This window comes from Telluria sp. AZSoR62 (genome assembly GCF_058111565.1).
In genome coordinates this window covers 1-93,500 of sequence record NZ_JBYTST010000017.1, presented here as the reverse complement: position 1 = coordinate 93,500, position 93,500 = coordinate 1, and the positions used below count along the sequence as shown (strand labels likewise).

The 93,500-nt window shown below is 65.9% G+C and carries 65 protein-coding genes, 1 tRNA gene and 1 pseudogene; 25 read left to right on the top strand and 42 right to left on the bottom strand.

What is annotated here, in order from left to right; translation table 11 throughout:
* The 4 genes from AC3XQU_RS21140 to rpsL all read right to left on the bottom strand — a co-directional run.
* A partial coding sequence (locus tag AC3XQU_RS21140) for a GTP-binding protein (protein ID WP_489875139.1) occupies positions 1 to 275 on the bottom strand: 275 nt, incomplete at its 3' end.
* Positions 276 to 350: 75 nt separating this feature from the next.
* Positions 351 to 2,456, bottom strand: a complete 2,106-nt coding sequence (fusA, locus tag AC3XQU_RS21135) for an elongation factor G (protein ID WP_489876125.1) — start codon at positions 2,454 to 2,456, stop codon at positions 351 to 353.
* Positions 2,457 to 2,570: 114 nt separating this feature from the next.
* A complete protein-coding gene (gene rpsG, locus AC3XQU_RS21130; RefSeq protein ID WP_171085213.1) occupies positions 2,571 to 3,041 on the bottom strand; it encodes a 30S ribosomal protein S7 in 471 nt (156 codons plus the stop codon).
* A 132-nt stretch (positions 3,042 to 3,173) separates the two neighbouring features.
* Entirely contained in the window at positions 3,174 to 3,557 is a 384-nt protein-coding gene (gene rpsL, locus AC3XQU_RS21125; RefSeq protein WP_091877422.1) for a 30S ribosomal protein S12, read from the bottom strand.
* A gap of 379 nt (positions 3,558 to 3,936) precedes the next feature.
* Here rpsL and AC3XQU_RS21120 point away from each other — a divergent pair, with 379 nt between their 5' ends.
* Complete coding sequence (locus AC3XQU_RS21120) at positions 3,937 to 5,736, top strand: phosphoethanolamine transferase (RefSeq protein WP_489876124.1); 1,800 nt, start codon at positions 3,937 to 3,939, stop codon at positions 5,734 to 5,736.
* A gap of 147 nt (positions 5,737 to 5,883) precedes the next feature.
* Here the strand turns inward: AC3XQU_RS21120 and AC3XQU_RS21115 are convergent, their stop codons facing one another.
* The gene (locus tag AC3XQU_RS21115; RefSeq protein ID WP_489876123.1) at positions 5,884 to 7,377 is read right to left on the bottom strand and encodes a MutS-related protein; all 1,494 of its coding nucleotides are present in this window, start codon (positions 7,375 to 7,377) and stop codon (positions 5,884 to 5,886) included.
* Between the two features lie 300 nt (positions 7,378 to 7,677).
* Between AC3XQU_RS21115 and AC3XQU_RS21110 the strand changes: the two genes are divergently transcribed.
* The 9 genes from AC3XQU_RS21110 to AC3XQU_RS21070 all read left to right on the top strand — a co-directional run bounded on the left by AC3XQU_RS21110 (position 7,678) and on the right by AC3XQU_RS21070 (position 18,346).
* Positions 7,678 to 9,453, top strand: coding sequence for a YbhB/YbcL family Raf kinase inhibitor-like protein (locus AC3XQU_RS21110; RefSeq protein ID WP_489876122.1), 1,776 nt, complete (start codon positions 7,678 to 7,680; stop codon positions 9,451 to 9,453).
* A gap of 188 nt (positions 9,454 to 9,641) precedes the next feature.
* On the top strand, positions 9,642 to 10,910 hold the full coding sequence (locus AC3XQU_RS21105) for an efflux RND transporter periplasmic adaptor subunit (RefSeq protein WP_489876121.1): 1,269 nt from the start codon (positions 9,642 to 9,644) through the stop codon (positions 10,908 to 10,910).
* 31 nt (positions 10,911 to 10,941) lie between these two features.
* Positions 10,942 to 11,652, top strand: coding sequence for an ABC transporter ATP-binding protein (locus tag AC3XQU_RS21100; protein ID WP_489876120.1), 711 nt, complete (start codon positions 10,942 to 10,944; stop codon positions 11,650 to 11,652).
* A 10-nt stretch (positions 11,653 to 11,662) separates the two neighbouring features.
* On the top strand, positions 11,663 to 12,973 hold the full coding sequence (locus AC3XQU_RS21095) for an ABC transporter permease (protein ID WP_489876119.1): 1,311 nt from the start codon (positions 11,663 to 11,665) through the stop codon (positions 12,971 to 12,973).
* A 13-nt stretch (positions 12,974 to 12,986) separates the two neighbouring features.
* Positions 12,987 to 14,219, top strand: coding sequence for an ABC transporter permease (locus tag AC3XQU_RS21090; protein ID WP_489876118.1), 1,233 nt, complete (start codon positions 12,987 to 12,989; stop codon positions 14,217 to 14,219).
* A gap of 30 nt (positions 14,220 to 14,249) precedes the next feature.
* The gene (locus AC3XQU_RS21085) at positions 14,250 to 15,581 is read left to right on the top strand and encodes a sigma-54-dependent transcriptional regulator (protein WP_489876117.1); all 1,332 of its coding nucleotides are present in this window, start codon (positions 14,250 to 14,252) and stop codon (positions 15,579 to 15,581) included.
* Positions 15,578 to 16,927 (top strand): sensor histidine kinase, encoded by a 1,350-nt coding sequence (locus AC3XQU_RS21080; protein ID WP_489876116.1) that lies wholly within the window; start codon positions 15,578 to 15,580, stop codon positions 16,925 to 16,927. The genes AC3XQU_RS21085 and AC3XQU_RS21080 overlap by 4 nt, the downstream gene beginning before the upstream one ends.
* A gap of 1 nt (position 16,928) precedes the next feature.
* Positions 16,929 to 17,528, top strand: coding sequence for a glutathione S-transferase family protein (locus AC3XQU_RS21075; protein ID WP_489876115.1), 600 nt, complete (start codon positions 16,929 to 16,931; stop codon positions 17,526 to 17,528).
* A 41-nt stretch (positions 17,529 to 17,569) separates the two neighbouring features.
* Positions 17,570 to 18,346 carry a spermine/spermidine synthase domain-containing protein gene (locus AC3XQU_RS21070; RefSeq protein WP_489876114.1) on the top strand — a complete coding sequence of 259 codons (777 nt, stop codon included), beginning with the start codon at positions 17,570 to 17,572 and terminating at the stop codon, positions 18,344 to 18,346.
* 18 nt (positions 18,347 to 18,364) lie between these two features.
* On the opposite strand, the gene AC3XQU_RS21065 is transcribed toward AC3XQU_RS21070, so the two are convergent.
* Positions 18,365 to 18,574 (bottom strand): hypothetical protein, encoded by a 210-nt coding sequence (locus tag AC3XQU_RS21065; RefSeq protein ID WP_489876113.1) that lies wholly within the window; start codon positions 18,572 to 18,574, stop codon positions 18,365 to 18,367.
* 81 nt (positions 18,575 to 18,655) lie between these two features.
* Between AC3XQU_RS21065 and AC3XQU_RS21060 the strand changes: the two are divergent.
* The 4 genes and pseudogenes from AC3XQU_RS21060 to AC3XQU_RS21045 all read left to right on the top strand — a co-directional run.
* Positions 18,656 to 18,949, top strand: a pseudogene (locus AC3XQU_RS21060) (autoinducer binding domain-containing protein); the annotation flags it as partial.
* Positions 18,832 to 19,230: a LuxR C-terminal-related transcriptional regulator gene (locus AC3XQU_RS21055; protein ID WP_489876127.1), complete on the top strand. Its 399-nt coding sequence runs from the start codon at positions 18,832 to 18,834 to the stop codon at positions 19,228 to 19,230. The pseudogene AC3XQU_RS21060 and the gene AC3XQU_RS21055, both read left to right, overlap by 118 nt.
* A gap of 259 nt (positions 19,231 to 19,489) precedes the next feature.
* On the top strand, positions 19,490 to 21,919 hold the full coding sequence (locus tag AC3XQU_RS21050; RefSeq protein WP_489876112.1) for a TonB-dependent receptor plug domain-containing protein: 2,430 nt from the start codon (positions 19,490 to 19,492) through the stop codon (positions 21,917 to 21,919).
* A 134-nt stretch (positions 21,920 to 22,053) separates the two neighbouring features.
* Positions 22,054 to 22,545 (top strand): type II secretion system protein, encoded by a 492-nt coding sequence (locus tag AC3XQU_RS21045; protein WP_489876111.1) that lies wholly within the window; start codon positions 22,054 to 22,056, stop codon positions 22,543 to 22,545.
* 33 nt (positions 22,546 to 22,578) lie between these two features.
* Here AC3XQU_RS21045 and AC3XQU_RS21040 read toward each other — a convergent pair whose 3' ends face one another.
* The 10 genes from AC3XQU_RS21040 to AC3XQU_RS20995 form a co-directional block, all read right to left on the bottom strand.
* Complete coding sequence (locus tag AC3XQU_RS21040; protein ID WP_489876110.1) at positions 22,579 to 24,117, bottom strand: hypothetical protein; 1,539 nt, start codon at positions 24,115 to 24,117, stop codon at positions 22,579 to 22,581.
* Positions 24,114 to 26,090, bottom strand: coding sequence for a hypothetical protein (locus AC3XQU_RS21035; RefSeq protein ID WP_489876109.1), 1,977 nt, complete (start codon positions 26,088 to 26,090; stop codon positions 24,114 to 24,116). Before AC3XQU_RS21035 ends, AC3XQU_RS21040 begins: the two co-directional genes overlap by 4 nt.
* Entirely contained in the window at positions 26,074 to 27,045 is a 972-nt protein-coding gene (locus AC3XQU_RS21030) for a BatA domain-containing protein (RefSeq protein ID WP_489876108.1), read from the bottom strand. The genes AC3XQU_RS21035 and AC3XQU_RS21030 overlap by 17 nt, the downstream gene beginning before the upstream one ends.
* Positions 27,042 to 27,932: a DUF58 domain-containing protein gene (locus AC3XQU_RS21025; RefSeq protein ID WP_489876107.1), complete on the bottom strand. Its 891-nt coding sequence runs from the start codon at positions 27,930 to 27,932 to the stop codon at positions 27,042 to 27,044. The genes AC3XQU_RS21030 and AC3XQU_RS21025 overlap by 4 nt, the downstream gene beginning before the upstream one ends.
* Positions 27,933 to 27,934: 2 nt before the next feature.
* Positions 27,935 to 28,939: an AAA family ATPase gene (locus tag AC3XQU_RS21020; protein ID WP_489876106.1), complete on the bottom strand. Its 1,005-nt coding sequence runs from the start codon at positions 28,937 to 28,939 to the stop codon at positions 27,935 to 27,937.
* A gap of 3 nt (positions 28,940 to 28,942) precedes the next feature.
* Positions 28,943 to 29,563 (bottom strand): DUF4159 domain-containing protein, encoded by a 621-nt coding sequence (locus AC3XQU_RS21015; protein ID WP_489876105.1) that lies wholly within the window; start codon positions 29,561 to 29,563, stop codon positions 28,943 to 28,945.
* A gap of 5 nt (positions 29,564 to 29,568) precedes the next feature.
* Positions 29,569 to 30,906, bottom strand: a complete 1,338-nt coding sequence (locus tag AC3XQU_RS21010; RefSeq protein WP_489876104.1) for a TldD/PmbA family protein — start codon at positions 30,904 to 30,906, stop codon at positions 29,569 to 29,571.
* Between the two features lie 14 nt (positions 30,907 to 30,920).
* Positions 30,921 to 32,558 (bottom strand): TldD/PmbA family protein, encoded by a 1,638-nt coding sequence (locus AC3XQU_RS21005; protein WP_489876103.1) that lies wholly within the window; start codon positions 32,556 to 32,558, stop codon positions 30,921 to 30,923.
* Between the two features lie 137 nt (positions 32,559 to 32,695).
* Positions 32,696 to 34,030, bottom strand: a complete 1,335-nt coding sequence (locus tag AC3XQU_RS21000) for a TldD/PmbA family protein (protein ID WP_489876102.1) — start codon at positions 34,028 to 34,030, stop codon at positions 32,696 to 32,698.
* A gap of 12 nt (positions 34,031 to 34,042) precedes the next feature.
* The gene (locus tag AC3XQU_RS20995; protein ID WP_489876101.1) at positions 34,043 to 35,677 is read right to left on the bottom strand and encodes a TldD/PmbA family protein; all 1,635 of its coding nucleotides are present in this window, start codon (positions 35,675 to 35,677) and stop codon (positions 34,043 to 34,045) included.
* A 402-nt stretch (positions 35,678 to 36,079) separates the two neighbouring features.
* On the opposite strand from AC3XQU_RS20995, the gene AC3XQU_RS20990 reads away from it, so the two are divergent.
* On the top strand, positions 36,080 to 36,871 hold the full coding sequence (locus AC3XQU_RS20990; protein WP_489876100.1) for a class I SAM-dependent methyltransferase: 792 nt from the start codon (positions 36,080 to 36,082) through the stop codon (positions 36,869 to 36,871).
* A 139-nt stretch (positions 36,872 to 37,010) separates the two neighbouring features.
* Positions 37,011 to 38,582, top strand: a complete 1,572-nt coding sequence (locus AC3XQU_RS20985) for a S1C family serine protease (protein ID WP_489876099.1) — start codon at positions 37,011 to 37,013, stop codon at positions 38,580 to 38,582.
* A gap of 68 nt (positions 38,583 to 38,650) precedes the next feature.
* Here AC3XQU_RS20985 and AC3XQU_RS20980 read toward each other — a convergent pair whose 3' ends face one another.
* From AC3XQU_RS20980 to AC3XQU_RS20945, 8 genes are all read right to left on the bottom strand, one after another.
* Positions 38,651 to 40,258 (bottom strand): serine hydrolase, encoded by a 1,608-nt coding sequence (locus AC3XQU_RS20980; RefSeq protein ID WP_489876098.1) that lies wholly within the window; start codon positions 40,256 to 40,258, stop codon positions 38,651 to 38,653.
* A gap of 21 nt (positions 40,259 to 40,279) precedes the next feature.
* Positions 40,280 to 42,136, bottom strand: a complete 1,857-nt coding sequence (locus AC3XQU_RS20975) for a M1 family metallopeptidase (RefSeq protein ID WP_489876097.1) — start codon at positions 42,134 to 42,136, stop codon at positions 40,280 to 40,282.
* Between the two features lie 148 nt (positions 42,137 to 42,284).
* Positions 42,285 to 43,898: a CehA/McbA family metallohydrolase gene (locus AC3XQU_RS20970; RefSeq protein WP_489876096.1), complete on the bottom strand. Its 1,614-nt coding sequence runs from the start codon at positions 43,896 to 43,898 to the stop codon at positions 42,285 to 42,287.
* Between the two features lie 197 nt (positions 43,899 to 44,095).
* Complete coding sequence (locus AC3XQU_RS20965) at positions 44,096 to 45,082, bottom strand: zinc-dependent alcohol dehydrogenase family protein (RefSeq protein WP_489876095.1); 987 nt, start codon at positions 45,080 to 45,082, stop codon at positions 44,096 to 44,098.
* A gap of 62 nt (positions 45,083 to 45,144) precedes the next feature.
* Positions 45,145 to 45,447 carry an ArsR/SmtB family transcription factor gene (locus AC3XQU_RS20960; protein WP_489876094.1) on the bottom strand — a complete coding sequence of 101 codons (303 nt, stop codon included), beginning with the start codon at positions 45,445 to 45,447 and terminating at the stop codon, positions 45,145 to 45,147.
* A 109-nt stretch (positions 45,448 to 45,556) separates the two neighbouring features.
* The gene (locus AC3XQU_RS20955; RefSeq protein WP_489876093.1) at positions 45,557 to 46,411 is read right to left on the bottom strand and encodes an outer envelope protein; all 855 of its coding nucleotides are present in this window, start codon (positions 46,409 to 46,411) and stop codon (positions 45,557 to 45,559) included.
* Entirely contained in the window at positions 46,408 to 54,600 is an 8,193-nt protein-coding gene (locus tag AC3XQU_RS20950; protein ID WP_489876092.1) for a GH36-type glycosyl hydrolase domain-containing protein, read from the bottom strand. Before AC3XQU_RS20950 ends, AC3XQU_RS20955 begins: the two co-directional genes overlap by 4 nt.
* 196 nt (positions 54,601 to 54,796) lie before the next feature.
* On the bottom strand, positions 54,797 to 56,731 hold the full coding sequence (locus AC3XQU_RS20945; protein ID WP_489876091.1) for an aminotransferase class V-fold PLP-dependent enzyme: 1,935 nt from the start codon (positions 56,729 to 56,731) through the stop codon (positions 54,797 to 54,799).
* A 149-nt stretch (positions 56,732 to 56,880) separates the two neighbouring features.
* Between AC3XQU_RS20945 and AC3XQU_RS20940 the strand changes: the two genes are divergently transcribed.
* The 3 genes from AC3XQU_RS20940 (at position 56,881) to AC3XQU_RS20930 (ending at position 60,398) form a co-directional block, all read left to right on the top strand.
* Positions 56,881 to 57,366: an Lrp/AsnC family transcriptional regulator gene (locus AC3XQU_RS20940; protein WP_489876090.1), complete on the top strand. Its 486-nt coding sequence runs from the start codon at positions 56,881 to 56,883 to the stop codon at positions 57,364 to 57,366.
* A 73-nt stretch (positions 57,367 to 57,439) separates the two neighbouring features.
* The gene (locus tag AC3XQU_RS20935; protein ID WP_489876089.1) at positions 57,440 to 58,576 is read left to right on the top strand and encodes a branched-chain amino acid ABC transporter substrate-binding protein; all 1,137 of its coding nucleotides are present in this window, start codon (positions 57,440 to 57,442) and stop codon (positions 58,574 to 58,576) included.
* A gap of 16 nt (positions 58,577 to 58,592) precedes the next feature.
* The gene (locus AC3XQU_RS20930; RefSeq protein WP_489876088.1) at positions 58,593 to 60,398 is read left to right on the top strand and encodes a DUF885 domain-containing protein; all 1,806 of its coding nucleotides are present in this window, start codon (positions 58,593 to 58,595) and stop codon (positions 60,396 to 60,398) included.
* Between the two features lie 73 nt (positions 60,399 to 60,471).
* Here AC3XQU_RS20930 and AC3XQU_RS20925 read toward each other — a convergent pair whose 3' ends face one another.
* The 4 genes from AC3XQU_RS20925 to AC3XQU_RS20910 are packed head-to-tail and all read right to left on the bottom strand — an operon-like array spanning position 60,472 to position 65,354.
* Positions 60,472 to 62,160 carry a M14 family zinc carboxypeptidase gene (locus AC3XQU_RS20925; RefSeq protein ID WP_489876087.1) on the bottom strand — a complete coding sequence of 563 codons (1,689 nt, stop codon included), beginning with the start codon at positions 62,158 to 62,160 and terminating at the stop codon, positions 60,472 to 60,474.
* Between the two features lie 22 nt (positions 62,161 to 62,182).
* The gene (locus AC3XQU_RS20920; protein ID WP_489876086.1) at positions 62,183 to 63,691 is read right to left on the bottom strand and encodes a HAMP domain-containing sensor histidine kinase; all 1,509 of its coding nucleotides are present in this window, start codon (positions 63,689 to 63,691) and stop codon (positions 62,183 to 62,185) included.
* A complete protein-coding gene (locus AC3XQU_RS20915; protein WP_489876085.1) occupies positions 63,688 to 64,698 on the bottom strand; it encodes a hypothetical protein in 1,011 nt (336 codons plus the stop codon). The genes AC3XQU_RS20920 and AC3XQU_RS20915 overlap by 4 nt, the downstream gene beginning before the upstream one ends.
* A gap of 5 nt (positions 64,699 to 64,703) precedes the next feature.
* On the bottom strand, positions 64,704 to 65,354 hold the full coding sequence (locus tag AC3XQU_RS20910) for a response regulator (RefSeq protein ID WP_489876084.1): 651 nt from the start codon (positions 65,352 to 65,354) through the stop codon (positions 64,704 to 64,706).
* Between the two features lie 310 nt (positions 65,355 to 65,664).
* Between AC3XQU_RS20910 and AC3XQU_RS20905 the strand changes: the two genes are divergently transcribed.
* The 3 genes from AC3XQU_RS20905 to AC3XQU_RS20895 all read left to right on the top strand — a co-directional run bounded on the left by AC3XQU_RS20905 (position 65,665) and on the right by AC3XQU_RS20895 (position 70,497).
* A complete protein-coding gene (locus AC3XQU_RS20905) occupies positions 65,665 to 66,327 on the top strand; it encodes an energy transducer TonB (protein ID WP_489876083.1) in 663 nt (220 codons plus the stop codon).
* 145 nt (positions 66,328 to 66,472) lie between these two features.
* Positions 66,473 to 68,764, top strand: coding sequence for a M28 family peptidase (locus AC3XQU_RS20900; protein ID WP_489876082.1), 2,292 nt, complete (start codon positions 66,473 to 66,475; stop codon positions 68,762 to 68,764).
* An 80-nt stretch (positions 68,765 to 68,844) separates the two neighbouring features.
* The gene (locus tag AC3XQU_RS20895) at positions 68,845 to 70,497 is read left to right on the top strand and encodes a M28 family peptidase (RefSeq protein ID WP_489876081.1); all 1,653 of its coding nucleotides are present in this window, start codon (positions 68,845 to 68,847) and stop codon (positions 70,495 to 70,497) included.
* 132 nt (positions 70,498 to 70,629) lie between these two features.
* Here the strand turns inward: AC3XQU_RS20895 and sodC are convergent, their stop codons facing one another.
* The 3 genes from sodC to AC3XQU_RS20880 form a co-directional block, all read right to left on the bottom strand.
* Positions 70,630 to 71,151, bottom strand: coding sequence for a superoxide dismutase [Cu-Zn] SodC (gene sodC / locus AC3XQU_RS20890; RefSeq protein WP_489876080.1), 522 nt, complete (start codon positions 71,149 to 71,151; stop codon positions 70,630 to 70,632).
* 171 nt (positions 71,152 to 71,322) lie between these two features.
* Positions 71,323 to 71,928: a PEP-CTERM sorting domain-containing protein gene (locus tag AC3XQU_RS20885; protein WP_489876079.1), complete on the bottom strand. Its 606-nt coding sequence runs from the start codon at positions 71,926 to 71,928 to the stop codon at positions 71,323 to 71,325.
* 170 nt (positions 71,929 to 72,098) lie between these two features.
* Positions 72,099 to 74,855, bottom strand: a complete 2,757-nt coding sequence (locus tag AC3XQU_RS20880; protein ID WP_489876078.1) for a GAF domain-containing protein — start codon at positions 74,853 to 74,855, stop codon at positions 72,099 to 72,101.
* 271 nt (positions 74,856 to 75,126) lie between these two features.
* Between AC3XQU_RS20880 and ovoA the strand changes: the two genes are divergently transcribed.
* From ovoA to AC3XQU_RS20865, 3 genes are all read left to right on the top strand, one after another.
* The gene (ovoA, locus tag AC3XQU_RS20875) at positions 75,127 to 78,792 is read left to right on the top strand and encodes a 5-histidylcysteine sulfoxide synthase (protein WP_489876077.1); all 3,666 of its coding nucleotides are present in this window, start codon (positions 75,127 to 75,129) and stop codon (positions 78,790 to 78,792) included.
* A 151-nt stretch (positions 78,793 to 78,943) separates the two neighbouring features.
* Positions 78,944 to 79,408 (top strand): penicillin-insensitive murein endopeptidase, encoded by a 465-nt coding sequence (locus AC3XQU_RS20870; protein ID WP_489876076.1) that lies wholly within the window; start codon positions 78,944 to 78,946, stop codon positions 79,406 to 79,408.
* An 8-nt stretch (positions 79,409 to 79,416) separates the two neighbouring features.
* Positions 79,417 to 79,788 (top strand): hypothetical protein, encoded by a 372-nt coding sequence (locus AC3XQU_RS20865; RefSeq protein WP_489876075.1) that lies wholly within the window; start codon positions 79,417 to 79,419, stop codon positions 79,786 to 79,788.
* Between the two features lie 183 nt (positions 79,789 to 79,971).
* On the opposite strand, the gene AC3XQU_RS20860 is transcribed toward AC3XQU_RS20865, so the two are convergent.
* The 11 genes from AC3XQU_RS20860 to AC3XQU_RS20810 form a co-directional block, all read right to left on the bottom strand.
* A complete protein-coding gene (locus AC3XQU_RS20860) occupies positions 79,972 to 80,622 on the bottom strand; it encodes a PEP-CTERM sorting domain-containing protein (protein ID WP_489876074.1) in 651 nt (216 codons plus the stop codon).
* Positions 80,623 to 80,856: 234 nt separating this feature from the next.
* Positions 80,857 to 85,110, bottom strand: coding sequence for a DNA-directed RNA polymerase subunit beta' (rpoC, locus tag AC3XQU_RS20855; RefSeq protein WP_489876073.1), 4,254 nt, complete (start codon positions 85,108 to 85,110; stop codon positions 80,857 to 80,859).
* A 225-nt stretch (positions 85,111 to 85,335) separates the two neighbouring features.
* Positions 85,336 to 89,445: a DNA-directed RNA polymerase subunit beta gene (rpoB, locus tag AC3XQU_RS20850; protein ID WP_489876072.1), complete on the bottom strand. Its 4,110-nt coding sequence runs from the start codon at positions 89,443 to 89,445 to the stop codon at positions 85,336 to 85,338.
* Between the two features lie 280 nt (positions 89,446 to 89,725).
* Positions 89,726 to 90,100 carry a 50S ribosomal protein L7/L12 gene (gene rplL, locus AC3XQU_RS20845; protein ID WP_489876126.1) on the bottom strand — a complete coding sequence of 125 codons (375 nt, stop codon included), beginning with the start codon at positions 90,098 to 90,100 and terminating at the stop codon, positions 89,726 to 89,728.
* A gap of 63 nt (positions 90,101 to 90,163) precedes the next feature.
* Positions 90,164 to 90,694, bottom strand: coding sequence for a 50S ribosomal protein L10 (rplJ, locus tag AC3XQU_RS20840; RefSeq protein ID WP_489876071.1), 531 nt, complete (start codon positions 90,692 to 90,694; stop codon positions 90,164 to 90,166).
* A 270-nt stretch (positions 90,695 to 90,964) separates the two neighbouring features.
* On the bottom strand, positions 90,965 to 91,660 hold the full coding sequence (gene rplA, locus AC3XQU_RS20835; protein WP_489876070.1) for a 50S ribosomal protein L1: 696 nt from the start codon (positions 91,658 to 91,660) through the stop codon (positions 90,965 to 90,967).
* Complete coding sequence (gene rplK, locus AC3XQU_RS20830) at positions 91,660 to 92,091, bottom strand: 50S ribosomal protein L11 (RefSeq protein ID WP_020653552.1); 432 nt, start codon at positions 92,089 to 92,091, stop codon at positions 91,660 to 91,662. The genes rplA and rplK overlap by 1 nt, the downstream gene beginning before the upstream one ends.
* Positions 92,092 to 92,199: 108 nt before the next feature.
* Positions 92,200 to 92,820: a transcription termination/antitermination protein NusG gene (nusG, locus tag AC3XQU_RS20825; protein WP_171085302.1), complete on the bottom strand. Its 621-nt coding sequence runs from the start codon at positions 92,818 to 92,820 to the stop codon at positions 92,200 to 92,202.
* A complete protein-coding gene (gene secE, locus AC3XQU_RS20820) occupies positions 92,820 to 93,209 on the bottom strand; it encodes a preprotein translocase subunit SecE (protein ID WP_171085303.1) in 390 nt (129 codons plus the stop codon). Before secE ends, nusG begins: the two co-directional genes overlap by 1 nt.
* Positions 93,210 to 93,245: 36 nt before the next feature.
* Positions 93,246 to 93,321, bottom strand: a tRNA-Trp gene (locus AC3XQU_RS20815).
* A 102-nt stretch (positions 93,322 to 93,423) separates the two neighbouring features.
* Positions 93,424 to 93,500, bottom strand: a 77-nt coding sequence (locus tag AC3XQU_RS20810; protein ID WP_465263164.1) for an EF-Tu C-terminal domain-related protein, incomplete at its 5' end; no start/stop codon positions are given.

Here is a 93,500-nt window from a genome sequence, read left to right as displayed (position 1 = left end):
ATGTTCTTGATGTAGTCGGCGTGGCCTGGGCAGTCGACGTGCGCGTAGTGACGGTTCGCGGTTTCGTACTCGACGTGTGCGGTGTTGATGGTGATGCCGCGTGCTTTTTCTTCTGGCGCTGCATCGATCTGGTCGTAGGCTTTTGCTTCGCCGCCGAATTTCTTCGACAGGACGGTAGCGATTGCTGCGGTCAGGGTGGTCTTGCCGTGGTCGACGTGACCGATGGTGCCGACGTTGACGTGCGGCTTGGTCCGTTCGAATTTACCTTTTGCCATTTTTCGATCTTCCTTTAAATGAACTGTTTTACTTTATTTTTAACGGGGCAGGACACGCGTCCTGCCCCCGCGGTATTACTTGGACTTGGCGGTGACGATGGCGTCAATCACGTGCTTCGGAGCTTCCGAATAGTGCTTGAATTCCATCGTGTAGGTCGCACGACCCTGGGTCGCCGAACGCAGCGAGGTCGAGTAACCGAACATTTCCGACAGCGGGACTTCGGCCTTGATGATCTTGCCGCCGCCGCCCGGGATTTCGTCCATGCCCTGGACCATACCGCGACGCGACGACAGGTCGCCCATCACCGAACCAGCGTAGTCTTCCGGCGTTTCCACTTCCACGGCCATCATTGGCTCGAGGATGACTGGCGATGCTTTACGGCAGCCGTCCTTGAATGCCATCGAACCTGCCATACGGAACGCGTTCTCGTTCGAGTCGACGTCGTGGTACGAACCGAAGGTCACGGTGACTTTGACGTCAACGACCGGGTAACCAGCCAGCACGCCGGTGGTCAGGGTTTCGCGGACACCCTTTTCGACTGCAGGGATGTATTCGCGAGGAATCACGCCGCCCTTGATGGCGTCGACGAACTCGAAGCCCTTGCCCGGCTCTTGCGGTTCGATGGTCAGGACTGCGTGGCCGTACTGGCCGCGACCGCCCGACTGCTTGACGAACTTGCCTTCGACGTCGGTGACCGTCTTGCGGATGGTTTCGCGGTAGGCAACCTGTGGCTTGCCGACGGTCGCTTCGACGCTGAATTCGCGCTTCATGCGGTCGACGATAATTTCCAGGTGCAGCTCGCCCATACCACCGATGATGGTCTGGCCCGATTCTTCATCGGTACGCACGCGGAACGACGGATCTTCCTGTGCCAGGCGGTTCAGCGCCAGGCCCATTTTTTCCTGGTCAGCCTTGGTCTTCGGCTCGACAGCCTGCTGGATGACCGGCTCAGGGAAGACCATCTTTTCCAGGGTGATGACCGACGAAGGATCGCACAGGGTTTCGCCCGTGGTCGCTTCTTTCAGGCCGACCGCTGCGGCGATGTCGCCTGCGTGGACTTCCTTGATCTCTTCGCGCTGGTTGGCGTGCATCTGCAGGATACGACCCAGGCGTTCTTTCTTGCCCTTGATTGGGTTGTAGACGGTGTCGCCCGACTTGATCATGCCCGAGTAGACGCGGAAGAAGATCAGCTGGCCGACGAACGGGTCGGTCATGATCTTGAATGCCAGCGCCGAGAACTTCTCGTCGTCGGCTGCGCGGCGGGTGACCGGCTGGTCGTCCTCGTCGGTACCGCCGACTGGCGGGATGTCGATTGGCGACGGCAGGTATTCGATCACGCCGTCCAGCATGGCTTGCACGCCCTTGTTCTTGAACGCGGTGCCGCACATCATCGGGACGATTTCCGACGCGATGGTGCGCTGGCGCAGGGCGGCCTTGATCTCTTCTTCCGAGAGGTCGCCTTCGTCCAGGTACTTGTTCATCAGCTCTTCCGACGCTTCAGCGGCGGTTTCGACCAGCTTCTCGCGCCATTCGTTGGCTTGATCGACCAGCTCGGCCGGGATGTCACGGTAGTCGAACTTCATGCCCTGCGACGCGTCGTCCCAGAAGATGGCTTTCATCTTGACCAGGTCGACCACGCCCAGGAAGTTCTCTTCCGCGCCGATCGGGATCTGCAGAGGGATCGGGTTGGCCTTCAGGCGAGCGCGCATCTGGTCATAGACCTTGAAGAAGTTCGCACCGGTACGGTCCATCTTGTTGACGAAAGCCAGACGTGGGACTTTGTACTTGTTAGCCTGGCGCCACACGGTTTCCGACTGTGGCTGCACGCCGCCGACTGCGCAGTAAACCATGCAGGCGCCGTCGAGCACGCGCATCGAGCGTTCGACTTCAATGGTGAAGTCGACGTGGCCCGGGGTGTCGATGATGTTGATGTGGTGCGGCTCGAAATTGTTGGCCATACCCTTCCAGAAGCAGGTCGTCGCTGCCGAGGTAATGGTAATGCCGCGTTCCTGCTCCTGCTCCATCCAGTCCATGGTAGCGGCGCCGTCGTGCACTTCGCCGATCTTGTGGTTCACGCCGGTGTAGAACAGGACGCGTTCGGTGGTGGTGGTTTTACCAGCATCGATGTGAGCGGAAATACCGATGTTGCGGTAGCGCTCAATGGGGGTCTTGCGTGCCATAATTTTTCCTAAATCTTTGAATGGACAAAACCGGGCGGCATCTTGGAGTCAAAATGTGCCCGGCCTGAACAACAGATACTGCGGCCGCGCCCCCAGGGGAGTCTGGCCAATTGCTTAGAAGCGGAAGTGCGAGAACGCCTTGTTCGCTTCGGCCATGCGGTGCACTTCATCGCGACGCTTCATGGCGCCACCGCGCATTTCAGCCGCTTCCATCAGCTCACCGCCGAGGCGTTGTGGCATGGATTTTTCGCTGCGCTTGTTTGCGGCTTCGCGCAACCAACGCATGGACAGCGCCATACGGCGGACCGGACGAACTTCAACTGGCACCTGGTAGTTGGCGCCGCCGACGCGGCGGGACTTGACTTCCACCAGTGGCTTGGCATTGTTGATCGCGGTCACGAACACTTCCAGCGGGTCCTTGCCCGATTTGGTCTGGATGTATTCGAATGCACCGTAGATGATGTTTTCAGCGACCGACTTCTTGCCGGACAGCATCAGAACGTTGACGAATTTGGCGACATCGGTATTGCCGAATTTTGGATCTGGCAGGATCTCGCGCTTGGGTACTTCACGACGACGTGGCATTTCAATTCCTTTATCTTCAGTTGAGTGCTTTGTGGGCACTCGCGAGGGCCATCATGACCACTCACTTACTCGGCCTTCCGGCCGGCTCAACTTAACTTTTAAATGTGACCCCGGTATGACCGAGAGCAGAAATTACTTCTTCGCAGCCTTGGCACGCTTGGCGCCGTACTTCGAACGCGCCTGCTTACGGTCCTTGACGCCCTGGGTATCCAGTGCACCGCGAACCATGTGGTAACGCACACCCGGCAAGTCCTTGACACGACCGCCGCGCAGCAGGACAACGCTGTGCTCTTGCAGGTTGTGGCCTTCACCGCCGATGTACGAAATGACTTCGAAACCGTTGGTCAGGCGAACTTTGGCGACTTTACGCAGAGCCGAGTTCGGCTTCTTTGGGGTCGTGGTGTATACACGGGTGCAGACACCGCGCTTTTGCGGGCAGTTTTCCAGTGCCGGCGACTTGCTCTTCACAACCGCGGCAACGCGCGGCTTGCGAATCAGTTGATTGATGGTTGGCATCGTTCCTAATCCAACAAAGTACTACAGTTGATAACCCGGACCACTGGTCCGGGGACTGAAACCTAGTCCCGTTCGCTTGCACAGCACAGGCGACGAAAGCCACTCACCGAAGGAGCGGCTGCGAATGCGTATACGATGTGCAGAATAAAAACGAGAACTCGCGAGTATAGGCTTGATATGACCAGGGGTCAACCGCTTTGGTGGCCGGCGAGCCCGGCAGCGGGCCCTGGGGGCGGTTTACCGTGAAGGATGTGGCAAGCTTGCTACAAGTAACTGCCACCCGGCTCAGCCGTAGCCAGCGCCGGGCGGCGTTTCTGCCGATAAAGACGGCTGCCGCCAAAGTGAGCATAATAGCCGCTTTCCCCTGCCTGCCCAACCGATGTCCCGCCTGTTGCACCGCTTGCCGCCCGCCCTGCTGCGCCCCGCCAACCTCTACCTGCTGCTGAGCTATACGGTGCTGTCGGCCGTGCCCTTCGCCGGGCAACTGCTGGGCGCGCCTTTAGCCGACCCGTGGCAGCTGCTGGGCGCCGGCCTGTTCGCCTGGATCGCGGCCTGGGCCCTGTGCAAGCGTCCGGCCTGGTTCCACTGGGCGCTGCTGCCGGCCTTCCTCGCCCTGCCCACCGAGCTCTACCTGCTGACGTATTACGGCCAAGGCATCTCGACCCATCACCTGGGCGTCATCGCGGAGACCAGCCCCAGCGAGGCGCTGGAATTCCTGGGCGGGAAAGCCTGGCTGCTGGGCGTCGTCGTCATGACCGTGCTGCTGTGGTTCGGCTCGACCTGGATGGTGGCCTGCCGTACCCGCGACTTCGACTGGACCGACCGCTCGCGCTGGGTGGTGCTGGCGGCGCTGGGCAGCTGCGCGGCGGTGCTGGCCTATGGCCACAAGTATGGCGTCGCCCAGGCGGCGAAGGCCTCGGCCGGCGCCACGTCCGCCTCGTCGGCGCGGCCGCCGGCGCTGCCGCACTGGGCCAGGCTGCCCTTCGATCTCGGCATCTTCGCGCGCTCCTGGCCTTTCGGTTTGAGCGCGCGCGGCATCGACTTCTATAAAGAGCGCATCTACCTGGCGGAACTGAACCGGCGCAGCGCCGCCTTCCGCTTCGGCGCGCACCAGGCGGGCGATGCGCAGGCGCCGCAGGTGGTCGTGCTGGTGCTGGGCGAATCCTCGCGCTACGACCGCTGGCGCCTGAACGGCTACGCACGCGACACCAATCCGCTGCTGGCCAAGGAAAGCAACCTCGTCATGCTGCAGGACGTGATCACCCCGGTATCGGCCACCCGGCTGTCGGTCCCGGTGATCATTTCGCGCAAACCCGCGATGCAAAGCCTGAAAGACGGCTTCTCCGAAAAATCCATGCTGTCGGCCTTCCGGGAAGCCGGCTTCAAGACCTTCTGGATCTCCAACCAGGTCTCGTTCGGCAAGTTCGACACCCCCGTGTCGGTGTTCGCCAAGGAAGCGGACGACGTCCAGTTCCTGAACCTGGGGGGCTTTTCGGGCGCCTCGAACCACGACGACGTGCTGCTCGCGCCGCTGCGGCGCGCCATCGCCGACCCGGCGCAGAAGGTGCTGGTGGTGCTGCATACGCTGGGCAGCCACTGGAACTACGCCCACCGCTATCCCAAGGAATTCGACCGCTGGCACCCTTCGCTCACGGCCATCGCCAAGCCGGACGTCACCGACACCCGCCTCGAGCCGCAGATCAACAACAGTTACGACAGCGCGATCCTCTACACCGACTGGTTCCTGTCGAACGTGATTGGGATACTCAAGGAATCGAACCTGCCGGCTTCGCTGCTGTACGTGGCCGACCATGGCCAGACGCTCTACGACAAGTCGTGCAAGATCGCCTTCCACGGCCACAACACGCAGTACGAATTCCATATCCCGGCCTTTGTCTGGTATTCAGGCAGCTATGCCGAGCGCTTCCCGGCCAAGGTCGAGCAGCTGCAGCGCCACCGCAAGGAACGGCTCTCGACCGAGAACATGTTTCATACGGTGCTGGACATGGCCGACGTGCGCTATCCCGGCGAGCGGCTCGAATGGAGTTTCGTGAGCCCGGCATTCAAGCGCCACAAGCGCTATGTCGACAGCTATGGCTGGACCGACTACGACGACGCGACCATGCGCGGCGACTGCCGCGAGGTGATCGCGCGCGGCAAGCCGCTCAAGCGGTATTAAGGGCTCTGGCGCAATGCCAGTCGCCTTGGCGCTGCCAAGGGCCCGTAGGGTGGGCAAGTTCCTTGCCCACGCGGTGATAGTTACAGATTGAACAGCCGCACAGGCTGCATTACCGTGGTTTGAACGCGTGGGCAGAATCTGCCCACCCTACGATTGCGTAGCGATTCTCAGGTGACTTGCGTGGTGCACACCGTCCGGCTCCGGCTCGACCAGGTGCCCAGTCAGCCAGCGCGCCACCTCGGCCGCCCTGTCCTCGATCTGGGCGCCGAAGCCCTGGGTGGCCAGCAGCGCGATGCCGTTCGGGTTGCGCAGCACGCCCGGCTCCACCACCGGGCGCCCGCTGGACGTATCGATGCGCAGCGGCGCAAGCCGGCCATGCAGCAGCCGCGCCAGCACCAGGTTGTGCGAGGAGACCAGCACCAGGTCGCGCGCGCACAGGGTTTCCAGCACCGCGCAAGCAGCCGATACCGATTCCAGGTGATTGGTGCCGCGGAAGACCTCGTCGACCAGGCAGATGCCGGCCGGCGCGCCGCTCGCCTCCAGGAGCTCGCGTGCGCGCCGCAGTTCCGACATATATAGACTCTCGCCCCCGAGCAGCGAATCCTCGTTCTGCATGCTGGCCCGCACCGGCACTGCCGGCAGGCGCGCGGCTCGTGCGTAGCAGAAGCCGAAGGCGCGCGCCACCACCAGGTTCAGGCCCACCATGCGCAGGAAGGTGCTCTTGCCCGAGGCGTTCTGGCCCGAGACGAAGGCGCCCCGTCCGTCCAGCGTCAGCGACAGCGCGGTCGGCTGTTCCATCAGCGGGTGCACGCCATGCTGCAGTTCCAGCGTGCGCGCGGGCGTGCGCTCGGCCCAGCACCAGTGGTCCAGGCCGCGCAGGTGGCGCGCAAGGGACAGGTCCGCTTCCAGTTCGGCCGTGCGCAAATAGGCGGTGCGCAGGAAGTCGCGCGCTCCGTACACGGCGCGCACGGTCTTCCAGTAGCGGCGCACGTTGTAGGCGCCGAACCAGTTGAGGTAGCCCTCGCCGCCCGGCGTCATGCGCAACAGGAGCGGGCGTCCGACCCGCGTATGCAGGCGCTCGGCCGGGACTCGCGCGTCCACAAAAGGCGCCAGCAGCGGGCCACCCAACTGCGCCAGTTTGTGGCTGGCTGCCAGCAGCGCGTTGATGCTGTTCAGGGTTGCCATCCACAGCTCGATGCGGCGGTGGTAGGTGATCTGCAGCGCCATCAAGGGCGCCAGCGCGGCGATCGTCGCCATCCAGCCAAGCGGCTGCGTCGCCAGCAAGGCCAGGGATCCCAGCAGGAGCAGCGGCAGGGTCCATACCATGCGCGCCCAGGCCGGCGCTCGGGGCGCTTCGCCGCCGAACAGCAGGCCGGCCAGTTCGGTGTCGGCGTGGCGCAGCGGCAGCATGGCCGCGGTCAAGGCATCGATGCGCGCCGGATCGGCCAGCAGGTTGCGCAGTCGCTCATCCAATGCCGCGCATTCGTCATCGCCGATGCCGGCGCGCAGGCGCCGGTGCAGCATCTGGCGCCCGAAGATGCTGCTGCCCTGCGCCAGCTTGTCTTCGCAGGCTTCGAGCAGCAGGTCTTGCCAGGTCTGGTCGTCGAGCGCGGTGCGCGCGTCGTGCCCGACCTGGTGCAAACGCCCGATTTCTTCAGGGGTAAAAAAATGCGAGGGTGGCTCACGCCCGGTTGACAGCTGGAAATTATCGGGCAGCAAGCTCAACAGGGAGCCGAAGAGGGAAGCAAACTTGGGTGGCATGTGCAGGAGGATTGGCGGAGGCGACCCAGGATCTTAACAGCCCGTCCATACGGAAAATGCAAGCTTTGTCACGCGTCGGGAATCAACTGCGTACGTTCTCCAACATACCGATGTGACAACACATGGCAGCATGGACCACCGCAAGTACTCCCACAACGACCAACAAAAAGGATGGCTTCCATGAAACGCGTTCTGACCGCAAGCTTGCTCACCCTGGCCATCGGCGCCGCCTACGCTCAGCAGGGCGACGGCACCCGGGCGTCCAACCCCGCCAACACCTTCAAACCCGCGAAAGTGGAAGCCACGCCCGAGCGCATGCGCGGCATCAAGGCGCCGCAGGGCTTCGTCGTCACGCCCTTCGCCACCGGCCTGAAGAACGCCCGCATCATCGCGGTGGCGCCCAGCGGCGACATCTACGTGAGCCGGCGCGACCAGGGCGACGTCCTGATGCTGCGCGATGCGGACGGCGACGGCAAGGCCGACGGCGCCCCCATCGAGGTGGCCAACCGCGCCGGCGCCCACGGCATCGCGATCAAGGACAACAAGTTCTACCTCGTCACGGTCAAGGAACTATTCGTGGCCGACATGAAGCCGGACGGCCGCCTGGGCGACCTGAAACTGCTCATCGGCGACCTGCCCGATGCGGGCCAGCACCCGAACCGCACCATGGCCTTCGGCCCCGACGGCATGCTCTACCTGAGCGTGGGCAGCACCTGCAATACCTGCAACGAAAGCAATCCCGAGAACGCGACCATGCTGCGCATCTCGCCGGACGGCCAGCAGCGCAGCATTTTCGCGTCAAGCCTGCGCAACACGATCGGCTTCGGCTGGCATCCGCAGACGGGCGAACTGTGGGGCTTCGACCACGGCATCGACTTCCTCGGCGACGACCAGCAGCAGGAAGAAGTCAACAAGATCGAGCTGGGCAAGATGTACGGCTGGCCGCACGTTTTCGCCAAGGGCGACATCCACCCGCAAACCACCCCGGTGGGCGAGATCAGCAAGGAACAGTGGAAAGCGCGCAGCACGCCGATGGTGCTGGGCTATACCGCCCACGCGGCGCCGATGCAGATGGTGTTCGGCGCCACCGGCGGCTTCCCGCCCGACTACGCCGGCGACGCGTTCGTCACCATGCGCGGCTCGTGGAACCGCGCCCAGCCCTCGGGCTACGAGATCGTGCGCGTGCGCTTCGCCAACGGCCAACCCAGGTCGGTCGAGCCTTTCGTCACCGGCTTCCTGACCGATGGCGGCAAGACCCATATCGCCCGCCCGGTCGGCCTGGCCTTCGCCAAGGACGGCGCGCTCCTGATGGCGGACGACGCCAACGGCGTCATCTACCGCATCGCCCACAATGCCGGCAAGCCGGGCAACCTGGCTGCGACGGCGCCAGCCGGTCCGATGCGCGAGCAGGCCAACAAGGGCAATGGCGTGCCGCTGGCGAACAAGCGCGCGGAAACCGCCGCCAAGGGCACGCTGTCGGTCAGCTCCCCGAACTTCAAGGCCGGCGGCGCGATGGACCAGAAGTACAGCGAATACGCCGACGGCGTCTCGCCTGCCCTGTCGTGGGCGGCGGTGCCGAATGCGAAGTCCTACGCCATCGTGATGGAAGACCCTGATTCGAAGCCGGTCGCCCCCTTCGTGCACTGGCTGGCCTGGAATATCCCGGCGAATGTCACCAGCCTGCCCGAAGGCCTGCAGGAGCAGCCGCGCCTGACCGATCCGGAGGGCGTGCTGCAGGGGCGGAACACGCGCGGCTCGATGGGCTATTTCGGGCCGAAGCCCCCGGTGGGCGACAAGCCGCACCGCTATTACTTCCAGGTGTACGCGCTCGATACGATGCTCGAGGTGCCGTTCGGGGCGGACCGCGACACGCTGCTGCAGGCGATGCAGGGGCATGTCCTGTCCAAGGGCGAGGTGATGGGCACTTACGGGCAGAAGCAGAAGCCGCAGAAGTAAGCTGGCACGCGGCCCGTAGGGCCGTGCTTACCGCCGTGTCCGCGTACGTACGGACACCCCCATGCGGACACGCCGGACAACCTTGTCCGGCGTGTCCGTTTCCTTTTCAATCAATGACTTAGCGATTATTCAACTGCTGGCACGGATCCTGCACTAACGACCGCAAACCCGTCGTTATTGGAAACACCATGATCCGCGATACATCAGAACAAGACGCCGTCCTCACGGCAGCACCGGTCCACAAGCTCAAGCGCCGCGCCCTGTGGGTGGGCGGCGCCGTCGCCATCGTCGCCGTCACGGCCGCCGTCCTCGGCACCTGGAGCAGCAGCGAGCATTCGGTCAGCGAAAGCCGCCTGCGCATTGCCGAAGTCACCCGCGGCACCCTGGTGCGCGACGCTTCCGTCAACGGCCGCGTGGTCGCCGCCGTCAGCCCGACCCTGTATTCGACCTCCCCCGCCACCGTCAACCTGAAGGTCGCCGCCGGCGACACCGTGAAACGCGGCGACGTGCTGGCCGTGCTGGAGTCGCCCGACCTGTCCGATGAGCTCAAGCGCGAAGTGTCGAGCTACGAGCAATTGAAGGCCGAAGTGGCGCGCCAGCAGATCCTGGCGCGCAAGCAGAAACTGCTGGCCAAGCGTGAAGCCGACACCGCCGAGATCGACCGCCTGTCGGCCCAGCGCACGCTGGAGCGCTACGAGAGCGTGGCGCAGGTCGGCATCATCGCCAAGATCGACTACCAGAAAGCCAAGGACGCGCTGAACTCGGCCGAGATCCGCGCCCGCCACGCGACCCAGGCCGCCGGCCTGGAAAGCGACGACGTGCAGCTGGCCCTGCAGACCAAGGTCAACGAGCTGGAACGCCAGCGCCTGTCGATGGCCAACGCCCAGCGCCGCGTCGACGAGCTGACCGTGCGCGCGCCGGTGGACGGCTTCATCGGCACCCTCAACGTCCAGAACCGCATGGTGGTCGCCGCCAATGCGCCCCTGATGACCCTGGTCGACCTGTCCAAGCTCGAAGTCGAACTGGAAGTGCCGGAGTCGTACATGACCGACATCGGCTTAGGGCTGAACGCCGAGATCACCCTGCCGGGCGGCAAAGCCACCGGCAAGCTCTCCGCCCTGTCGCCCGAAGTCGTGAAGAACCAGGTGCTGGCGCGGGTGCGCTTCGACGGCGAGCAGCCCAAGGGCCTGCGCCAGAGCCAGCGCGTGACCGCCCGCCTCCTGATCGAAGAACGCCCGAACGTGGTGATGCTGCCGCGCGGCCCTTTTGTCGAGAGCGAAGGCGGGCGTGTCGCCTACCGGGTGGAAGACGGCGTGGCCGTGCGCACCCCGGTGCAACTGGGCGCCACCAGCATTTCCGCCGTCGAGATCCTGTCGGGCCTGAAGCCCGGCGACAAGGTCGTCATTTCCGGCACCGACACATTCAACAACGCCACCCGCGTCTCGATCAACCGCTGAACGCTTAACAAGACAAACAAAGGAGAAACCCATGCTGCGCATGACCAACCTGAGCAAGGTGTACCGCACCCACATGATCGAAACCCACGCGCTGCGCGGCTTCGAGATCGACGTCAAGCAGGGCGAGTTCGTCACCGTCACCGGCCCTTCCGGCTCGGGCAAGACCAGCTTCCTGAACATCGCCGGCCTGCTCGAAGAATTCAGCTCGGGCGAGTACATCCTCGACGGCGTCAACGTGAAGGGGCTGGACGACACCGCACGCTCGCGCCTGCGCAACGAGAAGCTGGGCTTCATCTTCCAGGGCTTCAACCTGATCCCCGACCTGAATTTGTTCGACAACGTCGACGTGCCGCTGCGCTACCGGGGCTTCAACAAGGCCGAGCGCAAGGAACGCATCGAGGACGCGCTGGCGAAAGTGGGCCTGGCCTCGCGCATGAAGCACTACCCGGCCGAGCTCTCCGGCGGCCAGCAGCAGCGCGTGGCGATCGCGCGCGCGCTGGCAGGTTCGCCCAAGCTGCTGCTGGCCGACGAGCCGACCGGCAACCTCGACACGCAGATGGCGCGCGGCGTCATGGAACTGCTGGAAGAGATCAACACGGCCGGCACTACCATCCTGATGGTCACCCACGATCCGGAACTGGCCGTGCGCACCCACCGCAACGTGCACATCATCGACGGCCAGGTCTCGGACCTGGTGCGCAAGGGCCCGACCCTGGTCGACAAGGCCCCGGTCTCGGCATAAGGAAAGCGCCATGTTCTCCTACTACTTCAAGCTTGGCCTGCGCAGCCTGCGCCGCAACCCGGCCCTGACCGCCCTGATGGTGCTGACCCTGGCCATCGGCGTGGCCGCCAGCGTCTCGACGCTGACCATCCTGCACATGATGTCGGGCGACCCGATTCCCGAGAAGAGCGACCGCCTGTTCGTGCCGCAGCTCGACAACGGCCCGCTGGAGGGCTGGGTGCCGAGCGATGGCCCCAACGACATGCAGATGAGCTATCCGGACGCCGCCAACCTGCTCAAGAGCGGCCAGGGCGAGCGCCGCACCGCCATGTACGGCGTCGAGCTGCCGGTCGAGCCGCCGCGCAGCGACATCCCCGCCTTCAATGCGCGCGGCCTGGCGCCGACGCTGGACTTCTTCGCCATGTTCAAGGTGCCTTTCCTGCATGGCCAGCCATGGACCGCGCAGGATGATGCGCGCGGCGCCGACGTCGTGGTGCTGGGCCGCGAAACGGCCGAAAAACTGTTCGGCGAAGCCAACCCGGTCGGCAAGCAGCTCATGATGAAAGGCTTCCCCTTCACCGTGACCGGCGTGATCGACACCTGGTCGCCGCTGCCGCGCTACTACAAGCTGATCGGCGGCAGCCGCTTCGGCAAGGGCGAGGAATTCTTCATTCCCTTCGCCACCGCGATTCGCCGCGAGCAGGGCCACAGCGGCAGCATGAACTGCAGCGCCAACCGCGACCCCGGCTTTGCCAACCTGCTCACCTCGGAATGCACCTGGATCCAGTTCTGGTTCGAGACCCGCAGTGCAGGCGACCGCGCCGAGCTGCAATCCTTCCTCGACAACTACGCCAGCGAACAGCGCAAGCTGGGGCGCCTGAAGCGCAATGCGCCGAACAAGCTGTACAACGTGATGGAATGGATGGAAGAGCTGAAAGTGGTCGGCAACGACAGCAAGCTGTCGGCCTGGCTGGCCTTCGGCTTCCTGGTGCTGTGCCTGGTGAACACCATCGGCCTGCTGCTGGCGAAGTTCTCGGTGCGCGCCGCCGAAGTCGGCATCCGCCGCGCACTGGGCGCCTCGCGCCGCGACATCTTCCGCCAGTTCCTGATCGAGACCGGGGTGGTCGGCCTGGCCGGCGGCGTTCTGGGACTGGTGCTGGCCTTCGGCGCCCTGGCCCTGATCGGCATGCAGAGCAAGGGGATGGCCACGATCGCGCGCATGGACTGGCAGATGCTGGTCCTGACCTTCATCATGTCCGTGGCCGCCGCCCTCGTCGCAGGCCTGCTGCCGACCTGGCGCGCCTGCCAGGTCACGCCGGCGATCCAGCTGAAATCCCAATAAGAGAGCAATCATCATGGAAATCCGTCCCATCCTGTCTGCGCTGATGCGCAACAAAACCGGCCCGATCCTGGTCGCCCTGCAGGTCGCCCTGAGCCTGGCCATCCTGGCCAACGCGCTGCACATCGTGAACGAGCGGCGCGAGATGGCCGCCCGTCCGTCCGGCCTCTCGGACGAAGCGGCGACCTTCTACTTCACGGTGCGCAACCTGAACAAGGACGGCCCCGAGCAGCAACTGGCCACGATGAAGCGCGAAGCGGACGTGCTGCGTGCGGTGCCGGGCGTGGTCTCGGTCGCCAACGTGACCCAGATGCCGATGTCGCGCGACGGCAGCACCAGCAGCATCGCCATCGACAAGCGCCAGGAACGCCAAAGCGCCCCTGCCGGCATGTACATCTCGGGCGACTCGCTGGTCAAGACCTTCGGCCTGAAGCTGGTCGAAGGCCGCGACTTCCTGCCGCAGGACTACAAGGAGGTCAACGAGAACGAAAACCGCGAGGTGCCGCCGACCCTGATTATCACCAAGCCGCTGGCCGAGAAGCTGTGGCCGGGCCAGCCGGCGGTCGGCAAGACCCTGTACTTCGGCACCGGCGAGGACGCCCAGGGCAGCCAGGTCGTCGGCGTGGTCGAGCGCCTGCAGACCGCGCACACCGAAGTGGGCGAGACCGGCGATTTCTCGGTGCACGTGCCGGCGCGCCTGTACGGCAATCCCGGCGCGCTGTACGCCATCCGCACCGAGCCGGGCCAGCGCGACCGCGTGATCAAGGAAGCGGAAGAAGCGCTGCGCAAGTCGTCCGCCACCCCGATGATCCTGCAGACCAAGACCACCGAAGAAGACCGCAAGGACCGCTACCGCGCCGACGTCGCGCTGTCGTGGATGCTGATCACGGTGAGCGTGCTGCTGCTCCTGATTACCTGCTCGGGCATCGTCGGCATGGCCAGCCTGTGGGTCACCCAGCGCCGCAAGCAGATCGGCGTGCGCCGCGCCCTGGGTGCGCGCAAGCTCGACATCCTGCGCTATTTCATTACCGAGAATTTCATGATCACCAGCGCCGGCGTGTTCGGCGGCGTGCTGCTGGGCCTGAGCCTGAACCACCTCCTGGTGACCCGGCTCGAAATGGCGCGCCTGCCGGTGCACTACCTGGTCGGCGGCGCGGTCGTGTTCTGGGCGCTGGGCATCCTGGCAGCCTACGGTCCGGCATGGCGGGCGGCAAGCATTTCGCCGGCCACCGCTACCCGAAGTGCTTGAGGACTTTCAGCCAATGGTATCCTTGCGCCCATGCCCACTGTACTGATCATTGACGACAACGCCGCGGTCGCGATCGCGCTCGAGGTCCTGTTCTCGCTCCACGACATCGCCGCCCTGCGCGCGAGTTCGCCGGAGGAAGGACTGGACATCCTCGGGCGCGAAGCCGTGGACCTGGTGATCCAGGACATGAACTTCACGCTTGAGACCACGTCGGGCGAGGAAGGGGTGGCGCTGTTCCGCGAGATCCGCAAGCGCCACCCGGACCTGCCGGTGATCCTGCTTACCGCCTGGACCCATCTGGATGCGGCGGTGGAGCTGATCAAGGCCGGCGCGGCCGACTACCTGTCCAAGCCCTGGAACGACGAGCGGCTGATCACCACGGTGACCAACCTGATCGAACTGGGCCAGGCCAACCGCGCGCTGAACACGCGCCTGCAGCGCGAGCGCCGCGCCAAGCGCGAGCTGGAACAAGGCTTCGACTTGCGCGGGCTGGTCTGGCAAGACCCGGCCACCGAGCGCGTGCTGCACCTGGCCTGCCAGGTCGCGCGCTCGGACATCCCCGTGCTGATCACCGGCCCGAACGGCACCGGCAAGGAGCGCATCGCCGAGATCATCCAGGCCAATTCGCCGGTGGCCGACGGTCCCTTCGTGGTGCTCAACTGCGGCGCCCTGCCTTCGGAACTGATCGAGGCGGAGCTGTTCGGCGCCGACGCCGGGGCGTACACCGGCGCCTCCAAGGCCCGCGAAGGCAAGTTCGAGGCGGCCGATGGCGGCACCCTGTTCCTGGACGAGATCGGCAACCTGCCGCTGGCCGGGCAGATGAAACTGCTGCGCGTGCTGGAAACCGGGCGCTTCGAACGGCTCGGCTCGAACCGCGAGCGCCAGGTCAAGGTGCGCGTGATCAGCGCCACCAATGCCGACCTGGGTGCGATGATCCGCGCCGGGACCTTCCGCGAAGACCTGTTCTATCGCCTGAACGTGATCGAGCTACGCCTGCCGCCGTTAGCTGCGCGCCCCGGCGACATCCTGCCGCTGGCACTGTCCTTCCTGCGCGGGAAGACGCTGCACCCGCTGGCCGAGTCCGCGCTGCTGGCCCATGCCTGGCCGGGTAACGTGCGTGAACTGAAGAACGTGATGGCGCGCGCCAGCCTGCTGGCGCAAGGCGATGTCATCAAGGCGCTTGATCTGGGCTTGCCGGTATCGGCGGCAGCCAGCCAGGATGCGGAGCCCGACCGCGAGGCCATCGTCCAGGCGCTGGCACGCGCCGGCGGCGTGGTGGCGCAGGCGTCCAGCGAACTGGGGCTGTCGCGCCAGGCCCTGTACCGGCGCATGGAGCGGCTCGGGATCGCCAGGCCCGCATGAAGGGCAAGGGCTTCCGGCTTTCGCTGGTTACGCGCTGGTCGGCGCTGGTCGGCACCCTGCTGGCGCTCGGCATCCTCATTGCGCTCGGGCTCGAGCACTTCTTCCCCGATCACCCGGTCCTGGTCTTCTTCGGCTGCCTGCTGGCGATCGTCCCGATCGCCATCATTACCATCCGCTCCCAGATCCAGCCGATCCTGTCGCTGTTCCGCGCCCTGGAGGGCACGGTGGCGAGCTACCGCGACGGCGATTTTTCCTTCAGCCTGCACTGGCCGCAGAACGACGAGCTGGCCGACCTGATCGCCGCCCACAATGAACTCGGCCACGTGCTGCGCGAGCAGCGCCTGGGCCTGGTGCAGCGCGAACTGCTGCTCGATACCATGGTGCAGAACACGCCGGTGGCCATGCTGCTGGTAACCGACTTCGCGGCGAACGCCGGCACCATCGTCTACGCCAACCTGGCCGCGCGCAAGCTCCTGTCCGAGGGGCGCAAGCTCGAAGGCCACCAGCTGGGCGACGTGCTCGACACGGCCGCCCCGGCACTGAAGGAAGCGCTGGCGCGCGGCGGCGACGGCCTGTTCACCGCCGGCGAGGGCGAGGACGAAGAGGTCTACCACCTGGCGCGCAGCAGCTTCACCCTCAATGGCCGGCGCCACGAGCTGCTGCTGCTGCGCCACCTGACCACCGAACTGCGCCGGCAGGAAGTGCAGACCTGGAAAAAGGTCATCCGCGTGATCAGCCATGAACTGAACAATTCGCTGGCGCCGCTCACCTCGCTCGCCCATTCGGGCGCGGAACTGGTGCGGCGCGGCCAGACCGAGCGGCTGCCGCAGATCCTGCAGACCATCGGCGAGCGCACCCGCCACCTGGAAACCTTCATCCTCGGCTATGCACGCTTTGCCAAGCTGCCCACGCCACGCCTGGAAGCGCGCAGCTGGGATGTCTTCGTCGACCGCCTGGCGGACCAGGTGCAATTCAGGCTCAGCGGTGAGCTGCCCCAGGAGCCGGCCTGGATCGACGCCGCCCAAATGGAGCAGGCCCTGCTCAACCTGCTCAAGAACGCCCACGAATCGGGCTCGCCGCCGGAAGACGTCGAACTGCAGGTGCGCCGGGTACAGGATGCGCTGCGCATCGACGTGCTCGATCGCGGCGCCGGCATGAGCGAGGCCGTGCTGACCAATGCGCTGGTGCCCTTCTATTCGACCAAGCGCAGCGGCACCGGCCTGGGGCTGGCGCTGGCGCGCGAGATCGCCGAAGCGCACGGCGGGCGCATCACGCTGGCCAACCGCGAGGGCGGCGGCCTGGCTGTCACCCTGATCCTGCCCCCAGTCACCATGAAAGGCTCGTAACATGCTCAACATCGTCGGCAAGGACAGCTCGATCAACGTGCGCAAGGTGCTGTGGACCTGTGCGGAACTCGGCCTGGCGTTCGAGCGCGAAGACTGGCATCCCGGCCATGCGGCGCTCAATCCGAATGCGCTGGTGCCGGTGCTGGTCGATGACGGCTTCGTGCTGTGGGAATCGAACACGATCTGCCGCTACCTCTGCACCCAGTACGGGGACGGCGCCCTGCTGCCGCATGACGCCCAGGGCCGCGCCCGCGTCGAGCAGTGGATGGACTGGCAGGCGACCGACCTGAACACGGCCTGGCGCTACGCCTTCATGGCGCTGGTGCGGCACAGTCCCGCCTACCAGGACCCGGCGCAAGTCCAGGCCAGCATCGCCGCCTGGAACCGGCACATTGCCATCCTCGATGCGCAGCTGGGCGCGACCGGCGCCTATGCCACGGGCGCCAGCTTCACGCTGGCCGACGTCGTGCTGGGCCTGTCGGTGAACCGCTGGATGATGACGCCGATGGACAAGCCGGACTTGCGCAAGGTGGCGGCCTACTACGACCGCCTGGCCGAGCGGCCGGGTTTCCGCACCTACGGGTGCAACGGCGTGGCCTGAACGCCTCTGGTAAGATCGGCTTTCACTGCAGCGCCACCGCCATGCCACCTTCGTACGCCCGCATCGATCCCCGCTTCGCCCAGCCCGGCCACCCGCCCGCCACCATCGACGAGTTCGACGGCGTGCGCTTCCTGCATCTCGGCACTTCCTGGGTGCAGGGCGCCATGCGGCTGGCCAAGCCCGATGCGATCGAGCTGGAATACGTGCAGCTGATGATGATGTGGACGCTGTTCAAGGACGCGCCCCGCCACATCGTGCAGCTGGGACTGGGCAGCGCGGCGCTGACCAAGTTCAGCTACACCCGCTTTCCCGACGCGCGCGTGACGGCAGCCGAGCTCAATCCGAACGTGATTGCCATCTGCCGCGCCCTGTTCGGGCTGCCGGAGAACGATGCGCGCCTGGACGTGCGCGAGACGAACGCCCTCGATTTCGTGCTCGACCCGGCGAACCATGGCCAGGCCGACGTGCTGCAGGTGGATCTGTACGACCAGGAAGCCCGCGGCCCGGTGCTCGACTCGCTCGCGTTCTACCAGGGCTGCCACGACTGCTTGACGCGCGATGGGATCATGACCGCCAACGTGTTCGGGGACGTCAACCGCTACGACACCAGCCTGGCCACCATGCAGCAGGTGTTCGACGCGGTGGTCTGGCTGCCCGAGGTGCACGACGCGAACATCGTCGTCCTCGCCTTCAAGGACGCGCCCCAGCTCGACTTCTCGCTGCTCTACGAGCGCGCCGCGGAACTCAAGCGGCGACTGAACCTGCCCGCCAGGCAGTGGGTGGACGGCCTGAAGGAGTGGATGCAGGACCACGCTTGAGGCGCGGCCGGCCCGTCCTTACTGCATGCCCAGGGCCTGGTCGGCCTTGGCCAGGTTGGCGCGATAGCCCGCCACCACCTTGTCGCCCTTGCGCTGCGCTTTGGCCAGCGCGATCGCCTTCATGAACTGCGCCTTGGCTTTGGCCGGGTGTCCGGTCGCCAGCAGCACTTCGCCATAGCTGTCCTGCACGTTGTCGGACAGGCTGTACTTGCCGGCGTTCGCTTTCATCAGGCGCTCTGCGAGCAGCGGCTGCTTGCGCGGCCCAAGCAGCTCGTAGCCAAGGCGGATTACTGCGCCTATGGGCTGCGCATGCCGCTGCCGCTGTCGACCCCGCGCACCGTCATGGTCAACAACTATCCAAGCGACTGGCAGGCACGCTATGCGAGCGAAGGCTACCTGGCAGTCGATCCCACCGTGGCCCATGGCGCCGTGTCCCTGCTGCCCTTGCGCTGGAGCGAAGCGCTGTTCGCCGGGGCGCGGCCACTGTGGGAAGAGGCACGCGGCCACCAGCTGCGGGTGGGCTGGGCCCAGGGCTCGCGCACCGCCGACGGCGCGGCCGGCATGCTGACCCTGGCGCGCTCGCACGACGCGCTCTCGGACGCCGAGCTGCACACCAGCGAAGGCAGCATGTCGTGGCTGGCCCATGCCACGCACGAGGCGATGGTACGGCTGCACCGTCCGGTGGCGGCGCCGGCAGCCCTTACCGCACGCGAAGCCGAAGTGCTGCGCTGGATGGCGACGGGAAAACCTCGAACGAGGCGGCGCAGATCCTCGGGCTGTCCGAACGGACCGTCAACTTCCACGTTGCGAATGCGATGGCCAAGCTGGGCGCGGCCAACAAGACCGCCGTCGTCGTCAAGGCGGCGCTGCTCGGGCTGCTCTAGGCGTTTCGTTCACTCCCCTTCCCTCTTGCCGGGGCCGGCGTCCGCGCCTGCCATTGCGGCGCACCGCCGCCAATCGTTCTAGCACAAGCGCCCGTTGCGTTCCATTCGTCCTCCATAAATCCGATAAATCGCGAAAAGTGTTGCGTATTGCACAGTTGACACTTGTACTTACAGAAATATTTGTAGAGAATCAAGACGCAGTAGCTATAGGAGACATGGTTTTCGTGATGGCGTGATTTAACTCTACAAAGGGAACAAGATGGTGAATCAACCGAAGAAACGGGTATTGCTGGCGACCGCACTGGTATCGGCGATGGCAACGGCGTTCGCACAGGAAGCGGCGACGACCGAAAAGGAAGTGTCGACGGTGGTGGTGCTGGGTTCGCGCACCCAGGCCAAGACCGCACTGGACACCGCCGTGCCGGTGGGCCTGATCAGCGCCAAGGACCTGCAGTCGGCCGGCTCGCTCGAGCTGGGCAAGGTGCTGCAGGATCTCGACCCGTCGTTCAACTTCACGACCACCTTCATCAGCGACGGCACCGACATCATCCGCCCGGCGACGCTGCGCGGCCTTGGCCCTGACCAGCTGCTGGTGCTGGTGAACGGCAAGCGCCGCCACCAGCAGGCCCTGGTCAACGTGCAGCAGACCATCGGCCGCGGCTCCGCCGGCACCGACATCAACGCGATTCCCCTGTCCGCCATCCAGTCGATCGAGGTGCTGCGCGACGGCGCCGCCGCCCAATACGGCTCGGACGCGATCGCCGGCGTGATCAACATCGTCCTCAAGAAGGGCGCCACCGATACCCTGTTCTCCGCCAGTGCCGGCACCACCAAGGAAGGCGATGGCGACACCTATACCGCCAGCGCGCACAAGGGCATCGCCCTCGGCGCCGACGGTGGCTACCTGAACCTGTCGGTCGAAGGCCGCCGCCGCAACGAGACCAACCGCGCCGGCGTCGACACCCTGCGCGTGAACCCGCCGCGCGTGACCCAGCGCATCGGCGACTCGCTGGCCAAGGACGCCTACCTGTGGCTCAACGCCGGTCTGCCGGTCGGCGGCGGCGAGCTGTATGTGTTCGGCGGCGCCTCCAAGCGCACCGGCGACTCGTCGGGCTTCTACCGCTCGGCGGGCGACGCGCGCAACGTGCCGTCGGTGTACCCGAACGGCTTCCTGCCGAACATCATCACCACCGTCAAGGATGCCTCGCTCGGCGTCGGCTTCAAGCACGACCTGGCGGGCGACTGGGCCGTGGACCTGAGCGTGAACCACGGCCGCAGCGAACTCGGTTTCCACGAGCGCAACTCGATCAACGTCAGCTATTTCTACGAGACCGGCAGCTCGCCGCTCGAAGCCGACACCGGCAAGCTGAAATTCGACCAGACCACCCTGAACCTGGACTTCAAGGGTTCGGTCGATTTCGCCGGCGCGCCGCTCTACATCGGCACCGGTTTCGAATGGCGCCGCGATAACTACCAGATCGTCGCGGGCGACCCGGTGTCCTACCAGTACGGCCGCACCAACAACCCGGCCATCGTCATCCGCGACCAGTCGGGCGGCATCGCGGCTTCCGGCATCCAGGGCTTCCCGGGCTACACCCCGGGCACCGAAGTGGACGACGGCCGCCACAACACCGCCTACTACGTCGACCTCGAGCGCAAGTTCGGCGACACGATGTCGCTGGGCGGCGCCCTGCGCCACGAACGCTATTCGGACTTCGGCAACACCACCATCGGCAAGCTGAGCTTCCGCTACGACCCGTCGCGTACCGTCGGCGTGCGCGCCAGCGCCTCGACCGGCTTCCGCGCGCCGGGCGTGCAGCAGAAGTTCTACAGCTCGGTGTCGACCAACCTGAACTCGGCCGGCGTGCTGACCGAAACCCTGACCGCGCGCGAGAACAGCGCCGTGACCCGCGCCTTCGGCATCGCGCCGCTGCAGGAAGAAACCTCGAAAAGCGCCAGCATCGGCATGATCCTGCGCCCGACCCCGAGCTTCTCGGTGACGGCCGACCTGTACCGCACCAACATCGACGACCGCATTGTCTTCTCGAGCAATATCGCACCCGAGTCGGGCGCCTGCCTGACCGCTGCGGCCTGCCCGATCAAGGCCATCCTCGATCCGCTGCGCGTGGGCCAGGCCCAGTTCTTCACCAATGCGATCGACACCTCGACCACCGGCTTCGACCTGGTGGCCCAGCACACCTCGCGCTGGACCGGTTCGACCCTGGTGCTGTCCGGGCAGCTCGGCTTCAACCGCACCGAGGTGAAGGACCGTAAATCGCAATCGGCGGTGCTGACCGGCACCCAGCTGTTCGACGACACGCAAGTCACGCTGATCGAGAAAGGCCAGCCGCGCCAGCACCACGTGGTGGCAGCCGACTACACGACCGGCCCATGGAACGCGACCGTGCGCGCCAACTACTTCGGCGAAGTCGAAGGCCAGGGCTTCACCCCGGGCTTCATCCAGACCTGGGAAGCGAAGTGGATCGTCGACCTGACCGCGCGCTACAGCTTCAACAAGAAGCTGAGCCTGTCGGCCGGCATCAACAACCTGTTCGACACCTATCCGACCAAGTGGGATCCGGTCAAGGCGGCGCCGTTCCCGCAGCTGGGCTTTACCTACTGCTGGGAGACCTGCCCGTTCGGTATCAACGGCCGCTCGATGTACGCGAAGGTGGATTACGCGTTCTGATGCCGGTACACGCCTGACGTAGTCGATGGCCGGCTTTGCCGGCCATTTTTTTTGCCTGCCCCAGCGGCGTGGCAAGCGAGCGCCACCCGGCAGTTTTTCGGATTAGCATCGGTCATCATAGTTGTAATTTTATTATGAAAATGATGCCCATCCCCAGCCTACTCCATCGCACAGCCGGCTTTACGCTGATCGAAACGACTGCCGTCATCGCCATCGTGGGCGCCATGGCTGCCGCCGCACTGCCCAGGATGACCGAGCTGGCGGGCGACGCGCGCCACGCCGCGCTCCAGCAGGCGCGGGCCTCGCTGTCCACCGTGGCGACCATGTCGCATGCAAAGTTCCTGATCAACGGCCAGGCGGCGCAGACCTTCCAGGACAGCACGGTGCCCCTGGTGCACGGTTATCCGGCAGCGAGCCAGGCAACTGCCGAGGCGGCGGGACTGGGCGAAGGCTTCGTGGTCCTTGCCCAGCGGTCCAGCCCTGGCGCCATGCTGCTGGTGCCGAAAGACCTCGCCGGCAGCGCCCGGGCGGCCGACTGCTTCCTCGTCTACGAACAGGCGTCGGCCGCCAGGCCGGTACCGCGGATCAGCCTGGGCGGCAATGCGCGCCCCGAGACCTGCATCTAGCAATACGACACTGCCGACCCGCCGACACCGGATTCAGCGGCGCTCGCGCCACCACAGCAGCAGCATCGCCAGCGCAAACACCAGCGCGAACGGCCAGGCCGGGACGGCGCGCGCAGCCCCCGCCAAAGCCTTGCCCGGCGTACGGGCGGCGTAGCGCGCAGTCGCATCGCGACGTTGCGCCGCTTGCCAGTGAGGCCAGTCGTTCGGGGCGTAGACATACACCGCGTGCGCGCCGGCTTTCGCATCCTGCACTTCCAGCCAGCCCGATTTCTCCGGCCACACGGCCACGCAGGCGGCGTCCGTGCGCGGCGCCCAGGTGCGCGTGAGTTTCAGGTCCGGGAAGACCACGTCGCCTTTCACGCCGCGCGCGCATAGTTCCATGCGTTGTCCCGGCAGCGGCAGCTCTTCCGGCTCCAGCCATTCGATCTCGCGCGGATCCTCGACGCCTACGCGGTCGAGCACGCCCTGCCACCACAGCGCCAGCGCCTGCGGCTCGGCGATCGCGTGGCGATGCCAGTCGCTGGCGCCGAGCCAGGCGATGCGACCCTTCTGCCAGGACCGGGTCCAGACCAGGTTATCGGAGCCAGTCCACGGGCCGGCCTGGCGCGCCCCGGGATTGAGCGGTGCTACCGGCAATTCGAATGGCGCGTCGATCTTCTTGCCCGCAGCTTGCGCCTGCAGCGGCAAGCCCAGCGTGCGCGACCAGACGCCGGGATCGTTGGCATTCGCGCCCAATACCAGCAGGGGCAAGCCGCCTGCCACGCGTCCGAGCAAGGCGGAGCGTTCGCCGGCGCCAAGGCGCTCGAACCAGGCGGCGTCGATCACCAGGAGGTTCGGCGCCTTCATCTCTTGCGCCGGCAGCTCGGTGCGGGTGATCGCGCGTCCCAGCACCACCTGCCAGTCGAGCAGCGCGCCGCTGCCGGCCAGCAGTTCGTTGAGGGTGCGCAGGTCGAAGGACGGCGCGCCGAAGCGGCCCTGCACCTGCAGGATGGCCGGCTCCGTGATCGTCAGCGGCACCGGGCCTTCGGCGACGGTTTTCCCGGCAGCGTCCAGCAGGCGCGCCTTGAGCACGACACGCTCGGCCAGCGGCGGCAGCCAGTTCACGGCCAGTTCGCCCGTGCCTCGTGCTTCCGCAATGACCTGCCCGTTCTCGGCCAGCAGCTGCAGGCGCGCCTCGCGCTGGTCCTCGCGCTGCACGCGCAATGTGAACGTGCGGCCGAGCGCGAGCTGGCGCGGATATACGAGGCGCAGCGTGCCGCCCTCGGGGCGCTGCCACTGCAGCGGCAGCGCCGGCAAATCGTTCCACTGCGCGGCGCGCAGGCCGTCGCCCTTGACGGCTAGCGCACGCACGCCGTCCAGCATCGGGGCCGGGGCATCCGGATCGAGCGTGAGCGTCCTGCCCGCATCGCCCGGCAGGCGGATGCCGGCGGCGAACAGGCCAAGGCTTGCCGCCGCCACCAGCACCAGCAGCAGGTCCAGCCACTGGCGGCGCCATGCATACAGTCCCGCACTTGCAAGGCCTGCCGCGCCCACCAGCGCCAGCATGAGATTGGTGCTCATCGTGAAGTTCATGGTGTTGCTCCTTCACGCCAGGCGCGCACGAAAGGCGTCTTCACCGTCGGGCGGGCCTGCAGCAGCACTTGTCCCTGGCCTGCGGCCTGGCGCAGCCAGGCACGCAGCACCGGACGGCAGGCAAGGCAGCCATCGGCCACGTCCTGGATGGCGCCCTGGGCCGACAGGCGCTGGTCGTCCTCCACGATGCGGGTGCGCACCCAGTCGTGGGCGGCGCGGGTCCACAGCGCCGGCAGCGGGCCGCTGCCCGACAGCGCGCTTACCAGCAATTGCACGTCTTCCGGCACGCGCTGCTCCGCCCCGCCCTGTTCGCGCCGGTAGCTGGCGGTGCCATCCATCTCGCCGGTCATGCGCTTTTCTTCCTTGATCGGCGGCGGCACGAAGGCGGTCTTGTGCAGGTAGATGCGCTCGGCCTGCTGCAATTCCTTGATCGCTTCCAGCGCCTTGTGCTCGGGCGCCAAGGCCACCTTGGGCGTGATTGCGCGCAGCGCCTTTTCGGCATCCCACATCGCCATCAGCGCGCGGCGCAGCACTTTCTTGGTGTCTTCGTCGTAGAGCGTGGCGTTCTCCGCCTCGTCGTGGGCGTGGCCATACTGGTGCAGGATGTCCTGGTTACCGCCCTCCTCCGCTCCATGGTCGTCCTCCTCGTCGCCATCGGCGAACAGCGACGACTCCTCGCCCAGGAACTGGCCGTAGCGGCGGCGCAGCGCGCCCTGGTCGGCGGCGATCTTCTGGCTGCGCTCGAGCACCGCATCCTTGCTCATTTTCGTCGTGCGCATGTCGGCGATGAGCTGCTCGGTATCGATGATGATCTGGCGCTGGCTGCGCAGGCTCTGCGGCTTGACCAGCATCGGCATGGCGGCGCTTTCTTCTTCCGCGGCTTCCGGCGGGGCCGGCAGGCGCAGCGTGTAGGTGGGCGACTGCACCGTGTGCGGGCGGCCCGCATTGTCGGCGGCGCGCACGAAGAAATACAGCTCGTCGCCGGGCTCCATGCCCAGTTCCGCCAGCGACCAGGCCTTCGACCAGTTGCGCTGCTTCGGGTCGGGCGAAGCCGGCAAAGGCATCTCGCGGTCGGTAAAGCGGATGTTCTCGCCGCTGCCGCGCGCCAGCGTCATGTGCAGGGTGGCGCGCCGTACCTGGTAGTCGTCGCTGACCTTCACGCCCATTGCGGCGCTGGTGGCCGTATCGAGTAATTCCTGCACCATCTGGGTCGGCGCGGTGATCGCGATCTCCGGCGGCGCATCCGGCGTGACCTTGACCGTGAAGCGCTTGCCGCGCCAGCGCCAGAACACCGATTCCGTCGCGGTCCAGCGCGCACAGTCTTTGCCGGGCTTGAGCACCTGGCCGTTGCTGAGCTCGACCGTCTCTTGCGGGGTGGCGTCGTCCTTCAGGCACCAGGTGATCACGGTCTGCTCGGGCACCTGCAGGTCGCGCGGGGCCGATTCGATGGCTTTCACGCCGGTGTAGGCCGGGGGCGCGGTGCGCACCACCAGCTGGCCGACCGCAGGAGCGGAGACCGCTGCCGGAAGCTTGCCGGATGGGGCAACGGGAGCCTGCGGCGCGGCGCCGGAGAACCAGACGGCGGCGGCCAGCGCCAGACTCGCCAGCAGCCAGGGCCAGCCCGCCTTCACGCGGCCGCGGACGATACGGCGCAACTGTCGGCTGGTCAGGCTGGCATCGAGCCGGTCGAGCAGGCGGCGGCGCTGGAGCTGGGCGACCGGTGTGGCCGCATGCTCGAGCAGCGCGCTGCTGTCTTCCATTTCCGGCACGGCGCCGTCCAGCCAGCCGGTCCAGGCATAGCCGACCTGGCGGCGCAGGATGGCCCAGTCCCAGGAGCACCACGCGATCCAGGCGATCAGGCCCGGCGCCGAGCGGATGAACAGCCATGGCAGCGCCCCGGCGATCCACAGCGGCAGCCGGCGCAGCTGGGCGGCGCGCCAGACGCGCCGGACAATCTCAGCGCCTTCTTGCATGCGTCAAGACCCTTTCGAGTACGAACAAGGCCACCAATGCGGCCATCAGGATGTCGCGCAAGGCGCCGCTCGCCGCCAACACCGGCGCTGCGGGCGTTGCCGCGAACACGCGCGAAGGCATGGTGTAGGCAGGCGGGCCCGCATGCAGGCGCTGCCAGTTGTCGAGCAGCACGCGCGCGGCGTCGGCCGTGGCCGGCGGCCAGGCGGCGGAATGCCAGAGGCGCCCCTGAGGGCTGTCCGCGTAGCGCATGCCGTCGACCTGCGGGGCGGTGCGCAATGCGGGGAAAGCGGCGGCATTGGCCACGAGCCAGAGCGGCGCGCGCAGCGAGGGCGGCGGCGCCTCGGCCCGGTCCCAGACGATCAAGCCGGTCTTGGCGCCCGGCGCCGCGTCGACGGTCGCGCCGGCGGCGGCGAAGACGCGGCGCCACTGCTCCGGGCGCTCGCTGGCGATGTACACATGGCGCGCGCCGGCCGGCGCCGGCCGCGCCAAGGTGCGCAGGTCGATCCTGCGCCTGAATTCGGGAGTCAAAGCCGGCATCGGGATGTCGCCCAGCACCAGCAGGCGCGCATCGGGCCGCCATTCGCGCTCGTGGGTGCGCAGCCAGCCGATGGCTTGCGCGGCGGGCAGGCTGACGCGGTCCGCCTCCTGCAGCCCGGCCTGTCCCACCTGGCGCTCGACCCATGCCTGGTCGGTGTCCGCCGCCACGATGACGGTGTCGCCGCGCCAGGGCAGGACCGGGTCGGCCAGCCAGGCAATGGCGCAGGCCAGCAGCAGGCAGCGCACCAGCAGCAGGAACAGGTCGTTCCAGCGCCATGCGCGGGTCTGGCGCGGCTCGGCGCGCGGCAGGAAGCGCGCGGTCGCGAGTGGCTCGGCCTTGTGCTGCTCGCGCTTGCGCCGGTGCCACCAGATCGGCAGCAGCAGGATGGGCAAGGCGAACCACCACAGGGCGTTCATGGACGGCTCCCGGGCCGGCGCAGCCAAAGGCGCAGCACCTCGCCCGGCGGCTGTTCGATGCGCGCCGCCACCAGCGGAATGTCGCTCTTGCGGCATTGCGCCGTGACCTGGGTGAAGTACTCGTCGCGGTTGCGGCGGTAGCCTTCCTGCAGGTCGGCGCCGAAGCGGAATACGCCGCTGCCCTGCTCGGGGTCGCGGTAGGCGGGCGTGGCCGAAAAACTGGCGTCCACTTCGGCCTGGGTCTGCAGGCAGAGCACGCGCACGTCGTGGCGCATGCCACGCAGGCGCAGCAAGGCTTGGGACAGTGGCGAAGGCCAGTCGAGCAGGTCGCTGGCCGCGAAGATCACGCTGGGCGATTGGGCGAAATGCAGGCTGGCGCGCAGGGTATCGGCATCGGGCAGGTCGCCGGCGGCCTGCACGCGGCTCAGCTGCAGCAGCACGCGCTGCAGGTGGCGCGGGCCGCGCAGGGCGGGCGTGAACTGCACCTTGCCTTCATTGAGGATCACCAGGCCGAAGGCATCGCCCTGGCGCTGGGCGATGGCCGCCACGCAGCCGAGCAGGGTGCGTGCATAGGCCAGCTTGTCGACGCCTTCCACACTGCGGCTGGGCTCGAGCATCGAGGCGCTCGCGTCCAGCACCAGCCACACGGCCACGTGGCTGTCGCGTTCGGCCTCGCGCACATAGTAGCGGTCGGCGCGCGCCAGCAGCTTCCAGTCGACCCGGCGCCACTCGTCCCCGGGCGCATAGGCCCGGTATTCCGAGAATTCGACGCCGGCCCCGCGCTCGCGCCCGGCATGGATGCCGTGGCCGAGCCCCGCCAGCACATGGCGGATCACGAGGTCGAGGTTCTGCGTGTGCGCGATCAGCGCGGTCTTCGCCAGCGACAAGATCAGTCGACCCGGATCTCGTTACGCAGCGCGTGCAGGATGTCGGCAATGGCCACGCCGTCGGCTTCCGCCTCGAAGTTGCGCAGCACGCGGTGCGCCAGCACCGGCAGCAGCATGGCCTGGATATCGTCGCGCGTGACCGCCAGGCGGCCCTGCATCAGGGCGCGCGCCTTGGAGGCCAGCACCAGCGCCTGGCCGGCGCGCGGACCGGCGCCCCAGCCGACGTGCTGCTTGACCGCCGATACGGTAGTCTCGGACGGGCGGGTCGCGCGCACCAGGCGGGTCGCGTAGCGCAGCAAGTGCTCGCCGATCTCGATGTCGCGCACCAGCTGCTGCAGGCGCAGCAGGGTTTCCACCGTCATGGCCGGCTCGGCGTCATCCAGGCCAGCGTGGGTGGTGCGCGAGACCATCATGACTTCTTCGTCTTCGGTCGGGTAGGCGACGTCGATGCGCAGCAGGAATCGGTCGAGCTGGGCTTCCGGCAGCGGATAGGTGCCGGCCTGCTCGATCGGGTTCTGCGTGGCCAGCACGAAGAAGGGCCGCGGCAGCTTGTGCGTGGTGCCGGCAAAGGTCACCGCGCGCTCCTGCATCGCTTCCAGCAGGGCCGACTGGGTCTTGGGCGGGGCGCGGTTGATCTCGTCGGCCAGCAGCACCTGGGTGAACACGGGGCCCTGCTGGAAGCGGAACACGCGCTGGCGCGTCGTGGTGTCTTCTTCCAGGATCTCGGTGCCGACGATATCGGACGGCATCAGGTCGGGGGTGAACTGCACGCGGCGGAATTGCATGTCGGTGGCTTCGGCCAGCGATTTCACCAGCAGCGTCTTGCCCAGGCCCGGCACGCCTTCGACCAGCGCGTGGCCGCCGGCCAGCAGGCAGGTCACGAGCAAATCGACCACGTTTTCCTGGCCGATGATCACGCGCGCCATGCTTTCCTTCAGCGCGCCGACTGCCGCCGTCAAGCTGGCGATTTCCGCCTCGTTCCACTCTACTGCATGTCGTTGCGCCACTGCTTATGCTCCCAACGCGTATTGAATGATGTTGACCGCGAAGCGGGTGTTGTCGACCGCGAGGAACCGCTTGTTGCGGAAGTCGTAGTCCCACTCGCATCCGTAGTCCTTGTTCGAATACAGCAGGCGCACGCGCCCGCCGAATTCGATGGCCTTCAGGTATTCGTGCACCAGGTCGTCGCCCCAGCCATTGAGTTCGCCCGAGGTGGTGGGCGGGCCGTCGAACTTGAAGAAGCACGAATACAGCGGATGCGTATTCGGGATCTTCCTCAAAGCCGAGGCCCCGAAGATCTTGGTCATCTCGGCCTCGAAGGACTTGGCGAACAGGCCGTCGATGTCATGGTTGCAGTCATCGACGAAGATAAAGCCGCCGCCGCGCACGTAGCGCTCGAGGTTGCGCCGCTCGGCGGGCGTGAACTGCACCAGCTTGTGCCCTGCGAAATAGCAGAACGGCGCCTGCAGCATCTTCGGATCCGACAGCGCGACCATGCGCTCCGCCGGATCCACCCGCAAGGTGGTGTACTCCACTAAGGAGTTCAGCACGTTGCTGGGCGTACGAATATCCACGTCCCAGTCGCCCGACTCATACATCAGGCGCGTGAAGTAGAAGTCGTACGTTGCCATAAAAATCAGACCGCGTCGGACAGCGAAGTGAAGTTGAAGTCGCGGACCTTCATCGGCGGCAGCACCATCTGGAACGGGGCCTCGTCGCCACCGATGATTTCCGGCTTGCCCAATTCGTCGATGTTGTTGAGGATGGTGACCGGGCTCTCGTTGAAGCGGAAGTTCTTTACCGGGTGCTTGATCTTGCCGTTCTCGACGTAGAAGGTGCCGTCGCGGGTCAGGCCCGTGATGAGCAGCGACTGCGGATCGACCATGCGGATGTACCAGGTGCGGGTAACCACGATGCCCTTCTTGGTACCGGCAATGAGCTCTTCCAGCGACTTGGTGCCGCCGGCCATGATCATGTTGCCGTGGCTGGCCGTGGCCGGGTTGCCGGTCTTCTGCGCCCAGTAGGGCGAATAGCCGAGCGAGGCGATGCGGCCGTTCTTGACGATGTCGGTGCGCTTGCGGGCGATCATGGTCTGGTTGTCCCATGGCGCCACCGGCACGTCCGGGTTCCACGGGTCGGCCCAGATATTGACCTGCTCGTCGAACAGCTTCTCGCCCAGGCGGTTGCCGCCGCCCTTCTTGGCCAGGAAGCTGCGGCCTTCGTCGGCCGCGCGCGCGCCCAGGGAGCTGAACATGTTGCCGAGGATTTCAGACGTCGCCGCCGGTTCCAGGATCACGGTGTAGCGGCCCGGCTCCAGCGCCTTGGCGTCGACCGAGCGCAATGCCTTGTCGATCGCGATGTCGGCCGCTTCGCGCGCATTGAAGCGGCGCGCATCGACTGCCGAGCGGGTCACCCAGCCCGAACCGCGGCCGTCTTCGGTGCGCGCGGTGCAGGTGAAGGACAGGTCGGTGAATTCCTGGAAGCCGAACACGCCCTTGGAGTTGGCGATGCAGGCAAAGCTGCTATTGTCGGTGAAGAAGCCGGCGGTCACCAGCTTCTTGGCGCGCGCAGCGCCAATCGCGGCGGCGGCCACTTCGGCGCGGTAGTCCGGGTCGATGCCGGCGGTCGAGGCCATGAAGGTCTTGGTGGTGAGGTAGTCCTGCTTGCTCACGGCCGGGACGAACTCCGGATTCTCCGGCGCCAGGCGCGCCAGTTCCTCGGCGCGGCGCACGGCCTTTTCCAGCGACTTGTCGTCGAACTCGTTGATCACGGCGGTGCCCACGCGCTTGCCGAAGGCGACGCGCACGGCCAGCTGCATGTCTTCGGTCAGGCCGGCGGTCGATACGCCGTTGCGCGCGAAGCGGATGTTGCCGGTGCGGTTGCCCTGGATCGACACGTTGCACTCGTCGGCCTTCGAGAAACCGATCACGCGGTCGGTGATGCGTTTTGCTTGTTCCTGGTTCAGCTGTTTCATGTGTTGTCTCCTCCTCAACCGATCTTGCGTGCGGTGTTGATGACGTTGATGCCATTGAAGCGGGCGGTGCTCGAGCCGTGCGAGACTGCGCTCACCTGGCTCGGCTGGCCTTTGCCGTCGAAGAACGAGCCGCCCATGCGCCAGTCGCGCTCGTCGCAGATGGCCGAGCAGGCGTTCCAGAATTCCTGGGTATTGGTCTGGTAAGCCACGTCTTCCAGCTGGCCGGTGATCTTGCCGTTCTTGATCTCGTAGAACAGCGTGCCGCCGAACTGGGAGTTGTAGCGCTGCTGGTCGATCGAGTAGGAGCCGCGGCCCAGGATGTAGATGCCCTTCTTGACGTCCTTGACCATTTCGTCCGGGGTCAGGCGCGCCTTGCCCGGTTCGAGCGACACGTTCGGCATGCGCTGGAACTGGATCGTGCTCCAGCTGTCGGCGTACGAGCAGCCGTGCGATTCCTTCTCGCCGATGATGTGGGCCTGGTCGCGCGTGGCCTGGTAGTTCACCAGGATGCCGTTGCGGATGATGTCCCACTTCTTGGCGCGCACGCCTTCGTCGTCGTAGCCGATCAGGCCCAGCGAACCCGGGGTGGTGCGGTCGGCAACGAAGTTCACGCGCTCGGAACCGTACTTGAATTTCTTCGATTCCCACTTGTCGAGGCCCACGAAGCTGGTGCCGGCGTAGTTGGCTTCGTAGCCGAGCACGCGGTCCAGTTCCGTCGGGTGGCCGACGTTCTCGTGGATGGTCAGGAACAGGTGTTCGGGGCTCAGCACCAGGTCGTACTTGCCCGGCTCGACCGACTTGGCGGTCAGCTTCTCGCGCGCCTGCTTGCCGGCCAGGCGTGCATCCTCGACGATGTCGTAGGAGTTCGTGTACAGCGTGGTGACGCCGCCGGCGGCCTGCACCTTGTCGCCGGCTTTCGCGTCGAAATACTCGTAGCCCATCGACACGGGCGAGCTCAGGCCCGCACGCGAGCGGAACTTGCCGCTGGCCTTGTCGACGGCAGTCGCGTTGATCGGGGCCCACAGGCGGTGGATGTCCTGGTCGATGTAGGAGCCGTCGGTGCTGGCGAAGTACTTCTGCTGGTTGATCTGGAATAGCGAGGCGGTCATGAAGCTCGCGCCCGCGTCCATGCCGGCCTTGTTGGCGGCGATCAGCATGTCGGCCTTCTGCTTGACCGGGATACTGCGCCAGTCCTTCTTGACCGGCGTGGCCCAGGCCACCTCGCCCACGCCCTTGACCGGCGCCAGGCGCACGGGTTCGGACTGCAGCTTGGCATTGGCCTTGGCGATCGCCACGGCCTGGCGCGCCGCGTTGGCGATGCCGTCCGGGCTCATGTCGTTGGTCGAGGCAAAACCGTAGGCGCCGTTGGCGATCACGCGCACGCCGACGCCGCTCGATTCGGTGTTGCTGATGTTCTCGACGTTCCGGTCGCGCGTGATGATGAACTGGTTCAGGTAGCGCCCGATGCGCACGTCGCAGTAGGACGCGCCGGCCTTGGTGGCGGCGTTCAGGGCGGTGTCGGCCAGGATCTTCTTGGCGCTGGCCGCCATCGGGTTCATGAGCTCATCGGCGGCGATGGCGTTGCCAAAGACCGGAATGAGCATGGCGCCGGCAGTGCCGGCGCCGATGTGGAGGAATTTGCGGCGTTCCATTTAAGATTCCATGGTAATTCGTAGGGTGGGCAGGTTTCCTGCCCATGCGGCGATAGTTAAGGGCTTCATCATCGCGCCGGATGATCTTGCTGCTACCGATTACCGCGTGGGCGGCAAGCCGCCCACCCTACGGTTGCTTAGACAGCGTCCGACAGCGACGTAAAGTTGAAATCGCGGATCTTCATCGACGGGATCAGCATCGAGTAGTTCGCCTCGTCGCCGCCGATCACGACCGGCTTGCCGATTTCCTCGATATTGTTCAGCATCGTCACCGGGCTCTCGTTGAAGCGGAAGTTCTTGATCGGGTACTTGATCTTGCCGTTCTCGATGTAGAAGGTGCCGTCGCGGGTCAGGCCGGTCAGCAGCACCGACTGCGGGTCCACCATGCGGATGTACCAGGTGCGGGTCACCAGCACGCCCTTCTTGGTGCTGGCGATCAGGTCGGCCGTGGTCTTGTCGGTGCCGGCCATGATGATGTTGCCGGCGCTGCCGATCGCGCGCTGGTTCTTCTTCTGGCCCCAGAAGCGCGAATAGTTCAGCGCATTGATGCGGCCATCCTTGACCAGCTGCATGCGCTCGCGCGGCAGCATGCCGTTGTCCCACGGCAGCACCGGCACGTCCTTGTCCCATGGGTCGGTCCAGATATTCACCTGCTGGTCGAACAGCTTGTCGCCCAGGCGGTTGGCGCCGCCCTGCTTGGACAGGAAGCTGCGGCCTTCGTCGGCCAGGCGGGCGTTGAAGCCGCCCAGCATGGCGCTGATCAAGTCGCTGGTGGCGGCCGGCTCCATCACCACCGTATAGCGGCCCGGTTCCAGCGCGCGCGCGTCCACCGAACGCAGCGCTTTTTCGATGGCCACGTCGGCCGCTTCGCGCGGATCGAATCTGTTGACGTCGCGCGCCGAGCGCTTGACCCAGCCCGAACCGCGCCCGTCCGCGGTGCGCACGGTGCAGGTGAAGTCGAGCGAGGTGGCGGCCTGGTGGCCGAACACGCCGTTCGAGTTGGCGATGCTCTCGAAGGTGGAGCGGTCGGTGAAGAAGCCGGCGGCGACCAGGCCCTTCTTGCGGCAGGCTTCCATCGCATAGGCGGCAGCCTGGGCGCGGTACTCCGGGTCGATGTCGGCGGTACGCTGCACGAAGGTATCGGAAGTCTTGTAGGCGGTCTTGGCCAGCGCCGGCATGAATTCCGGATTCTCCGGCGCCAGGCGCGCCAGGTCTTCGGCGCGGCGCACGGCGCGCTCGAGCGATTTGTCGTCGAACTCGTTGATGGTGGCGGTGCCCTGGCGCTTGCCGAAGGCGACCTGCACCTGCAGCTGGGTGTCGTCGGACAGGCCGGCGGTGGAAACGGCATTGCGCGCGAAGCGGATGTTGCCGATGCGGCTGCCCTCGACGCTGACGATGCATTCGTCGGCCTTGGAGAGCGACAGCACGCGGTCCGAGATGCGCTTGGTTTGGTCCTGGTTCAGGATGCTCATGGGGTCCTCGCCTTAGCCGATTTTACGTGCGGTGTTGATCACGTTGATGCCGTTGAAGCGCGTCGTGCTCGAGCCGTGCGAGACGATGCTGATCTGCGGCGGCTGGCCCTTGCCGTCGAAGAAGGAGCCTCCCATGCGCCAGTCGCGCTCGTCGCAGATCGCGCTGCAGGCGGTCCAGAATTCCTGGGTATTGGCCTGGTAGGCGACGTCTTCCAGCATCGGGCCGATCTTGCCGTCCTTGATTTCGTAGAACAGCTGGCCGCCGAACTGGAAGTTGTAGCGCTGCTGGTCGATCGAGAACGAGCCGTCGCCGACGATGTAGATGCCCTTCTTGATGTCCTTGACCATCTCGTCCGGGGTCAGCTTCTTCTTGCCGGGGGCGAGCGAGACGTTCGGCATGCGCTGGAACTGCACCGAGTTCCAGCTGTCGGCGTACGAGCAGCCGTGCGATTCCTTTTCGCCGATGATGTGGGCCTGGTCGCGGGTGGCCTGGTAGTTGACCAGGATGCCGTCCTTGATGATGTCCCACTTCTTGGTCTTGACGCCTTCGTCGTCGTAGCCGACGGCGCCCAGCGAGCCCGGGGTGACCTTGTCCGCATACAGGTTGACCATCGGGTTACCGTACTTGAATTTCTTGGTCTCCCACTTGTCGAGCGTGGCGAAGCTGGTGCCGGCGTAGTTGGCTTCGTAGCCGAGCACGCGGTCCAGTTCCGTCGGGTGGCCGACGTTCTCGTGGATGGTCAGCCACAGGTGTTCCGGCGAGAGCATCAGGTCGTACTTGCCCGGCGTGACCGACTTGGCGGTCAGCTTCATCTTGGCGTCGCGGCCGGCGGCCCTGGCGTCCTCGATCAGGTCGTACGAACCGGTGTACAGCGTGGCGACGCCGCCGGCAGCCTTGATCTTGTGCTCGGGGCGTGCGTCCAGGTATTCGTAGCCCATGCCGACCGGCGCGCCCAGGCCCGAACGCGAACGGAATTTGCCGGTGGCTTTGTCGACCGCGGTGGCCTGGAACGGCGCCCACAGGCGGTGCACGTCCTGCTCGATGTAGGAACCGTCGGTGGAAGCGAAGTACTTTTGCTGGTTCACCTGGAACAGCATCGAATTCATGAAGGCCGCGCCGCCGTCCATGCCGGCCTTGTTGGCGGCGATGAGCAGGTCGGCCTTTTCCTTGATCGGCACGGTGCGCCAGTCCTTCTTGATCGGCGTGGCCCACGACACTTCGCCCACGCCCTTGACTGGCGCGAGACGCACCGGTTCGGACTGCAGCTTGGCATTGGCCTTGGCGATCGCCACTGCCTGGCGCGCGGCGTTGGCGATGCCGTCGCTGCTCATGTCGGAGGTGGCGGCGAAGCCGTAGGCACCATTGGCGATCACGCGCACGCCGATGCCGGCCGACTCCGTGTTGGCCACGTTCTCGACGTTCAGGTCGCGGGTGGTGATGAACTGGTTCAGGTAGCGGCCGATGCGCACGTCCGCGTAGCTGGCGCCGGCCTTGGTGGCGGCGTTGAGCGCAACGTCGGCAAGCGCCTTCTTGGCGGCGGTCGGCATGCTGGTCAATAGCTCTTCAGCGGCGATCGCGCGGCTGAACGGGACCAGGGAGGTGGCCATGGCCAGGCTGCTGAAGTTTAGAAAAGTACGGCGTTCCATCGTGTCTCCTGAAATCTACCTGTTTCTGGACAGCGGTCCCGCCGGCTTCACGGTCCGCTCTTGTATGTACGGCGCTGGCAAGTTTCCTGGCCAGGCAATGATTGCGACGAAAAACTTGGCAACATTAGCAGCAAGATGAGGATTTGAATAGGCAATTGTTGTGCCATATCAAAGCCTTTGCTAAGTGCATGATTTTGGATGCGGGCGACTGTCCGGCCCGGTGTCCGGACGACCGTCCGCTGTGTCCGCTGCGGACAATTTCCGGACAACAACGGGACAAGCCCGCGGGCCGGATATGCATATACAGGGAACGCTTGACTGCCGGTCCGAGCTGCCGGATCATCAGCGCGGCGGCGGCGTCCCGACCGGCCGCGCACAACAACTCCTGGAGACCCCGAACCGATGAAACGACTGATCCTGGCCGCGATGCTGGCCACCGGCATGGCCGGCGCGGCCCACGCGGACGACGCACTGAAAGCGGCCATCGCGGGCGAACACCGCAGCGCCGCCAACAAGGCGCGCGACAGCGCCCGCCATCCCTACGAAACCCTCACCTTCTTCGGCATCAAGCCGAACATGACGGTGGTGGAGCTGGCGCCGGGCGGCGGCTGGTACACCGAGATCCTGGCTGCCTACCTGCGCGACAAGGGCAAGCTCATCGGCGCCGGCCCGGCCATCGTTCCGGAAAGCCGCGGCGGCATGGCCTTCCGCAAGAAGCTCGATTCGAACCCGGCCGTCTTCGACAAGGTCGTCCCGGCCGTGTTCGAACCGCCTGCGACCTACGCGATCGCGGCGCCAAACAGCGTCGACATGGTGGTGACCTTCCGCAACCTGCACAATTGGGTGGGCACGGGTGAAGAAGGCCTGAAAACCACCTTCAAGGAAATCCACAAGGTCCTGAAACCGGGCGGTGTGCTGGGCATCGTCGACCACCGCCTCCCGGCCAAGATGACGCAGGATGCCAAGGCATCGAGCGGCTATGTGCACGAAGCCTGGGTGATCAAGACCGTGGAAAGCGCGGGCTTCAAGCTGGCCGGCAAATCCGAAGTCAACGCCAATCCGAAGGACACGGCCGACCACGAAAAAGGCGTCTGGACCCTGCCGCCGGTGCTGGCCAACAAGGACAAGGACCGCGAGAAGTACATGGCGATCGGCGAAAGCGACCGCATGACGCTCAAGTTCGTCAAGCAGTAAGCCGCGCCACCTTCCCGGCCGGGGCGGGTTCGCCCTCCCCCGGCTGTGAAGATTCGTGTGTTTCCTTCGGCGGCGAGCGTGTATATTCTGGCGGCTTGTATCCATCCAGTCCGACCCGATTGAGCCACCGAAGGAATTTATGAAGATCGTCCGCCTCGCCGCCGCCGTGGCATTCGCCATGGCAGGCCTCGTCCACGCCCAGGACACCACCCCACCGCCCGCCCCGACGCCTGCGACCCCGCCGTCGCCTGCGACCGCGACCCCGTCCGCCACCACCGCACCGGCCCTGCCGTCCGTCGAGAATTCGGTGGTCAAGATCTTCGCCACCGTGCGCCGTCCCGACCCATACAAGCCCTGGGCCAAGCAGTCCCCGGTCGACGTGACCGGCTCGGGCGTCATCATCGAGGGCAAGCGCATCCTGACCAATGCCCACGTGGTCGGCTATGCCAGCCAGGTCGAGGTGCAGGCCAGCCAGTCGGGCGACAAGGTCTCGGCCAAGGTCATTGCCCTCGCACGCGGCCTGGACCTGGCGGTGCTGGAGCTGGACGACGCCTCCTTCTTCGACAAGCGCCCGGCGGTGCCGCGCGCAGCCGTGCTGCCGGACGTGCGCGAAGCGGTATTCGCCTACGGCTATCCGGTCGGCGGCAATTCGCTGTCCACCACCCGCGGCATCGTCTCGCGCGTGGAATTCGTCGGCTACGGCTCGTTCAGCTCGGGCCTGCGCATCCAGATCGATGCGCCGATCAACCCGGGCAACAGCGGCGGCCCCGTGATCGCCGGCGACAAGATGATCGGCCTGGCCTTCTCGATGGCGGCCGGCGCGCAGAACATCGGTTATGTGATCCCGAACGAAGAGATCGAGCTGTTCCTGAAAGACGTGGCCGACGGCCGCTACGACGGCAAGCCGCTGCTGCACGACAGCATCCAGACGCTGGAAAACCCGGCGCTGCGCCAGTACCTGAAACTCGACAAGTCGGTCGAAGGCGCGGTGGTGCATCGTCCGTATAAAACCGATGCGAGCTGGCCTCTGAAGGAATGGGACATCGTCACCCACATCGGCGAGCACCCGATCGACAACCAGGGCATGGTCAAGCTGGGCTCGAACCTGCGCGTGCGCTTCCAGTACCGCATCCAGCAGGTGGCGAAAAACGGCAAGGTGCCGATGACCATCGTGCGCGGCGGTAAGACCATGCGGGTGGATGTGCCGGCCAGCGGCCCGCGCCCGCTCCTGATCCCGGACCTGAACGGCGGCTACCCGTCCTATTTCGTGTACGGCCCGGCGGTGTTTACGCGCGCCACCAGCGAATTCCTGTCCTTCCTGGTCTCGAGTGCACCGGCGATGAATGCCTACAGCTTCAACGACAGCCCCCTGGTGACCCAGCGCGGCGATTCGCCGGATGCGGCGCGCGAAGAGCTGGTGGTGATCAGCAGTCCCTTCTTCCCGCACAAGCTGGTGAGCGGCTACAGCAACCGTTTCGGTTCGGTGGTCGATACGGTCAACGGCGTCAAGATCCGCAGCCTGGCGCACCTGGTGGCGACCCTGCGCGACCTGAAGGACGAGCACGTGGTGTTCAAGTTCGACCAGCGCTACGGCGAGACCATGATCCTGCCGCGCAAGGCGACGCTGGATGCGACCGATGCGATCCTGTCGGATAACGGGGTGCGCACGCAGGGGTCGGAGGATATGATGAAGGTGTGGGGCGGGAAGTAAGCTAAGGTCGGCTCACGCAATCATTGGGTTCCCGCCTTCGCGGGAACCCAAGTTCAACAGGCCGTGGATCAGCCCTTCTTCTCTTTCTTCACAGGCGTGAACAGCAGGTCCTGGAAGTCATAGCTGAAGTCCGTCTCCGTCGACACCGGCTTCATCCGCATCCGTTCGATGCTGCCGTCGTGGTCCAGCGAGAAGGTCACGTAGGCGTCCGCATTGAAGTTGCGCTCCTTCCAGCGCACGATGAAGGTGTCGTGCTGGAAGTGCTCCAGTTCCCCCGTCAAATCAGGCGTCTTCGCAAACGACAGCACCTGCTTCGTTCCCACCCGCTTGATGCTCGCCAGGCCATACCACGGGTCCTGGTAGTCGCCTTCGTAGGCGGCCAGCGCCAGCGACGGTTTCGACGCGGCCGCACGGGTCGCGGTTTCCTTCTTCAGGCGCGCCGCTTCCTTCTCCATCGTCTCGCGCTCGACGTCCGCCACGCGGCCGATCCAGTCGGTCGGCGCCACGTTCAGGTACTGGTCCAGCAGGCGGTACTGCAGGGCCGACAGCGAGGAGCCGCTTTCGGCATTGGTGAAGATCGCGATGCCCAGCTTCGATTCCGGCACCAGCAGCACGCGCGAATAGAAGCCCTGCAGTGCGCCGCCGTGCAGCGCCACCATCTTGCCCTGGTAGTCGCGCAGCTGGAAGCCCAGGCCGTAGGCGTAGAAGTTCGGCCGGGTGGCGGCTAGCGGAGGGCGCGGCTGGCTGATCTTCATCGGGGTCTGCGGCGTCCACATCTCGCGCGCCTGCTTCTCGGAGAACAGGCGCACATCCTTGCCGTCCGCACCCTTGCCCACGCGGCCGTGATCGAGCAGCACGTTCATCCAGCGCGCGATGTCTTCGGCGCTGGTGTTGATGCCGACGGCGCCGACCGCGTTATCGACCGGCATCGGCTTGACCGCGGCGATCTTGCCGTTGATCTTGCTGTGCGGGGCCGAGACGTTGGCGAACTTCGCGTTCTCGGCCAGGCTGGTGGTGGTGCCCGCCATGCCCGCGGGTTTCAGGATCCACTCGTGCATGGTCTCGCCCCAGGTCTTGCCCGACTTGGCGGCGATGATCTTGCCGGCCACGATGTAGAGCAGGTTGTCGTAGGCGTAGCTGTTGCGAAAGCTCGTGGCCGGCTTGATGTAGCGAAGGTTGTGGATGATCTCGTCGGTGGTGAAGGTGGTGGTCGGCCACCACATCAGGTCACCCGCCCCCAGTCCCAGGCCGCTGCGGTGGGTCAGCAGGTCGCGCACCGTCATCTCGGCGGTGACGTAGGCGTCGTACATGCGGAAGTCCGGCAGGTGCTTGATCACCGGGTCGTCCCACTCCAGCTTGCCCTGGTCGACCAGCATGCCCAGCGCGGCGGCCGTGAAGGCCTTGGAGTTGGAGGCGATCTCGAAGATGGTCTTGCCGTCGACCTTGGCCGGCTCGCCGAGTTTGCGCACGCCGAAGCCTTGCGCGACGACGACCTTGCCGTCCTTGACGACGGCAATCGCGATGCCCGGCACCTGGAAGGTTTTCATGACGCGGGTGACGTCGGCTTCGAGGTTGTAGGCGGCGGCTTGCTCGGCTGCCGGTGCGGCGCCCGTTTGCGCGACGGCGGTGGCACAGGCGGAAAACGCGATCAGGATCGCGGCTGCAATGCGGTTCATGGAAATCACGCTGGTCGGTCCTTATTGTTTGTTCATCTGCTTGTCGACGCTGCCCTGCGTCTCCGGGTGATAGCGCTCGCGCGCCGCCTTGTAGATGCGCTCGGCCCAGGCGCGGTCGTCAGGCTTGGCGCGCAGCGCGCCGTAGAGCGGCACCACGAACTTCTGGCGGCCCACCTTCAATAGGAAGGCTTCCAGGTTCGGGCGCACGCCGCGGTAGCCGGCATGCACCGAGGCGCGGTAGAAGCGGAAGGCGACTTCGTTGTTGCCCGTCTTGGCCAGGCCGAAGGCCTTGTCCAGTTCCTGCAGTTGGGCGGCGCTGGCCTTGTTGTCGATATCGTTCAGGAACTTCATCCACTCGGCGGCGGTCCAGTTTTTCGTATCGAGCTGCGCGGTCGTCAAGCCGCCCTTGAGCCAGCGCGCGGTGGTGTCGTTCAGCTTGGCCAGGCGTGCCGAGACGGCATGCTTGGCGCTGGCCGGGATGCCCGGACCGTACAGCCATTCGTCGAGCTCCGCGTCGCTCATGATCTTCGGGTTCTTGGCCAGCAGGTTCGCGCGCAGGAACTGCACGAACTGCTCGGTGGTCACGCTCTGGAAGGCGTGCTGGTCGAACCAGCTGCGCAGGAAGGGATCGAAGGCGGCGCGGCCGGCGCGCTCTTCCAGGGTGCGCAGGAACCAGGCGCCCTTCGGATAGGCCAGGCCTTCGTCGGTGTAATGCTCGTTCGAGGTGTCCGGATGGCGCGTGAGCAGCGCCTGCTTCGCGGCCGGAATGGTCTTGAGCGACTCGATCGCTTCTTCCTGCTCGAGCTGCAGGTTCATGGTCGCCACTTCCTCGCCATACATCTTCTCGAGGATGCGGGTGGTCACGTAAGTCGTGAAACCCTCGTTGAGCCACCAGTGCTTCCACGAGGCGTTGGTCACCAGGTTGCCGGACCAGCTGTGCGCCAGCTCGTGCGCGATCAGGTCGACCAGGCTGCGGTCGCCCGCGATCATGGTCGGGGTCAGGAAGGTCAGGCGCGGGTTTTCCATGCCGCCGATCGGGAAGGACGGCGGCAGCACCAGCATGTCGTAACGCCCCCACCGATACGGGCCGTAGAGCGACTCGGCCGCTTCCACCATTTTTTCGGTATCGGCCAATTCGTATTCGGCGGCCTTGATGCGCTGCGGCTCGGCGTAGACGCCGGTGCGCCCGCCCAGCGTGCGCGCTTCGAGCTCGCCGATGCCGATCGCCAGCAGGTAGGATGGAATCGGCTGCGGCATCGTGAACTTCCAGCCGCCCTTGCCGGTGGCCTTCGGGTCGTTATCGGCGCTCATCACCACGCGCATGCCGCTCGGTGCCTCGATGCGGGCGGTGTAGGTGAAACGCACCGCCGGCGTGTCCTGGATCGGCACGAAGGAGCGTGCGTTGATCGGCTGCGACTGGCTGAACATGAAAGGGTACTTGCCCGACATGGTCTGCTTTGGCGTGAGCCATTGCAGTGCGGCGGCAGTCGGCGCGGTCTTGTAGTGGATGCGGATTTTCGTGGGCTGGCCCGGCAGGGCCACGTGCAGGGCCTGGCCCTTGTCGGCCTCGAGCTTGTCGAGCGTGTACTTGACCGGCTTCCACGTGCCTTTCGCATCCTGCGCCTCGATCTTCGAGATTGCCAGCTCGCGGGTGTCGAGGTCGAGCGTGGTAGCCGATTTGTCGAGCCAGTCCAGGGTCAGGTCGGCGTAGCCTGCCAGGGTCTTGCGCGCGAAGTCGGCCTTCAGGTCCAGGTGCAGGGCGGTGGTCTTGACCTGGTCGTATTTGGCGTAGCTGAGCGGATCGAGTGCGAACGCATAGGCGCTCCACTGGCCGAGGAAGGCGCAGGCCGCGGCGCGCAGCAGGGTGCTTGTCTTCATGGTCTCTCGCAGAAGGGTGTTCAGGCAGCCCAGGCAGGGCTGAGGGGCGCGAGCAGGATAGCATCTTCGCCAGGGGGGCGAAAGCGTGAGGAGGACGTATTGACGGGGCCGCCGGGTAGGTGGATTCCGCCCACCCGGCGATGCTCGGCTATTCCTGGTTGACCCACACGGGCGCGGACCACAGGACGTTGCCGTCTTCCTGCGTCAGCTTCGCATAGTAGAAATGCTGGCCCGGGGCCGGGGTGAAGGTCGTGACGGCCGTGGACGACAACTGTGTCACCAATCCGCCGCGCATCGGCACGCCCTCCATGATCGCCACCGCGGCCACCTTCTTGCCGGAGCTGGACGCAAAGTGCGTTTTCAGCGTCAGCGGACCGCGGTTGGTGAAGCGCTCGCCCATCAGCTTGCCGTTGGCGGTAAAGACCAGCTGCGCGCTCTTGTCCATGGTCGCGAACACGCGCCGCGCCTTGAGCGCTGCCATGAAGCTCTCGCGCGTCAAGGCGGTCCCGGTCGGCAGCAGCACGCCGGTGCGGTTGGTATAGGACGCGCCCCAATTGGCGCAGTGGTTGTCCTGGTTGGTGCTGAAGGCGACGTGGTAGCCGGCTTCCAGCAGCCGGTTGCAGGCCTGCTCGAAATTGCTGCGCCGTGTCTCGGTTTCGGACTCGTTGGTGGAGAAGGCGGTGCTGTTCATCACCTCGCACAAGGCCATCGCTTCGTCGCCGTCCGGCGTGTAGGCAAGCGGCACGCCGTTCACCACGAACTGGCCCTGCTGTGCGGGATGGTTGAACTGGCCGATCCAGCCGCGCTGGCGCATCAGGGTGTACAGCGCGGCGTAGTCGTTACGCGGCGTAGGCGTGTCGGCCAGCAGCTCGCCCCTGGCGTTCTTTTCCCAGCCCAGCAGCTCGTCGCTGTTGAAGATGTTGACGTGGCCCCCATGGTTGATGACGCCCCACTCCATGCCGTAGAGCGCGAGGAAGCCGGGCTTGGAGGCGGTGAAGGCCGCAGCGCTGGCCAGGCCGGCCTGGTAGAGCGCCCTGGCGGCGGCGGGGTCGGCCTCGGGTGCGGTGCCATCCGAGCCGTCGTACATGTGGTTGTGCTCCGATACCGCCAGCACGTCCAGGCCGCGCCCGCGGGCATAGGCAAAGGCTGCTTCCGGCCCGTATGTTGCGCTGAGCGGGTCTTGCGCACCCTTGCAGTCAGCAAGGGCAGCGCCGCCGTCGCTGTGATTGCTCTGGCTGTGCAGGTTGGCCAGGTAGACGGTATAAGGCATGTCGCCAGTTGCCGGGGCCATCGCGGCGGAACGATCCTGGCCTCGGGCGCCGGGCAAGGGCATAAAGCCCGGCATGCGCGGCGCGGGTGCGCTGCCGACGGCGATCTGCCATTCCTGTTCCACGAACGCTTCGTGGTCGCCGCGCAGGCCGGCGCGCAGGCGCACCCGGTACAGGCCGGCGGGGGCAGGCTTGGCGCCGATGCGTCCATTCCAGGTGACCGATGCGGGGACCGCGGCGCCAGCGAGGCTGCGGCTGCCGCGCCAGCGCTGGGCGACACGGCCCTCGGGGTTGACCAGTTCCAGCGACCAGTCCACCGTCCCCGCGCGTTCCAGGCCGGGATAATGGAAGGACAGGCTGAAGGTCCGGCGCGCGCCTGCGTCGGCCTGGAAGGGCGCGTGCAGGGTGGCTTCGAATTCCTTATGCTCGGCAGGGGCCGCGACAGCGCTGCTGCAGCACAGGGCCAGCAGCAGCGCACGGAGGGAGAGGGGCAAGGTGATATTTTTCATAATGCAATTTTTGCAATTGCATGGAAGTCCACCTTGCGCCGATCCGTCTTCGTTATTGCAAATTTATCTATAAAGTTGAGGCACTTCAACTGCCCGCGCGAAGCTGGCCGGGGCCTGTGCCAGGCCGGTCTGGTCGGGAGTCCCTGCACTGTCGTCGACCATGATGTCCTCCCGGGCCTGGTTCACGATTGCGCTGGCGCGTTCGCATCCGGCACTACGGCGATGGCGATTTTTCCGCGCAAGCCCTTGTCGCGGCTTTCCAGGCGCGCATGGGCAAGAGGAATGTCGGCCAGCGAATAGATGGCGCCGACATGGGGCCTGAGCTGGCCGCGCTCGACCAGGGCGCTCAGTTCGTCGAGCTTGCCCCGGTTCTGCCGGGTGAAGACGAAGTGGTAGCTCGCATTCTTGCCCCAGGCCTGGATCAGGTTTTGCGGCTGCGCGATATCGACGATCGAGACGAGCCGGCCGAGCTGGGCCAGCAAGTCCGCCGAGCGCGACAGGGTATCGCCACCGATCGTATCGAACACGACATCGACACCCTGGCCTCCCGTTTCGCGCAGGACGGCTTCGACGTAATCGTGCTTCTCGTAGTCGATGACGACATCGGCGCCCATGCCGCGCACAAACCCGGCATTGTCTTCGCGTGCGGTCGTGATCACCCTCGCGCCGATGGCCTTGGCCAGCTGGATCGCCACATGCCCTACCCCGCCGGCGCCGCCATGCACCAGGATGGTTTCGCCGACGCGCAGCCCCGCGCGTACGACCAGGGCTTCCCATGCCGTTCCTCCCACCAGGCTCAGGCTGGCGGCTTCGAGATGGCTCAGGGACGCGGGCTTCTTCCCGACGATATGCTCGGACGCCACGTGGTACTCGGCATAGCTTCCCGGACCATCGAAGATCTGGGGCGTGTACCAGACCTCGTCACCCGGGACAAAGGCCGTCACCCCTGCCCCGACGGCTTCGATCACGCCTGAGACATCGTGTCCGGTAATGGCCGGCAGCGGCACCAGGTCCCGGTAATCCCCGCGCCTGACCTGGAAATCCAGCGGGTTGATGGAGGTGGCGTGGACGCGGACCAGGACCTGGCCCGCACCGGGGACGGGCTTGGGAAGCTCGATCAGTTCGAATGCCTCCGGGCCGCCAAAATGCTTGAGTACGATTGCTTTCATGGGATCCTCACTTCGTTAAAAAGGGATATCGAGATTTTTCGATATTATGTGGCAAAAAAAACTTACAGGTCTTTCCCGATCAGTTCGGCCAAGGCACTGATGGCTTTCTCGTTGCGCTTGTAATAGGTCCACTGGCCGATGCGCTGGACCTCGACCAGGCCGGCCCGTTGCAGGGTTGCCAGGTAGTCCGAGACCGTCGACTGCGACAATCCCACGCCCTCCTGGATACTGCTCACGCACACGCCCACCGTGTGCACATCTCCTTCGTCTTGCGGGGGGAAGTGGCGCACGGGGTCCTTCAACCGTCTCAGGATGTCGAGACGGGTCCGGTTCGAAAGAGCTTTGAAGATATCGAGCAAGTCCATGAACCCATTATATCGGCATTTCCCGATAAGTCAATCCGTGCTGTCGCCAGCAGAACAGTCAGGGCCTTTGCCGACACGGCGCAGGTGGTCTGCGGATCGGTGCTGGCGGTCAGAAGTGAACGTCCGCCTGCAGCATCGGCGTGCTGGCGCGCTGCCCTGCCCCGCCAGTCGTACGGCGCGCGTTGCCGAACTTGTTGTTCCAGAACTGGTAGCCCACGCCGACCCGGATCTTCTTCTTCGCGTAGCCCAGGCGCGGACCGATGTCGAGCATGAGCGCCAGGTCGAGGTTGGTCTCGGCGCTGGTCGGTGCGCCGGTTTCGTCCAGCCCCTTGGCGGCGATGAAGTTCAAGAAGCCCTCGAAAGACCAGCCTTCGGCTACCGGGATACCCCAGCTGGCGCCGAACATCGGATGGGTGTCGTAGGTGTAGCGGCCGCGCACGTTGGCAATCGGCGGGAACGGGCCACTGGGCGCATTGCTTTCGCGTAGCCACAGGATGCTGGTGTTCAGGAAGCCCGGCACGTCCCACATCAGTGTCGGCCCCAGCACCAGCATGCGCTTGCGCGAGTTGTAGCCCACATCATCCTTGTGGTTGACGTCGAAGCCGGCCGTCAGGCCCAGGCCCTTGATTCTGCCGAAGCGAATTTCAGAGCCGCGCAACGCGCCGATGTCGAGCGTGTGGCGATACAGCAGGTAGGCCTCGCGCGCGCCGCTGCCGCTGCCCAGCGAACGCGGATCGGTGCTGTCGGATTTGAGCAGGTCGAGATTCAGGTAGTTGCTGCCGTACTTGTAGCCGCTGGCGTGGGTAAAGGCCAGCACGTGCTTCTTGATGTGGTCCGGGTTGAAGGGCTCGGCAAAGCGGGTGCCATAGCGGTAGCTCACGGCATTGTCGCTCCAGTCCTGCGCACCGGCCGGCACGCAGCACAACAGGGCGGCGCAGGCCGCGGTGGCGAGTCTCGTGGTCATGTTCTCGATCCTGGCTGGTTGTCCTGGTGGCCGGCCATGGCATCGGCCGGCTTGCGCTCCACATACAGCTCGACCTGGTGCTCGCGCCCGTCGTCGACAAGCTCCAGGATGTTCCCCTCCTGCGGCTGGCCGTCGAGCACCAATTGCTCGCCTGCGCTTGCGCGCCGCACCGTGACCAGGTAATCGGTCCGGCCGGTGCGGTAGCGGATGCGCAGGCTGTCCCAGCTGGAGGGCAATAGCGGCGCCAGCACCAGGCGGTCGACCGCGCGGCCAAGGCCGAGCAGCCCGTCGGTCAGCAGCAGGTAGGTCCAGCCGGCGCAGGCGGCATCCATCATGAAGCAAGGCGCGGCAGCGTAGCGCACGGATGCACCGGTGCCTGGAGCGACCGGATTGGATGCGCGCGCCAGGTCCCAGGCGCGCGTCGCGGCCCCTTCGCCGGCCAGCGCCAATCCGACCCAGGCGGCCGTGCAGCCGTCCTGCGGGGCGGCGTCGGCGACAGCGCCCAGTGCGGGCTTGACGCGGGCCGGGTCGGCGCCGGCGATGGCAGCCCAGGCTTGCGTGGCTGCCGGGTCCTCGCCTTCGCCGGCAAAAGCGGCGCCATCCCAACCATGTTCTTCGGCCTGCGCCTTCAAGGCCAGCGCGGCGCCGCGGCAGGTGGTGGCGAAGCCGAAATCGGCGCGGCGGTCGGCCACTTCGGCAAAGCGCTGCAGCACGGTGGCGAGCAGGAAGGCCAGCCGCACGCTTTCCGGCCGGCCGGCATAGTCCGGGTCGTCCTCGTGCATGCGGGCGCCCTGCAAAGGCAAGCCGCGCTCGCCGAAGCGCAGGCAACCGCGCAGGCCATGCACGCACACTTGGTACAGGTCGTCGCGCGCCAGGCGGGTGCCGCTCGAGGGGTCGCCCCCGGCCGGCTCGCGCAGCACGCCGTAGTCGCCAGTCGCCCCGACATAGCGGTGCAGCGCATACGGCAGCCACAGGAAGTCTTCCACCGATTCGCCGGTACTGCCGATGTCCTCGCGCGCCGCCCGCAGCAAAGCATCGCGCAGCGTGGCCGGGCTGCCATGCACTACGGCCATGGCGCCTTGCAGTTGCTGCGCCGGCGTGCCGCCCATGGTCCGGGCCAGCGCGCCGTATGGCAGCCAGCCGTTGGCGAACAGGTCGAAGGCCGGGTCGGGCGTCTCCACGCGCACGCTGCCGAGCAGCTCGTCCCAGAAGCCGTGCAGCCGGCGCAGCGCCAACGCTGCTCCCTTGGCACCGCCATGCTGCTGCACGACGCGGCTGGCCGCCAGGATGTCGGGACCGGCCACACCCAGCAGGAAGACCAGTTCGGTGTGCGCGCCCGGCTGCAGCTCCACCATCACCTGCAATGCGGCGCAGGGATCGAGCGCGGCGCCGAGCGTGCCGGCCAGGGTGCTGCGCTCGAGCGCGGCCGGCTGCGCCAGGCTGCGGTGGCGCCCGACGAATTCGCGCCGGTCGGCGGTATGGGCCACCTGCCCTGCCTCGACATGGAAGAAGCCGACCTTCTCGCCAAAGCCCCCGCCAAAGGCGTTACGGGCGAACAGCGCCCCGCTGGCGACGTCGATGCCGGTGACGACCTGCAGGCCGGGTGGCAGTGCGGCATCGTCCATCAGCCATTGCACGTAGCCGGTCACCGACAGGCGGCGCGGCGCGCTCGAGGCGTTGCGCAGCGTGAGCACCGAATACTTGAGCGGCTCGCCGGCCGCCACGAAACTGCGCAGCTGGGATGCGATACCGTGCGCCCGGTGCTCGAACTGCGTGTAGCCGAAGCCGTGACGCGTGAGATAAGGCTCTCCGGAAGGCATCGGCCACGGCGCTGGCGACCATGCCGCGCCACTGTCCTCGTCGCGCAGGTAGAAGGCTTCGCCCTCCTCTGCCGTCAGGCGCAGGCTGCGGCGGCCGCACCAGGTGCCGGCCCTGCCGTCCGCCGCCACTTCCGAGCCGAAGCCGGCATTGGAAAGGGAATTGTCCAAGGCTACCGGCAAGGCCTGTTTGCTGCGGATGAGGTATTCGCGCCCATCCTGCGAAAAACCGCCGCCGCCGTCGCCGTACTGGAGCGGCTCGCCGAAGGCAGGCGCCGCCTCGGCAGTCCACTGCGAAGGCGCTTCGCGCACCGCGAAGGGCGGCGGCAGGGCCGGCATGGCCGGCGCCGCGAGGCGCAGCTGGTCGGCCAGGGCGCCGCGCTCGCCCAGCAGCAGTACGTGCGCGGCCGCGCGCAGGAGGATACGGTCTTCCTGCGGCACCTCATCGATCAGGTAGACGTGGACGCCCTCCTGGCCGCCGGGCGCCAGGTCCGCCACCTCGTCGCGCAGCGCGCGGTTTTCGCACAAGACCAGCATGTCGACCTCCAGGCCGCGCGCATCCCAGTAGGCGTGCGCCAGCAGGGTCTCGCGCACGAGGGCGCCGTTCAGGCCGGGCTGCAGCACCAGCAGCGGGCGGCCGGCGTCCACGCCGTAGACAGCCAGGTCGGCGCGGCTGCGCACATTGCGCTCGATGACGCCGGCATCGGCACGCAGGCCGGGCGCCGGATCGAGCAGGCAGGCGGCCAGGCGATTGTAGAGCTGGGCCTGGGCTTCGCCGAGGCCGGCGCGGCGCAGGAAGGCCTGGCCGTGGGTCCATGCCGCATCGATGGCTCCCGCCACCGCCTGCGCGTCGAGGTGGCGCAGTGCCAGCTCGCGTGCCGCAGCGGGCGTAGCGGCGGCGCCCAGCACCAGGTCGACCGTTGCTTCCTGTCCGGGCGCCAGCGTGAGCGTACGGCGGATGGCCAGCGCAGGCGCCGGCGGCGCGGCTTCCAGCGGCGGCAGCGCGGCGAGCGGGTCGAGGCAGCTGCTGCTGTAGGCCGGCACACTGGCTTGTCCGCGCACCGCCATCATGTGCAGCACGGCCGGTGCGCCCAGTCCCAGGGAGCACAGCAGCGCCTGCGATGCCTCGTCGATCCGCACCGGCGGGCTGGGGTCGTCGTGCACCGCATCCACAGACGCTGCAGCAAGCGCCAGCGCGACATGGCTCGTGATTTCCAGCGTACGCGGAGTTGCGAGCGTATTACGGATGCGGATACGCCGTAATTCGACGTCCTCGCTCGGGGCCACCACCACGTCGCTCAGGATGGCCAGCCCGCGCTCCTCGCGGCGGAAGGCGGCGCGCCCTTCGGCAAACACGGCTTCATAGCGTTCCGGCGCACCGGCGACCGGCGCCAGCGTGGCCGACCAGGCTTCGCCGGAAACGGTATCGCGCAGCACGCAGGCCAGGGCCCCACGCCCGCCCAGCGGGTCGGGCTGCCAGCGCGTGAGCGGAACGCCGCCCCAGCTGCTGTAGCCGTCGCCATCGCCCGTCACCATCACGTGGTAGCGGCCATTGGACAGCAATTGCAGCTCCGGCAGGGCGCTGCCGTCGACAGTGCGGCCGCTGGCCGGAGCGGCGCCCGGTGTCCTGCCTTCGTAAGGTGCGGCGCGCGTCGCGCCGCAGGCCGGCACCGGCTCCTGCAGCAGCGGCAGCGCCGCGCGCAGTTCCGGATCGGCCGCGAACCGGCGCTGCATCGGCGCGTCCTGCAGCAGCTGCAGCAGCGCGAGCAGGCCCATGCCCTGGTGGCGCGCGGCCACCGTACGCACCACGTGGCGCTGCTCGCCATGCGGCAGGCGGCCCGGCGTGCAGTCGACCGCGTCGACGAAACCATAGTCGCCGCCCAATCCCTCGTGCGCCATGCGCTCGAGGTTGGAAAGCGCCGCGCCGTGCGCCACCGGCAGCGCCAGCATGGCCGCATACGGGGCGGCGACGGGTTCGGCCCCACCCCGTTGCAGTGCTGCCGCCGGCACGCCGAACCGGCGGAACTGGAAGCGCAGCGCGGCGTCGACCGCATTGCAGGCCGACTCCGAATATCCCCACACCATGCCCAGCTGGCGGCCGTGCGCGACCTGGGCGCGCACCGCTGCGCGGCCGGCGTAGTCAAGCAGCGACTCGCGCCAGGACGGCATCAGGAGAAAAGGCGCGAGCGCATCCGACAAGCTGCCCGAGCGCGACAGCAGCAACTGTTCGGCGCCGGCCACGCGCACCGGCCGCCCCAGGCTCCACCAGTGCTGCTGCGGCAGCTGGCCCTGGGCCACCGCGATGAAACTGGCCATGCAGGCTTCGGAGGCCAGCAGGTCGCAGCTGTCGGTGTCGAGCCGGTTGTCGCGGACGTGGCAGCGGGCCGACAGCAAGCCGGTGGCGGGGTCGAGCAGCGCCGCGAAATCCATCGCACCCAGGGTGCGCGCCTGCGCGGCCAGGCGCGCGGCTTGCGCCAGCAGCGCGGCCGCACGGTCGCGCCCTTCGCGCACCAGCCGCGCCAGGCCCGGCTGGGTGGACGCTTGCGGGTCGATGGCGGCCAGTTCGCGCAAGGTCGGGATGCTGGTGAGGCTGGCGTCGAACACGTATTCCTGCGCCGCACGCATCCAGGGCGCCAGCGCGAGCAGGTCGTCCTGTACGGCGTGGCACTGGGCCGCCAGGCGCGCGGACCAATCGCGCAGGCCGTCGCCGGTCGACTCGCGCAACGCGGCATCGAGCGCATCTGCCGCGTCGACGGTATGGCGCAGGCATTCGCTCAGGCCGGGCAAGGTGTCGGCGGCGCGGCAGCGCTTGGGGTCGAGCGCGGCCCAGACCGCGGCCAGCTTGTTGCGTACCTCGGGCGACGTCCCGGCCGCCAGCTCGTCCACCACGTGCAGGGCGGCGCGGATCCCGTCCAGCGCCTGCGGCCCGCAGACTGGCGCATCCGGCAACTCGTCCAGTCCCACGGCCAGCGTGCGCAGGCTCAGCGCCAGCCAGCCGCTGCCGGGCGTCGACACGAAGGCCGGTTCGCAGGGGGCGAGGGTGGCATTGTCGTAGGCGGCAAGATAATGGCCTTTCCAGCGTTCGAGCAAGGCCATCGACGCCAGCGAACCATCCAGCCGTTCGAGCAGCGCGCCGGCCGGCAGGTAGCCGAAATCGCGGGCCGCCAGCGTGGACAGCAGGCCGAGGGCGATGCCTTCCGGGGTGGTGCGGCCGTCCACCAGCGGATGCGGATGCTCCTGCACGCTCTCCGGCGGCAGCCAGTTGTTGGCGGGGCCGGCGTGGTCTTCGAAGAAGCTCCAGCTGCGGCGCACCAGGCGCTGGACGAACGCGTGGCGCGCGGCGGGCAGGCGCGGCGGGCGCTGGCGCACCGACAGGCTGGTCCACCAGGCCAGCGCCGGCGACAGGAACCATACCAGCAGCACGGGGGCCGCGGGAAACAGCGAATACGGATTGGCAAAGGTCAGCAGCAGCGCGACGGCCACCGCCAGCACCGGGGCAACCCACATCGTGATCCAGTTGTTGACGATCTCGCGGGCCGGGCGCGACAGCGCCGGCAGGCGCCACTCGAGCTGGTGCCGGCGCGAGACGTGGCGGCGCCACACCGCGCGCGCAATGGCGTCGAGCTGGCACCAGGCCGCATGCGGCAGGAAGCTGGCCGCCAGCGCCACCCGCACCAGCGCCACGCGCGCGCCGCGCGCCCAGGCGTCCAGGTGCTGGCGCCAGGGCGCATCGTGCGGCCGGTCGGCCAGCGCCGCCAGGCTGCCGGCCAGCGCGGGCAGGAAGAACACCGACAGCACGGCGCCGATCCAGAACGCGGGCGCGGCCAGCGCGGTCCAGCACAGCACCAGCAGCAGCACCAGCGCCGGGGCCACCAGGCTGTCGCGCAGCGCGTCGAACAGCTGCCAGCGGTGCTCAGGCGTCATCGGATTGGCTTCGCGCCTGCCGTCCGCGTAAGCGACGACACGGCGCACCCAGCCGGCCGACTGCCAGGCCGCGCGCACCGTGCGGTGGCGGCGGACAGCGTGCTCGCCATAGTTGTCGGGGAAGGCTTCTTCCAGGCGCACGCCGCAATCGAGGGCCGCATGCAGGCAGCCTTCGTCGACCGCGCCCGGCTTGAGCAGCGCGTCGTCTGGCAGGCGCTCGCGCAGCACCCGCTCGTAGGTGTCGACGTCATAGATGGCAGCCCAGCCGAACATGCCCTGGGTGTCGGATTCGTGCCCGGCCAGCGCCGCGGCCCAGGTGCCGCGCCCGCCGGTCCACAGCCGCTGGTAGCGACAGGCCTGCCGGCCCGGCAGGGCGCCGCCGATGGCCGGGCGCAACATGCCGTGGCCTTGCGCGATGCGGCTGCCGTCGGGCGCCAGCGCCGGCTGGTTCAGCGGATGGGCCATGGCGCCGACCAGCGCCCTGCCCGCATCGCGCGGCAGGTCGATGGCGGCATCGAGGGTGATCACATAGCGCACTTCCGCCAGCCCGGCCGTGTTGCCGGCGCTGCAGGCAAAGCGTTCGCGTCCCGTGCCGGCCAGGCAGGCATTCAGGTCGGCCAGCTGGCCGCGGCGGCGCGCGCGCCCGATCCAGGCCTGCTCGCCGCTGTTCCAGGTGCGCGGGCGCTGCAGCAGCAGGAAGGGTTCGATGCGCTGCGTGCTGGTCGCCGGCTGGCCGTCCTCGTCCAGCGTGGTGAACGTGTGGCGCTGCGCGTGCTTGCGGTTGAGCGCCTCGATGGCGCCGACCGCCCGCGCCACCAGTTCCGCGTCGCCGGGCAGGGTTTCGGCCGCCGCATCGTGCAGGTCGGCCAGCAGGCAGAAACGCAGGCGCGGGTCGCGGTTGGCCAGGTAGCGCACTTCGAGGTCGCGGCACAACGCATCGACCTGCGCGGCGCTCTTCAGGCGCGCGGAGACCGCCACCAGGGCCTGGGCCTCGGGCGGGATGCCGCTGCTGAAATCCATGCGTGCGGTAGCGCCAGGCCGCGACAGCCAGAGGGCCATCATGTCGACCAGCGCATCGGCCAGCTGGCTGGCGCCGACGAAGGCCAGCAGCCCGACGGCGGCCTGCAAGACCATTCCTGCGCCGCCCTGGCGCGCGCAGACCACGGCGGTCAAGGCAAACAGCAGCGTCAGGACGCAGGTGGCGCCGATGCGCAGCGCCAGCGGCATGTGGCGGGCGCGCCGCCGCAAGCCTGCTGCCAGGCCGGGGCGCGGCTGCAAGCCGGTCTCCAGCGCGGCCAGGCCAGGGCCGCACAGGTAGTAGCCGATATGGCGGTGGCGCGCATCCAGCCCGCCCTCGGCCGGCGCACGGTGCCTGCCTGCCAGCGCCAGCGCTTCGCTCGCGACCTCGGTTTCGAGCCGCCCGGTGCGGCGCGCCAGGTCTTCGATACTGCGGCGGTACAGGTCACGTGTCGGGCCGTCCATGCGCGGGTAACTGCCATCGGGGTCGGCGCGCAGCGTGCTTTCCACCGCGCCGAGCTGCTCCTGCAGCGCGCGCCAGTCGATCCCGCCGAGCAGGCGCAGGCTCGCCAGGCAGCGGGTGGCCTGGATGCCGTCGACCGCCATCGCGCTGCGTTCGTCCTGCACCTGCTGCGCGATGCTGGAGCCGTCATCGAGCAGGCGGGCGTCGATCCACGCAAGCGCCTGCGCCAGCGCGCCGCCCTGGCCCTGCAGCCGACGCGCGAGTTCGGCGACGAAACTGCTGCCCATCGGCTGCACGGCGCGCGCCATGTCGGCCACCAGCAGGATCAGGTCGCCCGAGCGCTGTGCGGCAGTGTCGACCATGCGCGTGGCCCAGCTTTCGGCCAGCACGCGCTCGCGGCAGGCTCGCTCGCTGCGCACGGCGATGTCGCGCAGGCTGCCCAGCAGCGCCAGGCGCAGGGCGGCCGGCAGCAGGCGCAGCTCGGCCAGCAGCAGCGGGCTGTGTTCCTGGTAGGCGGCGAGAAAGCCGGCCAGGCTCTCGCGCTCGACGCGGCCGCCGCTGCGCAGTACGGCTTCCTGCGCCAGCACCTGCAGGCGGGCGGCGGCAGGCTGCGCCAGGCAGGGCAGCACGCCGTCGTCGTGCATGAGCTGGCCGCGCGCCAGCCGCAGCTGGGTGTCGATCAGGGGAGCATGGTCGAGGATGGCGGTGGCCGCGGCCGGCAGTTCGCTGCCGGCCTGGCGCGCATGGTCGAGCGCTGCGCAGGCAGTCTCGAAGGCGGCGCCCTGCCCGGCCAGCAGGATGCGCAGGCCGGACGCGCCGTTGCCGCCGGCCAGGCGGTGGCGCGACGCGAGCGCGCGTCCGTGCATGGCCAGCTGCGCGGCAGTCATCGGCACATCGTCGTCGGCGCGCACGGTACCAGCTTGTTGCGCGGACGCGAATTCGGCCATCGGGTTCTTCTCCAGGTTCAACAGGGTCCTCGGCAATGAGGCGTGCGCTGTCGACTGCTGGCGCGCCGGGCGCCCGGGGCGGTTCAGTGGAGCGTTACAGCAGACCAACATGGCGGGGCGCGCACGGCCTCCGTCATGCTAGAAGATGCCCGGGGCGGGCACTGTGCGGTGACGTACACAGGGGGCAGATGCGCCGCCCTGTTGCGGGTTCGTCGGCTCAGCCGGCGAGCGCCAGGCCGCCGGCCACGTGCCAGGCCTGGGCATGGCCGAGCTGGCGCAACAGGCGCGCCGCCCGGGCGCTGCGGTTACCGCTGCGGCACATGAAGACCAGCGGGCGCGGCTCGCCCTGCAGCCAGGCTGCGGCCTGTCCGGCCAGCCGCGACAGCGGGACGTGCCGCGCCGCCCGGCCGCCCAGGTGGGCGGCGCCGGCCGCATGCTCGGGCAGCTCGCGCACATCGACCAGCAGCGCGTCCGGATGGGCGTCCAGGTAGGCCTGTGCGGCAGCCGCATCGAGGTGCATGCCGTCCTCCGGCAGCGCTGCGGCGCCGGGACGCGACACCGCCGGCTCGCCGATGCGGTGGCAGCACAGGGCCAGGTCGGCGACCATAGCACCAGGCGGCAAGGCGCCGAAGACGAAGCGCACCGCGTGGGACGGGAGCGTATCGCCTTCCGGCCTGCCCAGCAGGAAGGCGTCACCGGCCTTGAGCAGCAGGTCGCGGCCGAGCGCGATGGAGTCGGGCGCCGCTTGCGGGGCCAGGCCTATCAAGGCGCACAGCGCGTCGGCGCCGCCGGCACCATGGCTGGTATCGAAACAAGCCGTCAAGCGGCAGCCGCGGGCGCGCAGGTCGGCCGCAATGCGCGGCGCCAGCGCCGCCGGGGGATCGATGGCGATGCATTCGCGCCCTTCCTCGTCGTAAAGCAGCCAGCCGCTCGCGCCGCCCAGTTCAAGCTGTTCCAGCCCGGCCGGGGGCTTGCACGCGGCCAGCGCCTGGCCGCAGCGCAGGATGCGGGCGCAGGCTTCCTCAATAAAGGCGTCGTCCACCAGCGGACCGAAGGACATGCGCACCGCCGACGCGCTGCGCTCGAGCGGCACGCCCATGGCGTCGAGCACGTAGCTGGGCGCGGCCCTGGCCGCCGAGCAGGCCGAACCCGCGCTGACGCGCACGCCGGCCGCATCGAACAGGTCGAGCAGCTCCTTGCTGCTGCGGCCAGGTACCGAGAAATTCAGGGTGGTCGGCAGCGCGTGCGCGAGCGGGGCATTGAAGACCAGGCCCGGGAAGGCCTCGCGCAGCGCACCGGCCAGGCGGTCGCGGCATGCAATCAGCTCGGCATGGGTGCGGAAGGTGCCGCCCTCTTCCAGCGCGGCGAGCACCGCGCCGAAAGCGGCGATGCCGGCCATGTTCTCGGTGCCGGAGCGCTGGCCGGCTTCCTGGCCGCCGCCGCACATCAGGGGCGTATAGGGCGCGCCTTCGCGCACGTAGAGCAGGCCGACGCCCTTGGGCGCATACAGCTTGTGGCCCGAGAACGGCGCGTAGTCGATGCGGGTGGCGCCAAGCGCCAGCGGCAGCTTGCCCAGGGCCTGCACGCAGTCGACCATCCACAGCGCAGGACTGGCGGTGTCGTCCAGGACCGCGGCGATGCCGTCGAGATCGGACACGATCCCGGTCTCGTTGTTGGCTGCCATGGTGCACACGAACGCGGCGCGCGGCGCCAGTTCGCGCAGCACATCCAGGCGGTGGCGTCCGCCGGCATCGACCGGCAATGCACGCAGCTCCAGATTGGTGCCCAGCAGGCGGTTCCAGTGCGCCAGCGATTCCGGCACCGCCTTGTGCTCGGTGGCCCCGTACACGAGCAGGTCGCCGCAGGGCTCTCCGCGCAGGCGGCGCTCGCGCACCGCGCACAGCGCGGAGAGCACGACGGTCTGGATGCCCTCGGTGGCGCCGCTGGTAAACATCACCCTGCCCCGGGCCGCGCCCAGCACGCGGCGCGCCGCTGCCCGCGTCGCATCGAGCAGGGCCTTGGCGCGCAGGCCGGCCGCATGGCTGCTGCTCGGGTTGCCGAAACAGGCCCCCATGGCAGCGTTGGCGGCCGCCGCGGCGGCCGGCAGGACCGGCGATGTGGCGTTGGCGTCGAGGTAGAGTTCGCTATTCATTAAAAAATTACAAAAAGGTAATTAATTGCTATGGATCGTGGTATTGTTAGTGAATATGTTACGGAATTGACCCGATAAAGGTATACCAATTTCTCTGACATATCCCGTACGTTTGGCATATCTATTCTCCATATACCTTTATTTGGAAAATGAATTCACTCGACAAGTTTGATTGCGCCATTCTTGCCGCTTTGCAGGCAGACGCTACCCTCTCGATTTCCGGCCTCAGCGAAAAGGTCGGCCTGTCCAGCACCCCATGCTGGAAGCGCGTCAAGCGCCTCGAGGAGGACGGGTATATCGAAAGCCGCGTCAGCATCGTCAACCGCAACAAGGTCGGCCTCCCGGTGACGGTGTTCGTCAGCGTGCGTACGAGCGAACACGACGAAAAATGGCTGGCGCGCTTCGCGGCGGCCGTGATCGCGCTGCCGGAGGTGCTCGAATTCCACCGCATGAGCGGCGACGTCGACTACCTGCTCAAGGTCGTCACCACCGACATCGCCGGCTACGACCGCTTCTACAAGAAGCTGATCAAGGCGGCGCGCCTGAGCGGGGTGTCGTCCGCGTTCTCGATGGAGCAGATCAAGTACACCACGGCGCTGCCGCTGGAACTGATCTCGCACGGGCTGCCTGCTTGACCTCACGCGCCCGGTAAAAACAGCCCTGGATGTGCGATCATGGCGTCCGTTCGCATATAACGGAGACCAAGCAATGCCCATCAAGATGAACATGGCGCCGCTGGCGCTTGCCGCGCTGCTCGCCGCCCATGCCGGTTCGGCCAATGCCGCCGAACAGCTCGTGAAAATCGGCGTCAGCGGCCCGCTCTCGGGCTCGAATGCCTTTGCCGGCAAGGACAACGAAAACGGCGTGCGCCTGGCCGTCGAAGAACTCAACGCACAAAAACTCCAGGTCGGCGGCAAGCAGCTGCGCTTCGAGCTGCAGTCCGAGGACGACGGCGGCGACCCGAAACAGGGCGTGACCGTGGCGCAGAAATTCGCCGACGCCGGCGTCAAGTTCGTGCTCGGCCCCTACAACTCGGGCGTGGCCATTCCCGCCTCGCGCGTCTACAACGACAGCGGCATCCTGATGTCGACCGTCGGCACCAATCCCAAGATCACCGCGGCCGGCTACCCGACCGTGTTCCGCATCGTCGCCAGCGACACCCAGGTCGGCGGCTCGGTCGCGGCCTATGCGGCCAAGGAACTGAAGGTCAAGAACGTGGGCGTCATCGACGACCGCACCGCCTTCGGCCAGGGCATCGCGATGGAATTCAAGCGCCAGGCGCAGGCCAATGGCATGAAGGTCGCCGGCCACGAATACACCACCGACAAGGCCAGCGACTTCGCCGCCATCCTGACCGCCCTCAAGGCCAAGCGCGTGGACGCGGTGTTCTTCGGCGGCTATGCGCCCCAGGCCGCCCCGATGGTGCGCCAGATGAAGCAGCTCGGCCTGAACGTGCCGCTGCTGGGCGGCGACACCCTGTGCAGCCCCGAGATGGCCAAGCTCGGCGGCGCGGCGGTGGGCGAGAACGTGCGCTGCGCGCAGGCCGGCGCCATCGTCGCCAGGCAGCCGGGCGGCCCGGCCTTCATCAACAGCTACAAGGCCCGCTTCAAGCGCGAGCCGGACGTGTACGCGCCCTCGTTCTACGACCAGACCAAGTTCATCGCGCAAGCCATGAAGAGCGCGAATTCGACGGACGCCGCCAAGGTCGGCGCGGCGATGCACACGATCAGCTACCAGGGCGTGGTCGGCACCTATGGCTACGACCCGAAGGGCAACCTGAAGAAGACCGCCGTCACCGTCTACACCTTCAAGAACGGCGCCCTCACGCCGCTGGCCAGCTACTGATTTGGGAAGAACCACGATGAAAGCACTGTATCAACTGGGCGCCGTGGCTGCGGCCGCGCTGCTCGCCTGCTCGCCGGCGCTGGCCGCGCCCACCACGCCGCCGAAGCCTGCCTCGGCCGCGGCTACTGCCGAGAGCCGCCAGATCAACGCGCTGGCCGACGAATACTACGAGTCGCTGGCGCGCTTCGAGCCGGTATGGGCCACCGAAAACGGCGACAGCCGCTTCAACGACCAACTGGGCCTGTCGATCTCGCCAAAGATTCGCCAGCAGCAGTTCGCGCTGTACCGCAGCTATCTGAAGCGCCTGAACGCCATCCCGCGCGAGCGCCTCGGCAGCCGCGACCAGACCAGCCACGACATCCTCAAGTTCGAGCTCGACACCGCGCTGCGCCTGGCCGCTTTCCCGGAGCACCTGATCCCGATCGACCAGATGGTCAGCATGCCGGTGATCCTGGCGAACTACGCCGGCGGCCAGGGCGCGCAACCGCTCACCTCGGCGCGCGACTACCGCGCCTACCTGAGCCGCCTGAACCAGCTGGTGGCGCACATCGACCAGTCGATCGTCAACATGCGCGAAGGGATCCGGCGCGGCGTGGTGCAGCCGCGCGAGCCGATGCAGTCCGCCCTGCCGCAGTTCAAGCAGCTGGTCGCAAGCAAGCCGGAAGAGAGCATCTTCTACATGCCGATCAAGAACATGCCGGCCAAGTTTTCCAGCGCCGACAAGCGCAGCTTGACGATCGCCTACCGCAAGGCGATCGCCAACAAGCTCAATCCGGCCCTCAAGCGCCTGGCCATCTTCATCGAGAAGGACTACTTGCCGAAGACCCGCACCACCGCCGGCTGGAACGCGCTGCCGCAAGGCGCGGCCTGGTATGCGGCGCGCGCCGCGGCCATGACCACGACCAGCCTCACACCCGACCAGATCCACGAGATCGGCCTGAAGGAAGTGGCGCGCATCCAGGGCGAGTACGGCGTGACCGGACCGAAGATGGGCTATACCGGTCCGGCCGCTGGCCTGCCGCGCTGGGTGTCGGAGCAGCCGAAGTTCAAGCCTTTCACGTCGGACCAGCAGGTGATCGAGGTGTTCCGCGAGCTCGATGCGAAAGTGCGCACCAAGCTGCCCGCGCTATTTACCCTGATGCCCAAATCGCCGCTCGACCTGCGGCTGGAGCCGGAACTGTCGCGCGCAACCGCCTCGGACCACTACACCCCGCCGGCAGTGGACGGTTCGCGTCCGGGCGTATTCTGGTCGGTGGTGAACGACCCGAAACAGTACGGCAGCACCGGCATGGTCACGCTCTACCTGCACGAAGGCCAGCCGGGCCACCACTTCCACATCGCGCTGGTGCAGGAACTGGGCCTGCCGAACTTCCGCAAGTTCGGCGGCAACAATGCCTTTACCGAAGGCTGGGCGCTGTATGCCGAGACCCTGGGCAAGGAGATGGGCCTGTTCGACAAGCCGGAAGACTATTTCGGCCACCTGAACGACGAGATGCTGCGCGCGGCGCGCCTGGTGGTGGACACCGGACTGCACGCCAAGGGCTGGAGCCGGGCCAGGGCGATCCAGTACTTCCAGGACACGCTGGGCTATTCGGAGGCCGAGGCGCGTGCGCAGATCGAGCGCTACATGGTGTGGCCGGGCCAGGCGCTGGGCTACAAGATCGGCTCGCTGAAGATCATGGAACTGCGCAAGCGCGCGCAGGATGCGCTGGGCAGCAAGTTCAGCCTGCCGGAGTTCCACCGGGTCGTGCTGGAGGAAGGCACGCTGCCGCTGGCGGTGCTGGAGGCGAAGGTGGATCGGTGGATTGCGCAGGCGAAGTAGCCGCCATCCCGTAGGGTGGGCAGGAAACCTGCCCACCCTACGAGGTACCGCTGCATCGGCGTTCGATGCAGGCTCAGACCACCATGAACACCGGATACCGTCTCCACTCCGGCTCCCGATAGCGCTCGCAGTTTGCAAAGATAAAGTCCAGCACCGCCTCCTGGTTCCCCAGCAGCGCCGCATTCTCGCGCTTCCACGCGTCGAACTTGCTTGCGAGCGCCGGCTCGTCGTTCAGCAGTTCCGCCGCGTGGTCTTCGAACACGTAATCCGAATACACTTCTTTTTTCTCCAGCACGCTGTTGAAGAAGCCCCAGCGGAAGAAGCTGTCGTGGCCTTGCGGTTCGAGGGTTTCCACGGCATAGCGCGCATTGTCCTGGTCGAGCGGCACGATGACGTCGCCGGCGCGCAGTGCTACCCGCCCGCGGCGCTTTTCCAGCACCACGTCGTCGTGGAACATGTGGCCTTCGTAGGCATGCGGGCGCGAAGCGACGGAAACGATGTGGTAGTAGTCGACTTCTTCCATCCGGTCGGCCTCCACCCGTTCCAGGCGCACGCCGTTCCACTCCAGGCGCTCGATCGCTTCCCGCCACTGCTGCGGCACGATGTAGGCGCGCGGCGCAGGAACCGTGATATCGGCCGGGAAGCTGTTGTAGTAGGCGATGTCGCGCTCCCACGGCTTGCTGCGGTCGTAGGACAGGCGCGTGTAGTTGCCCAGTACGCTCGGCGTGTACTTGGCTTCATAGCCCTTGAAGCGGAACGAGGACGGATTGGCCTCGTCCATCGCCCAGTGGATCGGCCACTCGGCGCGCGTGCGGCCAGCCTGCCTGGCGGCGCGGCGCAGGGCCTGGATCTGGCCGGCGTGCTTGACGGTGAACTCCAGCGCGGTCTCGACCAGCGCGCGCATCGACTCGTAGCGGTCCTTGAACGGCTTGAGCATGTGCGTTTCGGGCATGAAGCCGATCGTGTGGTGCAGGGCCGCGTAGCCGGTCGAGAAGCGCGCGGTCTCGAGGAATTCGGCGATGCCGTGGTCCGGACAGTCCTTGACCGGGTTCACGTAAGGACAGGTCGGCCAGCCGCGCTGCTCCATGCCGGCGTACATGGCCGGCAGCATGGTCGAACGCAGGAAGCCGCCCAGCCCGTCGCCCAGCTTGTCCGCTTGCGTGTGGATCAGGGTCATCGTGTAGCTGTAGTCGGCGCCGTTCGAAGTGTGGGTGTCGACCATCACGTCCGGGTCCCAGGCGGTGAACAGCTGGTTGAACACGCGCGCGGTCAGGGTGTCGCACTTGACGAAATCGCGGTTCAGGTCGAGGTGGCGGCTGTTGCCGCGGAAGCCGAACTGCTCGGGGCCGTCCTGGTTCACGCGCGAGGTGTCGGCGCGATTCAGGCTGCCGTCCACGTTGTACATCGGGACGAACAGGAACACCGTGTCGTTCAGCGCAGCCAGGCGCTCGGGCTGGGTGCAGAAGTCGCGCACCAGCGCCATGCAGCTGTCCACGCCTTCCGGCTCGCCCGGATGGATGCCGTTGTTGTTGAAGAAGACCGGACGGCCGGCGCGCTTGAGTTCCTCGCGGTCGAACACGCCGTCGCTCGTCACCACGCCCGCGTGGATCGGCACGCCGGCATCGGATACGCCTACCTGGGCAAAGTGCAGCACGCCGGGATAGCGGCGCGCGAGCTCTTCGTACCAGGCGATGCAGTCGGCCAGCGTCGTGGTCTGGTTCAGGTTGCCCTGTTCGTAGGGGGTCAGCAGTTCGTTGGACATGGTTTGCTTGATGTTGGGTTGATTACTGGATGGTCGGCACGGCGACCGGCGCGGTGAGCGGCAACGTGATGGCCAGCACGGTCCCGCCGCCCGGGCTGGAACGCACGTCCATCACGCCGTGCACCGCGTAGACGCGCTCGCGCATGCCGATGATGCCGATGCCTTCCGAGGCGCTGGCCGGATCGAAGCCGTTGCCGTCATCGGCCACGACGATGCGCAGGGTCTGGGCGCCTTCGTCGAGCACCAGGCGCACCTGGGCCGAGGTGGCCTGGGCATGCTTCATGATGTTCGACAGGGCTTCCTGCACGATGCGGTAGGCCGAGATGGCCAGCTCGTTGGGCAGGCGCGAGAAGTCGCCCTCGCCGTAGAATTCGAAACCGCAGCCCGAGCCGCTGTCGTAGTGGCGCACCATCTCTTCGACCGCGCCGTGCAGGCCCAGCATGTCGAGCACCTCGGGGCGCAGGCGCCGCACCAGGCGGCGGCCGTTGGCGTACAGGTCGAGCGCGAGCTTGGTGATGGCCTGCGACTTGCGCCCGATCTCGTCGATCTCCGGGCACGGCACGGCCTTGGCCGCCAGGGCGCCGATGGCCTGGGCTTCCAGGCGCGCGGCGATCAGGGAGGCATTGAGTTCGTCGTGGATCTCGACCGCGATGCTCTTGCGCTCGTCCTCGATGATCGAGTTCACCTTTTGAATGAGCTTGCGCTTGTCGGCGTCGGCGCGCAGCGCCTCGTTGCGCGAGGCGAGCAGGTCGCGGGTGCGCTCGGCCACCTTGTTCTCCAGGTCGCGCTTGGATTCGTCCAGCGCCAGCGCCATCTCGCCGATCGAGGCCTGCAGTTCGCCGACCTCGCCGCCGGTGGTGACCGGCAGGTGCACGCGGAAGTCGCCGTTGCGGATGCGGCTCAGGGCCCCGATGGCTTCGCGCAGCGGCACGGTCAGCGAGCGCGCCAGTACCCAGGCCAGGATGCCGCTGGCGGCCAGCGCCAGCGCGGCGATGCCCAGCTCGAACTGGAAGCGGCGGGTCTGCTTGGCCATCATGTTCGAAGGCGACATCGTCACCCGCACCCAGCCGACCACCTCGGTGGTGAGGGTCGGGGGACGCAGCAGGCTCGATGCCGAGACGTGGGGCGTGCCGTTGTCGGTGAACAGGTTGATCCACACCACCTGCTTCTTGATCGGCGCCTCGTAGTAATGCGGCTGGGCGTCGATGGCCGACTCGGAATCGACGCGCACGGCATGGGTGCCGTCCACGCCCACCACTTCGATGCGATACAGGCTGCTGTCGGACTGCACCAGGCCGTTGATGGTCAGGCGCAGGTCGGACAGGTTGCCCGAGATGACGTTGTATTCGCTGGTCTCGGCCAGCGCCCGCGCCAGGATGCGGCCGCGCTCGGACAGCTCCTCGGCCACCTGCGAGCGGTGCGAATACCACGAGTACCAGACGAAGGACGTGAACAGGCAGGCCACCGGCAGCATGGTGATGAAGGTCATGCGCCGGCCGATGCTCCAGCCGCGCCAGAAGCGCATCGTCATGGCTTGGGCGCCACCGGGACCAGGGGCACGGCCAGCGCAGGCGCCGCCGGGGGCAGGATCGGCGGGGTCACCGAGGGCGCGACCGCGGGCGCGCGCAGCGGCGCACCGGAACGCAGCGGCGCGCGGGCAAACTTGCGCGCGCTGTCGGTCACGCGCACGTCGAGCGAGCGCGCCACGCCTTCATTGACCAAAGTGCGGAAGTAGCGCGGGAACTGGGGCGGGGCCAGTTCGCCGGTGGCGACGAAACTGGCCGCGATCTCGGCCACCTGGGTGTTGATGTCCTCGATCTCGGAATAGGTCGTGGCCAGCGCGCCGACCTTGACCATGTCGGCCGAGAAGCCGATCACGCCCTGCTTGCGGCGGTAGGTCGAGAGCAGGATGTTGCGCACGTTCTCCGGGTTGTAGACGTCGCCGTCGGGCAGCGCCAGCAGCACTTCGGAGCGCGTCATGCGGTTGAGCGTGTGGTTGATGTCGTCGCCCAGCGCCAGCGGCTGCACGTCGACTTCGCTCTCCAGCGTCGGGCGCAGGAAAGCGGTGTCGCGCCCGAGGATGGCGCCCACGCGCACCGGGCGCCCGTACAGCAGCGCGGCCAGGCGCAGCTGGTCGGCCGGCGCCGGTTCGGCATACACGGCGGTCATGGAGGCGGCGCGGCCCGGGGCGGACTTGGTCACCGCGCGCCAGACCTGGCTCGACGTGAAAGCCGAGATGACCACGCAGTCGCAGCGGCGCGCCACCGCGTCGCGCAAGGCGACCGGGCCGATGGCCACGTAGAGCATGCGGCGGCGCTGTCCCAGTTCGGTGCGGAAGGCAGCGAAGGTGGGCACCAGGCGCTTGTACAGGTCTTCGGCGATGCGGCGCGTGACTTCGCTGTCGTCGCCGGTGACGATCTGGAAGCGGAAGCCCGTGACCTCGGCGTCCTTGGCCACGTCCTGCGGGGCAGCCTGCGCGGCGCCGGCCAGCAGCGCGAGCGCGGCGCAGGCCGTGCGCAGGAGCGTCGGGAGCAGCATGGGCGTTACGGTTCGATCAGGCCGTGCTTCACGGCCAGCAGGGTGATGTTGGCCTGGCGGTGCACGCCCAGCTTTTCCTTGATCGACTGGCTGATATTGCTGATGGTCTTGGTCGACAAATCGAGCTTCTCGGCGATTTCGGCATTGGTCATGCCCTCGGCCATCAGCTTGAAGATCTCGAGCCCGCGTTCGTCCAGCTGCGACTGCGGCGTGACGTCGCCGCGCACGGCCATGCTGGCCAGGCGCGAGGCGATCTGCGGCAGGAAGTACAGCTTGCCGTCGTGGGCGTGGCGCACCGCGGTGACCAGGTCTGACGGGTCGCAATCCTTGGTGACGAAAGCGTGCGCGCCCATGCGGTAGGTTTCCTTGATCAGGCTGTCCTGGTCGAACTGGCTCAGGAAGATGATCTTGGCGCGCGGGTCGTCCTTCAGGATGCTCTGCGCGGCATCGAGGCCGGTGAGCTCCGTCCCGAAACGCATGTCGAGGATGACCACGTCGGGCTGCTGCGACGCATACAGCGCCACCGCCTCGCTCGGGGTCTTGGCCTGGCCCACCACCTGCATGCCGGCCGCTTCCAGCGACATGGCAAAGCCGGTCATGACGATGGGATGGTCGTCGGCCAGCATCACACGTATCGGTTTTTTCTGTTCGGACACCACTTTTGCTCCTGTCTTGAGGCCCGCTTACATTCGCTTACCAAGTTCTGGCACCTATGTGTGCCAACTGACGGAAAGGGTGCGGGTGATAGGAGGATTATTTCATACAACGCGTCACGACGCGAGTGTCCACTGCTCCTCCTGATCTGGCACTCGAACACTTACACATGGAATCAAATTTACTACGAAATCGCTTTACATCTTGCTAGGCCCTAGCATATATTGATTCCATTAGCTGTCTGATGCATATCTTTCCTGAAGTAAAAAGTTCTGCGCCCCCCTCGCCGAACGACAAAAAAAGGAGATCGCCATGCACTTCTCGCAAATCAATGATGCTCCGGGCGGCAAGGCCGGCAAGTTCGCCCTGGTGGCCGGCCTGCACGCCCTGGTGGCCGTGGGCATGGTCAACATGATGAACACCAAGACCATCAGCCTGCCCGCGCTGATCGACGACAAGATCGTCTGGATGCAGCCGGAAGTCCCGCCGCCGCCGCCGCCGGAACCGCCGCAACCGCAGCAGAAGGTCACCAAGCCGGACATCGTCGTGCCGAAGCAGGAGGTCGAGACGACCCCGCCGCCGATGGAAGACCCGATCCAGGCCAGCACCGAGCCCGCGCCAGAGCCGGAACCGGCCCTGCCTGCGCAGAACGAGGCCCCGCCCGCGCCGCCGACCACCAAGAGCAATCCGGGCGAGATGCGCAGCGCCGTGCTGGCCGACGCCAATGGCTGCGCCAAGCCGGAATACCCGGTCAATGCGGCCCGCAACGGCGAGACCGGCACCGTGACGCTGGCGCTGATGGTGGGCACCGACGGCCGGGTGCAGGGTTCGCGGGTGCAGAAGTCGAGCGGCTCGCGTGACCTGGACCGCGCCGCGGTCAATGCCCTGAGCCTGTGCCAGTTCAAGCCGGCCATGAACGGCGGCGTCGCCGAAGCCGGCTGGGCGCAGATCGCCTACGTCTGGACCCTCGAGTAAGCCGTACCGCGTTTTCCCCTCTTCGCCCGCCCCAGCTCCCAGCCTGGCGGGCTTTTTTTCGCCTGCAGTTTCGCTTTTTTCTCAGGAGGCCGCCCGCCGACACACCCGCAGCACCGACAACAACACCAAAAAATGGAGAGAGAAGATGCTTACCGCTGGATCCTCGAGGACGCCGCCGCGCGCCCTCGGCCTGGCCGCGCTGGCGGCCGCCTGCCTGACCCTTGCCGCGCTGGCCTGGCTGGCCATCGCCCCTGCCAAGCCCCCGTCCCTGCCTGCCGGCCCGCCCCAGCTCGATCGCATGCTGCGCCATGTGGCGGTGTTGGCAAGCGAACCGCGTCCGATCGCCACCCAGGCCAATGCCAGGGCGCGCGATTACATCCTGGGCCAGCTGCGCGGCATGGGGCTGGCGCCGCTGGTCCAGAAAACCACCGTGCAGAAGTCGGTCATCCAGTACTGGGGCGGCAGGCATGTGACCGTGGGCGTGGTGCACAACATCCTGGTGCGCATCCCGGGCAGCGCTCCAGAGAGCATGCGGCGCCCCGCACTGCTGCTCGCGGCCCACTACGACACCGGCAAGACCACGCTGGGCGCGGCGCGTTCCGGCGCGCAGGTGGCGGCGCTGCTGGAAACCGCGCGCGTGCTGCGCGCCGGCCGGGCGCCGGCCAACGACATCGTGCTGCTGTTTGCCGATGGCGAGAACGTCGGGGCGCTCGGCGCCCAGGGTTTCACGGCGCATCCATGGGCGCAGCAGGTGGGCCTGGCGCTGCGCTTCGACGCGGCCGGCAGCGGCGGGCCGCTGGTGCTGTATGACGCTGCGGGCGCCGGCAGCGAGGTTCTGCGCGGTCTCGCCGGCGCCGCACCGGGCATGGGGGGCACGTCGCTGGTGGCAGGATTGGTCAAGCTGCTGCCCGACACGCTGCGCATCGGCCCCCTGGCCAGCCTCGACGCCCCTGTCCTGCTGATGGCCAACACCAGCCTGCGCTTCGATGGCGAGCGCGTGCTCGATACGCCGCAGCGCCTGGACCCGGCCATGCTGGCCACGCTGGGCGACACGATGCTGCGCCTGGCGCGCCACTTCGGCGACGCACCGCTGGCGCGCGGCGCCCGTGGTGCGCACAGCTATTTCGACCTGCCGATCCTTGGCAGCGTACGCCATTCGGCGCTCCTGTCTTGGGTACTTGCGGTCCTGAGCTGCACGCTGCTGGTGCGCGGCTACCGGCGCGCACTGGCCCAATCCGACACCACCGTCGCGCCGCTGGTACAGGGCTTTTTCGGCATCGCGCTGGTCCTGCTGGCGGCGCGCATGGGCCTGTGGGAGCGGCGCGACGAAGTGGCCGCGCTGACGCGGGCCGCCAGCCATGAGCCGGCGCTGGTGTTTGCCCTCATGTACGGCTGCCTGTTCGTCGGCGCCCTCTACCTGCTGCGCTGGCTGGCCGGCGGCGTGGCGGTCTTCCTCGGGGCGATGACGTGGATTGCACTGGCCCTGGTCGCCGTGCTGCTGGTGGCGCCTGCCTCGGCCTACCTGCTGGCGTGGCCGCTGGCGGCGGCGCTCGGCGCCTTCACGGCGCTGCAGGCTGCCCGCGGCGTGTGGGGCCGCCTGGGGATCGTCGTCGCGGGACTGCTGCCGGCATTGCTGCTGTTTCCGCCCTCGCTGGCAGACGCCTGGACCGCCCTCGCCCCGCAGGGACTGTATGTGCCGGCCCTGGTGATCGCCATCCTGATGCTGTGCTTTGCGAGCATGTTGCTCCTGTTGCCGGTCGGGCGCGTGGCCGGGCCGGCGCTGGCCCTGGTGTTCGCCGGCTGCGCGGTGCTGCCCGTTTCCGTCTCCGGTGCGGTCGCGCCGCCGGAACGTCCAGCCGTCGAGCCGGACCGGCTGTTGTATTTCAAGGACATGAACAGCTGGCGCGCCTACTGGCTGCTGCCGCCCCAGCCGCTGGACGCCTGGTCGAAGGGTTTGTTTCCGGACCTGGCCCAGCCTGCGATCCATGTGGACGTCTTCGGCTGGCACAGCCCGCGCCAATGGTATGCGGTCGCGCCGCGCGACGACCGCATCGCCTTCCCCGAAGCCTTTTTGCTCAAGAACCCAGCCCTGGCCTGGACCAACGCGAAGCCGAGCACCCGCCAGGTCGAATTCACTCTGCGCTCGAAGAACCGGGCGCCGCACATCGAGCTGTGGGCGGCCGGCACCAAGCCGCTGCGCTCGGTCATGAACGGGCGGGTCTTGAGCACCAGCGAAGGCGGCTGGTCGATGTCGCTGTACGGGATGGAAGACCAGCTGCTGCGCTTCACCTTCGAGGCCAAGGGCGAGGACCTGCTGGCGATCGTGGTCGAGGAGCGCATGCCCGGGCTGCCGGCCCACCTGCTGCCGCCCGGCGCCCCGCCGCGCATGCCGGGAACGGGCATGACAATCTCCTCGGACGTGCTGCGGTTTTACTGAGCAGTTGGCATACAATGGCCGATGCACGCCGGGCACCCCTGGCGTCATGTCCATTCGATTAATTTACGCAGCAGGATTCCATGCACAAGATCGTCTCCTCCGTTGTCCTCACCGCCCTCGCGGGCAGCCTGGCCCTGGCCTATCCGGCCGCCGCCACCGCTGCAGCCAAGTCGCCCAAGTCCGCGCAAGCCGCGACCGTCAAGGAAGCGCCGCTGCGCGCCCACCTGGCCTTCCTGTCGTCCGACGCCGTCGAAGGCCGCGGTACCGGGCAGCGCGGCGGCGAACTGACCGTCACCTATCTGGAAACGCAAGCCGCCGCCGCGGGCCTGCAGCCGGCCAACAACGGCAGCTTCCGCCAGCCGGTGAAGATCGCGGGCGTGCGCTCGCTGCCGCAGAAGAGCAACCTCGCCATCATGGCCGGCGGCCAGGCGCTGCCGCTGCAGTTCGGCGCAGACTGGGTCTGGGGCCCGGGCGACGCCAAGGCCGACCACACCCTCGACGCCGAGATGGTGTTCGTCGGCTACGGCATCAACGCGCCGGAAGAAGGCTGGGACGATTTCAAGGGCATGGACGTCAAGGGCAAGGTCATCGTCATGATGGTGAACGACCCGGCGCCGACGGCCGCCGAGCCAAAGCGCTTCAACGGCGCCGGCCTGACCTATTACGGCCGCTGGACCTACAAGCTGGAAGAAGCCGCGCGCCAGGGCGCCGCCGGCGTGCTGCTGATCCACACCGACGCATCGGCCTCGTACGGCTGGAGCGTGGTGCAGAACAGCTGGGCCGCCGCCGAGCGCTTCCAGCTGGCCGAGGGCAAGCTGGGCACCGGCCTGCAGGGCTGGATGACCGACGCCACCGCGCGCAAGCTGTTCGCAGCAAGCGGCCAGGACCTCGACAAGCTGCGCTTCGCGGCCGAGGACAAGGCCTTCAAGCCGGTGGTGCTGAACGCCCGCGTCAAGGGCGAGGCGCGCGCCGAAGTGCGCACGCTGAACGAATTCAACGTGGCCGGCATCGTGCCGGGCACCGACCCGAAGCTCAAGGACGAAGTCGTGGTGTACAGCGCGCACTGGGACCACATGGGCAAGCAGGGTAGCGAAGGCGACACCATCTTCAACGGCGCCGTCGACAACGCATCGGGCACCGCCGCCCTGCTGGCGATGGCGGAGCAAGCCGTGCGCAATCCGGCCAAGCGCAGCCAGATGTTCCTGTGGGTCGCGGCCGAAGAACAGGGCCTGCTGGGCAGCGCCGCCTATGCCGCCAAGCCGCTGTGGCCGATCGAAAAGACCGTCGCCAACCTGAACCTGGACAGCCTGAACTTCGTGGGCCTGGTCAAGGACGTCAGCACCCCGGGCAGCGAACGCACCGACCTGGGCGCGATGGCCGCCGCCACCGCCAAGAGCATGGGCCTGCAGATCGCCGCGGCCAAGCCGGACCTGGCCGGCGGCTACTTCCGCAGCGACCACTTCAGCTTCGCCAAGGCCGGCGTGCCGGCGTTCTCGGTGGGCGCGGGCCACGGCTGGGTAAAGGATGTGGAAGCGAGCGACGCCAAGCAGAAGGCCTACCGCGCGCGCTACCACCAGGTGTCGGATGAATACGATCCGAACTGGGACCTGGCCGGCATGGTGCAGCAGGCGCAGTTCACGCTGAACCTGGGCCGCATGGTCGCGGATGCGCCGAAGGCGCCGCAGTGGAAGGCGGGCGATCCGTTCGGCAAGGCGCGCACGGCAGCCAAGTAAGCCGTTCTACGGAACGTGAAAAACCCGGCAGTGCCGGGTTTTTTTTCGCCCTTCGCTATCGGGGGTCGTTCGATGGATGAAATTTTATTTCATGCAGCAATCTCGCATGAAATATTGTTTCATGCAGCCCGATTACTGGATGATCCCGCACGCCATCCGGGCACCACCACCGCCGAGCGGCGCCGGATGGTCGGCATGGTTATCCCCGCCCGCATGCACCATCAGGGCCTTGCCCTTGACGTCCGCCATCTTCAGCCGCGGGGCCAGCACCGGATTGGACGCCGCCCCTTTCTCATCGACCGCCAGCGCCGGCAAATCGCCCAGGTGACCCTCGCCCCATGGCAGCCCGTGCTTGCCGGTCTTGGCGGGATCGAGGTGGCCGCCCGCGGCGCCTGCCGCGACCGTCTTGCCATCCTTCTGGTTCGGGCCGCAGTTGCCGTTTTCGTGCACGTGGAAGCCGTGCAGGCCGGCGGGCAACCCGGTCAAGGCAGGCGTAAAGACCAGACCATGCTTCGTCTCGCTGATGGTGACGGTGCCCACGCTGGCGCCCTCGCCCTTCTCGGTTGCCATCTTCAGGGGGGCCTTCATATCGGCGGCATTGGCGGCGGCGCAGCTTGCGCCCAACAGGACGGCACAGATCCAGCGAATCTTCATGACTAGCTCCTTGGGAATCGGTTAGTGAACGAGAACCGGAACAAGTGTATGCCATCGCCCGGGACGGGGGCGTCCGGCTGGATGTGCTGACGGGGCCCGCAATGCAGCCAGCCGGGACATGCCCGGCTGGTTGGGTGAAGCAGATGCTTGCCGCGCCAGCGCGGCCGTCGCTTAAACGTTGCGGCGGCGGCGCGCCAGGCCCAGCAGGCCGAAGCCGGCGCCCATCAGCGCCAGGGTCGCCGGTTCCGGAATCGGCGCCGGCGGCGCAATGCTGTCGCCGGCCAGGCGGATCGCATCGATCTCTTCCCAGTCGGCGGTGTGGTTGCTGTTGACATACACCTTCAGGCCCGAGACCAGGAACGAGGTCGTGGCCCACGACATGCTGAAATCGAAGGGGACGTTGGCGACGCTAATATCGGCGCCGGACCATACCGTGTGCAGCTTGCCCAGGGTGTCGATCACGTCGACCTGGGTGACGAAGCCGTTGCCCGAGGTTTCGCGGATGGTCGCGCCGGTGGCATACACGGCGGTGGTGAAGCCGACCGAAATGAATTCCATCGTGCCGTTCTGGCTACGCGGCGCCCATGCGGTCGCGTAGTCGCCATACAGGAAGGTATTCGGCGCGCCCAGCACCTGCGCGGCGCTCCAGCTGCCCGCGCTGTACTGCGAGCTGAAGTCCTTGACCGTGCTGGCATATTGCAGCACCGGCGCGGCACTGGCGGCCGAGGCGAGGAGCAGGCTGGTGCAGGCGGCGGTGATCAGGCGTTTGATGGACATGGCGTGCTTCCGGTTGGGAACAATGATGCCCATAAGAAGCAAAAATAATGCCAGAATAAAATAATTGCATAATTTCAATGCCTTAGCGCGGAGGGCATCCCGGCGCGCGGCCCGGGTGTAAAGTCTTCCGACAGCACCAGGGCCGCGCAAGGCTCACGCGCCAGCAGGCATCAGGCCAGTTCGGCCACGTCCGGCTCCGGCTTGCGCTGTCCGGTTTCCTGCCCCTGCGCGCACTGCGGCAACCGCGCCAGGATGTCTACCAGCGCGCGGAATTCCACCGGCTTGACCAGGTGATAGTCGAAGCCGGCCGCTTTCGAGAGGTCGCGGTCGCGCTCCTGCCCATAGCCGGTGAGCGCGATGAACACCGCCTGCGGATGCTCGCGGCGCAGGCGGCGCGCCAGCTCGTAGCCGGTCATGTCGGGCAGGCCGATGTCGAGGATGAAGGCATGCGTGTGGGCGATCTCGCTCGAGGCCAGCGTGCGCACGCCGTCCTCGAACACGTTCACGCTATGCCCCTGCGCGCGCAGCAGCACCGCCAGCGACTGGGCCGCATCGGCGTTGTCGTCGACGATGGTCAGGGTGCAGGGCGCCACGCTGCGCGCCGCCGCATGCAGCTGCGTTGGGCTTGGGACGCCCGCCGCATCGACCAGCGGCAGCAGCACCGACACCGAGGTGCCCAGGTTCAGGCCATCGCTATGCGCTTCCACCTGGCCGCCGTGCATCTGGATGATGGACTTGACCAGCGCCAGGCCGATGCCGAGGCCGCCCTGCGAGCGGTCCGGCGTGCGCTCGGCCTGGGTGAACAGGTCGAACACGTGCGGCAGCAGCTTGGCGTCCATGCCGCTGCCATTGTCGATCACGATCATGCGCGCCGCATCCAGCCCGGCTTCGAGGCGCAGCGTAATGCGGCCCTGCGGCGGCGTGTACTTGGCCGCGTTGTTGAGCAGGTTGACCAGCACCTGCACCAGGCGCGTGCGGTCGCCCGCCACCACCACCGGCCGCGATGGCGCTTCCACCATGAGCAGGTGCTGGCGCGCCTCGATGTGCGGGCGCGCCTGCTCGACGGCGGCGCGCAGCACCGCGTCCAGTTCGAGCGGTTCGGTATCCAGCTTGACCAGGCCGCGCGTGACGCGCGACACATCCAGCAAATCGTCCACCAGCTCGGTCATGTGGCGCACCTGGCGCGAGATGATGTTGCCGGCCTTGAGGCGCAGGTTCTCGTCCACGCTCGGCATCTTGAGCAGCTGCGCCGCGTTGGTGATCGGCGCCAGCGGGTTGCGCAGCTCGTGCGCCAGCATGGCCAGGAATTCATCCTTCATCTTGCTGTGGCGCTCGGCCTCGGCGCGCGCGGCGCGCTCGCTGGCCAGCAATCCCTCGCGTTCCTTCGCGGCGCGCTGGGCCAGCTCGTACAGGCGCGCATTGTCGATCGCCACCGCGGCCTGCGACACGAAGCCGGTGATCAGCTGCTCGGTGCGCTCGTCGAACATGTGCGTGCGCGAGTGGCCGAAGAACAGCCCGCCCAGCACCTCGCCCGAGCGCGAATACACCGAGGCCGCCAGGTAGCTGCGCACCGGCAGGTGGCCTTTGGGCATGCCGTGGTGCGGGCCCATGCTGCCATAGCGCGGGTCCTTGGTGATGTCGTCGCTGCGGATCGGCGCCGTGCCGTGGAAGGTCGGCGCGAAGATCGCGGTTGGACGCGGATGGCCGAACCGCTCGAAGGCTTCGCGCGGCGCGCCGCTGAGCGTATAGAGCAGGTAAGCGTCGCCGTTGTCGTCCTTGCCGTTGTAGAAGAAGGCACCGAATTCGGCGCCGGTCAGTTCGGTGGCGGCGTCGGTGATCGCCTGCAGCAGCGTGTCGACATCCAGCGTGGACGCGAGCGCATTGCCGGCGCGGTTGAGCAGCTCGAGCATGCGCGTCTCTTCGCGCAGCGCTTCCTCGGCGCGGATGCGGCGCAGCGCTTCCCAGGTGCGGCGCGCCAGGTCTTCGGCCAGCGTGCGCTCGTCCTCGGTCCAGCGGTAGGCGTGGTCCTTGTACAGGAAGCCGGCGCCGTGCAGGCGGTTGCCGTCCTTGAGTGGAATGACGATGAGCGAATGGATGCCCAGGCTCAGGCAAGGGTCGGCGACGGCGACGCAGCCGGGATCGGACCTGAGATCGTTGATGCAGATGGTGGCGCCGGCGCGCAGCTGCTCGAGCAGGCCCGGCGAGAGCATGTCCAGCGGCAGCGTGCCATGCGCGCCGCCGGTCTCGACACCGTCCATCCATTCTTCCTTGACCGCGAAGCTGCGTTTTTCTTCCTCGAGCTCGACATACGCCACTTTCGAGCCGGTGAAGTATTCGCTCGTCAGCCGGATGGTCGCCTTGAGCATCGGGGCGAACTCGGTCTCGCGGCGCAGGGTATCGGCCAGCATCAGCTGGTAGGCCTGGCGGCGCTCGCCCATCACGGCCTTGGTGGTTTCGATGGCGGTCACCAGCACCCCTTCGATACCGCCGGTGTCGCCATAGATCGGGCTGTACGAGTGGCTGAAGTAACAGCTCTCGGCAAAGCCATGACGGTTCAGCATGATCTGGAATTCGTCGTCGGCGAAGGTGGCGCCCCGGCGCACCTGCTCCCACATCGGCTGCAGCGTCGGCCAGGCTTCGCTCCACGTGTTCCGGCTGTCATCGCCCAGGGCCCCGTCGAGCTTGGCACCAAGGATGGGCACGAAGGCATCGTTGAAGAACTGGACGTAGTCGTCGCCCCAGGCGAGATAGGCCGGCATGCGCAGGTCGAGCACGGTGCGTACCGCGTGTTTCAGGCTGTGCGGCCAGCTGGCGACCGGGCCGACGGCGGTGGTCTCCCATGGGAAGGCGCGCATCTGGCGTTCCATGTCCGACATACCGGTTGTGGCGCCGGTCGCATGCGGGGTCGCGTCAAAGGGCCAGGGCATATTGCTCGATTGGTAAAAAGTGTGAAAAGAACGATAACTCAGCAGTGGATCATAACAGTCATCACACCGGCTCGGCGTACGGATGAGTTAAGTACGCAACACAGGGACACATGTCGGATATGTTACCCGCGCAGCATACACGCTATGTCGGCCACAGATTGTCGGTTAGTATGAGGGCCGAGCGATTGTTGCTTGTTCACAATAACTGCAGCGTCGATCCTGCCGGGCCGGCAATGGCCCGTGCCTCAGTCATAGACCTGTGGAAGTGGACATGCTTTCGTTTGACGATCAACTGGGACGCGCCCGCAAGCACATGGACGCGGCGCAGGCAAAGCTGGACCGGTTGCGCACTCTGTCACCCGTCATGATCGACCTGTCGCTGCGCGAGAACGCCGTGGGCGCGCGGATCGGCCAGACCTTGGCGGACCGGCTCGACCTGCTGCCCCGCTTGAGGGAATTCGGCTTTCGTCGTATCGTCCTCGGTACCCTGAATTATTCGCTGCCGGACGAGCCGGAAGTCGACGACGACTTCATGCTGCACCTGCGCGACCACGGGATCGACAGAAGCGGATGCTTCGCCCTCACCGGCATCGGCATCCCGGATGCCGATGGCATCTTCCAGCCTTCGCCCTCGCTACGCAAGCTGCGCGACTACGGCGTGCCCAACACCCTGCTCGAGATCGGCCTGAGCGACGAAGGCATGGCCGGCGAGTACGACATGGCCGCGCTGCTCGATGGCCTGCCCGCCAGCGTCGACTGGATCCATGCGCACGTCACGGGCGACGGCGGCCAGGCGCCACGCATCATCGTGAACATCGCCGACGGCTGCGACGCCTTTGCCGAGAACCTGCCGCGCGTCGTGTCGGTGCTGCGGCTGCTGGCCCGGCTGCCGATCGAGGGCGTGAGCATCGAGGATGCGCGCGGCACCTTCTTCCCCTTCCAGGTCGGCGCCTATGTCGCCATCGCCCGCGACATCCTGCCGCCGCCCATGCAGCTGCTGGTGCACGTGCACGCTGGCGCCGGCTTCGAGAACGCGTCCGTGATCGAAGCGCTGCTGCAGGGCGCGGACGGCGTCTGGGCCGGCCTGCCCAAGCGCACTGCCGTCAATGGCCACGCCTCGCTGGGCGAATTGATCGCCAACCTGGCCCGCATCGGCAACCAGTCGGTGGCGCAGTACCGGCTGGACAGCCTGCTGCCGCTGGCCACCGAGATCCAGCAGCGCATGGACGGCGCCGCCTTGCCGGACGACCTGCCGATCCTGGGCGCCAATGCCTACCGCTTGCCGCTGAGCGTGTTTCGCCAGCGTGCGGACCGCTTCATGGACCTGCCGCCGGAACGCATCGGCGGCAACTACCGCTATCGCATCTGCCCCGTGGTGAGCGACCCGGCCGTGATCGCCGGCCGCCTCGCCGAAATCACAGGACGTCCTGCCCACTCGTTCGCACCCAGTCATCTGGAAGCGATGGTGCGTCTCATGCGCCAGTCCCTGCGCGCCGGCGACCGCACCGCCTACGACGAGCCTGGCCACCTCCTCGCCCTCTACCAGCGAGCCTCAATGCAGCAAGAAAGGAAACCCATGCCTGGACTGGAAATGCATCGCCCCGCGCACGCTTGCGCCGCAGACCCCTTGGCCGGTGCGCGGCCCGACTGGTGGTGGACCGGCCTGTCGCCGCACGCGGCAGAAGCGGCGGCGCACCTGCAGGCCGGGCGCGTGGTCTCCCTGCCCCTGCCCGATCTTGCGACCTGCACCCGCGCATCGGTGTTCGACTACTTTGCCAACGGATGGCTGCTCAACGAGGTGCTGTTCAGCGGCCTGCGCGGCGAGGACGCCTTCATGCGCCCGCCCTACCACGGGCTGCGCCACCCGATGATCTTTCATTACGGCCACACGCCCAGCCTGTTCGCCAACAAGCTGCGCGTGGCAGGCTTGCTCGAACATCCGATCAATGCCTATTTCGAGCGCGTGTTCGAGGTCGGCGTCGACGAGATGTCCTGGGACGACATGTCCAAGAACGAGATGAGCTGGCCCGGCGTGCAGGAAGTGAGCGACTACCGGCGCCAGGTCTTCGCGCTCGTAGCCGACCTGATTGCGACCCACCCCGGCCTGGCCGAGGGCCACGCGCCGATCACGCCGAACGATCCGCTGTGGGCGCTGTTCATGGCGATGGAACACGAGCGCATCCACCTTGAAACTTCGTCGGTGCTGATGCGCGAGATGCCGCTCGCGCTGCTGCAGCGTCCCGCGGCCTGGCCGGCGCTCCCGCCGACCATGTCCATGTCTACCGGACTCGATACCATGCTCCCGGTGCCGGCCGCCCAGGTGGAACTGGGCAAGCCGGCAGGCTGGCCGAGCTTCGGCTGGGATAACGAATACGGCAGCCGCCAGGCCCAGGTGGGCGCGTTATCGGTGTCGAAGTACATGGTGGCGAACGGGCAGTTCCTCGACTTCGTGCGCGCCGGCGGCTACCAGGACCAGCGGTTCTGGAGCGACACCGGCTGGAAGTGGCGCTCCTTCCGCAATACCAGATGGCCGACCTTCTGGCTGCCCGCCGGCCCGGCCGGCCTGCACGAGTACCGGCTGCGCACCCTGTTCGAGGAAATCGACCTGCCCCTCGACTGGCCGGTGTGCGCGAACTTCCACGAAGCGCAGGCTTACCTCGCCTGGAAATCGGCGCAGGACGGCCGGAGCTACCGCTTGCCGACGGAAGCCGAACACGTCTACCTGCGTCGCGGCCCTGCCGCCTCCGGGCGTGCTGGCGTCAACGACGATGCGGCGATGCGCTGCGGCTCGGTGCAGTATGCCGAGTCGCACGGCGCCAACCTGAACCTGGCCTTCGCCTCCGAAACAGCGGTGGGCTGGTCAGCGGCGGGCCCCTTCGGCGTGCACGACATCGCCGGCAACCTGTGGGACTGGTGCGAGGACGACTTCCATCCACTCGACGGCTTCAAGGTGCACGCGCTCTACGACGACTTCAGCACCCCCTGCTTCGACGGCGAGCACAAGATGATCCTGGGCGGCTCGTTCATCAGCACCGGCGCCGAAGCCTCGGTGTTTGCCCGCTTCCACTTCCGGCCGCATTTTTTCCAGCACACGGGCTTTCACGTGGTGGCGCCGGATAACGGCGACACCGATAGCGCGGTGCGCCTGCTCGGCGGCGGCTCGGCGAAGTACCAGAACAAGTCGGTGCTGTCGCAGTACCTGCTGTTCCACTACGGCGCGCCGGACAAGTCGGCGCCGGCCTCGCTGGCCGACATGGTCGGGAATTTCCCGCAGCGCTGCGCGAATCAACTCGTGACGCTGGCGCGCCGCCACGGCTGCGGATTCGAGCGCGTGCTGGACGTGGGGTGCGCGGTGGGCGCGGCGAGCTTCGCGCTGGCGCGGTCGTATGACCACGTCACCGGCGTCGACATTTCCGAACAGTTCATCGATGCTGCAGAAGCCTTGCGCCGTGGTGATTCGCTGCCCTACAAGATCATGATAGAAGGCGATATCCACGAGACGGCGGTGGCGGTCGCGCCTGCGGGGGTGGATCTGGCGCGCGTCGCTTTCCGCCGCGCCGACGCCTGCTCACTGCCGAGCGAGTATGCGGGCTTCGATGCGGTGCTCGCGTCGAACCTGCTGTGCCGCCTGCCGAGTCCCAAGGCTTTCCTCGGACGCCTGGGTGGACTGCGCGGGCTGGTAAAGGAAGGCGGCATCGTGGTCTTTGCGTCGCCGTTTTCTTGGATGGAGCAGTTCACGGGGAAAGGCGCGTGGCTGGGCGGCACCGAGGGCGAGGATGGGCCGCAGTGGTCAGCGGATGGCTTGCAGGAAGTGCTTGGCGAGGAGTTCGAGCTGGTGCACCGGGAAGATATGCCGTTCATGATTCGGGAGCACCGCCGCAAGTATGAATATGTGGTGTCGGACCTGACGGTGTGGGTGCGGAAGGTGTCCGTCTGAGTTGACTGGGGGCAGTCGTCGATCAAACACTGTACTGCCCCTTGGTCGACTTACGGCGACTGATGGCTTTAGCCAGCATCAATATTGCATCCTCAAATTCCCTAAGAATGGCTTCTTCGACTGCTCATGCAGGGGTTGACCTAGGGACACGATGAGGGAAAGATCAACGCAGGATGCACGCGGCTTCTTCGTGCTTCCACAAGGATTTGAAGGCGGGGGCTACTACGTGTACGGCACGCCTGGTAACGGACGGGGTCAATTCGCGCATCCACGAATGATGACTGTCATCCAGGCGGTCGCTTGCGAGTGGTGTCAGGTCGACAGCCGCAAATTTGGCGTTGGGAACATCAGCCTGGCAGATGGCGAGCGATTTCAGCCGCACCGTTCCCATCGAAGCGGGCTGGAAGTTGACGTACGTGCAATCCGCAGGGATGGGAGAGAAGCGCCGTGCAATCGACTGGACGGCCAGTACGATCAAGGGGCAACTGCGCGGCTCATTGGGCTCTTCCTTCAACAGCCTATGGTCAAGGCAGTGCGTTTCAACGATATATCCATTCCTGGCGTCCGCTCCCTGGCCGGTCACAACGACCATTTTCATGTCGAAGTGCGTTTTTAAGGCGAAGCATGTTCAAACTAACTTTTTTGTTGATCGCACTGTCCTTTGCTGTGAACGCTAGCGCCGAAGACAGCGGGCCCGGTCCTTACAAGAAAGCAGCGGCAACCTACCGTATTTATGGAGGCGGGCTGGGCGATCCGAGAGCGCCGACCGTCAGGGATAAAAAGATTGCCATTTCAATGGAAGGCTCGGCTGCCCGGGAATTGTTCGACGCGATCGGTCCCGATAAACATGATGCATGCACGGAAGGGGGCGGCACGCGTGTCCGATTCCGCGACAAAGGCAATTTGACGTGCAGTCGGAGCAAGGAAGGGGAATACGAATGCAGCTTTGGCTTTGATCTTCGCGATGGAAAAAGCATTGGGGGTAGCGTCTGCTAGTCGCTGATGCACTTTCAACGACGGGATTCCGTGCGGGATCCAGGCGTAACCGGGTTGAGCGGAAGATGCTTCCGTAGCCACTCCCAACAAAAAAGACGGCCTCCGTCGGGATGCCGTCTTCATGAGCAGCCAACAGCGGCAGCGATTTACTGCAGCGGTGAAAGCTGGAGAAACAATCGCGCGTTACGACTTGCGGCGGCGCACCGCGCCCATGCCCAGCAGGGCCAGGCCGAACAGGGCCACTGATGCAGGCTCCGGTACGTCTGCAGCGCTACCGTGCAGGCGGAATGCCATGTCACCGAGGTCGGCCTGGCCCTGGTACTCCATGTTGAAGAACTGCGCCATCGTGCCGTTGCCACCAGGCATAGCGTACATGCCGGACTGGGTCCAGTTGGCCGTCGTCGTCGTCATGCCGATCCAATACTTGGTATTGGCGAGCATGTCGAAGCCGCTGAAATCCGCGTGCAGGCGGTTCTGGCCGCCCTGGACGCCCTCGGTATCGACAATGGAGATCGCCGAGTCGAAGCTGGCGAGGACAGTACCTGGGATGCCGGCGTCGCTCCAGATCGTGATCCGCGCGGCGTCGCCCACGGCACCAAAGAAATCGCTGCCGTAGATGTCCATCCCGTTGATGCGCGTCGTTTTATCAAACGACACCTGCTCGGCGAAATGCTGGATATCCAGGATATTGGTCCAGCGGTCACCTGACGCGTTGTCTTGGGCAACAGCAGGACTGAAATCCCAGACGACCGACGCAAAACTCGGGCTCGCAGCGAGGCAGAGCACCGCGGTTGCAGCAATTTTGGACAGATATTTGTAAGGCATAGTCTTCATTCGGGCATCTAGTTCTAGTACGGAGAGGAATTTACAAGAAGCAATTTCTATGCCAAAGTTTTCCTTTCTGCAACTCTGTTATGCGAATCAATAACTTATAGAGCTCAAACCAGATCCGACAGACAAGCACCTTGGAAACCGGGGCTCGGATGTAAAAATATTCGACAAGGAAAGAGGCGGCAAAAAAAACGGCACCCCTCAGGGTGCCGTTTTCATGTCAGCTCAGCTAAACGATCACTCGTCCTCGCCATGATGCTGCTCAGCCGGAGCCGCCGCATTCTGCTGGTCTTCCATCGCCTGCAGTTCGGCAGCCATGTTGGCCTTCTCCTGCTGCAGCAGTGCCTGGCGCTCTTCCGCCTCCCACACTTCCTTCTCTTTCTTGGCGCGGTGGAATGCCAGGCCGGTACCGCCAGGGATCAGGCGGCCGACAATGACGTTTTCCTTCAAGCCGCGCAGGCCGTCGCGCTTGCCCATGATCGCAGCTTCGGTCAGCACGCGGGTGGTTTCCTGGAACGATGCGGCCGAGATGAACGAATCGGTCGACAGCGATGCCTTGGTAATACCCAGCAGGACGTTCTCGTAGGTCGCTTGCAGTTTCCCTGCGGCTTCCATGCGGTCGTTCTCTTCCAGCAGTTCCGAACGCTCCACCTGCTCGCCGACGATGTAGTCGGTGTCGCCGGCTTCGACGATGGCCACGCGGCGCAGCATCTGGCGCACGATCACTTCGATGTGCTTGTCGTTGATCTTCACGCCTTGCAGACGGTAGACGTCCTGCACTTCGTCGACGATGTAACGTGCCAGCGCTTCGATACCCAGCAGGCGCAGGATGTCCTGCGGATCGGCCGGACCATCGACGATCATCTCGCCCTTGTTCACGACCTGGCCATCGTGGACCAGCACTTGCTTGTCCTTGGTGATCAGGAACTCGTGCTTGTTGCCGTCCATGTCCGTGATTTCCAGACGCTGCTTGCCCTTGGTTTCCTTACCGAAGGCGACGGTACCGGTGACTTCGGCCAGCATGCCCGCGTCTTTCGGCGAACGTGCTTCGAACAGCTCGGCAACGCGTGGCAGACCACCGGTAATGTCGCGGGTCTTCTGCGATTCGGTCGGGATACGTGCCAGCACTTCACCCACCGAGACGGCCTGGCCGTCCTTCACCATGATCAGCGCGCCAACCTGGAAACCGATCGTCACGGCGTGCTCGGTGCCGGCGATCTTCACTTCCTGGCCTTCTTCGTTCAGCAGCTTGACCTGCGGACGCACAACCTTGCCTGCGGAACCACGGCGCTTCGGATCGATCGCGACCAGGGTCGACAGGCCGGTCACTTCGTCGACCTGGCGAGCGACGGTGACGCCCTCTTCCACGTTCTCGAACTTGATGGTACCTGCGTACTCGGTGATGATCGGACGGGTCAGCGGATCCCAGGTTGCCAGGGCGGTGCCGGCCTTGACTGCCTGGCCGTCCTTGACGATCAGGGTCGCGCCGTACGGCACCTTGTGACGCTCGCGCTCACGGCCGTGGTCGTCGGTGATCAGCACTTCGCCCGAACGGGTAATGACGATTTGCGCGCCCTTGCCGTTGGTGACGTAACGCATGGTCGCCGTGAAGCGGACCGTACCGTTCGACTTGGCTTCGACCGACGACGCCACTGCGGCACGCGATGCCGCACCACCGATGTGGAAGGTACGCATGGTCAGCTGGGTACCCGGCTCACCGATCGACTGTGCCGCCACGACGCCGACTGCTTCGCCGCTGTTGACCATCGAGCCGCGGCCCAGGTCGCGGCCGTAGCAGGATGCGCACAGGCCGTAGCGGGTGTCGCAGTTCAGCGGGGTGCGGACCTTGACTTCGTCGATGCCCAGACGCTCGATCTCTTCGACCATGTCTTCGTCCAGCAGGGTGCCGGCTTCGTACACGGTTTCCTGGGTCTCAGGATTGACGACATCGTGGCCCGTCACGCGGCCGAGGATACGGTCGCGCAGCGCTTCGATGACTTCACCGCCTTCGACCATCGCCTTCATGAAGGTGCCGTTGGTGGTGCCGCAATCGTCCTCGATGACCACCAGATCCTGGGTCACGTCGACCAGGCGGCGGGTCAGGTAACCCGAGTTTGCCGTCTTCAGCGCGGTGTCGGCCAGACCCTTACGGGCGCCGTGCGTCGAGATGAAGTACTGCAACACGTTCAGGCCTTCGCGGAAGTTCGCGGTAATCGGCGTTTCGATAATCGAACCGTCCGGCTTGGCCATCAGGCCTCGCATACCGGCCAGCTGGCGAATCTGCGCTGCCGAACCGCGGGCGCCCGAGTCGGCCATCATGTAAATCGCGTTGAACGATTCCTGGGTGCCTTCGGTACCGTCGCGCTTGGTGACCGGCTCGACTTTCAGCTGGTCCATCATCGCCTTGCCGACTTCGTCCGACGTCTTGCCCCAGATGTCGACGACCTTGTTGTAACGCTCGCCGGCGGTGACCAGGCCCGAGCTGTACTGCTGCTCGATCTGCTTCACTTCCGCTTCGGCGGTCGCGATCATGCCTTTCTTCACGTCCGGGATCTTCATGTCGTCGACGGCGATCGAGATACCGGCGCGCGTCGCCAGGCGGAAGCCCGACTGCATCAGCTTGTCGGCAAACACGACGGTCGCACGCAGGCCGCACTTGCGGAACGACGTGTTGATCAGCTTCGAGATTTCCTTCTTCTTCAGCGAGCGGTTCAGCACGCTGAACGGCAGGCCTTTAGGGAGGATCTCGGACAGGATCGCACGGCCGACGGTGGTCTCGTAGCGCGTGACGGTGCGCTCGAATTCCTCGGTGCCGGCAACGCGTGGGTACTCGACGATACGCACGGTGATGCGGGTCGCCAGTTCCACTTCCTTGTTGTCGTACGCGCGGATGACTTCCGACACGTCCGGGAACATCATGCCTTCGCCCTTGGCGTTGATCGCCTCGCGGCTCGCGTAGTACAGGCCCAGCACGATATCCTGGGACGGCACGATCGACGGTTCGCCGTTCGACGGGAACAGGATGTTGTTCGACGCCAGCATCAGCGTGCGCGCTTCCATCTGCGCTTCGATCGACAGCGGGACGTGGACAGCCATCTGGTCACCGTCGAAGTCGGCGTTGAAGGCCGCGCAAACGAGTGGGTGCAGCTGGATGGCCTTGCCTTCGATCAGGACCGGCTCGAACGCCTGGATACCGAGACGGTGCAGGGTCGGTGCACGGTTCAGCATGACCGGGTGTTCCTTGATGACTTCTTCAAGGATGTCCCAGACCACCGGTTCCTGGATCTCGACGAGCTTCTTGGCCGCCTTGATGGTCGTAGCCAGACCCATCAGTTCGAGCTTGTTGAAGATGAATGGCTTGAACAGTTCCAGGGCCATCAGCTTCGGCAGGCCGCACTGGTGCAGTTTCAGCTGTGGGCCGACCACGATGACCGAACGGCCCGAGTAGTCGACGCGCTTGCCCAGCAGGTTCTGACGGAAACGGCCGCCCTTACCCTTGATCATCTCGGCCAGCGACTTCAGCGGACGCTTGTTGGCGCCGGTCATCGCTTTGCCGCGACGGCCGTTGTCCAGCAGCGAGTCCACTGCTTCCTGCAGCATGCGCTTCTCGTTACGCGTAATGATCTCCGGTGCGCGCAGTTCCATCAGGCGCTTCAGGCGGTTATTACGGTTGATGACGCGGCGGTACAGGTCGTTCAGGTCGGAGGTCGCGAAACGGCCGCCGTCCAGAGGCACGAGCGGACGCAGCTCCGGCGGCAGGACCGGGAGCACTTCCATGATCATCCAGTCGGGCTTGATGCCCGAACGCTGGAAGGCCTCGAGCACTTTCAGGCGCTTGGCGTATTTCTTGATCTTGGCTTCGGATTTCGATTCCTTCAGCTCCACGCGCAGGGCTTCGGCATCGCGGTGGATGTCGATCGAGCGCAGCAGCTCACGGATGCCTTCGGCGCCCATGAATGCGGTGAAGTCGTCGCCGTACTCTTCGTACTTGGCGGCGTAGTCGTCTTCCGACATGATCTGCGACTTCTTCAGCGGGGTCATGCCTGGATCGGTCACGACATATGCTTCGAAGTACAGCACGCGTTCGATGTCCCGCAGCGTCATGTCCAGGACCATGCCCAGGCGCGACGGCAGCGACTTCAGGAACCAGATGTGCGCGGTTGGCGAAGCCAGTTCGATGTGGCCCATGCGCTCGCGGCGCACCTTGGCCAGCGTGACTTCGACGCCGCACTTCTCGCAGATCACGCCGCGGTGCTTCAGGCGCTTGTACTTGCCGCACAGGCACTCGTAGTCCTTGATCGGGCCAAAGATCTTGGCGCAGAACAGGCCGTCGCGCTCTGGCTTGAAGGTACGGTAGTTGATGGTTTCCGGCTTCTTGACTTCGCCGAAGGACCACGAACGGATTTTTTCAGGCGACGCCAGGCCGATCTTGATGGCGTCGAAACTTTCGTTCGTTTGAACTTGCTTGAATAGATCGAGCAGTGCTTTCATGTATCACTCCAGGTGATTGAATTCTGTACTTGGTACAACTTCCGCCGGCTTCTCACTGATTTTCGCCAGTGCTTGCTGAGCTGCTCCCCTTGAAAGCGTCATCCCCGCGCAGGCGGGGATCCAAGTTTGCCAGCTTTTCGCCGGGCTTGCGCCCCAGCCTGCGCCGGGGCGACGTTTCAAGGACAGCAGACCGAGCCCGAAGGCCGGCGGCCATGCTGGCCTTGCTTAGTTGCGCTCGAGATCGATGTCGATACCCAGCGAACGGATTTCCTTCACCAGCACGTTGAACGATTCCGGCATGCCGGCGTCGATCACGTGGTCGCCCTTGACCAGGTTCTCGTACACCTTGGTGCGGCCGTTCACGTCATCGGACTTCACGGTCAGCATTTCCTGCAGCACGTAGGACGCGCCGTAGGCTTCCAGTGCCCACACCTCCATCTCACCGAAGCGCTGGCCGCCGAACTGGGCTTTACCGCCCAGTGGCTGCTGCGTGACGAGCGAGTATGGACCGGTCGAACGCGCGTGCATCTTGTCGTCCACCAGGTGGTGCAGCTTCAGCATGTGCATGAAGCCGACGGTGACCTTGCGCTCGAATGCTTCGCCGGTGCGGCCATCGAACATCGTGACCTGGTTCTTCGACGGGGTCATGCCCAGCTGGGTCGCGATCTCGTCCGGGAAGGCCAGGTCCAGCATGCGGCGGATTTCCGTCTCGTGCGCGCCGTCGAAGACCGGAGTCGCGAACGGCACGCCGTTCTTGAGGTTCTTCGCCAGGGTCAGGATTTCTTCATCGCTGAAGCTGTCCAGGTCTTCCTTGCGGCCGGTCTCGTTGTAGATCTGGCCCAGGAAGCCGCGCAGTTCTTCGGCCTTGGCTTGAGCCCGCAGCATGTCGCCGATACGCAGGCCCAGGCCCTTGGCCGCCCAACCGAGGTGGGTTTCCAGGATCTGGCCGACGTTCATACGCGACGGAACGCCCAGCGGGTTCAGCACGACGTCCGCAGGCGTACCGTCCGCCATGAACGGCATGTCTTCCACCGGCACGATACGCGAGACCACACCCTTGTTACCGTGGCGGCCTGCCATCTTGTCGCCCGACTGCAGGCGGCGCTTGACGGCCAGGTAGACCTTGACCATCTTCTGCACGCCAGGCTGCAGCTCGTCGCCTTGCGTGAGCTTCTTGCGCTTCTCTTCGAAGGCCAGGTCGAACTGGTGGCGCTTCTCGTTGATCGATTCCTTGATCGCTTCCAGCGCGTTCGCGGTGTCGTCGTCCGCAGGGCGGATGTCGAACCAGTGGAACTTGTCGAGATCGGCCAGGTATTCCTGGGTGATCGCGGCGCCCTTGGCCAGCTTCTTCGGACCGCCGTTGACGATCTTGCCGGTCAGCATGCGCTCGAGACGCTGGAAGGCATCGCCTTCGACGATACGCATCTGGTCGTTCAGGTCCAGGCGATAGCGCTTGAGTTCATCGTCGATGATCTGCTGGGCGCGCTTGTCGCGCTGGATGCCTTCACGGGTGAAGACCTGGACGTCGATCACGGTGCCGATCATGCCCGATGGCACGCGCAGCGAGGTGTCTTTCACGTCCGACGCTTTTTCGCCGAAGATCGCGCGCAGCAGCTTTTCTTCCGGGGTCAGCTGGGTCTCGCCTTTCGGGGTGACCTTACCGACCAGCACGTCGCCAGCCTGCACTTCGGCGCCGATGTAGACGATGCCCGATTCATCCAGGCGCGCCAGCTGGTTCTCCGCCAGGTTCGAGATGTCGCGGGTGATTTCTTCCGCGCCGAGCTTGGTGTCGCGGGCGACAACCGACAGCTCTTCGATGTGGATCGAGGTGTAACGGTCGTCCTTGACGACGTTTTCCGAGATCAGGATCGAATCCTCGAAGTTCAGGCCGTTCCACGGCATGAACGCCACCAGCATGTTCTGGCCCAGGGCCAGTTCGCCCAGGTCGGTCGATGCGCCGTCGGCGATCACGTCGCCACGGGCAACGCGGTCGCCAACCTGCACGATCGGACGCTGGTTGATGTTGGTGTTCTGGTTCGAACGGGTGTACTTGATCAGGTTGTAGATGTCCACGCCGACTTCGCCGGCTTGCGCCTCGTCGTCGTTCACGCGAATCACCACACGGCCCGCATCGATGTAGTCGACCACGCCGCCACGCAGGGCCTGCACGGTGGTACCCGAGTCGACTGCCACGGTGCGCTCGATGCCGGTACCGACAAAGGCTTTTTCCGGACGCAGGCAAGGCACGGCCTGGCGCTGCATGTTGGCGCCCATCAGTGCACGGTTCGCGTCATCGTGTTCCAGGAACGGAATCAAGGATGCTGCGACCGACACGATCTGGCCTGGAGCGACGTCCATGTACTGGATGCGCTCCGGCGAGACCAGGATGGTTTCGCCGGCTTCGCGGGCCGAGACCAGTTCGTCGATCAGCTGGCCTTCTTCATTGATCGCGGCGTTTGCCTGCGCAATGATGTAGCGGCCTTCTTCGATCGCCGACAGGTATTCGATCTTGTCGGTGACTTTGGAGCCGTCGACCTTGCGGTACGGGGTTTCCAGGAAGCCGTATTCGTTCAGGCGAGCGTACAGTGCCAGCGAGTTGATCAGGCCGATGTTCGGGCCTTCAGGCGTTTCGATCGGGCACACGCGGCCGTAGTGGGTCGGGTGCACGTCGCGCACCTCGAAGCCTGCACGTTCGCGGGTCAGGCCGCCCGGTCCAAGAGCCGAAACGCGGCGCTTGTGGGTGACTTCCGACAGCGGGTTGGTCTGGTCCATGAACTGCGACAGCTGGGACGAGCCGAAGAACTCACGAATCGCGGCCGAGATCGGCTTGCTGTTGATCAGGTCGTGCGGCATCAGGTTGTCCGCTTCGGCCTGGCCGAGGCGTTCCTTGACGGCGCGCTCGACGCGCACCAGGCCGGCGCGGAACTGGTTTTCGGCCAGTTCGCCGACGCAACGCACGCGGCGGTTACCCAGGTGATCGATGTCATCGACTTCGCCGCGGCCATTGCGCAGTTCGACGAGGATCTTGATCACGGCCAGGATGTCTTCGTTCGACATCGTCATGGCGCCGGTCAGTTCGTCACGGCCGATACGGCGGTTGAACTTCATGCGGCCGACAGCCGACAGGTCGTAGCGCTCAGGGCTGTAGAACAGGCCGTTGAACAGGGCTTCGACCGACTCTTCGGTTGGCGGTTCGCCAGGACGCATCATGCGGTAGATCGCCACGCGCGCGGCGGTCTGGTCGGCGGTGTCGTCGGTGCGCAGGGTCTGCGAGATGTAGCCGCCCTGGTCCAGGTCGTTCGTGTAGAGCGTCTGGATGTCGGTGACGGACGCGTCGCGCAGCTTGCCCAGCAGCTCTTCGGTCAGCTCGTCGTTGGCCACGGCGATGACTTCGCCGGTGTCCTGGTCGACGATGTTCTTGGCCAGCACGCGGCCGAGCAGGTAGTCTTCAGGGACCGAGATGCTCTTGATGCCGGCCGCTTCGATGTCGCGCACATGCTTGGCATTGATGCGCTTGTCCTTGGTGACGATGGTCTTGCCCGACTTCGGATCGACGATGTCGAAGCGCGCGACTTCGCCGCGCAGGCGTTCGGACACGAACTCCAGCTCGCCGCCTTCATTGCGGAGAACGAAATTGTCGAAGACGAAGAAGTTCGCCAGGATCTGCTCCGGCGTCATGCCGATGGCCTTCAGCAGGATCGTGACCGGCATCTTGCGGCGGCGGTCGACGCGGAAGAACAGGATGTCCTTCGGGTCGAACTCGAAGTCCAGCCACGAGCCGCGGTAAGGAATGATGCGTGCCGAGAACAGCAGCTTGCCCGAAGAGTGGGTCTTGCCGCGGTCGTGTTCGAAGAACACGCCTGGCGAGCGGTGCAGCTGCGAGACGATGACGCGTTCCGTGCCGTTGATCACGAACGAACCGTTCGTGGTCATCAGCGGCAGTTCGCCCATGTAGACTTCCTGCTCCTTCATTTCCTTCACGACCGGCTTGGTCGGCGATTCCTTGTCCAGGATCACCAGACGCACCTTGGCGCGCAGCGGCGAGGCGAAAGTCAGGCCGCGCTGCTGGCATTCTTTCACGTCAAACGCAGGGTCGCCCAGCACATAAGAGAGGAACTCGAGGCGCGCAAAACCATTGTGCGACACGATAGGGAAGATGGAGCTGAAGGCGGACTGCAGGCCTTCGTTCTTGCGGACGGACGGGGTGGCGTCGGCCTGCAGGAAATTCTCGTAGGATTCAAGCTGGGTAGCCAGAAGGTAGGGAACGTTGTGAACGTTGGCGCGCTTCGCGAACGACTTGCGAATGCGCTTCTTCTCAGTAAATGAGTAGTGCATGGACACTCCGTGAGTGACAGAAAGGATGAGAATTCAGGAATTGCCAGTGGTTGAAGCGCCACACGCAAGGCCTGAAGCCTCTGCTTTCCCGCCAGGTGAAAAAGGACGAGCTACTGCTGTGTTACGATATTTCCGTCTGCCGCATTTGTTGCCGTACGACAGGTATTGCACACGTTTGCCGCAGGGACGACAAAAGAGCCAAAGCCGCACCACCTCCCTTTCGGCAGGTTTCGCAAGCTTTGACTCCCGCGTTGGGCACCGAAGTGCCCAATGCACATGATTACTTCAGCTCAGCCTTGGCGCCAGCTTCTTCCAGCTTCTTCTTGGCGGCTTCTGCGTCGGCCTTAGGCATGGCTTCTTTCACGGTCTTTGGTGCACCGTCGACCACGTCCTTGGCTTCTTTCAGGCCCAGACCGGTGATTTCACGGACGGCTTTGATGACGCCGACCTTGTTCGCGCCGATTTCGGTCAGCACGACGTTGAATTCGGTCTGCTCTTCAGCAGCTGCTGCGGCAGCGCCGCCGCCGGCTGCAGGAGCTGCCATTGCAGCTGCCGACACGCCAAACTTCTCTTCGAATGCCTTGACCAGGTCGTTCAGGTCCATGACGGACATTTCGCTCACTGCGTTCAGGATATCGTCTTTGCTAATTGCCATTTGAAACTCCAAATATGTTGTGTGTGTAGTTCAGGTTGGTACTTGAAAAAAAAGGCCGCGCTATTAAGCAGCAGCGGTTTCTTCGGCTGCAGGAGCAGCTTCCGAACCTTCGCCTTTTTTCGCTGCCAGGGCAGCCAGACCACGTGCAAAGCCCGACACTGGAGCCAGCATCACGCCCAACAGCTGCGAGATGAGGACTTCACGCGAAGGAATGCTTGCCAACGCGGTAACGCCAGCTACATCGAGCTGCTTACCTGCGTAGTTACCGGCTTTCACGACCAGCTTGTCGTTGGTTTTAGCGAAATCATTGATGATTTTCGCTGCTGCAACGGCGTCGTCCGAGATCGAATAGATCAGCGGACCGGTCATGGAATCAGCCAGCGAGGCAAACTGCGTGCCTTCGACAGAGCGACGAGCCAGCGTGTTCTTCAGAACACGCAGGTACACGCCCTGGGCACGTGCGGTTGCACGGAGCTTGGTCAAGTGAGCAACCTGGATGCCACGGTACTCAGCCACGACGATCGTTTGCGCGGTTGCTACTTTCGCGGAAACTTCTTCGACGACGACCTTTTTGTCATTCAGATTAAGACCCACGGTCAATCTCCTTAAATGATGGGGACAAAAGCGTCCACATCGGTTCGAACACGGCGTCCGAAGTTAAGAAGCCAATCTGACGCGGATAGATTCACGCAGCGTGGACTACAAAACTTGTTCGGGTACACCATCTGCGTTGGGTGGCCTATTAACCTCCTGCCTGACTGCTGCATTCGGCCCAACGGTCTTTGATTGCCTGGCGAAGCGTTTCCGCCCCGCCAGCCCAAAGATGCGCTCCGCCATGTCTGGCGAAGACTGAATTCTTATTGCTTAAGCAGCGATCGAAGCGTGATCGACACGGACGCCGGCGCCCATGGTCGACGACAGGGCAACCTTGCGCAGGTACACGCCCTTCGAGGTGGCTGGCTTGGCCTTGTTCAGGGCTTCGATCAGCGCAACCAGGTTCGACTTGAGCTGGTCGTCCGAGAACGACTTGCGGCCGATGGTAGCGTGGACGATACCTGCCTTGTCGGTACGGTACTGGACCTGACCGGCTTTGGCGTTCTTCACCGCGGTAGCGACGTCAGGGGTGACGGTGCCGACCTTCGGGTTAGGCATCAGGCCGCGTGGACCCAGGATCTGGCCCAGGGTACCGACGATACGCATGGTGTCTGGCGAAGCGATGACGATGTCGAATGGCATGTTGCCGGCTTTGACCATCTCAGCCAGGTCTTCCATACCGACGATGTCGGCGCCGGCAGCTTTGGCAGCTTCGGCTTTTTCGCCCGATGCGAAGACAGCGACGCGCACGGTCTTGCCGGTGCCTGCTGGCAGGACGACCGAACCGCGGACCACTTGGTCCGACTTCTTCGGGTCCACGCCCAGCTGCACCGAGACGTCGATCGACTCGTTGAACTTGGCAGTGGCGAATTCCTTGACGATCGACAGAGCGTTGTCGAACGCGTAGACCTTGTTGCGGTCTACTTTAGCTTTCATTTCTTTGACGCGCTTGGACATCTTAGCCATTACACACCCTCCACCGTGATGCCCATCGAACGTGCCGAGCCAGCGATGATACGCACTGCTGCGTCCATGTCGGCGGCGGTCAGGTCCGGCTGCTTGGTTTTTGCGATTTCTTCAGCCTGGGCACGGGTCAGCGTGCCAACCTTGTCGGTATGTGGCTTCGGCGAACCCTTGGTGATGCCAGCGGCTTTCTTGATCAGGTAGGTTGCCGGTGGGGTCTTCATCACGAAGGTGAAGGACTTGTCGGCGAACGCGGTGATCACGACTGGAATCGGCATGCCCGGCTCGAAACCCTGGGTCTGGGCGTTGAACGCCTTGCAGAATTCCATGATGTTCAGGCCGCGCTGACCCAGTGCTGGGCCGATCGGTGGGGATGGGTTTGCTTTACCAGCTGCAACTTGCAGCTTGATAAAACCAATAATCTTCTTGGCCATGGAGTGCTCCTAAATTGGCTTTGAGTAGTAGCGCCCCACCACTACTACTCTGGCGGGGCTCCTCTTACCGGATTCCGCCTTGCTGCTGCGACGCTCCGATTAGTGCGTTTAAACCTTTTCTACCTGCCCGAACTCCAGTTCCACCGGAGTTGCGCGGCCGAAGATGGTGACAGACACACGCACCTTCGATTTTTCGTAATTCACTTCCTCGACGTTGCCGTTGAAGTCGGTGAACGGGCCTTCCTTGATACGGACCTGCTCGCCCACTTCGTACAGCACTTTCGGCCGCGGCTTCTCGACGCCTTCCTGGACCTGCTGCATGATCTTGTCGATCTCGCGCGCCGGGATAGGGGTCGGCTTGTTGCTCTTGCCGCCGATGAAACCGGTCACTTTGCTGGTGTTCTTCACCAGGTGCCAGGTTTCGTCGGTCATTTCCATCTCGACCAGCACATAGCCAGGGAAGAAGCGGCGCTCGGAAACGGCCTTGGTGCCGTTGCGCATTTCGACGACTTCTTCGGTCGGGACCAGGATCTGGCCGAACTGTTCTTGCATGCCGGCGCGCTCGATGCGCTCGGTCAGGGCGCGCATGACGCTCTTTTCCATACCGGAATAGACATGGACGACATACCAGCGCTTGTTGCTGACCGGGACACTCACCGGTGCTGCAGCGTCTTGTGGAATGCCGTCGGCCGGGACTTCACCCGGCACGTTGTCAACGTTATCGCTCATTAGTTTTTCCACCCCAGGACGACGTCGTACAACAGGAATTCGAGAACCTTATCCGTGCCCCACAGGAAAATAGCCGTCACGACCACGAAGGCAAAGACGATGCCGGTGATCTGGGTGGCTTCCCGACGGGTCGGCCAAACGACCTTCTTGGTTTCACGCACCGACTCCTTGGCGAAGCTCAGGAAATCACGGCCGGTGGTGGAAGTCCACAAAAGCAGGACGGCAAAAACTAAACCAGCCAAGAGGGCGCCTGCGGCGACCAAGGCTGGTTTGTTCTGGCCTTTCAGGTAAAAGAACCCGACAACGCCTGCAATCGTGGCAACCACCGCCAGTGCGACCTTGAACTTGTCATTCGAGGTGCTGACAGTTTGCACGGATTGGTTCGACATACTTTTTTTACTTTCGGTGCCTGGCACCAGAATCGGTGGCAGGGGCGGAGGGAATCGAACCCGCGACCTTCGGTTTTGGAGACCGACGCTCTGCCAATTGAGCTACACCCCTACGAAAACTTCTCGCTGAATCCAGCATTATACAGTATGCGTTCGCAGCCTGACAATGCTGTTCGAGAGGAACGGTTGCCCGCTCCCCTCTTTCCGTGGCTTATTAGGCCAGGATCTTGGCAACCACGCCGGCGCCGACGGTACGGCCGCCTTCGCGGATGGCGAAACGCAGGCCTTCTT

Coding starts and splice junctions, on each gene's coding strand:
- fusA (WP_489876125.1), bottom strand. CDS start 2,456: ATGGCACGCAAGACCCCCATTGAGCGCTACCGCAACATCGGTATTTCC.
- rpsG (WP_171085213.1), bottom strand. CDS start 3,041: ATGCCACGTCGTCGTGAAGTACCCAAGCGCGAGATCCTGCCAGATCCA.
- rpsL (WP_091877422.1), bottom strand. CDS start 3,557: ATGCCAACCATCAATCAACTGATTCGCAAGCCGCGCGTTGCCGCGGTT.
- AC3XQU_RS21120 (WP_489876124.1), top strand. CDS start 3,937: ATGTCCCGCCTGTTGCACCGCTTGCCGCCCGCCCTGCTGCGCCCCGCC.
- AC3XQU_RS21110 (WP_489876122.1), top strand. CDS start 7,678: ATGAAACGCGTTCTGACCGCAAGCTTGCTCACCCTGGCCATCGGCGCC.
- AC3XQU_RS21105 (WP_489876121.1), top strand. CDS start 9,642: ATGATCCGCGATACATCAGAACAAGACGCCGTCCTCACGGCAGCACCG.
- AC3XQU_RS21100 (WP_489876120.1), top strand. CDS start 10,942: ATGCTGCGCATGACCAACCTGAGCAAGGTGTACCGCACCCACATGATC.
- AC3XQU_RS21095 (WP_489876119.1), top strand. CDS start 11,663: ATGTTCTCCTACTACTTCAAGCTTGGCCTGCGCAGCCTGCGCCGCAAC.
- AC3XQU_RS21090 (WP_489876118.1), top strand. CDS start 12,987: ATGGAAATCCGTCCCATCCTGTCTGCGCTGATGCGCAACAAAACCGGC.
- AC3XQU_RS21085 (WP_489876117.1), top strand. CDS start 14,250: ATGCCCACTGTACTGATCATTGACGACAACGCCGCGGTCGCGATCGCG.
- AC3XQU_RS21080 (WP_489876116.1), top strand. CDS start 15,578: ATGAAGGGCAAGGGCTTCCGGCTTTCGCTGGTTACGCGCTGGTCGGCG.
- AC3XQU_RS21075 (WP_489876115.1), top strand. CDS start 16,929: ATGCTCAACATCGTCGGCAAGGACAGCTCGATCAACGTGCGCAAGGTG.
- AC3XQU_RS21070 (WP_489876114.1), top strand. CDS start 17,570: ATGCCACCTTCGTACGCCCGCATCGATCCCCGCTTCGCCCAGCCCGGC.
- AC3XQU_RS21065 (WP_489876113.1), bottom strand. CDS start 18,574: ATGAAAGCGAACGCCGGCAAGTACAGCCTGTCCGACAACGTGCAGGAC.
- AC3XQU_RS21050 (WP_489876112.1), top strand. CDS start 19,490: ATGGTGAATCAACCGAAGAAACGGGTATTGCTGGCGACCGCACTGGTA.
- AC3XQU_RS21045 (WP_489876111.1), top strand. CDS start 22,054: ATGAAAATGATGCCCATCCCCAGCCTACTCCATCGCACAGCCGGCTTT.
- AC3XQU_RS21040 (WP_489876110.1), bottom strand. CDS start 24,117: ATGAACTTCACGATGAGCACCAATCTCATGCTGGCGCTGGTGGGCGCG.
- AC3XQU_RS21035 (WP_489876109.1), bottom strand. CDS start 26,090: ATGCAAGAAGGCGCTGAGATTGTCCGGCGCGTCTGGCGCGCCGCCCAG.
- AC3XQU_RS21030 (WP_489876108.1), bottom strand. CDS start 27,045: ATGAACGCCCTGTGGTGGTTCGCCTTGCCCATCCTGCTGCTGCCGATC.
- AC3XQU_RS21015 (WP_489876105.1), bottom strand. CDS start 29,563: ATGGCAACGTACGACTTCTACTTCACGCGCCTGATGTATGAGTCGGGC.
- AC3XQU_RS21010 (WP_489876104.1), bottom strand. CDS start 30,906: ATGAAACAGCTGAACCAGGAACAAGCAAAACGCATCACCGACCGCGTG.
- AC3XQU_RS21005 (WP_489876103.1), bottom strand. CDS start 32,558: ATGGAACGCCGCAAATTCCTCCACATCGGCGCCGGCACTGCCGGCGCC.
- AC3XQU_RS21000 (WP_489876102.1), bottom strand. CDS start 34,030: ATGAGCATCCTGAACCAGGACCAAACCAAGCGCATCTCGGACCGCGTG.
- AC3XQU_RS20995 (WP_489876101.1), bottom strand. CDS start 35,677: ATGGAACGCCGTACTTTTCTAAACTTCAGCAGCCTGGCCATGGCCACC.
- AC3XQU_RS20990 (WP_489876100.1), top strand. CDS start 36,080: ATGAAACGACTGATCCTGGCCGCGATGCTGGCCACCGGCATGGCCGGC.
- AC3XQU_RS20985 (WP_489876099.1), top strand. CDS start 37,011: ATGAAGATCGTCCGCCTCGCCGCCGCCGTGGCATTCGCCATGGCAGGC.
- AC3XQU_RS20980 (WP_489876098.1), bottom strand. CDS start 40,258: ATGAACCGCATTGCAGCCGCGATCCTGATCGCGTTTTCCGCCTGTGCC.
- AC3XQU_RS20975 (WP_489876097.1), bottom strand. CDS start 42,136: ATGAAGACAAGCACCCTGCTGCGCGCCGCGGCCTGCGCCTTCCTCGGC.
- AC3XQU_RS20965 (WP_489876095.1), bottom strand. CDS start 45,082: ATGAAAGCAATCGTACTCAAGCATTTTGGCGGCCCGGAGGCATTCGAA.
- AC3XQU_RS20960 (WP_489876094.1), bottom strand. CDS start 45,447: ATGGACTTGCTCGATATCTTCAAAGCTCTTTCGAACCGGACCCGTCTC.
- AC3XQU_RS20955 (WP_489876093.1), bottom strand. CDS start 46,411: ATGACCACGAGACTCGCCACCGCGGCCTGCGCCGCCCTGTTGTGCTGC.
- AC3XQU_RS20945 (WP_489876091.1), bottom strand. CDS start 56,731: ATGAATAGCGAACTCTACCTCGACGCCAACGCCACATCGCCGGTCCTG.
- AC3XQU_RS20940 (WP_489876090.1), top strand. CDS start 56,881: ATGAATTCACTCGACAAGTTTGATTGCGCCATTCTTGCCGCTTTGCAG.
- AC3XQU_RS20935 (WP_489876089.1), top strand. CDS start 57,440: ATGCCCATCAAGATGAACATGGCGCCGCTGGCGCTTGCCGCGCTGCTC.
- AC3XQU_RS20930 (WP_489876088.1), top strand. CDS start 58,593: ATGAAAGCACTGTATCAACTGGGCGCCGTGGCTGCGGCCGCGCTGCTC.
- AC3XQU_RS20925 (WP_489876087.1), bottom strand. CDS start 62,160: ATGTCCAACGAACTGCTGACCCCCTACGAACAGGGCAACCTGAACCAG.
- AC3XQU_RS20920 (WP_489876086.1), bottom strand. CDS start 63,691: ATGACGATGCGCTTCTGGCGCGGCTGGAGCATCGGCCGGCGCATGACC.
- AC3XQU_RS20915 (WP_489876085.1), bottom strand. CDS start 64,698: ATGCTGCTCCCGACGCTCCTGCGCACGGCCTGCGCCGCGCTCGCGCTG.
- AC3XQU_RS20905 (WP_489876083.1), top strand. CDS start 65,665: ATGCACTTCTCGCAAATCAATGATGCTCCGGGCGGCAAGGCCGGCAAG.
- AC3XQU_RS20900 (WP_489876082.1), top strand. CDS start 66,473: ATGCTTACCGCTGGATCCTCGAGGACGCCGCCGCGCGCCCTCGGCCTG.
- AC3XQU_RS20895 (WP_489876081.1), top strand. CDS start 68,845: ATGCACAAGATCGTCTCCTCCGTTGTCCTCACCGCCCTCGCGGGCAGC.
- sodC (WP_489876080.1), bottom strand. CDS start 71,151: ATGAAGATTCGCTGGATCTGTGCCGTCCTGTTGGGCGCAAGCTGCGCC.
- AC3XQU_RS20885 (WP_489876079.1), bottom strand. CDS start 71,928: ATGTCCATCAAACGCCTGATCACCGCCGCCTGCACCAGCCTGCTCCTC.
- AC3XQU_RS20880 (WP_489876078.1), bottom strand. CDS start 74,855: ATGCCCTGGCCCTTTGACGCGACCCCGCATGCGACCGGCGCCACAACC.
- ovoA (WP_489876077.1), top strand. CDS start 75,127: ATGCTTTCGTTTGACGATCAACTGGGACGCGCCCGCAAGCACATGGAC.
- AC3XQU_RS20870 (WP_489876076.1), top strand. CDS start 78,944: ATGAGGGAAAGATCAACGCAGGATGCACGCGGCTTCTTCGTGCTTCCA.
- AC3XQU_RS20865 (WP_489876075.1), top strand. CDS start 79,417: ATGTTCAAACTAACTTTTTTGTTGATCGCACTGTCCTTTGCTGTGAAC.
- AC3XQU_RS20860 (WP_489876074.1), bottom strand. CDS start 80,622: ATGAAGACTATGCCTTACAAATATCTGTCCAAAATTGCTGCAACCGCG.
- rpoC (WP_489876073.1), bottom strand. CDS start 85,110: ATGAAAGCACTGCTCGATCTATTCAAGCAAGTTCAAACGAACGAAAGT.
- rpoB (WP_489876072.1), bottom strand. CDS start 89,445: ATGCACTACTCATTTACTGAGAAGAAGCGCATTCGCAAGTCGTTCGCG.
- rplL (WP_489876126.1), bottom strand. CDS start 90,100: ATGGCAATTAGCAAAGACGATATCCTGAACGCAGTGAGCGAAATGTCC.
- rplA (WP_489876070.1), bottom strand. CDS start 91,660: ATGGCTAAGATGTCCAAGCGCGTCAAAGAAATGAAAGCTAAAGTAGAC.
- rplK (WP_020653552.1), bottom strand. CDS start 92,091: ATGGCCAAGAAGATTATTGGTTTTATCAAGCTGCAAGTTGCAGCTGGT.
- nusG (WP_171085302.1), bottom strand. CDS start 92,820: ATGAGCGATAACGTTGACAACGTGCCGGGTGAAGTCCCGGCCGACGGC.
- secE (WP_171085303.1), bottom strand. CDS start 93,209: ATGTCGAACCAATCCGTGCAAACTGTCAGCACCTCGAATGACAAGTTC.